Source organism: Pectobacterium sp. S5 (assembly GCF_051707265.1).
Taxonomy (GTDB): domain Bacteria; phylum Pseudomonadota; class Gammaproteobacteria; order Enterobacterales; family Enterobacteriaceae; genus Pectobacterium; species Pectobacterium polare.
The window spans coordinates 115,343-230,685 of record NZ_JAULSZ010000002.1; the positions used below are offsets into that span (position 1 = coordinate 115,343).

The following is a 115,343-nucleotide window of genomic DNA, read 5'->3' on the forward strand; positions in this document are numbered from 1 at the left end:
GGATCTATATCTCCACCATATTGTCCTCTATCTGCCATCATTCTAAAATCGCTCATAATATTTTTACTTATGTTACACATGTCATTAACATCTCTATTTTCAAGTATGTGAACAGCTTTTTTCAGACAAAAATAGGCAGATTCACTACTCCCATAATTCTTCAAGTAAATAATAACTTGCTCTAGCAAGATTATTAATTTCTTCACATCATCTATGTCATTATCGGTTAACAACTCACTTTCCTCTTGTCACCTGATCAGGGAATTTAGTTTTAAACTCATAATAAGTGTAGACTTTTCCTGTCTTACCATCTCGAACTGATTTTATCCACTCTGGTGAGTAATTTCTTGGTAACAGTATTTGATCTGCCCCACCGGTATATTTCGGATTAGTGCTCAAAGGTGGCTGTTCGCCAACAGCACCTATATTAAGGCACGGTCAACGGCTGATACACCTTAGTGGCAGAGTGACAGACAAAAAACCAGCCTCTGAGGGATGGGTTTTTTCTAATTATTCAATGAGTAAGCTTTTAAAAAATCGTTGTACGTTTCATGAAGATGATAAATTTTTGCATCAGGATCATCTTTCAATTCTTCATATCTTTCCATTAGATTTTTGAATAAACCCTCTGGTACGGGATAAGGATCTGTCTCCTTTTTTGCACAGTAAAAATAGAATAGAGCCTCTTTCAGTAACGGAACTGATAAAGCTTTACTATTTTCAAGAAAAAATGAAAAAGCATATTTCCAACCACTCTCTGACAAGAGTAGATACGATAAACAAGTTGCTCTCAGGAAGTCATTATATAATATTTCCGACTCCAATATTAACTTGCAAAAAACGAGTCCTTCATGTTGATTAGCTAAGTAAAGAGCATTGAGATAATCAAATGCATCTTTAGCAGGATCTTCGGGAGAAAGCTCATTAACATAACCATATGCTAGATAACTGTTTAGTCCGTCAAATAGCTCTTTTAGCTCTGGTTTATTTGGATTCATCATCATTTGAATGCCCCCGCATTAACAGTTGAAAGCCTTTTTGTGCCATCAGGTAATATTGTCCATGTAGCATAAACCCTTACGCTACCGTTAGGCCCTGAGACAACAACAGATGTTTGTCTGCTTGAAGGTGTAGCACTCTGTGCTGAGTCCAATAACTTATCCATTATCATACTGTTATTTGCCGATGTATTAGATATACCTGCATTATTGAGAACACGATCCATATCACGCGATCTTTCTATATTATGAATTTGGTCCGATAATTGCTTCAGTTTAACTGCATTACTTGGATCTTTTGCAAATTCTTTTTGGCTGCTAATTTTTGCATCTTTTAACAAATTATATTCATTTTGCAAGAACTCAAGATCACCAGATGCCTTACCACGCATATAGAGTTCAATTTTATCTACCGGTATTTTTGCGTCACCTTTCACTGCTGTTGAATGATTTTTCCCGTTAGCATCTGGTAACTGCTTAATATCAAAACCATTAGCAAAATTCTGAGCAGTATTAGCCGCAGCAGATTCAGCTTTACCCACGACTTTAGCTACCACTCTTTCCGTGAGTACTGTCCCTGCTTTCGCAACACCGACTCCGCCTGCGATGGCCGCAGCCAAATCAGACACAAGTTTACCAGCCTCTACTCCGGCATTGTACGCACCACCTGCACCCGCTTTCTGGTACTCTGCTTCCATCAGATTGATACGGTTAATGTAGCTTTGCTTAACCGCATCCGACATCGTACTAAAAATGTCATCGCTCACTATCAGTTGTTTGATTGCATCATAAGCTGCAGCAGGATCACTAATAGACTTTGATAAACTCTCAACAGAATCATAAAGTCCTTGAGGAACACCAACTAACATCCCGGCAGCGTAGGCAGCATCTTGGCCTAAACTAATAGCGTCCCATTTGGCACCTACTTTCAATTGGCAGGACATGTTGCCTTTACAGGCATCAAACTCTTTATCTCGTTCTGAGCGCTGCTGATTACTCAGATAGTTATTCTCCACCGCATTACGCCCAGACTGCGCGCCGCTGGCGGCGGAGGCGGTGCTGTTGCCTGCCAGACCGGATACCAGCCCGGAGGCCAGCGTGGAAAGCGCGCTGACTGACTGCTTTTCTTCTTCCGTCAGGTCGTTTGCCGTCTTGCCGGGGTATACTTTATCCATGATCGCACGAGCGGCCAGTTCACCGCTGGAGGCACCAATCGCCCCCGCCGCCGCATCCTGACCCGATAACTGGGCAACTACTGCTCCCACCACAGCGTGCGCCATTGCGTTGGCTGCGATATCCGACGCCGTGATTTTGCTTTCATCCTTCGGTATCGTGACGTCTTTCACCAGTTGGGCCAGATACGGCGCTGCACCGCTGGCAATCGCTTTCTGGATGTCTCCACCTGCCAGTGCCTGAATTGCCGCCGTCGCTGCCTGTGCCGCACGCTGGAAATCACTGCCTGTGCCGTATTTCTTCATCTCGGCTTTGTAGGTCGGCGATTCCGTCAGTGCCTTTTTATAGTCCTCCCACATCGCGACCGAATCACCGTCTTTCGGACGGTTGACTTTGGCGTCGCCCTTGGCTTCCGCCGCTTTCTGCGCTTTCAGCTCGCCTTCCGTGCGCACGATATCCATCATCTGCGCGCCGATTTCACCAATCAGCTGCGCCTGTTTCAGGCGTTTTTGCTCTTTCTCTTTGTTAAAGATCGGGCTGAGCGCGTTGTTCGCGTGCTCAACGTCACGGCTCAGCGTAGCGATATCCTGCACCTGCTTCGCAGTATCCCGCAACAACAAACTGCCGTCGCTCACCGCCGCATAGGTGGTGCTGGCAGCGCTGCCGCTGTTACCCAGCGACATCAGCGCCGATGGTACCGTCATCGCCAGCGTCGAGAGCATACTGCCGCTCATCGAAGGACTGGCGCTGAGGCCGATGCCACTGTGCTCCACCTTGAACTCGGCTTTGTTGTTGAGCCCGCTCCAGCCCAGTGTCCCCGTTTCCAGCCGGTTTTTCTCTGCGCTGGCGGTGGAGCCAATCACTGCGGCGTCAAGCTGGGTGTGTTCACCGGTTTTTATACCAAATCCGTCTTTACCGGCAAAGAGCCCGGTCTGCTGCTGCACGCTGTCATAGTTGCTGTGGATCTTGTCTTTGCTGGCACTGAGGTAACCACTGCCACTCATCGATCCCCAGGTAAAGCTGCCGCCGGCCGCCACGCTGGTCTGTTTGGAATCATAACGCTCGCTGTCCTGCTGACTTTGCAGCAGCAGATTATGCCCGGCATCGACATCAATGCGCTCGCCGTTCACCTGCGCACCAATCAGCCGCGTGTCGCGCTCGCTTTTCAGCGTAACGTGGTTACCCGCATCCACCGTCGTTTCTGACCAGCTATTGCCGGTGCCGGTTTCCCGCCCTTTCGCCGCATTAACGTTGGCGAAAATGCTGAGCCCCGCGCTCCCGTTGCTTAAGCCCAGGCTGATGCCGATATTCCCGCCGCTGCTGCTGTTTTTACCGCTGATTTCCTCGCTGTTACGCGCTGAGAGCAGGTGGATATCCTGCGCCGCGTTCATCATGACGTCGCCGCCCGCCTTAAGCTGGCTGCCTGCGACTGTGATATCCCCGGTGCGCGATTCAATGCCAATATCCCCCGCCGCATTGAGCGTCGAGCCAAAGCTCTGCTTCTGCTCGCTGGTCTGGCTGGAGCGTGAGTTTTGCGCCCCGAGAGAAATACTGACGCCAACAAAAGAGGCTTCCCCTTTGTTGTTCAGCTCGGACTGGCTGCCCTGATAGGCCTGATACCCGGACAGCCCGGCCTTCATGCCCTGAAGCAACGCCAGCCGGCCATCGCTTTCATTTTTTGCCGCCTGAATGCTCTGTACCGCGCTGTTGAGCGCCGAGCCCACCACGCCAGACAGCGCCACGGTCAGACCCCCGGTTTTCTGCTGAAACTCCTGCTGCTGTTTGCGGGTGTCATAGCCCGGATCGAGGGTGACGTTGTTGCCTTGCAGGAAGATGTCTTTTCCGGCCACCATATCGGTGCCGCTGATGGTGACATCGTTCCCGGCCTTCACCGTCACCGAGTCGGTCGTACTGCCGAGGGTGCTGATGCTCTGGCTTTGTGTCGCCGCCTGATCGCGCAGTTTCTGACTGGTCGAGGTTGAACCAATGGTAAAGCCAATGCCGCCACCGCTGAACAGGCCGCTTTTTTTCTTGCTGTGTTCTTCATAGTTCTGGTAGTTCTCGACGCTGGCAGCGGTGTTGACGTCATTATTCGCCAGCAGCGTGACCTGTTTGTCACCGACCACCGAGGAGCCTTGCAGATTGATATCCTGATTGGCCGCCATCGTGACACTGTCACCCGACAGCAGGCTGCCTTTCTCATCGGTCTGCAACGTTTCCCGCAGGGTATGCGTCACCGTCTTCGAGAAGGCCTTTTTCTTGACCTTCGTCTCTTCAAAGAACGTGTGCTGCGTTTCGGTGGCCGACAGCAGGTTGATATTGTTACCCGCCTGTGCCGTCACCGCGCCGCTCGCCACGCCCTGTGCCGCCTGCAGGTTGATATCTCTGCCCGCCTGCAGATTCAGGCCTTTGCCCGCCGTTAGTTCGGTGCTCTGCTGGGTGATGTTTTGCTGCCAGTCGGCGTGACGGTTCCACCAGTTGCCGCTGTAGGTTTCTTCCTCTTGAGACAGCAGGTTGAGATCGCGTCCGGCTGCCAGTGTCGCATTACCTTTGGCGTTCAGGCTGGCCGCTTCGGACAGCACGTCCCGTCCGGCCACCAGATTCAGATCGCCCCCGCTCAGGAGCTGACTGTTTGCCACGTCCTGCGTGCGGCGCTGCACGGTACTGCTGCCCTGATACAGCGTCTCTTTCAGCGTGTCCTGCGCCGTCAGGCGGATATCATTACCCGCCGCCAGCGTCAGCGCCGTCCCGCCGGAAAGCGAGCTGGCGTCAATCTGAATATCCTGACCCGCCACCGCGCTCAGTGCGCCGCCTGCATTGACGGTGCTGCCCTGCACGGCGGTGTTCAGCGCGGTATTGCTGCTGCGCCAGCCGATATCTACACGGTTGTTGGTCAGCGCCAGCGCCTCAATCGCCACATTACCTTTGGCGTTCAACGCCATGTCCTGCCCGGCGTTGAGCGTGGCCGCCACGTTGCGAATGTCTTTACCCGCGCTGAGCGTCAGGCTGTTGCCCGCGACGATTTCGGCGGTTTTGCCCAATTCGGTGAAGACCAGCGACCCGCTGCCGCTGTGGGAAGCCGTTGGCTGTGCGGTCTGGAAGTTGCGGCTTTCCGTTCGGTTGATGATATCGCCGTTGATGCTGGCGAGCTGCAGCGTGTTGCCCTCAATCCGGCTCCCGCTGTTGGTGATGTTATTCAGCGCCACCAGATTCAGGCCGCCGTCTGATTTGATCAGGCCGCCCTCGTGGTTATCAATCTTGTCGCCGCTGGCAATCGCCAGCACTTCAACCGCCTTGAGCGTGCCGCTGTTGGTGACGCTGCCGCCCGCGTTCAGCTCGACTTTATTCGCGACAATCGCGCTGCCCTGCAGGTTGCTTTTATCCGCCTGCGCCAGATACAGCTTCGGTGCCAGCACGGTCTGCCCGTTGACCTCAATATTTTCCCACCAGACCAGACTCTGGCTGAGGTTCGCGACCTGATCCGGCGTCAGGCTGACGCCCAGCTGCAGGTTCATGCCTTTCTGCGCCGCCGCGGCGTTATCCAGCAGCATTTGCATCTGTGCCAAATCGGAGCCGGTGCCATTCAGGTGACGTTGCCCGCTCTGCTTCAGTACTGCCTGGCTGATGTAGCGGGTATCAAACTCCGCATCCCCAAGGAAGCGGTAATCATGATCTGCATCCAGATTCAGCCTATCCAGCAGATAGGCTGACCCCAGCACCCGGTCGGCCTGCGTCCACTGAGAGCGCGTTTCAACCGGTACCACCGTTGACGGCTGTTGCCCCAGCAGCGTCTGCAGATCGCTGAACAGCGCGTTATCCACCTGTCCCAGCTGTTCCAGTTTCGGGTTGGTGTGGATCAGGTAACGGCTGTCGGCATTCGGATCGACAACCAGCAGCCCGTTATTGCCCGTCGGCAGCGGGTAATCGGCAAGCGGATTGGCACTCAGGTTTTGCAGCCCGTTGCCGATGGCGCTCAGCAGCGCAGCAGCAGAGAGAGGTTGTGGCGCAGCAGGTGTCGTCCCGCCCGGCGGGGTGTCTGCACTGACCGTCGGCTTCGGCGCGTCAATCGCGGCCATACCCGGTGTGGTCAGTGTGGCGGGGGTACCCACCGTACCTGCTATCGTGACGCCCGTTGCGGTATTGTCCACGTTAACCGGCGTCAGGCTTGTACCAGTATCAGGTCGTTGACCCGTCGACGTCAGTGCGACTGCATCAGGGTTGCTGACGTGACCGGAGGTAGAAGGTTGCAACACTACCACGTCACCGGTGTTCAGCGTCAGCGGCCCGGTGGTATTCGGGGTCGCGATGACTGAGGAGATATTCTCCGCCTGTGCGCCAGCTTGCAGCGCAGTACCCGCCTGCTGCGTCAGCGTCACCGCATCAGGATTGCTGACATGACCGGAAGCAGAAGGTGATAACACCACCGCGTCGCCGGTGTTGAGCGTCAGTGGCCCAGTGGTATTCGGCGCCGCGATCACCGCCGTGATGTTGTCCGCCTGTGCGCCCGCTTGCAGCGCTGTGCCCGCCTGCTGCGTCAGTACGACCGCATCGGGGTTGCTGATGTGACCGGAGGTAGAAGGTTGCAACACCACCGCGTCACCGGTGTTGAGCACCAGCGGCCCACTGGTATTCGGGGCCGCGATCACCGCTGTGATGTTGTCAGCCTGTGCCCCCGCTTGCAGCGCGGTGCCCGCCTGCTGCGTCAGCACGACCGCATCGGGGTTGCTGATGTGACCGGAAGCAGAAGGTGATAACACCACCGCGTCACCGGTGTTGAGCGTCAACGGCCCGGCAGTATTCGGCGCCGCGATCACCGCCGTGATGTTCTCCGCCTGTGCCCCCGCTTGCAGCGTGGTACCCGCCTGCTGCGTCAACGTCACGGTTTTACCCGTCGCATTCACGCCTTCGGCATTGCCTGCGAGCGCAGCCTGTCCGCTCCCTGCTTGGGTGACGTCTACCGCACCGGCATTAAACGACGAGTCCTGACTGGCCAGCTGGCGCGTGGTTTGCTTCTGTAACGGTGACAGCGTGGTGATGGCATCCAGCACCGGTTTGGTTGCCGCAGGCATAAACCCGCCGCTGCCCGGTTGCAGGGTAGTGTTGCTGATATCTTGTTTGAAATCGGCGGTAATGGTGCCGCCCGCCTGAATTAACGCGTTATAGCTTTCACCCTCGTTTTTTTCGTAGGTTGGAGAGGTCTCATATAGTTCATAAAGCAAATAATTACCAAACCGATTAGATCTATAATCTCTTATATTAACACCACGATTAAATTCATATATTGCATCTTTATCATTGTTAGCAAAAAAAACAGACCCCAGATGATATCGATACGTTAAATATTTACTTAACAATCCTTCTTGATATGATTTATTTTCAAATTCCCCACCCTGAAATTTAATATCCCCAACTGCTGAAACTTGAGAGGCATTATTAAAGAAAACATCAGAGTAAGCGTAAAGCCCCCCTCCTGAATTGATTACCCCTACACCTCCATCAGTAATTATTTCAGTTTTATTAATAGCTAAAGTTACTTTTATAAATTCAGATTTTTCATACGCTGCATACATCCACCAATACTCAGGCCGTCCGCCGTTATCCAATCCTATACCATCTTCAAGAATTCCATAGTCTCCTTCCTTAAACCACTCAATAGGAATATCGACCATCGTTTTCCCAGCCCAATCAGGTACAGACTCCGCAGTAGATTCACTTTCCGTCACCACCAGTCCTTCACGCTGATTCGTCAGCGTGCCGGTGTTAATCGTGATATCCCCAGACTGGGTTTCAATAGTGCCGGAGCTGTTGAGCAGCGAGGTGCTGGCGTTGCCCTGTGCATCACGCTGCACCCACAGGCTGTTGCCCGCCAGAATGGTGCCGAACACGTTGGTCAGGGAGTCCGACAGCAGGCGCATATTGCCGCCCGCGTAGAGCATGCTGCTGTTATGCAAGACGCTCCCCGCCTGCACCAGCAGGTCGCCCGTGGTGCCAATCAGTCCTTGGTTATTCAGCGTGTTATCGCTCACCAGCGTCAGGTTACCGCCTGCCTGAACGCTGCCTGCCTCCAGTTGCACGATGTCTTTTGCACTGACGCGCGACTCCCCGCCGCCCGCCAGAATGCGGCCCTGATTGGTCAGCGTGCCGGTACTGGTCAACTGGACGGATTGCCCCTGCAGAGTGCCGCGCTGGTCGAGGTCACCCGCCACGTTCAACGTCAGTTGCTGCCCAGCTGCCATGCTCTGGGTGAAGGTCAGCGGCCCGGTGACGTCGGCCGTCAGGTTCCCTAGCGCCACCAGTTGCCCGTCCTGCTGCAGTTCCTGGGTTTTCAAGCGCAGGTCCTGCGCACTGTAGAGCTTCGCGCCCTGACGGTTAATCAGGCGCTGCGTCTGCAGCGCCAGCTGTGTCAGGCCCAGCAGCGTGCCGTGGTTGTCCAGTTCATCCGCGATAATCTCCAGTTCACCGGCCTGCACCAACCCGTTATTCACCCACTGCGGGATTTTTAGCGTCAGTTTGTCCTGCGCCATCAGGCTACCCTGCTGGGTCAACTGCGCGGTGTTGAGCACCAGTCCGCGCCCCTGCAGCCAGCCGTGGTTGTCCACCGCGGGCGCATTGAGCGTGGTGATGCCGTCAGACAGCAACTGCCCGCCCTGCTGGTTGACAATCTTATCTTTTCCATCCAGTTGCAATGCGACTGTGCCCTGCACCGTGCCGCCGTTGGTGACGGTGTTGCCCGTCAGCGTGGTGGTGGCGGCTTTGATGTCGCCCTGATTGTCCAGCGTAGTTGCCTGCACGTTCAGCGAGCCGTCGCTGCTTAAACGCGCCTGCGGCGCATTGCTGAACTGGCCGGTGACGGTGGCATTAAGCGCACGGTCGCCGCGCAGGGTGCCGTAATTAGTGATTTCATCGGCACCCAGCGTCAGGGCGCTGCCCTGTATCTGCCCGCGGTTGGTGATGCCATGCGCCGTCAGGCTCAGGTCACCGCCGCTGACCAGCTGGCTGCCCTGCGCCCCCTGATAGGTCCCGCTCAGTTGCAGCGTCCCGCGCTGCACGCCCAGCAGATTACCCTGCTGTTCAAGATCACGGGCGGTCAGGCGTAACGCGTCTGACTGCCACAGCCCCTGGTTGTTCAGCACGCCAGTGGTTAATTCGCCCGTGCCGCCACTGAGCAAGCGCCCCGTAGTCAGGTTATCGACGCGGTCGGTGAGCTGCAGCGTAAAGCCGCCGACGCCCGTCAGCGTACCGCTGTTCTCCAGCGCCTTGCCTAACAATGTCACCGTGCCTTGCGAGAACAGCTCACCCTGATTTTTTATCTGGTCACCGTTGAGCGACAGGCTGTTCAGCCCTGCCACGGTGCCGCTATTGCTGAACGTATCACCGTTCAGCGTCAGCGTGCCCGCCTGCCATAACCCGGCGTTATCTGCCTGTTTAGCCCGGAGCGTGGCCGCGCCGTTGCTGAGCAACTGGCTGCTTTTATTGCCGACATAGCGCAGCGCATCGGTACCCTGAATGCGGCCCTGATTATCAATCTCACGGGTACGCAGTTGCAGATCGTTGGCCTGTAGCGTACCGGCATTGCGCAGCGTGCCGCTGTCGAGGCGGCCTGCGCCGTTGGTCAGCAGTTCCGCTCCCGCGCGGTTAATCAGTTCGTCTCGGTTAACCACCGTCAGGCCGTGGCTACCCAGTATGCGTCCGCCGTTATCCAGCGTGTTGGTGGTCAAGTTCAGCGTGCCCGCGGCTATCTCACCGCTCTGGTTCAGACCGTCGGCAGTAATAACGGCATCGCCGTCGCTCAGCAGGCGAGACGGCGCATTCCCCTGATAGGTACCCCGTAAATCAAGACGCAGCGCGTCCTGACCGAGCAGCGTCCCGCCATTTGTCAGGTCGTTCGCCGTCAGCGCCAGCGTGGTGCCCTGCCAGAGCCCGTCGTTCATGACCGTGCCCGCCTGCACCTGCAGGGCCCCGTTCGTCAGCAGCTGGCCGGCACCGCCGACCGTCAGGCCATCCCGCAGCTCCAGCGTGATACCGCGTTCACCGACTATCGTGCCCTGATTATTCAGCGCCCCACCGTTCAGCGCCAGCGCCCGGCTTTCCCAGCGTCCGTTATTGCGCAGCTGGTTGCCGCGCAGCGTCANAGCTTACCCACACCGGATACGGTGCCCTGATTGTCGAGCACGCTGGCGCTCAGCCAGCTGTCGCCGCCGGAGAGCAGCGAGCCCTGATTAGTGAGCAGGCTGGCGGGGTTGGCGCGGTCCAGCGTAATGGCTAACCCGTGGTCCCCCTGCATCCGCCCGCGGTTGGTCAGCTGCTGCGCGTCAAACGTCAGGCGGTCTGCCTGTACGTCACCGTCGTTTGCCGCCGTCGCCGCGCGCAGTACCGCGACACCCTGCGACAGCAGCGTGCCGCCCTGCTGGTTATTCAGGCCATTTGTGGTCGTCAGCGACAACGCATTGAGACCAAAAATCTGTCCACGGTTGGTCAGCTCAGCGGCCTGCAGGGTGATATCGCCCGCCTGCCACTGCCCCTGATTGTCAACCTGATCCGCCGTCAGCGTGCTGCGGCCCTGACTCAGCCAGTTGCCCTGATTGCGGGCCGTCCCCGCAATTGCCAGCGTCAGTGCATCCACGCCCAGCATCTTGCCCTGATTATCCAGTGTCTGCGCGTCCACGTTTAGTGCCTGCGCTTCCAGCGTACCCTGCTGGTCGATATGGTTCGCCACGATACCTAACACGGTGCTGCCGCTGATAAGCCCTCGGTTATCCAGTGTATTACGCAGATCCAGTTGCAGATCGTCCGAGCCCAGCATCTGCCCGTGGTTCAGCACGTCCGCCGCGGTGATATCTGTCCGCTGGCTGGTGAGGTCACCGGTGTTGGTCAAGGTGCCGTCCAGCGTCAGCTGCAGGTCGCGCGTGCCGTTAAGCTGTCCGCCGTTGGTCACGTCGCGGGCGGCAATGGTGAGTGCCTGGCTGTTCAGTGCGCCCTGATTATCAAGATGATTGCCAAGCTGCAGTGTCAGCCCGTTCACCCCCGTCAGGGTACCGTGGTTGACGACGTCATTTGCCTTGAGGGTCAGCGCATTACTGCTGAGGTCGCGGGTATTATTCAGCGTTCCGGTCAGACCCAGAGACAGGCTGTCGACGCCGGTGATCGCACCGCTGTTGGTCAGGTCGTTCGCGTTCAGCGTCAGCGCCGCCCCGTAAAGCGTGCCACGGTTGGTGAGATGATTACCGATTGTCAGGTCAAGACGGTCGAGGCCGTTGATTTTCACGCTGTTATCCAGCCTGTCGGCCTGCGCGGTCAGTTGATAGCTGTTCAGCGCGCCCTGATTGGTTAAGGCGTCATCCAGCGTCAGTTGAAGACCATCAACGCCGGTAATATCACCCGCGTTGGTCAGCGACCGGGCAGCAATCGTGGCGAGCTTGCTCCACAGCGTCCCCTGATTGCTCAGGTCACCGTTCGCCAGCGTCACTGCCAGCGATGTATCACCCTGAATATGACCGGCGTTGGTCAGCTGCTGTGCGTCCAGCGTCAGGCGGTCCGCCTGCCATTCACCATCATTTTCGGCGGTGGTCGCGTTCAGCACCGCCTGGCCCTGCGTGAGCAGTTGGCCGGTTTGCGCATTGGTCAGCGTGTTTTTCGCCGTCAGCGTCAGCGCCGACAGCCCCAGCAGCCGTCCGGCATTCCCGACCTTATCCGCCGTCAGCGCCAGCGTGTTGCCCTGCCAGAGCCCGTCGTTTGCGACCGTGCCCGCCTGCGCCTGCAGTACCCCGTTGGTCAGCAGTTGGCCGGTGCCGCCGACCGTCAGGCCATCCCGCAGCTCTAGCGTGATGCCGCGCTCACCGACTATCGTGCCAACGTTGTTGAACGAACCACCGTTCAGCGCCAGCGCCCGGCCTTCCCAGCGTCCGCTATTGCGCAGCTGGTTGCCACGTAGCGTCAGGGTGTCGGCGGTATGCAGCAGGCCGGTGCCCTGATAGTCACCATCGAGCGTCAGCGCCCCGTCGGCCATCACAGTGCCCGCATTGTTTATCGCACCACTGTCGAGCGTCAGCTTACCCACGCCGGACACGGTGCCCTGATTGTCGAGCTGGCTGGCGCTCAGCCAGCTGTCGCCGCCGGAGAGCAGCGTGCCCTGATTGGTTAACCGGCTGGCGGGGTTGGCGCGATCCAGCGTGATGGCTAACCCGTAGTCACCCTGCATCCGTCCGCGGTTGGTCAACTGCTGCGCGTCAAACGTCAGGCGGTCTGCCTGCGCGTCGCCGTCGTTGGTCACGCTCGCCGCGCGTAAAACAGCCATCCCCTGCGACAGGAGTTTCCCGTTTTGCTGATTCGTCAGGCCGTTGGCGGTGCTCAGCGACAACGCATTGATGCCAAAAATTTGTCCACGGTTGGTCAGCTCAGCAGCCTGCAGCGTGATGTCACCCGCCTGCCACTGCCCCTGATTGTCAACCTGATCCGCCGTCAGCGTACTGCTGCCCTGACTCAGCCAGTTGCCCTGATTGCGGGCCGTATTCACAATTGCCAGCGTTAGGGCATCCACGCCCAGCATTTTTCCCTGATTATCCAGCGTCTGCGCGTCCACCGTCAGCGCCCGCGCTTCCAGCGTACCCTGCTGGTCGACATGGTTCGCAACGATACCCAACGTGGTGTTGCCGCTGATAAGCCCTCGGTTATCCAGTGTATTACGCAGATCCAGTTGCAGATCGGCCGAGCCCAGCACCTGCCCGTGGTTCAGCACGTCCTTCGCCGCGATGCCCATTCGCTGGCTGGTGAGATCGCCGGTGTTAGTCAGGGTGCCGTCCAGCGTCAGTTGCAGGTCGCGTGTGCCGTTCAACTGCCCGCCGTTGGTCACGTCGCGGGCGGCAATGGCGAGCGCCTGGCTGTTCAGTGCGCCCTGATTATCAAGATGATTGCCAAGCTGCAGCGTCAGCCCGTTCACGCCCATCAGGGTGCCGTGGTTGACGACGTCATTGGCCTTGAGTGTCAGCGCATTACTGCTGAGGTCACGCGTGTTATTCAGTGTCCCATTCAGATGTAGATTCAGGCTGTCGACGCCGGTGATCGCGCCGCTGTTGGTCAGGTCGTAGGCATTCAGCGCCAGCGCCGCCCCGTACAACGTGCCAGCATTGGCAAGGCTCTCGTTTACCGTAATGTCCAGTAGATCAAGGCCGTTGACTTTCCCGCGGTTGTCCAGCCTGTCGGCCTGTGCGGTCAGCTGATAGCTGCTCAGCGTACCCTGATTGGTTAAGGCGTCATCCAGCGTCAGTTGAAGACCGTCAACGCCGGTAATCTCACCCGCGTTGGTCAGCGACCGGGCAGCAATCGTGGCGAGCTTGCTCCACAGCGTCCCCTGATTGGTGACGTCGCCATTCGCCAGCGTCATCTTCAGGGATTTATCACCCTGAATATGCCCGCGGTTGTTCAGATTTTGCGCCTCCAGCGTCAGGCTGTCCGCCTGCCATTCACCGTCATTTTCGGCAGTGGCCGCGTTCAGCACCGCCAACCCCTGCGTGAGCAGCGAGCCGGTTTGCGCATTGCTCAGCGTGTTTTTCGCCGTCAGCGACAGCGCCGACAGCCCCAGCAGCTGTCCGGCATTCCCGACCTTATCCGCCGTCAGCGCCAGCGTGTTGCCCTGCCAGAGCCCGTCGTTTGCGACCGTGCCCGCCTGCGCCTGCAGGACCCCGTTGGTCAGCAGTTGGCCGGTACCGCCGACCGTCAGGCCATCCCGCAGCTCCAGCGTGATACCGCGTTCACCGACTATCGTGCCCTGATTATTCAGCGCCCCACCGTTCAGCGCCAGCGCCCGGCTTTCCCAGCGTCCGTTATTGCGCAGCTGGTTGCCGCGCAGCGTCANACCGCCGACCGTCAGGCCATCCCGCAGCTCCAGCGTGATACCGCGTTCACCGACTATCGTGCCCTGATTATTCAGCGCCCCACCGTTCAGCGCCAGCGCCCGGCTTTCCCAGCGTCCGTTATTGCGCAGCTGGTTGCCGCGCAGCGTCAGCGTGTCGGCAGTATGCAGCAGGCCCGAGCCCTGATAGTCGCCATCAAGCGTCAGCGCCCCGTCTGCAATCACCGTGCCCGCGTTGTTTATCGCACCGCTGTCAAGCGTCAGCTTACCCACACCGGATACGGTGCCCTGATTGTCGAGCACGCTGGCGCTCAGCCAGCTGTCGCCGCCGGAGAGCAGCGAGCCCTGATTAGTGAGCAGGCTGGCGGGGTTGGCGCGGTCCAGCGTAATGGCTAACCCGTGGTCCCCCTGNTGTGTATAAGAGACAGGCAATCACCGTGCCCGCGTTGTTTATCGCACCGCTGTCAAGCGTCAGCTTACCCACACCGGATACGGTGCCCTGATTGTCGAGCACGCTGGCGCTCAGCCAGCTGTCGCCGCCGGAGAGCAGCGAGCCCTGATTAGTGAGCAGGCTGGCGGGGTTGGCGCGGTCCAGCGTAATGGCTAACCCGTGGTCCCCCTGTATCCGCCCGCGGTTGGTCAGTTGCTGGGCTTCAAACGTCAGGCGATCTGCCTGCGCGTCGCCGTCGTTGGTCACGCTCGCCGCGCGCAATACCGCCATACCCTGCGACAGGAGCTTCCCATTCTGCTGATTCGTCAGGCCGTTGGCAGCGCTCAATGACAGGGCGTTGAGACCAAAAATCTGTCCACGGTTGGTCAGCTCAGCGGCCTGCAGCGTGATATCGCCCGCCTGCCACTGCCCCTGATTGTCAACCTGATCCGCCGTCAGCGTGCTGCTGCCCTGACTCAGCCAGTTGCCCTGATTGCGGGCCGTTCCCGCAATTGCCAGCGTCAGCGCATCGACACCCAGCATCTTGCCGTGATTATCCAGCGTCTGCGCGTCTACCTTCAGCGCCCGTGCTTCCAGCGTACCCTGCTGATCAATATGGTTCGCAATGATATCCAACGTGGTGGTGCCGCTGATAAGCCCGCGGTTATCCAGCTTATTACGCAGATCCAGTTGCAGATCGGCCGAGCCCAGCATCTGCCCGTGGTTCAGCACATCCGCCGCAGTGATACCGATCCGCTGGCTGGTGAGGTCACCGGTGTTGGTCAAGGTGCCGTCCAGCGTCAGCTGCAGGTCGCGTGTGCCGTTCAGCTGTCCGCCGTTGGTCACGTCGCGGGCGGTAATGGCGAGCGCCTGGCTGTTCAGCGCCCCCTGATTATCCAGATGATTGCCGAGCGCCAGCGTCAGCCCGTTCACGCCCATCAGGCTGCCGTGGTTGACGACGTCATTGGCCTTGAGCGTCAGCGCATTGCTGCTAATATCACGCGTGTTATTCAGCGTCCCGTTTAGGTTCAGGGCCAGGCTATCCACACCAGTGATCGCACCGCGGTTAGTCAGGTCGTTCGCGTTCAGCGTCAGCGCCGCCCCGTACAGCGTGTCGCGGTTGGTGAAGTTATTACCGATTGTCAGTTCAAGACGGTCAAGGCCGTTGATTTTCCCACGGTTGTCCAGTCTGTCGGCCTGTGCGGTCAGTTGATAGCTGCTCAACGTGCCCTGATTGGTTAAGGCGTCATCCAGCGTCAGCTGAAGACCGTCAACGCCGGTAACCTCACCCGCGTTGGTCAGCGTGCGGGCAGCAATCGTGGCGAGCTTGCTCCACAGCGTCCCCTGATTGTTCAGGTCACCATTCGCCAGCGTCACTGCCAGCGATCTGTCACCCTGAATATGACCGGCGTTGTTCAGTTGCTCTGCGTCCAGCGTCAGGCGGTCCGCCTGCCATTCGCCCTCGTTGCTCGCCTCGGCCGCGTTCAGTACCGCCTGGCCCTGCGTGAGCAGCGAGCCGGTTTGTGCATTGGTCAGCGTGTTTTTCGCCGTCAGCGTCAGTGCCGACAGCCCCAGCAGTTGGCCGGCATTCTCGACCTCATCCGCCGTCAGCACCAGCGTGTTGCCCTGCCAGAGCCCGTCGTTTATGACCGTGTCCGCCTGCGCCTGCAGGGCCCCGTTGGTCAGCAGTTGACCGGTAGCGCCGACCGTCAGGCCGTCGCGCAGCTCCAGCGTGATACCGCGTTCACCGATAACCGTGCCGGTGTTGTTGAACGCGCCGCCGTTCAGCGCCAGCGCACGGCTTTCCCAGCGTCCGCTATTGCGCAGCTGATTGCCGCGCAGCGTCAGTGTGTCGGCGGTATGCAGCAGGCCGGTGCCCTGATAGTCACCATCGAGCGTCAGCGCCCCGTCGGCCATCACGGTGCCCGCATTATTTATCGCACCACTGTCGAGCGTCAGCTTACCCACGCCGGATACGGTGCCCTGATTAGTGAACTGGCTGGCACTCAGCCAGCTGTCACCGCCGGAGAGTAGCGTGCCCTGATTGGTTAACCGGCTGGCGGGGTTGGCTCGGTCCAGCGTAATGGCTAACCCGTGGTCCCCCTGCATCCGTCCGCGGTTGGTCAACTGCTGGGCTTCAAACGTCAGGCGGCCCGCCTGCACGTCGCCGTCGTTGGTCACGCTCGCAGCGCGTAAAACAGCCATCCCCTGCGACAGGAGCTTCCCGTTTTGCTGATTCGTCAGGCCGTTGGCGGCGCTCAGCGACAACGCATTGAGACCAAAAATCTGTCCACGGTTAGTCAGCTCATTGGCCTGCAGCGTGATGTCGCCCGCCTGCCACTGCCCCTGATTGTCAACCTGACCCGCCGTCAGCGTGCTGCTGCCCTGACTCAGCCAGTTGCCCTGATTGCGGGCCGTCCCCGCAATCGCCAGCGTCAGTGCATCCACGCCCAGCATCTTGCCGTGGTTATCCAGCGTCTGCGCGTCTACCGTCAGCGCCCGCGCTTCCAGCGTGCCCTGCTGGTCGATATGGTTCGCAACGATACCTAACACGGTGCTGCCGCTGATAAGCCCGCGGCTATCGAGTGTGTTGCGCACATTCAGTTGCAGGTCATCGGAACCCAGCATCTGTCCGTGGTTCAGCACGTCCGCCGCGGTAATACCGGTCCGCTGGCCGGTGAGGTCACCGGTATTGGTCAGGGTGCCGTACAGCGTCAGCTGCAGGTCGCGTGTGCCGTTCAGCTGTCCGCCGTTGGTCACGTCGCGGGCGGCAATGGCAAGCGCCTGGCTGTTCAGCGTTCCCTGGTTATCAAGATGATTGCCAAGCTGCAGCGTCAGCCCGCTCACGCCCGTCAGGGTGCCGTGGTTGAATACGTCATTGGCCTTGAGCGTTAGCGCAGTGCTGCTGAGGTCACGCGTATTATTCAGCGTTCCGGTCAGACCCAGAGACAGACTGTCGACGCCGGTGATCGCACCGCTGTTAGTCAGGTCGTGGGCATTCAGCGTCACCGCCGCCCCGTACAGCGTGCCGCGGTTGGTGAAGTTATTACCGATTGTCAGTTCAAGACGGTCAAGGCCGTTGATTTTCCCGCGGTTGTCCAGCCTGTCGGCCTGTGCGGTCAGCTGATAGCTGCTCAGCGCGCCCTGATTGGTTAAGGCGTCATCCAGCGTCAGCTGAAGGCCGTCAACGCCGGTAACCTCACCCGCGTTGGTCAGCGTGCGGGCAGCAATCGTGGCGAGCTTGCTCCACAGCGTGCCCTTATTGTGTAATTCGCCGTTTGCCAGCGTCGCCTTCAGCGCTGTATCGCCCTGAATATGACCGCGGTTGTTCAGGCTTTGCCCATCCAGCGTCAGGCGGTCCGCCTGCCATTCGCCGTCATTTTCGGCAGTGGCCGCGTTCAGCACCGCCAACCCCTGCGTGAGCAGCGAGCCGGTTTGCGCATTGCTCAGCGTGTTTTTCGCCGTCAGCGTCAGTGCCGACAGCCCCAGCAGTTGTCCGGCATTCTCGACGTCATCCGCCGTCAGCGTCAGCGTCTTTGCCTGCCACTGGCCGCGGTTGTCTAACTGGCGGGCGGTCAGCGTGCTGTCGCCCTGACTCAGCCATTTTCCGCTGTTGCGCGCCGTGGTGTTAATCGCCAGCGTCAGCGCATCGACACCCAGCATCGTGCCCTGATTGTCGAGCGAATTCGCCTGCACCTGCAGCTGGCGGCTTTCGAGCGAACCTGCTTGGTCGATCTGATTCGCCTCCAGCTGTACCTGCTGGCTGCCGCTAATCAGGCCGCTATTGCGCGCCGTCGCCTGCAGCGTCAGGTGCAGCACGTCACCGGCGAGCTCGCCCTGATTGAACAGGTCGGTCGCCGACAGCCCCAGCGCTGCCCCATAGAGCTGGCCCTGATTGGTCAGGCTATCGGCCACGGTCAGTTGCAGCGCGTTAACCCCGGCAATCTCGCCGCCGTTAAACAGGCTAGCGGCCGTGATGTCGGTGCGCTGCCCCAGCAGCGTACCCTGATTCTCCAGCGCATGTCCCTGCAGCCGGATGGCGTTCGCCTGCCAGCGCCCGCGGTTGGTGAGCGTGGTGCCGGACCACTCCAGCAGTCCGTCAGTCTGCAGCGACCCGCGGCCCTGATAATTGCCCGCCAGTGACAGCCCGGTGACGGCCACGATATCTCCGGCATTCTCCACCGTCTCACCGATAAGGGTTGCCGTGCCGTTACTGGCGAGGGAGCCCTGATTGGCTAGCTGCGTGGCGCGCAGCTGTGTGTCGCCCCCGGAGACCAGCGTGCCGCGGTTGTCCAGTGTGCCATCGACAGGTAAACCAATCTGAGGGGAAGGCTGCGCGTTGAGTTGTTGAATATCTGCCGCCAGTGATAGCGCCATCGGCAGGAATGAACGCTGACGCGCGGCACCCGCAGGCGCGACCGTGATGTCCATGTCCTCTGCGGTCTGCACCCGTCCTGCGTTGGTGAAACTTGTAGCCTGCAGTGTCAGGCGCTCCGCCCGCCACTCGCCGTGGTTCTCCGCCTGAGCGGCCTGTAACACCGCCGCGCCCTGCGTCAGCAGTTTGCCGGTTTGTTGATTGGTCAGCCCGTGTTGTGCGGTTATCGACAGCGCGTCAATCCCCAGCAGTTGCCCGGCATTCACGATATCGTCAGCCTGCAGCGTCAGGTTCCCCGCCTGCATCAGGCCGCGATTGTTCACCTGCTGAGCGGTTACCACGCCAGCTTTCTGGGTCAGCAGGCTGCCATCATTAGACAGGTTACCGGCAATCGACAGCGTCAGCGCATCCACGCCCAGGATGTTGCCCTGATTGGTCAGTGAAGCGGCGTCCAGCGTGACGATTTTTCCTTCCAGCGTGCCATTCTCGCGCTGGGTGACGGCATCTGCCGTCAACGCCAGCGTGTTGCTGGCACTGATTATCCCTGCGTTATCCAACTGACCGGCGAGCGTGAACTGCAGCGCATCCGTCCCGATGATGTCGCCACGGTTATCGAGGTCGGTTGCCGTGACACCCAGCGCACGACTGCGCAACGCGCCGGTATTGTGCAGGCGGTCGCCGAGCGACAGCGTCAGCGTATCAACAGCGGTGATATCGCCGTGGTTAAACAGGCGATCGGCGGACATCTCGACAGTGTTCCCCAGCACTGTGCCCTGATTGGTCACGTCCTTCCCTTGCAGGGACAGCGCCCGGCTCTCCCAGTGCCCGTTATTCGCCAGCGTGTCACCGTGCAACGTCAGTGTACCCGCCGTATTCAGCAGGCCGCGGCCCTGATAGTCACCGCGCAGCGACAATCCGGTTGCCGCGACCACTCGCCCGTCGTTAACCAGCGACAGCCCGGTCAGCGACGTATGGCCCAGACTGGACAACGAGCCCTGATTGTCCATCAACCGCGCGAACAGCGTGGCATCTCCGCCTGTCGTCACGGTGCCGCGGTTAACGAAGGTGCCTTTGCCATCAATGGCGGGTAGCGTCAGGGACAAGGAAGCATCACCCTGAATCTGGCCGTCATTGGTCAGGTTCTCTGCCGCCAGCGTCAGGGCTTTTGCCTGCCACTCTCCGGCATTGACGGCCTCTGCTGCTGTGAGCGTCGCGGTGCCCTGAGACAGCAGCTTGCCCGCTTGCTGGTTGATGAGCCCATGGGTGGCCGTCAGCGCCAGCGAGGACACGCCGAGGATTTTCCCCGCGTTATCCAGTTCTTCCACCTGCAGCGTGACGTTTTTCGCCTGCAAGGTGCCCTGATTGATAAACCGTTTGGCCGTGGTGCTGCTATCGCCCTCGCTCAGCAGTTCGCCCTGACTGGAGAGGTTGCCCGCTATCGCCAATGTCAGCGCGTCGGTGCCCCGCAACGTACCCTGATTGTCGAGCTGTGCTGCTTCCACACGAAGCCGATTGCTCTGCAGCGTACCGGCGTTAGCCAGATTGCCGGTGATAGCCAGCGTCAGCGCATCCGTGCCGTGAAGTGAGCCCCGATTATCAAGCTGTGCCGCGTCCACGCGCAGCTGATTGCCCTGCAGCGTACCGGCGTTATCCAGATTGCCAGTGATAGCCAGCGTCAGCGCATCAGTACCGTGAAGTGTACCCTGATTGGTAAGCTGTGCCGCTTCTGCAAGAAGCTCATTACCCTGCAGCGTACCGGCGTTATCCAGGTTGCCGGTTAAGAAGAGCGACAGATTATTGATACCGCTCATCGTGCCACGGTTGTCGAGAGACGTACCGTCTGCGGTGAGGGTTAACGCCTGCAGCGTGCCCCGGTTTTCGGTCTGCGCCGCCTGAAGGCGCAGCGACTCTGCGCTGAGCCAGTCACCGCTATTGGTAAAGGTATCGGCGACGGTCAGGTTCACTGCCCCCCGCGCCTGTGCCTGACCGCTGCTGGTGAGAGTAGTGGCCTCAATATTCAGTGCATTGCCCTGCAACACCCCAGCCTGGCTGGCGGTATTGCTGTTCATCGTCCAGTTTCCGGTGGCCAACAGGCTGCCGCGGTTGTCCAGTTGCGCGGCGGTAATCTGTCCGTCGCCGGTAATACTGGTCTTGCCCGCGTTGAGCCAGCGCTCGGCATTCAGCAGGAACTGCTGCGCCTGAATGGCGCCATCGGTCTCTGCCTGTCCGGCGTTTATCATCAGGTCAGTACCCGCCTGTAGCGTACCGCGGGCGGATTGCGTCAGTGAACGTGTGGCGTCAAGCTGCAGCGCCTTATCAGCCTGCAGCGTGCCCTGATTGGCGAGCGTGCCGGTGTGCAACTGTAATGCCGGGGCGGTGAGCGTACCGTCATTGCTGAGGCGGTCGGCGGTTATTTGCAGGATGTTGCCAGCCTGCATCAGGCCGCGGTTATCCAGCGTGTCGCCCAGCGTCAGCGCCAGTTTTTCACCCGCGCTGATCGTGCCGCGGTTCACCAGACTGCCGCCGTGCAGCGACAACATCTGTTGTGCGTTGATAACGCCGTGGTTTTCGGTCGTCTGGCTGGTCAGGTCGAGGGCGTTCGCGGTTACCTCGCCTTGATTACTAAGCTGGTCAGCCTGTGCGGTCAGCGTGGCGGCCTGCAGCGTGCCGCCATTGGTGATGTTGTCGGCCAGCAAAAACATCTGATTATCCGTCAGGATGTTGCCCTGATTGTTCAGCACCGTTTGCAGTTCAAGTTTCACTTCATGACGGGCGCTGAGTAATCCGCTGTTATCCAGACGCTGTGCGTTAACCGTCAACCGCTCGGCGGCGGCCAGCGTGCTGTGGTTCGTCAACGTGTTGCCGGTGAACGTCAGTGCCTGCAGCGCAGCGATATCGCCTTGGTTATCCAGCGACTCTAACGTCAGCGTGAGAGTTTTCCCTGCCAGCGTACCGCGCTGCACCAGACGTCCGCCGTCAACGGTCAGGGCATTACCTGCCGTCAGATTGCCCTGCCAGTCGCCCTGCTGCGCCACGCGCACCGTGGCGTTATTCTTCGCCTGAAGCTGTGCACTGCCGGCACCGTTAAGCGTTTTCGCCTCGAGTCGCACATCCTCAGCACCCGCACTCCCCGCCAGCGATACGGTGTCGCCGCGCATCTCAAGCACCGACTCCGCCTTGATGCCGCTTTGCGCATCCTGCTGCAGCAAGCGCCCCGCCTCGACTGTCACCTTACCGGCGGCAAGCTGGGTAGCATTAAGCATGACATTGTCACCTTTAAGGGAGAGTTGATGAGCGGAGTTGACCGTGCCCTGCGCATCGACCCCAGCACTGATGACGCTGTTTTGCGCCTGCAGTCCGCCACCCGATGTCAGCGCGATGTTTTGCCCAGCCCGCAGCGTCGCGTCCTGCAGCATGATGTCCTGTCGGGCGTTCAGCGTCAGGGCGTCGCCCGCCTGCTGCTTGCCCCGCAGCGCCAGCGCCTCCGCGTCGGCCTGAATGTTACCCTGCGCCACCGTATCGCCGAGGCTGAGTTTACCGTTGGCCGACAGCGTGATATCGCCGCTGCGTGCGCTCAGGTTGCCAATGTTAACGCCCACACCTTTATCGCTGGAAACCAGCTTGATGCGGTTGGTGTACATGCCACCCAGCGCGCCCGTATCCAGCGCGACTTTTACACCGCTGTCTGCCGCCTGCGCCGTCACCTTGCCCGTCGCGTCAACCTGATTCGCCCCCAGCACAATCCGGGTATCGTTGGCATTCAGCCCGGCATCAATCTGCGCGGTGCGGGCTATCAGGCTGAGGTAGTCACTCTTGCTCGCATCCAGCCCCTGCCCGGTCAGCGTGATATCGCCGCGTTTCACGTCGATATGCTGCAGGTTGCCCTGCGCGTCCAGCTGCAGTTTACCGGTGGTCAGCGTCACCTGCGGGGTGTTGATAAAGCCGCAGCCGTCGCAGGTAATGCCGTTCGGGTTGGCAACGATGACGCTGGCCTGCTTGCCGCCCACTTCCAGGTAGCCAGCCAGCGTACTGCGATTGGTGGACACCACTTCGTTGATAATGGCGTCGGCAGCCTTGCCTTTCAGGTTGGGGTTGTTCTGGATCAGCCCGCCGAGCTGGGTCGGATTGAGCTGCGCCGTGCCGTTATTCAGGATCAGACCCGGCTTGTCGACGTTAAAATCCTGATACTGGTTGTGGGAGATCCCCGCGCTGTTTGGCGTGGCGATATTGATGACCGGGACGCCGTTGCCGACCTGATCCAGCGCGGTATTGCCCGTCGCGACCTGCACCCCCGCCGCCATCGCCGGCAACAGCGGCTGAAACGCAATCAGGTGGATCAGCGTGTACGCCAGCAGGCGCTGTGTGGTTTTTACTGGTTTCATCCCTGATCCCCGGTCTTAATAATTAACAACGAAAAATTAAAAACTAAAAAGAAAGCCCAACGCGGTAATACACCACGGCACTATCCGGTTTTAACCAGTCGGGATGTGCCAACGGCCAGCCAACCGTGATTTGTTGTGATAGATATTGATTCGCGACACCCGCGCCTACCGCCGCGCCCCACAGCGTACCCGCCGATTCGCTGTCCGCCTGATGTGAGAAAAGATGTCCGCCGTCGACCGCTGCCGTCAGGGTGACGCTACCCAACAGCGGCAGCTGCGCCGCTCGCCAGTTGAGTTCGTTGCGCCAGTAACCACCGCGATTGCCTGAAAAATACTGCTCTTTGAAACCGCGAACGGAGGTTTCCCCGCCCAGCGTGACCTGCTCGCTGCCATACAGGCGCTGCGGTGAATACTGGCCGTAGAAGTTGGTGAGATAATGAAGGTTGTCAGCAATCGGGTAGTAATAACTGGCCGCCAGCGTCACCTTGTTAAATTCGGCGCGCAGCGCATCATCAGATTTCCCTTCATCGCTTTCAGCGCCGAACCAGCGCGTTCCCCGGCTGTATGCAGGGTTGAGCGTCGCCAGACCGCCCCACAGCTTCTGACTGTGGTTGATGCCGATAATCGCGCTGCTGAGTTTACGGCTGCTGGATTGCAGCAGGACATCGTTCAGGTAGTTCTTTCCGATACGGTGCGACAGGCCCGCCGAGAGGCTGGTTTTCATGTCGCCGTTGCGAAACACCACGCGTGACAGCGTGGCGCGGTGCGTCTGGCTGTCGCCGGTTGAATGCCAGAGGAAATCCCGGTTGATGAAATCGTTGCGATAACGGCTTTGGGAGTAGTCGTAGCTGAGCGTCCAGTAACCATAGGGCAACGACACGCCCGCCTGCAGGCTTTCGACATTGCGGCTATCGCGAAACTCGCTGCTGTGCCCGCCGTTAACAAACCACTGGTCGGCTAGCCCCAGCACGTTATCCGCCCACAGGCCGCCGCTTAGCTGCCGCTCTCCGGTGCTTTTCTGCCCGCTATTATCAAAACCGATGTTTGCCGTCAGTGGAATTTGTTTCTTACTGGTAAGGTTGACGATGGAATAGCCGGGCTGGCTGCCGGGCTGAATTTCGATGCTCACCTGCTGCGTCGGCATGCGGTTGAGCTGTTCCATGCCCTGTTCGATATCCCGGAGATTGAGAATTTTGCCTTCCAGCCCTGGGAAAACCTGTTTTAATGCCCACGTCGATTGGTTATTAAGATTAATAGATTCGAGACGACCTTCCAGAGTATCGATCTGTAATACGCCGCCAGAAAGATCTTGCTCAGCAATAAAGGCTCGGCTGGTGATATAGCCCCGTTCAATATACCAATTACTGACATCATGAATCAGCTGATTTATATTGTTAACATTAAGACAACGATTAATATAATCTTTATTTAACTTATTTTTATCTTTTTCACGTAGCAGGGAGCTATTGTGATAATTAATATCTTTAATGAAAAAGCAGTGCCCGGCGTCGCTTCCGCCAGTTGGATTTGTCGTCGTTTGCGGTTGATTTAACTGTAATAAGGCGTCGCGCTGCTGCCGAGATTGGTCAATTACCTCGGCCTGCCGCTGCTGAATGTCATTTCTGTCTGCCGGATTAAGCGGCGCGGAAAATACGGTATAAGAAAATAGCGCAGGCACGATAACGAACAGCCTGAAAAAACCACGCATGGCTTCATCCCTGATGAGAATAATTTTTTCGGCATAGTAGAACCGTTAATTACCAAGCTCAATATGTCAGGTAATATATAATTTTATGACAATCGGTTTGCGTTAAGTCGCGATAAAATATTTCCTTAACCAATAATTTTAGATTGGTTACGCCTCGTCACACAATACTGCGTACTTCATGACCTTTTCTTGTCGATTCTTCACCCGTGCGATATCTCACCCCATAGCCTCGTTGATGCATCATATTGTATATTAGCGCCTCATCGCCGCGGGTCGTTGCGGGTCGTTGCGGCGCTAACTCATGTTTATCTCATCACGTTGCGCAGCGCTTCTCTCTGGGGGAACAGTGAATTATCCAATTGGGCAGATCAATCACAGCTATTTGGGCTCCAGCGTTTATACCATGTTGCGTGAGGCGTTAATTACTGGACAACTCAAGCCAGACGATCGCCTGAGAATACGGGAACTCGCCGCACAGGTTGGTACCAGCGTCACGCCGGTGCGAGATGCGATCCTGCAACTGGCGAAAGAACAAGCGCTGGTGCTCAGGACGCCGCGCGATATTCGTGTCCCTCAATTGACCGAAGCCCAGTTTATAGAGATCCGCACACTGCGGCTGGCGCTGGAAGGCACGGGGGCCGAGCAGGCTGCCGCAAACATTACGCCGAAGATGTTGGAGCAGATTGAAGAGAATATTCGCCAGAATCGTCTGGCAATTGACGAGAAAAATCTACGCGAAGCGCTGCGGTTAAATAGCGAATTTCACCTGTTTCTGGCGCAGGCGGCGCGTATGCCGCTGTTGACGCAGTTTATCGGCAGCCTGTGGATGCGCACCGGCCCGCTGATTGCGCAGGCCTATGCGCATTTTTCCGTGCAGATGGCGATTGAACATCACGAAGAGGTCTTCGCGGCGCTACAGCAGCGCGATGCCAGCGCCGCTCGACAGGCCATCCAATCCGATATTCTGGACGGCAGCGAAACGATGCTGGCCTTTATTGCCATCGATCAATAGCATGACGTGGCTCAACCGCGCTACGCCGCCATGAATCGAGGCAATAAGCCGCGAATCAGCAGTCGGGTCTCTTTGGCCTGACTGATAAAGGCAGGCAGCAGCGCGGTAAAGCTCGGTTCATCCAACGATTCTGCGGTGTGCTGAGTGCACAAACGCAGCGTCGCGTTCTCATCCAGCGCCAGCCAGCAGCCCTTCATTGCCGCCATTTCAAAGTTAAGCATCAGTATGAACTGATACACCGCCGTGCTAACATCCCCCTGAAATCGCATCACATCGCTGTGTAATAGCAGCACGCCGCTGCTGGCGGGGACTTCCAACACTACCGCCTCCTGGCCGTCAGGTTCGCGTAGTGCACAGATGCCGTCCTGCAAGCCCAGTTGGGTACGGCTGAGCGCGCCGTAATGACGTAATAGCCGAGTAATATGCTGTTGTGTGGGTGTCATCCTGTTCTCCTGTAATCACCGCATGATATTTACGATTAGCTGTTTAGCTGCAGGCCTTCCTGCTGGAGCTGCTGCAACGCGTTGGCGGTCGCCGGATTGGCTTTTGCAATCTCGCCGCTCAGTTTGTAACTTTGCGGTACGGTTTGATCCTGCCCGTAGCTAAAGCTGACGTTGCCGAGCAGTTTATTCATGCTGACGCCCGCGCTGCTTGACGCGTTGATGATGACCGCCGGGGTATTGAACCCTTCGCTCTTCTTCACCGCCTTCGAGACTTCAATGCTGGCGAGACGCAAATTGTTGCCGTCTTTAAACAGCGCGATGACGTCATCCTTGCCCTGTGTTTTGTTCTGAATGCCCTTCTCGATCTTTTCCCGCACATCGTCTTTCAGCTCCAGCGTAACCGTCACCGACGCTCGATCGTTATCCTGCAAGCGGCTAACGATATCCTTCAGCGCCGGATTGTCCGCGATCAGTTGATTAATGCGATCGGCGTTGCTCGGCGGCAGCGAAGAGAACAAATGGTTGCCGATCACCTGAAACAGCCCGTTTTCCGTCAGTTTGCTGAGGTTGGTGTAGGACGTCGTGTGCTTGACGCTATCCAGCGTTGCCCCGTCACGCTGTGCAACATCCTGCTGCACGTTCAGCTTTTGCAGGCTCATTAATCCCTTATGCTGATCGTCGGTGTTTGCCGGTTTATCCGCAAAATGCGCATTCAGGATGGCCAGTTGATCGCCCGGTTCCGCCATTCCTTTCACGCTGTCGCTCAACAACTGACTGGCCGGATCGCTAAAGGCGGAAGCCAGTGTCTTGGTCAACGCGTCAATGTCTTTTTTCTCCAGCGGTTCAGCCTTTTTCATTCCCAAACTAATTGACTGGTTAGTTCGCGAATCGGTCGCCACATTCACCCCAACGCTGGCCGCAGTGAAGAACGGGACAGTGCCATCCGGTGTCGTTCTGGCCGCCCCGGCACTGATAGTGGCATTGAGCCCCGCACTGGCCTGATTCATAAAGCGCAGACGGTTGTCAGATTCCGCATAGGTTGTGGATTTCTCTCCTTGTGAAACGCTGGACGAACTGGTGCCAGACAGCACGTTAGCGCTCGCCGTCACGCCAACCGATCCGCGCAGCGTCGCACTGGTGGGCGCCACGCCTTTTTCCGTCAGGTTTATTCCTCCGCGCAGCTCCAGCGCGGCATTGCTATCCAGATTGAAGCTGACCGTTTTCCCCGCCTTCACGCTGTGCTGTTCCCCTTTATCCAGCAGAGCAAGCGGGTTGATCGTGCCGCTCGACAGGCCGTCAATAAACCCCGGTAATTCTTCTTCGCTGAGGGTAAAGTTCAGGGCGTTTTGCTGCGCCATTTGCAGGCTGGCGGATACGCCGAAGGAGGCACGAACGTCCGGTGTGAAGCTGTGTTTGCTGTTGATGCTTTGCGTCATCTGCGCCGAGGTTTTTCCTGTCAGATACTGGCTGACGTCATACCCGCCGGAGTAACTCACTTTCCCGGTAATCCCGCCTGAACGTTCGAAGGCAACGTTGATGCCATTTTCACCGCGAGAAAAGCTCATATTGTAATTTCGCTCGCCGCTGACGCCGCCGCCCGGCACCGGAGGGAAAGGTAATGGCGTGCCGCTGACCACAAACGACATGGATGCCCCGCCGCCATAGGTCCGGTTAAACGCGATGCTTTCGTTGCTGTCCAACGACAGGACGGTCGCCTTCATTTTATCGATCATGTCCGTCTGGCTGGCCGCCTGCATCACGGTTTTCGAGGTGACGCTGATGGCGTTGTCCTCTTTCCGGAACGCCTTCATAAAAGTTTTAACCGAATCGTAATCCGCCTCCAGCGACTTATGATTGGTGAACCCCATGTCGGTCATCTTCTTCACTGGGTTTTCGCCGTAATCTCCCTGCCGCAGCGCGTTAAGTTCTTTCATCATCGATGCCAGTTCCGCCTCACCCGGCGACGTGCCGGATAGCGTATCGATGCGATCGGTCAACTTATGCAAATCCCCCAGCACCAGGGTATCCAGCACCAGTCGCGTTTTCGCCAGCGACAGTGCATCGCTGGTATCCCGCTGCTGCCCAAATGATTCGCTATTCGGCTTTTGGGCTATCGGCGTTTTGCTGTCGACAAAGGCTTTGATCAGCGTACCGGCCGTACTCGTTTTCGATGACGGATGACTTTCCATCGCTGCCAGCAGCACCGGAGCCAGATCTTTCTCTCTGCCATGCAGGCTGGCGGGCTTGCCTTCCGTGTTCATGACACCGTTATCGTTCAACACGCCCTGCTGCCTGCCAATCAGAAGCGCCGCTTTGGCCGAGCTGCTTTCCAGTTCGGTCTGGAACTGTTTTAGCAGGTTCACCAGCGGTTTCCCTTTTTCCCCCAGATCCAGCTTGTCTAGCTTACTCGCCAGATCCATCGCCGCGCCCTGCGGCTGGCTCGTCGTGGCATCCAGCTTTTTCAGCAATTCGGTTTGTATGTCATAAACAGGCTTCAGGCCTTCACGCCCGCTGACCTGATGCTGCACATGGTCGGCAAAGGTTTTTAACGGCCGCGGCACGTCCAGAGTGAATGAAACCAGATGGGCTCGCAGCAGATCTGACAGTTTGCTTTTCACCTGCTGAGACTCTTCACCCGTTTTACCGAGAACCTGAACATCGGCTTTAAATGTGAGCCCGGTTAACGGTATTTTTCCCCCTTTGGTCGCCACATCCAGCCGACCAAACACCGTTTCTGCGGCACGTGGCTCCGCGGTTAACGGCGCTTCCCCTTTTGGCACCGTCGTTTTCCACGCGCTCCCTTGCAGGGTATGGAGTTCATGCTCGTCATGCGCCACCTGCAAATGATGCTGCGCATTCGTGCCCAGTGAATTCACTTTGCCTTCTGCTGGCGTTTTCACCGGCTGCCACTGTGCGCTGTCGTGATTCGCCGCATTTTGCCAGTCGGCTTTCGGCAGTTGGAAAAGCTGCCCGTCTTTATTCAGGGCAAAGAGCGTCTGCTGGTGATCCAGCGCGATGTCCTGTATCTCACCGGACAAGCCATTTTTAGGCAGCGCCAGCGGCAGCGCGGCAAGCTTGTCCGTTCCCGGTTTGATCTGGTGGAAATGCAGATCGCCCTGCTTATCGACGGCAATAAATTTATTACGGTTGATCACCGCCATCGCTGAAACGTCATCGTCCTTGGCAATCCCCGGGAGTGCGGTGCCTGCAGACGGCGTCATACGCACCTGCGGCAGCGCAAACACAGTATTGTCGCCGTGCGTAAACGTGTCCGATTTCTGGTTAATGGACAGCGGCTTGATTTCACCGTCTTTTAGCGTGTAAGCCTGATTGTCCAGCCCGCGCTTGAGCTGGCTGGCTTCAACGCTGGATGCCTCCCAGCTTTTGGTATTGCCGTTGTAAAAATGAACTTTGCCTTCCTGTAGACCGATCTGCCCCAGCCGTCCCAGATCTAAGGTGTCTTTCGCCTCGGGCGCTGCCGTGGTCAGCCCCAGCTTATTATCCACCACCAGACTGTCGCTCAGGTTCCACCCCGGCGTGGGGGACAGCCCATTCTGCCCCAAAGGTGCGACGTGCTTTTGTCCTTGGCGATCAGTGGCGAGCGCCTGCGTCTGGCCGTGTTCATCGTGGGCAAATCCGGTAATACGATGGTCGTCACCCAGCACCGCATTCAGTTCCGGCGTGCTGGCCGGAGTTAATGTGGCGTGCGACGCACCCGCCTCGGGCAGCGGTGCATGGTAAAGTTTGCCGTCATTGTCGGCAATCAGCAGGTGTTCTGCGGTTAACCCCACCGCTTTCGCAAACACGGGTTCGCCATTTTCCAGCTTGAGATCCACCGGCTGCGGCGTGGCATCCAACGCGCTCATCAGGTGCAGCTGCGTGAGGTGATCCCGCTCGGTCAGCACGGCAGATTGTCCGTTCTGATTGGCCGAGAACGCCGTAATTTTATCGCTGAAGGTGGATGACTCCGTGCCCGATGACAAATTGCTCAGCGTGTGGTCGTCTTTGACGGCATACAGTTGACCATTTCCCTGCCGGGATAACTGGCTGTGGGCGACATCGCTGCTTTGCTGCCAGACACCGAACTCGGTATTCAGCGCAAAGAGCTTGCCGTCATGAAGACGCAGTTGCTCACCCGCGCCTGAAGCTGAATCGGGCTGTCGATGGACACCGGTCAGCAACTCGTGGTTCATGCGTCCAGATAGCGGCACGTTCGTAGATTCGCCCGAGGTTGTTTTCAGAGAAATACGTTCCGGCGTGGAGTCCAGCTGTACGTTACTCGCGCTCAGCTTGCCCGCAGGCATCGCGCTGCGGCCGCTGCTGTGAAGCGCAATGTGCTGATTGTCATCGCTTTGAATCACGAACAGCCGCCCTGATTTGTCGGCTAGCGCGTGCTGCTGTACATCCTGATTTTCATGATGAGCCACGAACGGCTGGCTATTCTTCCCGATGGTCTGTTGTAGCAGCGTGCTCAGCGCCTCCGGCACGCCTTTACCAAACTGAAGCTTACCGTGGCTGTCCAGCGTGATATCAGATTTCGCGGCAGGTGTAGCGGTCGTGCTACCGCTTATTTTGATCTCAGCAGCTTCAGTGGAGGCAAAACGCGGCAGGCTCTGGATCGGCCCGCCAGATGCCAGCGAATCACGCGGTGCACTCTGACTCACGCCTTCCGATGAGAATAGCTCGCGCAAGGTAGTCGAGCGCGAGTCCTGACTCTTCACTGAACTGCCGTTTCCCTGCTCCAGCTCGGGCGGTTTGTTTTTATCATGCAAACCTTGCTGAATCAGGGACTGCGCGCCTTTTTGGCTCGCGCTGGTGCTACTGCCCTGCGATAGCGGTGTGTTAGCGAGCGTAGCGGGTGCAATCTCCGCCGTGGCTAAACCGGGCTGAACATGCTGGATTTTCTGCATAACAGGTTCCAAGGGTGATGAAGTGATCGTGTCGGTTAAGTGGTCAGTTTCTCCTTCTGGTTCCCGACATCTTTCTCTTCCCTGCACGGGAACCACATCACACCTTCCCTCACTTAATACGCAACAGACGTAAGCCTGTTAATGATCCACATTATTCACTTTCAAGGAGATGTTATGGCTGATATGACGATCACGCTCAGCATACAACCCGGCGCAGGCCTGTCATCAACAGGTCTGAATTCCCCACTTTCAGGCAGCAACGGCGGGGCTTCGCCACGCTCTGCACAGCAGGATAGCCAGCTCATGGAGGCGCTGGGCACATTGCTTAGCGCACTTTTGCCTAATGCGCAGGGCAATACGCCGTCATCAACCGATGGCGGCCCGCAGGGTCAGGGCGGTGCGGGCAACGGTGGCAACTCGGCGTTAGGGCAAAACGGCAGCCCTGCCGATATGCTGATGAAACTGCTGGAAACGCTGATTCAGGGCAAAAATGGTCAGGAAGCGGGGAATCCACTCTCTTCCGGTTCATCGGGCGCGGCAGGCGGCAACGGCGGTGCGTCACCGCTGGCGGATTCATCCGGCGCAGGCGGTGCGCAAAATCCAGAAGATCTGAGCCGTTCTCTACTGCAAGAGTCGGCTGGCAGCGCATTAGATAACGCCATCAGCCCAACCGCAGACGGCGGTGGTCAACTGAGCGGCAACGATCTGTTAAAAGCGCTGCTGGAATTGATCGGCAATCTGATGGATTCACAGAAAGGTGAATTCGGTCAGCCGCAAGAAAAAGGACAGCCACAAGGTGGCGGATCGCCGTCTGTGGGCGCACCGCAGGCCTCATCCGGCGGTGGCGGTGGATCCCCTGCCGCGCCGTCTGCACCCTCTGCTGGCGGTGGTGGATCCCCTGCGGCACCATCAGCCCCGTCTTCACCCGTTGGCGGTAACGGCGGCGGTGCGTCTGCCCCACTAACGGCCGCCCCAACCGGCGTTGGTGGTGGTTCGGCAGCATCGCCGACAACTTCAACAGCCGGTGCTGGCCCAGTGGCATTCCCTAAAGCCAGCGGTGATGCCACCGTGGTAAATGACACCATCAAAGTCGGTCCTGGCGAAGTCTTTGACGGCGGCGGAAAAACCTTCACTGCCGGTAGCAAATTAGGCGACGGTGGTCAGGCTGAAGGCCAGAAGCCAGTATTTGAGCTGGCTCAAGGCGCAACGCTGAAAAACGTGGTGTTTGGTGATAATGCGGCGGATGGCGTACACGTTCGCGGCGATGCCAAAATTGATAACGTACACTGGACCAACGTGGGTGAAGATGCGCTGACGGTGAAATCAAATAACGGTAAGCCAGCCAACGTTGAAATCACCAACAGTAGCGCTCAGGGCGCTTCCGATAAGATTTTCCAGTTGAACGCGGATGCCAACTTGACCATCGATAATTTCAAAGCGAAAGATTTCGGTACGTTTGTCCGCACCAACGGTGGGCAACAAGGTAACTGGAACTTGAACCTGAGCAACATTGACGCAGAAAACGGCAAGTTCTCGTTCGTGAAAAGCGACAGTGAAGGGTTGAACGTCAAAGGCAGTAACATCAACCTGACGAACGTCAATAATCACTACAAAGTGCCGGATTCCGCCAACTTACAGGTGAAGTAAGATGCCAAACACAATGACATCTCCCGCACCGACACGTTGGGCGGATATCGCCAGACAAGGCGGATACATTACGCCGGCGCAACGCGAATCGTTCACGCAGGCTATCCATCTGGTGAGAACACAGTTGAATACGGTACTCAGCCAGTCAGGATCGCTGCGACGGGGTGAGTTCGAGTTCGATGCGTTTGTGGATTCGCTGGAGCAGGATTTTCTGCATCAGGCCGACATCCACACGAAGAACGGGCTACATAGCGACGTGGCGCAGACCTCGTTCTGGATCGCCCGCCTAATCGCCGATCGTTTTATTGCGGTGCGTCAAATGTAATACGTGCGCCATTACCGCATCAGGGAAAAGCCAGCCAGGGAAACCTGTGCTGGCTTTTTTAGCTCAGCTCGATAGACGTCAGGCGTGAACGTGAATAAGCCATTACCCAATGGTGACCGTTCCCCCACCAATCACCACGCCACCACAACTCACACCATCCCCCGTTCTCGCCGCGGGTTTACCATCAATAAATACACTGGATGAGCCACCGCTAATATTCCGAGCATGACCATGAGGAGCCAGCGGATCGCCTTGTCGAGCCAACGGCATGCCATCCACCTTAACCGTCGATGAACCCGCTGCAACGGGCGTCGGCGGATGACTACCGTGCCCAGTATCGCTATCGCCTAATTTAACTGCGTTACCCATTTTTTAATTCGTCCGTTGAAAATAAATAAACGATTCTTTATTACAGAATTATTACCCTAAATTACCTTACCAGCGTTACCTTACCATCTATTATTGAGAAATAAGGCCTGTAAGCAAAAACTATTTTACCTTCACTATTTATAAACCTTAGTGGTGAGTTTTGGAAAAAACCAACACCTAAACGAAATAAACGTCCATCACGATATTTTATGATTTTATATTTATTCCATTCAATTGGGAGAGGAGTAAGCTGTTTATCAACTACATGCTGTGGAAAATCGGTTGAAATAAACATCATTCCTGTTGTGGCACCTTCTGCAAAAGCCATCTCTTCGTTTGAGGTCTGTGTGATTTTTTTCAAACCCTCAATATCGCGATCCTTCATCATTGTCCAGATGTCTGCATAGGCCATCCTGATTTTAGGTAGATCGTTTTCCGTAACTGGAGTCGCATTCACCCACGCCCAGCGTGGCAGGCTATCGATTTTTAAACTCCCTCTAACCTTATAGAAACCATAGTCTTTCTCATTCTTTGTATAACCTTCAAAAATGGTGGAGCTATTGGCCGTATTGACTGATTCACTCGCCGTAATCTCGCCTTTTTCATTCACACTTAATTTAAAATTGGCGATTTCTGTACTGCTTGTTTCGGTATCCTTAGTGACTATCACATGACAGGAGGAATCAGGATACAGAGTCTTGGGATCTTTATGATTCTGCGGCCCCATTAATAGTTCGATATCATTTTTCCCAGTTTCTAAAAATGCCGTCAAGTTAAATCCCGCTGACATTGTTCCAGAATCGATCTTTGTATTATCAGCCGCTGGCAGATCGTTCACTCGTAAAAGACAGGTACTTTTGTAAGTGTTAAAAGAAATCAGATATTTTTCTTTTATTTCTTCTGCCTGAGCAGAAAAAGACAGCAGCAACAACGGAAGAGTGTCCACATTAAACGAAAATAATCTACTTTTTTCCTCAGTCAAATTCACTGCAAACCTTCTTGTTAGTTAAGCAATTCCTCACAACAATCAATTGCTATTTGTTACATCACTGTAGTGGGAAAGTCAATATTGAATCAATTAAATCCATTCCGTTATGGACTACTGATTTTGTTATCTATCAATCTAACAACATAGCTATTTTTAGGCATTCCTTTAATATATTGGAGTAAGCCAATTGCTTACTCCGCTCCCACTCACTGATATTACCTTACCAGCGTCACCTTACCATCTATTATTGAAAAATAAGGATTATAGGTAAATACACCTTCACCATTAGAATTCTGAAACTTCAGTGGCGAATTCTGGAAGAATCCAAACGCAAGACGAAAAAGGCGCCCATTCCTATACTTGATAATCCTGAACTTACCCCATTCAATGGGGGCAGGAGTAAGATTTTTATCAATCACATGCTGAGGGAAATCGGTTGAAATAAACATCATCCCCGTTGTAGCCCCTTCTGCAAAAGCCATTTCTTGATTCGATATTTGTGAGATTTTTTTCAATCCTTCAATATCACGGTCCTTTATCATCATCCAGATATCTGTATAGGCCAGCTTGATTTTTGGTAGATCGTTTTCCGTAACTGGAGTTGCATTCACCCACGCCCAGCGTGGCAGGCTATCGATTTTTAAGTTACCCCTGACTTTATAAAAACCGTAATCTTGTTCATTCTGAGTGTAGCCTTCAAATACAGTTGAGCTATTGGCCGTATTGACTGATTCACTCGCCGTAATCTCGCCTTTTTCATTTACGCTTAATTTAAATCTGGCAATTTCTGTACTGGCTGTTTCGGTATCCTTAGTGACAATCACCTCACATGAGGAATCAGGATACAGAGTATTGGGGTCTTTATGATACTGAGGAGCCATCAGCAGTTCGATATCGTTCTTTCCGTTTTCTAAAAATGCTGTCAGATTAAATCCCGCCGACATCGTTCCAGAATCATTAGTTGTATTATCAATCGCAGGAAGGTCATTTACTCGAAGAAGACAAGTGCTTTTATAAGTTTTAAAAGAAAACAGGTATTTTTCACTACTCATTTCGTCAGCCCTAACTGAATGTATCCCTAATAGGAAAAAGAAAAAAATAATCTTAAATAAGATTAAATCGATATTCTGAATCACTCTTTTCCAATTTTTCATGAATTACCCACTCCTTTTCAGCATTATTAGATTTTTTAATATCCTTTTTCTTAGATCTTTCTCCAGGTTCTTCAGTACCTCCATTAGTTCTTTCCGAATCCGAAGACATCCCCACCGTATAATTCACATAAATCTTCGCCGTTATTCCTTCATGGTAAAATACCAAATCCAGCTTATCTTTTGTAGGCGCATGTAGCCCCAAACATCCTTTTGCCACCGCCTTTCCACCAATCTCCAGTGCTCCCTCTGCGATATAGAAGCGGACGCCCGCTCGGACATTCGCTTCCGTAGTCAGTGTGAGCGTGGCTTCTGCTGATTCGTCTTTTTGCCATTCCCACTCATTTTTTGCGTCTGATTTGAATGCCAGCGTGAAGTTGAGATCTCCCTCTGCCACCAACCAAAATTTCATCCCGAAAAACGCCGCATTACGGCCCTCCTGATAAGCCTGCTCCTGAGACATCAACCCTTCACGGATTGCCGCCAGAAGGACATCTGCGCGATACCAGGCAGCAAATGCCTGAAGCAGATCCAGCGTCATTTTTATCCCTATCAACGGCGCTAACCCCAGTGAGAGTTCCCGTTCCATATAAATATCACCAGAAACACTATCTTCTTTTAATTCTCCCTTGGCATTAATCTCTAATGTTGGGTAGATAATTTCCGTTTCCAGCAGCGTTATTTTGTCATTCTCACCTTTGGCCGTAGAGAGAGAATTACTGATAAAATCAATTGCTTTAACTGATTTATTCAGCCAGGTCAGGGTTTTGGCTTTTCGCTTAAAATCTTTTTCCATTGAAACAGAGTAATTATGTTCAGGATTGTTTCCTAATGTATATGTAAAATCCCCGCCCATCTCAAGAGCATTGCTTATTTCATACTTAGGGATCCTTCGCCATCCACGGGAACCGTGCTGTGGTTTCCCATTAGCAGCATTTTCCTCTCTTCGTTTTTCTTTTCGTTGACGTTTATTGAATTCCTCAACCTTTTGAGCAGTGCCAATAGCGACACTGACATCCCAGCTGAATGCCGGATAGATTATAATTTTTGTGCGAAGCGCATCTCTGGAAGGCAAGCTAAATATCTGTGATATCCCATTAAGAAAGACCAGCGATTCACTGATAAAAGGTTCATCGTTACACTGCCCAACACGTAGGGTATATATCTCCTTAGGCAACAATGCTTTGATACCTTTTGCAAACACATACTCTCTCAAGAAATCGATGGCATCGTGTGTTGAAAAAATATCTGCTTTTTCTCCATAATCACACACATAATTTGTCAGACCGCTACTAAACGTCTTGGGAGCACGACGTCGCTCGGAATCATAAATGATTCCATGAGGACATAATGGATTATGTGAAACACAGCCTTTTCCTGTCAGGCCGAGCGAAACGGGAACACCTTCTCCTGTTTTATCAATGGTTTCTACCGTTGTGACAAAATCATCCTGACTGTAATCAAATGTCCAGTATTTCACTTTCAGTGAAAACGCATGTATGCAGGTATCTGGATTTTCACAATTACATGATGGCGATCCCGCCGTTAAACTTACCATATATTTTCCTTATAGGGGCACAGAGCCCAATTCCCTGAGTAAAAGTGTTTCTGCTTTAAATACACCTTTTTTACCTTCTGTACAGAGGACATTCTTAAAGTCAGCAGGAATATCCTCCAGTATCAGACATCCCCGTTCATGAAATAAAGAGAACAACCCACGAATGCTCCTGTCATCAGTGATTCCCTGTTGTTTCAACCAACGAAATATCTCGCCAATTTTTTGTAAATCGATTGGTCTATTTTCTCCGTCACTGCTTTCAATTTTACTGACCAGGTTTTCGAGATAGCGCTGCTCAAAAATCAGCGTTAACTCACCCATCTGTTCTGGAGAGAATCGCATTATTTTTCGCCGGGAAGTACATCCTGCCTGAAACGTTGCTCGTAGGGCCACAAAGCTTTCATACTGCGATGTTCCCTGCCAGTTTGTCTTTATCGCCTCAATAGGGCCGAGAAAAGTATGCTTTTCCCAGTCAGAAAGTACGGACAGCAATGGCCAGATATTGCGCGGGTCATAAAAACGGAAAAATACAGGTTTTTCTTCATTGGGGATTTGTACATGCAGGTATTTACGTAAGTGCTGACGCAGAGTTTTCATATCAGCTCGGCTTTCAAGCCGTATTCCCCAAGGCGTTTTTCTTTGTTCAAGCCACTGAATAATGGCGTCGTCAACTCGCACTAAGTGCGGAGCCAATCGCCCAATATCTTCCGGTACTGGCTCCGCGTATAAACTGGCATGGGGTGGGTCTAATTGTTCCAACATCGAAAATAATTCGGGCTCTGCCGCTGCATCCACTATTGCCCAGTGTGTTATCTCACTCACCTTTTTTCTCCTTTGCCGGACAGTGCGCCACAAACATCGTCCCTGCGGCGGCGGCCGCTTTCAATATCGCCGGATCGGCGGGGAGTGCCACATCACCCGGGCTGCCGCCTGAGTTCAAGTTAATCGCCGGTCCTTTGATGTCCACCCCGCCAGCGTGGATAACGACAAAGCTGCTTCCGACCCTGAGTGTTAATTTGCTGCCGCTTTGCAATGTCAGATCGCCGTTGCTGTCCACGCTGAATACGCCGCTAATTTTCTGCGTCAGATCGCCCTTAACCTGTGTGCCCCGATCGCCTTCGGTCAGCGATAAATGGTTGCCTGTGGTTTTGTGATCCTGATTGCCTTCCACCGTGACTTTACGATCGTTGGCGACCACCAGTTCTTCATCATGTCCGATGCTTGTTGTGCGGTTATAGTCCACGCGCTCATCTTTGGAATTAAGCACCCGCACTGCCATATTTTTCTGGGCGTGAAGGAAGATCTCTTCGTTGTCGGTCGCATCCTCAAAACTGAGTTCGTTAAATCCTTTGCCTTTATGGGTTTTGGAACGAAGCGTGGTACGCGTTTTGTTAGCGGGCAGCGGGTAGGGCGATGGATTAGTGACGTGGAAGGTTCGCCCGGTGATAATCGGCTGATCTGGATCGCCTTCGAGGAAACTGACGATCACTTCATGGCCGATACGCGGGATGGCAATCATGCCGTACTGGCCGCCCGCCCAGCCCTGACTGACGCGCACCCAGCAGGAACTCTGGTCATTGCTCGCACCGTAACGATCCCACGGGAATTGCAGTTTTACCCGACCGTACGGGTCGCAGTAGATTTCTTCCCCCGTCGGGCCGACGACGGTAGCGATTTGCGGGCCATCCACCATCGGTTTGTATGGCATGGCAGCACGCCATGTCGTCGTGCCTTTCACCACGGCAAAGCTGTTGCTCATGGTCGTCGGTTCGCCGCCGCTTTCCTCTTCCAACGCCTGTGGCTGTTGCCCGACGTGCGTCACGCTCACCGTCTGCCACACCGCATTCAGCGTCGCATTCGGGTGCTCCGTCAGCGTGAAGGTATTGCCCGGCATCAGCCCCGCGCAGTTGGATTCCCCATCGCTCGTCACCGCCCCTGAGCGTAGTGCATCCAGTCGATAGCCGCTGAACGCCTTGCCGCTCGGGTCTTGTTTATAGCGCCCCGGATAGTCGTAATGCTGGTAGCTTTCGCGCTGGTGCTCCAGCTCGCCGCTCATTTTCTTGTGCGACAGCCCGTAAGCCGGCGTCTTGAAGCTATAGTCCTTCAACTCGACTTCGGCCGTACTCACTCGCTCCGCGTAGTGGAAGCGCCGGACATATTCGCCCTCACTCAGCCCTTGGGTCGCCAGATTGAAAAACAGCTCGGGGCCTTTGGTCAGTGCACCCGCATCGTCGGCAAACACCACCCGGTGTTTACCCTCTTCGTATTCGTGGAAGAAATACATTCCCTCCTCAGCGGCCAGCCGGGTGATAAAGGCTAAATCGCTTTCCCGATACTGCACGCAGTATTCGCGCACCGCGTGCTCGTTACGCAACGCAAAGGCGTAGTCGGTGATGCCCGCCTCTTCCAGCAGCGCACCGATAATCGCTTCCGGCTTCTGCGCCTGAAAGATACGGGCGTTGGTACGTAGCCCCAGTCGCCACAAGGCCGGACGGACTTCCACCTGATAGCGCGTGCGGCGGAATCCGGTGTCGCCCTGCGTGAAGCCACTGACAATCCCGCTGACCCGACGTTTCAGTTCGCCTTCATACCAAATCATCAGCTCGCACGGCTGGTCCAGCACCGCGCCGAAATCGACATCCGGCAGCGTGCTCGCCAGACTCAGCGACAGGCTAAAAGGCCGATTCAGCCATTCATCCAGCCTGAAATCCACCACCGCGAAAGTGCCTGCTTCCAGGGCACCGACCTTTATGGTGAACTGTAATCCTGTACTGTTTGCCACCTGCTTTCTCCTTATTTTTATTCTTGCTTTGCTGCCACGGCTACCGCATGCGCCGATGCGTTCCGCCGCTCCCCTGATGAAAAGCAAAATGCTTAAACTGTGGTCTGAGTCGGCTCACACCACAGTTCATGTTGATAGAGCATCACATTGATAAAACAAGACGTTATAAAGATGCCCTATTGGCTAAAAACGCTACGTGGGTGAAAAGCGCAAAACATTTAAGTCGAGCAGAGATTCGGTGTGTTTACGTCGTGGGAAACAAGAAGGTCGGAGGATTGAAGCGGTGGAGTGAAGAGTGATGAAAACGTTCCATGTGGCATCCTTGACGCTATTCCTTTTAAGAAAGTACGCGTAAAGGATAACAAGATGTTCATAGCGCTAATCGCGCAAAAAAAGGACTAAAACCGAGTAACCCAATTGATTTGAATTGAAATAATCACATTAAAACAAATAACAAGGAGCAGTGCTTCCGCCCTGCTCCCGATGGTTTTTCGTTTAATCAGCGAGCTTCTTCAACCCCATATTGACGATACGGTCGCCGATCATCGCTGCATCAATGCCCAGAGATGCGCCGCCGTTGCCGCGAGCGTGCAGGTTGGTATTGCCGGTGTCACCCGCTACCGCGCTCTTAATCATGCCGACCGCCTTCATGAATTTATCCATGCTGTCTTTGGTCATGCCGTCGTCATCCGGCTTGCTCAGCGCTTTCGCCCAGGATTTATCATCCTGCTTCGCCGTCTGCCAGTTGTCTTTCTGGTATTCCGGTTTGCCGAAGACTTCAGGATATTGATCCATAAACTGACCAATCTCTTTCGCCATCTTACGGTCTTCTTTATCGACGAAGTAACGCGTTGGGCTGTCATTGTGCGTGCTGATATTATTCAGTTCCTGCAAGCCCGCTTTTTGCCCAACGCTCATCCCCAGCGTGCTACCCAGTTGGTTGAACACGCCCGCACCACTCAAGCCTTGCAGACCGTTATTGCCCAGCTGCAGCGGTGAGGTTTGCCCTTTCGTCTGGCTCAAGCCGTTGCCCAGAATGGCGGACAGCGCATCGTTAACACCTTGGGTATAAGCAGAAATTTCTGGCGACGACGGCTGTTTGTTGCCGAAAAGTCCACCCTGTTGCTGTTGCGACATGCCGCCACCGAGCAGATCTTCTAATGCGCTAAACAGCAGGCTACCCATCATGGCCGATGGATTCATGGCATTCATGCCTGCACCCAACGCCCCGCCTAATCCACCACCGAGCGCACTGCCCAGTCCGCTGCCAAGGCTACTGCCGAGACCGCCACCCAGGCCAGCGCCCAGTAAACCACCGCCGAGTCCGCCCAGGCTGCTACCCAAACCACCAAGTCCACCGCTCATGCCGCCGCCCATCATGCTGCCCATGAACATCATGGTCGTCATGATATCGGACAGCTGTTCTGCGATGTTGCTACGCTGGCCACCAAACGCTGACTGCGATGGCGATCCACCATTCTGTGAAGACTGAGATTGAAATAAACCGCCGTTACCGCCCGCTTTGATCGTGATTTGCAGAGAGGCTCCGCCACCAAGAGAATTAAGCATAATGTTTCCTCAATGAGTAAATGGGTTATGAAAGCGCCAATGATGTGCGGTCAGCCCGCGTGATTGTGACACTCCCCCATTAAGTGATTTCCTTGCTTACTCAGTTCCCGTCTTATGCACGAAAACGCATGACTTTTTCACGGTTCAGCGCGGCGGCAGACCGGCCAAACGCCACAGTTCGTCGATTGCCGCAACCGAGTCAGTCAATGTGGATAACGCGCGGCGTAGCCGCAGATGTTGCTGTTCATCCAGGCTCAGGTCGCAGGCAAACAGCGCATCCGCCTCAAGAAAGCGGCATTGTAAAATTTGCCGCAGCATACCGGGGTAATGTCGGGCAGGCACCAGCGTTAAGGTCAGCATGGCCTTCTGCGCCGACACCGCCGTAAACCACAGCGTGACGCCCGGTTGTACCGACCAACAGGCCGTCGTCGCGGTCTCCAGCGCCGTGAGAAAGTCATGCTGATTATCGAATACTGCCGCAGGTTCACTCATCCACGCTGACCCTGCTGTAATCCGCCGGGCTGCTGCGCAAATCGGGCTGCCACCAGATGATGAGCTGCCGCGTTTCCGGCTGCGGACGACAGGTCACCGAGGCGCAGTTGGCGACCTGCCGCGGGGAAGTGCAGGCGCTCAGCAGGAGTGCGATCAGCGCGACGGACAGTGCTTTATGATTCATGACCATTTCCTGTTTTCATTGAAATCGCTACTGAGATGTCAGCAGGTTACGTCGGGCGGGCTGGGACGTTAGCGCGGGCTGCAACGCAAGGAACACCTCGCTGGATTCCCCCGGTGCCAGCGTCGTTTTCGGCCACACCGCCACCGCTAACGTGCGGCTACTGGCACAGGCGGCTTCATCAAAACGCTGCGGCTGTGTGCCGCCGTTACGCACGACGCCGACGCTCAGGCGCACCTGACCGTTGCCGTACCACTGATAACGCGAACTGTCGTAGATCAGGCCCGACTGCGAGCGGCACACCTCTCCCAATCGCGTACCTTTGCTATCGGTTTGGAATCCGGCGGGAAGCTGACGGCTGGCGAGATCGCGAAATGCACCTTCAATCAGGCTGTAGAGATCCGTTTTACCGTTGCGTTGTGAAACGCGGTTCATGGCACCGTTCAACTGCTGACGATTGGCGGAGGAAACATAGCGCGTGGGATCGGTTTGATCGCCGACCAGATGCGGTGTCAGGATAAACAGGCGCTCACGGCGCGAGACTTCATGGCGCGTCGAGGTGAACAGCTGCCCCAGCAGCGGGATATCCCCGAGGATCGGAATGCGGCGATCGCGGTCACCGCTTTCTTCAACGTGAAAGCCGCCCAGCACCAGCGCACGATTCTCACCAATCAGCGCCTGCGTGCTAACGGTGCCGCGTTTCACGCCGGAGGCCTCACCTTCGCGCCCCGTCTCCACCTGCCCGTCTTCGATATCGATAACCAGTTGAATGCTGCGCTGCGCCCCTTCGCCGATCACGCGCGGCGTCACCTGCAGGCTGGTGCCCGCCGTTACGGGTTGAATGTCCGCGACGCGTTCGCCCGTCGCCGTGATGAACGCCGTCCGGCTGAAATCAACAATCGCAGGCTGATTTTCCAGCGTCAGTACGGAAGGATTGGCGACAATGGAGGCCGTTCCTTCCCCCTCCAGCGCCTGAATATCGGCGAAGAAGCGTTTGAAATCGCTGACAAACAGGGTGCTCCGCCCCATCATCATGGTGCTGCCCGCGCTCACATTGCCAAGCTGTGCCTGCCAGTTCGCCTCCAGCCGCGACATGGCAGTTCGGTCCACATCCAGAATAATGGCATCAATATTGACCAGATTTTGCGGTACATCGATATGGTCAACGAGCTGCTGATACTCCGCGCGACGTTTTTCATCATCACGAATCAGCAGCGCGTTATTACGCACATCGGCGGAAATTTTGCCGCTTAGCGTCACACGGCCTGCTCCCTCACCGTTGCGGCCTGGGTTATTACGGGTTGCCAGCCGGGTCATCAGCGAGCGCGTGCTGTCCCGCATCGCTTCCATGCCGTTATCCGGCTGCACGGGCATCGGGCCGGATGCGCCCGCCGGTGCCGCACGCTGACCATCCATCAACTCATTGAGAATGGTTGCGACGCCGGGAATCGTGACTTTTTGATCGCGATATTGCAGCGTCCGGTCGGATACCGAGGCATAGCGCAACGGAAAAATCATCACCTTGCGCCGTTCGTCCTGCTTTTCCCGCTGCTGACTGAAATTACGAATCAGATCGATATACGCCTGCGGGCCAGTGACCAGCACCACGCCCTCTTCCGGCAATTCCCCCCAGCCGAAGCGCGCATCGAGCAGTCCGATACCGCTGAGTGCCTGTTTAATGTCGGGGGCGGCATCCGGGGAGATTTCCAGACGCACCGACGCCTGTTCGTCCTGCGGGCTGACATACAGCGCATTGTTATACACGAACCACTGAAAGCGATGCTCCAGCGCCAGCCTATCGAGGAAGAGCGTGGGGTTATCCGCCCGAATTTTCGCCGTAACCTCATTGTCCGCAATATTGCCCAGCACCAAATCCACGCCGTGGCTGTTGGAAAAATCCGTCAGAATCGCGGACAGCGGCGTTTGCTCGGCAGAATAGGCATACGCACCCTTATTCCAGTCGGCTGGCGTGGCGGCGTGCGCCAGCGAAATCACCCCATTCACCGGGATAATCCCCATCAGCACCACTGCCCAGCAAAACCAGCGATAGATCGCCAGCAACGTGCTATACGATCGATGACGTATCAATCCCTTACGCATGTCGTTCTCCTTGCAAAAAAGCCAGCGTGTTTAGATTCAGTGGAGCGGAAACGGGTGTTTTCGCCCGTGGCATGAGCAGGCTCAGCCAGACGTCCCGTTGGTTAAGTAAGGTTTCCAGGCTGCGACACAGCTGCATGACGTCATCGGCATCGGGCCGCATCCATAGCCAGAGCTGTTCATCCTGCGGAGAGAGCGACAGGATGGCGGTATCATCCTGAAACTGGGCGTGGGCGGCATCGGCCAGCTGTAATGCGCGCGCCAGCATCGGCTCATCAGGCAACACACGCAGCGGAATGGCCGCGCTGCACGCCACGCCCGACGACTGCCGCACAAGCGCCACCGCCCCACTGTCAATGTCCAACTTCAGCGTCGGCGTCCCGCCGTTTAGCCAACGCTCCAGCATCGCGGCCAACTCAGTTGAAGTCATTGATGATGGCCTTTGCCAAGCCGTGTTTCACGCTCAGCAACTGCCCGACCGCCCAACTGGCATTGGAATAGTCCATGCTGGCTTCAAAAAAGGCATAACTGTCGGCCTGACTGGCCCCGCCTTCGGTAACGTTCAGCGCAATATCATCCAGCTGTTGCTGCGAATCGACCAGATGCGCGTCAAGGCGACGCTGAATGGGATTAAGGGACATAGCACGCTCTCCTCATAGGGTATTTTCCTCACAACACGGTTTGGGTCGTTGACAAGAACATTTGGTCGTAAACCTAAACGTTCTCGTCATTGACTCAATAGTGAGTGGTTAACCCCGGCGTGCAGTTCCCAGTGGCAGGCGATGATTTTATATTGCGGCGGGATACTCAGGAGGAAGCAGTTGCGCCGTCGCCTGCCGCCAGCTCAGCGACATCACGCCATGCGCGGTAATCAGCTTCATGGCATCGCTATCCAGCGCGTCATCGCTGGCGAGACGCCACTCAAGATGTGTATGTGCATCCAGCCAGTGCTGTACATCGGCAAGCTGGACGGGATGGCAGTACAGCGTTCCCCGACTTTCTCCCTGCTGTTGCTTCAGCAACTGTCGCAGTAAAGCGTGATGGCGCGACGGTGCCGGCGTTTTATCCAGCAAATGCGCCAGCGCATCGCGCAGCAGCTGTCCGGCTTGCGTAATCATGATCTTTTCCAGATCCATTCGGTCTTGTCGAACGCCCTGCAATAGCGCGTTTGCCTGCTGCCAGAATTCCGCTTCTGCCTGTTCGACCGCCTGCTCACCGAGCGTTCGGGCACGTTCGTGTGCCTGTGCCACAATCGTATCGGCCTGCGCATTGGCCTCTTCCCAGAGTGTCCGACTACGACGGTGCGCCGCGACGCGCTCCGCCGGAATAATCACCGCTTCATCCCGACTGCCGCCGGGTAATGTCACAAACGTCTTCGTCGTCAGCATGCTTCGTCCTTAGCAAAATGAATAGAAATGAGGAAGGTTATGTGGGGGTCGATGCTTTCCAAATCAGGGCATCGCACAGCGCATTCAACCGGGCGGCGGGCAATGACATCATCGGGGCATGGCAAGGGTTATCGCCGTCACAGGACCCATCGCGAGGAAAAAGCAGCCGCAGACGCGGCCAGCACGTTTCACCGTAGCGAATGCGCAGCAGCGTCAGCGCATCCTGATGTCTCGCGGCGGGTGACGTCGACGATAAAGCAGAAAAGGTGACCGCTGACGGTAGCCATAAGCCCGGCCGCAGCGCCTTTGCCAGCCGCTCGCACCATATGCCCTCCGCGTCCGAACGATCTGGATTACGAACGGGTTGACACACCCGCGCCATCAGGAGCAATACCGTTTCGCGCTGCGCCGTATCCAGCGCTCCCATTTGCATCAGTGAGGCAAGCGGATCCGGCGGCAACCCCGGCGGCAGAGAAAAATGGCGATGAAGCTGCACAGCGTTCACATGCAGCCAATCGCGACGCAGCGGCGAATCGGGTAATGTCACCTTCCCGTTCCACCAACTGGGATCGGCTTGTAACAGGCAGTCCTCTGCCCACCAGATCAGCCAGGCAAGCAGGGTGAGATCGCCCGACTCATGCCGCTGGCTTTGCGCTTGTGTGGTCATGGTGACGACGACGCCCCCGCTTTTTTCTGCTGCCACTGTCGCAGGTAAGGCATGCCAACGCGCCAGCCTAATAGCCCAGCCAGTAGCAGACCGAACAGCCCCGCACTCCACTGCCAGCGTCGCATCTCATCCGGCGTGAGCGTGAACGGCCCCAGCGTAACTACGGGGATCGTGTCCTGATACGGTTCCGCCGGAACAAAGACAATCGCCAGTTCCTTATCATCCTTGCCAGACAGGCCGGGAATGCTGCTGGCGACCATACGACGGATGCGCTGTTCCATCCCATCGGGCTCCAGCTCAGCACGATATTTGATAAACACCGCCGCCGAAGCGGGTTGAACCGGCTCGCCGGGGGCAATACGCTCGGGCAGCACCACATGCACCCGCGCCACCAGCACGCCGTCGATCTGCGCCAACGTTGCCTCCACTTCCTGCGATAAGGCATAGATATAGCGGGCGCGCTCCTCCAGCGGCGTCGAGATCACGCCACTTTTCTGAAAGACTTCGCCCAGATTGGTACGCGATTGCTTCGGTAAACCCGCCGCATTCAGAATATTGACGGCACGTTCCATGTTTTTTGCATCGATCACCAGCGTGACGCCGGTTTTGTCCACCCGTTTCTCCGCGCCGATCTGATAGCGGCCGAGCATCGAAATCGCTTCGTTGGCATCGTTCTCCGACAGCCCGCGATTCAGCTCAATCGGCTCGCCGCAGCCGATCAATAGCCCGATCAGCAGAAGAAACACTCGCTTATCGATTTTCATAGGCCGCTACTGTAAGTTGGTGAGTTTTTCCAGACTTTGTACACTTTTCGCCACCAGTTTGGCGCTCAGCAGACTTTCCAGATAGAACGACGACAGCGTTCGGGTCGCATCCAGCACATCTTTTGGATTATTGGAGCGCATCGACTGGCTCACATCGCGTTCGGCGGATTTAAAAACGCCGTTCAGTCCCTGAGATTTTTCCGCCAGCGCGCCCAGCCACTGACTGTTGCCACTTTCTGCCGTCATCGGTGCCGACGACAGCGCTGCGCTAAACCAAGACACATCCTGATTCGTGGCAGAAGAGGAAAAAGACGTGCCGTTGTCCGCCAGCGGAGCATCCCCCGGCTGGGGCAGCGTAGTAGCGTGGTTGATTTTCATGGTGTGGATTCCATCGCGGACGGGATAAAAATAAAGCCGGAGCAAGGCTCCGGCTCGTTGCATCACGATCAGAACTGGATGGCTTTCGCCGCTTTCTGCCCGGAGTTCAGTGATTTGGACGCGGAATCCATCTGACCATCCAGAATGGAGTTTTCCGTATCCAGCGCAATTTTCTGTGCCTGAGCGCCCGCAGCACGAGTCAGAGAACCGGCCATCGCGGTATCCAGAGTCTGAGAAGCCGCCTGAGATGCAACCTGAGAAAGTCCTAAAGCCATGATATATCTCCAAATATGATGAATTTTTACGGTAGTGAACTGTCATGCTGTACATACAGTCATCTTGTTCATTCATTAAGTGGGAGAGCGGGTCAGTGAGTTCCAACGGAAAGGAAATTCTTTCGACAATAACGATGTGAGGGGAAGAACTAGCCTAGTTTTCTCTGTGTTTCCGACCGTTAGGCATCATAGATTTTCTTTTAGAATAATAGAAAACGTTATTACCTTACCGAAAGGCCGTACGTTGTTTCTGATTTGCAGGAACGTTTTTATGCTGTGCAACTGGCAAGGATGCGATATTTGAACCCATGCCGTACTATTCCCGTCACGCTGCCAAATGGTCGCTATGCTCACCTTAACTACCAATACCGGATTGTGGTTCAGACTTATTTTGATTTCATTTGCCAGCGCATTGCTGGCGCTATTAATTGGTCAGGGAATTTTAGCCAGGCTGGAACAAGCGCAACTACAGCACTATAGCCAGGATGTGCTCGAACAAGGCACCGCCGTCGCCCGTGAAAGCCGGGAAACCATTGACCGCGTGCTGACGCTAAATAACACGCCTTGCTCCAGCGCCGATCTGAAAGAATTACGCCTGCTCTCCTTTTACTCCGTCTATCTACGTGATATTGGGCGAATCAAGAACAACTATCTCATCTGTTCCGCGGGCTGGGGCATCCTCAACCCACCGATTTATCTGCTGCCGCCGAACCTGACGACCGATGAGGGCGTGCAGCTGTGGACCGCGATGAAAGATGTGGTGGATCCGCGTATTACCGCAGATATGGCGAGCCTCAACGGTGTCGTCACTGTCACCGCAGCCGCCGCATTTCGTCATTTCACTCAACCACCCGCCGAATACAGCGCGATGCTGCTCACGCGTAACCTAGGGCATATCTATCAGACCTTTGGCAACATCGACCTCTCAATGTTCAAAGAGACTCGGCATGAGAGTAACGGGTGGCTGACCATGGGAAAACGCCAGACGTTTTTCTGTGCAGCTACCCTGAATGTCTGCGTGCTGGCTCAGTTGGATTCTGCCGGCATCCTGTATCGCCCGTGGTATATCATCGCTGCGCTATTTTTTGTTGGGGCGCTCCTCGGGAGCAGTTTTGCCCTGTCCTACCAGCTCTATGACGATCGGCACCATACTTTACCCTCACAGCTAAAACGCGCGATCAAACACCAGCGGTTTCAGGTACATTACCAGCCGCTGATTAGCCTGCCGCAGCGCACCATTATTGGTGTAGAGGCGCTGGCGCGTTGGAAAAACGAGCGTGGCGACAACGTTTCGCCAGAGTTTTTCATCAGCGCGGCTGAAAAAATGGGCTACTCAGATGAGCTAACCCGCATCATTACGCGTCAGGCGCTGCGTGACATGCAGCCGTACCTCACGCAGGACACGCCCTTCCTTCTGAGTATTAATCTGTCCGTCTCCGACATTATTTCGCCGGATTATCATCACTTCCTACAGCAAATGTGTGATGAATTGGCGATCGATAAAACCCGCGTCATGTTGGAACTCACCGAGCGGTCGAGTACGTCCCACAAGACGCTGGCTGATGGCCTTGAGGCGCTACGGCGCTCAGGCTATAAGATCGCGCTTGATGATTTCGGCACGGGCTATTCCAACCTCGATTATCTGAGCCATTTACCGTTCGATATGATCAAGATCGACAAGATTTTTGTCGACGCCATCGGCACGGACACGGTTAATGCCGCCATGGCCGATCTGTTATTTACTCTTATCAAAAAACTCGACGTCCCGGTGATCATCGAAGGGGTGGAAACACGCGAGCAAGCCGCCTACATCCTGCAACAGTGCCCGTCGGCGATTATGCAAGGATGGTATTTCAGTAAGGCCGTGGCATTGCACGATCTACCGGATATCCATCACTATCCGTGCCCGCCGATAGAAAAAATGCCGACAGAAACGATGTAAATAGAAACGGTGTAACCTGAAAGCAGGCCGACTGGCAAAAGTCGGCCTGCCGTCATTGGCTACCGTACCCTGATCGGTAAACGGCGGATAATCTGCCCTCATGCCTGACAGGCTTCCCCACCCCCTGCGCACATCTCTCGCGCCGTCACGTTCAGCACTTTCAGGCGGTGATAAAGCGTCCGCTTGGGGATCCCAAGCTCCACAATAACATCGTCAATGCAGTGGTCGTGGCGGCGCAGCGCATCCTGAATCAGAAATTTTTCAATCCGCTTTAAGCGATCTTTCAACTGCAAAGGACGCGGGTGCAGCAGCGGCTGGATTTTGGCTAAAGGCGACAGCCCCAGCGCCCAGCGATCCGCCGCCGCTTTCAGTTCACGGATATTGCCCGGCCAGCTGTGGGTCAGCAGCTGTTCGTCAATGTCCGCCGTCATTGGTGGCAGTGCCATTTTCAGGCGTACCGCGGCTTCCTGACTAAAGCGCTGAAACAGCGGCAGAATGAGATCGCTGCGGGAACGCAACGTTGGCAGTTGAATCTTTACCGTATCCAGACGGAAATAGAGATCGCGCCGAAACAGCCCTTTTTCCACCAGTTGCAGCAGCGGCGTTTGCGTCGCCACAATCACGCGCATATCCACGGGCGTGAACTGGGTGCTTCCCAGCCGCTTTACGCCACGACTTTCCAGCACGCGCAGCATCTTGGCTTGTAGCGTCATGGGCATACTGTCGATCTCATCCAGAAACAGAATTCCCTTATCTGCACTTTCCAGATAGCCGGCGCGGGAGCGATTAGCTCCGGTATAAGCCCCGGAAACCACGCCAAACAGCTCACTTTCGGCCAGATTTTCCGGCACGGCGGCGCAGTTCACCGCCACCAGCGGACCACTGCATCGAGAAAGTTGATGAATGCGGTTCGCCAGCGTGTCTTTGCCCGTACCAGTTTCACCTTCCAGCACGATGTCGACATTGAGAGGCGCAATAACATTGATGATGGGTGAGAGCGATGAATGAATATCATCGGCTGTGTGTGTGGAATGTCCCGACGATGGCGGGAAATAGTCTGCTGATGATCGCGCTTTTTCTAATACGGGCTTTTCTAATGATGAAGGCGCTAATGACGAATGCTCTGAGAACGAATTTTCTAATAAAGAAGCGTGCTGTCTATCCTGACGGTAATGATTATTCATTAACTACTCCTGAAGCCCAAGCGGGCTAACTGACTGCCTTCCATAACGTGGTGCCCCACCGTCTATCTGTGACGTTTCTCCGCATAACGCACACCGATTCATCGCTGGTGGAACGATGACAAGCATTACCGTCATTGAATAATGAAACCATCAGGCATCGCTGAACATCAGGTAGGAATTCCAGAGGAATTTGTAGGGAAATGCCTACAAAAAACGGCCAACATAAGCAAAAACAGTCTGTTACTTTCCTGAACAATTAGCAGGAAAACGAAAAGATACCGTCAGGAAAATGTAAGCTTCAGCAAAAGGGATTCACCGACTGTTGAATCCCTTTTATCTGTTATTTTTCGCACAGCGCATTCCCACCGCTAAGGAATGAGCTTCTTACTCACGACATACTTCACAATTTCCACATTGGTGCTGAACTGCATTTTCTCCATCAGGCGCGCTTTGTGGGTGCTGACCGTTTTGTTGCTGATGGCCAGCTCATTGGCGATGGCGTTGATACCCATCCCCTGCGCAAACATAATCATGATTTGGTGCTCTCTGGCCGTCAGCACATCGTGCGCGGCTCGGTCACCCTCCGTATAATTGGAAAACACCAGCTGCTCGGCAATCGTATGGTCGATATAGCGAGCACCCTGCGCCACGCGTCGGATCGCCGACAGCAGCGCTTCCGGATCTTTATCTTTGGTGATGTAACCTCTGGCGCCACTCTTCAGCGCATGCTGCGCAATTTGCGCTTCGCTGTACATGCTGAGCACCAGAATCGGCAGACGCGGATATTGCGCTACCACGCGCGAAATCAGCGCTTCACCGCTGATGCCCGGCATCGACATATCCAGCAGCAGCAAGTCGGGGGTCACGCTGCGCAGTTGCGCCAGCACCTGTGCACCATTTCCCGCTTCGGCGACGACGCTCAGCGAGTCATCCAGCGCAAAGATCTGCTTGAGACCTTCACGCATGATGACGTGATCGTCGGCGATCATTAAACGTATTGGTTTGCCCATCGCTCATTTCTTCCTTTTGTTATTCTTATCCCGCGGTTAGCGGGTATAGCCATTTTTAGGAAACGTTAGCTGCACCAACGTGCCTTTGCCGGGCGCGCTGTCTATAACAACTTCGCCTCCCAGCATCCGTCCGCGTTCTTTCATGCTCATGAGTCCGAAAGCGTTTTTATTTTTAGCGCGGGAATCAAAACCTTTACCGTTGTCCTTGGTGCACAGCACCACGCAGTCCTGCTGGTTATCCAGCGTAATGATTACCTGCGTGGCGGCGGCGTAGCGCGCCACGTTAGTCAACGATTCCTGCACGACGCGGAAGGCCGCCGTGGTGCTCTCGTCATTGAGCACCAGCGGTTCTCCCGACGTTCGCAGCAGACAGGTTGCGCTGTAGTGCCGGTTAAATTCGTCGCACAGCCATTCCAGCGCGGGCGTCAGCCCCATATTCAGTACATTCGGCCTGAGCCGGGTCGAAACGTTACGCACCACCTGGATCGTTTGGTCAGTCAGTTGCATCAGCTTTTGCAAATGCGTCTGCATGTCTGGGTTTTCCTTGGCAAAACACATGCGCATGAGCGACAGACTCATGCGGATCGTGGTCAGGTGTTGCCCCAGCTCATCGTGAATTTCCTGAGCGATATGCTTACGCTCTTCTTCGCGTGAAATCTCACGCTGACGCGCCAATAAACGCAGTTGCATGTGCGAATCGGCCAATTTCTTCTCTGCATAGCGAATCGCCGTAATGTCCCGTCCGACGGTCAGAATGGACACCAGCGCGCCGTGCTGATCGAACTCAGGCACACAGCGAATATGGTGAATATGATGATGACGCTGCTCACCTCTCCCCAGCTCTTCCATGACTTCACCTTCCGCACTGCTGCGGGTATCGACAACCAGCCGCACCAGCTGTTCTATGCGGATCGCACAGCCCACGCCGGGCATCAGTTCCGTAATCATACGGCCCTGAAGTTGCTCTACGGTGAAATCCAGATGTTTCAGACTGGCGGGGTTGGCGTACAGGCAGTTCAGGTTGGCATCAAAGCGGATAATCAAATCCGGCGTGTTCTCCACCAGCGCGCGAAATTCCTGCTCTCGCGCGTAAGCCAACTGCTCGATATGTTTACGTTCCCTGATATCTCTGACTACACACATGTTGTAGCTACGTCCTCTGTGTTGGAAATGCGTGAGATTGACCTCGACCGGAATAGTCATGCCAGTGCGGGTGAGGTGCTTGGTTTCAAACGTGGTGCCGACGCCCAATGCGTATTCATGAAACCAGTCGGGCGAGCTATGCTCAGCGACCCAATCGGGATCGATATCGGCAACGCTCAAATGCATGAATTCCGTAATGCTGTAGCCCAGCGTCTGGCTGGCGGCTTCATTGACGTAACAAAAACGCTGATCTTCGTTGACGATATAAATCGCATCCTTGATGCGGCCAAATGCAAAATCCACCAGTTCAAGCTCGGGGGCTTTGGTTTTCTCATCGGAACGAAAAGGTTGGGTGAACATCATTGCCATCTCCTTATTTGAATTAAGACTGTTGTGCAGCCACCCGCCGTGCAGGTAGCGCAATACGGCGTCTCAACATTCCAGAAGATGGACAGGGAACCCTGCAACGGCATCAATGCGACCTGATATCACGGCGTGCGACCACGAACTGAACGGCAACCGCCATAGTGAAATAAAGCGGTTACCAACTCAGTCAGTGAAAAACGGCGGGTGCAGGCGCGTCCTTTCGTCCCGTGAAATGCCGTCAGGATTCAACGGCCTGACGGATCACCCCTCGGGCACGAGACAGCCGCGACCGCACCGTACCGATCGGGATCTCCAACTGCAACGCGAGATCCTGATAGCTGGCATCGGTATCCAGCAATTGCATCAGCATCTGACGGGTATCTTCAGGCAGTGAGACGATGGCATCCATCGCGCGTTTCAAGGACCGCTGACTTTCGGTGATAGCGCCGGGATCGAGATCTATCGCGATATGTTCCAGCATCTCATCGCCCATTTCCTGAGCGCGCTGGCGTGCCTGCTTGAAATAATTGCGAACCAGGTTGAGGGCAATACCGAATACCCACGTCTCCGGCCGCGATGCTCCCGCAAATTTATCCTGATGTTTGAGCACTTCCAGATAGGTCATTTGCTGTAAATCCTCCACGTCGTCATGGTTGCTGACGCGCTTGCGGATAAAGTTATGCAATTTCTTTCCGTGTTGACGAAACACCTGTTCCCAATCGACAGATAACGCTGGGTAAAGCGAAGGGGTCTGTTCGATGTGTTTCAGGGTAGACATTTCCATTGGCTGACTCTCCGTTGTTGTGCCTCATTGGCAAAAACGGAAGAGCAAGCCTTGTGCCAGCCCGAAAAAATTTTTATCACACTGATTTTTAATCAGTTATTTTTCACTTTGCTTTTTATCACGCCACTTATTGCCAACGCCAGCGGCGTGAAATTGCAAGTTATTGCAATCAGTAGAACGGCATTTAATCCAATCCGCCATCAAATTCGGCCTGCTCCGATGACTTCACATCGGGGAACCCATTCTTTTCTGCGTCCACACAGCAATACATTCATACCGCTGCACGTTCGCACCACGACACGTAGCCGATTTATTCAGGATGACATCATGATCAAAATGCCGACGGTTCTTCCCTCTAGCAGCGCCCTGCCGCGTCCTGTCGTGGTGGATGACGATCCCGCGCCACAGGCTGCGGTGCAGCAGACGAGTTCGCACCACGCGCCTCCCGGTTCGCCGCTCTCCACCTCAATGGAGGAAGTGGCAATGGCGTTTGGCGAGCAGGCCGAACGCAGAAGCAAATCGCTGAACCGACGCCACATCGCCCAGCAGCCGGACGCGCGCGCCACCGCCAATGTCGAGCGGATTGAGAAACTGACCGAACTGTTCAGGATGCTGGAAAATCCGTCGCAAAGTACGCTCGATCAGCAGTTGAGTCGGATGCGCGATCTGCTGATGCAGCAAGGCTCACCGTCTCTTGAGGCGGTGCTGGAAGCCGCGGGCAACGATCCGGCGCGCGGTGATATTCTGCTGCGCCACATCCAGCAGCAGTCTCCCCAACAGCCTGAGCTGACCGCGGCGGCAGAAAGTGCGCTACAGCAGCTGCATCAGGAGAAAGGGCCGGAAGTTCGGGCCGGTCTGAACACAGCAACGGCCATTGCGCTGTTCAGCACTCAGCCGGAACAAAAACAGGCGATGCGCGATCTGTATTACCAGAAAATCGTGCATCAGCAGTCGGCCAGCGCGCTGTTGGATTCCCTGCTGGAACGCTTTGATGCCGCAACGTTTTCCATTGGGCTGCGCACGTTGCAGCGCGCGCTGGCGGCGGATATCGCCTCGCTGACGCCGTCGATTTCGAAAGCCGTTCTCAGCAAGATGCTGAGCAACCTCAACGATTCTCGCCACCTGAGCCATACGCTATCATCCAGCCAGACGCTGCTTACTCGGTTAGCGAACAAAGTGCCTGCCTTTACGCTCGGTGCCGTGGAGCTAACCCGCCGCCTGATCGGCCTGAGCGCCAACGGTGCCTATGCCCGCGATCTGCATAATCTCGGTCGGGAAGTCGCCGGTACGCAGGTACAGCATCAGGCGATGTTTTTCAGCGCCCTCCTGCCGCTCGTTAGCGACCTGCCGCATCCACTGTGGCGAGACAGTAAAAACCGGCAAACGGCGATCCAACTGATACGCGGCATGATTGGCGATATCGCCCAATATGAGAAACAGCAGGCCAAAAGCACGCAGCGTGATACTGCATCGCGGCAAAAACAGGATGCGCACGACTCGGATAAGGGGCAGCCATGAATCTGTTGATTATCTGGCTGAACCGTATTGCGCTGAGCGCAATGCAGCGCTCGGAGGTGGTTGGTGCGGTCATCGTGATGTCCATCGTCTTTATGATGATCATCCCGTTGCCCACCGGGCTGATCGATGTGCTGATCGCGCTCAATATCTGCGTCTCTTCTCTGCTGATCGTGCTGGCGATGTATCTGCCCAAACCGCTGGCCTTTTCGACGTTTCCAGCGGTGCTGCTGCTGACCACCATGTTTCGGCTGGCGATCTCCATTTCCACCACGCGCCAGATTCTGCTTCAGCAGGACGGCGGCCATATCGTTGAAGCCTTCGGTAACTACGTGGTGGGCGGGAATCTGGCGGTCGGTCTGGTTATCTTCCTGATTCTGACGGTGGTCAACTTTCTGGTGATCACCAAAGGCTCCGAACGCGTGGCCGAAGTGGCGGCACGCTTCACGCTCGATGCGATGCCCGGTAAACAGATGTCCATCGACAGCGATCTGCGTGCCGGATTAATCGAAGCCCATCAGGCACGGCAGCGGCGGGAAAATCTGGCGAAAGAGAGTCAGCTGTTCGGGGCGATGGACGGCGCGATGAAGTTCGTTAAAGGCGATGCCATTGCGTCGCTGGTGATTGTGTTCATCAACATGATCGGTGGTTTCGCCATCGGCGTGTTGCAGCACAACATGGCCGCGTCCGATGCGATGCACGTCTACTCGGTATTGACCATCGGCGACGGGCTGATCGCTCAGATTCCCGCCCTACTGATCTCACTGACCGCCGGGATGATCATCACCCGCGTCTCAGCCGACGGGCAAAAAGTGGATGCCAATATTGGCCGTGAAATTGCCGAACAGCTCACCAGCCAGCCCAAAGCGTGGATCATCTCTTCCATCGGCATGTTTGGTTTTGCGCTGCTGCCGGGGATGCCGACGCTGGTGTTTGTCACCATCAGCTTCGCGTCACTCGGCAGCGGTCTGTTTCAGCTCTGGCGCATCAAGCAACAGGGTCAGTTAGATGCCAGCCAGTTGGAAGCGGACAACATGCCTGCTGAACAGAACGGCTATCAGGATCTGCGGCGTTTTAACCCCACGCGCGCCTATTTGCTGCTGTTTCATCCAGTCTGGCAAGGGCAGCCAACGGCAACGGCGCTGGTGCAGAATATTCGCCGCCTGCGTAACAAACTGGTCTACCGCTTCGGCTTTACGCTGCCGTCCTTTGATATCGAATTCAGCGATCGGCTAGCGGAAGATGAATTTCAATTTTGCGTCTATGAAATTCCCTACGTGAAAGCCACGTTTGTCACCGACCGACTGGCCGTTGCCAGCGGTGCAATCGAACCGACTGATGTTGATCTTGCCACACCCGGCCCGACGCTGCGGGATGAAAGCCAGTGGCTCTGGCTACCGCTGGCACATGTCGCGCAGCAGCCGGACGATGTGCCGCGCTGGAGCGCGGATGAGCTGATTCTGGCGCGCATGGAACAGGCTATTCATCGCACGGGCTCACAATTTATCGGCTTGCAGGAAACCAAATCCATTCTGGCCTGGCTGGAGAGCGAGCAGCCGGAATTAGCGCAGGAGCTTCAGCGCATCATGCCGCTTTCACGTTTCGCTAGCGTATTGCAACGGTTGGCTTCCGAACGCGTGCCGCTGCGGTCGGTGCGCCCCATCGCCGAAGCGCTGATTGAAGTCGGCCAGCACGAACGGGACACGCTGGCGCTGACCGACTACGTGCGTCTGGCGCTCAAATCACAAATCTGCCACCAGTACAGCGACGAAAACAGCCTTGCCGTCTGGCTGCTGACGCCGGAAAGCGAAGAACTGCTGCGCGATGCGCTGCGCCAGACGCAGAACGAAACGTTCTTCGCCCTGACGCAGGACTACGCCGCCACGCTGCTCGGCCAACTGCGGCAGGCATTTCCGCCGCTCTCGTCGCAGCGCAGTCTGGTGCTGGTGGCGCAGGATTTACGCAGCCCGCTGCGCACGCTGTTGCAGGATGAATTTCACCACGTTCCGGTGCTGTCCTTCACCGAGCTGGAATCCACCCTGTCGATCAACGTCATTGGACGTCTCGATCTTTACGACTCCCCCGACCCCTTTAGCGCATAGGAACACACCATGTTTGAATTACGCGTGCTGACTGGTTTACATCGCGGTGCGGCGCTGCCGCTCTGCGGAAACGCCTGGCGCATCGGTGCGGCCGATGATGCCGATCTCGTGCTTTACGATCCCGGCATAGCGCCGTATCACGGCCAACTGGAGAAGACCGCTGACGGCTGGGTGCTCATCGCACAGGATGGCACGTTGTGCAATGCGGAAGGCCATACCGTCGAGCAGATTGACGCTCTGCCGCCCGGCACGCCGTTTGCGCTGGGGCAGATTTGGCTCTGCGTTGTGGCGGCCGATACCCCCTGGCCTGACGACAGCGAAACGCCTCCAATGGTGGAAGAGGACGTTCCCTCTGCGGATATGCCTGCCGATGAATCACCAGTTCATACCGCTGCGTCGATTCCTGCGCCTGCCCCCGCACCGCGCCTGCCGCTGTGGGCCAAAGCCAGCTACCTGCTGCTCGGCGCGTTGCTGCTGGTAATGGTGGGCAGCTGGCAGCTACAGGAGAGCGTCGCGATGCCTGCCGCCCCGTCGCCGCAAGATACCCGTAAACCGCTCGGCACCTTGCCACAGCTGGAGAGCACGCTGCGCATTATGTTGCAGGAGCGGGAGCTGAGCACAGCCGTGAAAGTGGCGGCCTCTCAGGATCGCATCACGCTCACCGGACAATTATCGCCGGACGATCAAAAAAAGCTGGAACGGATGCTCGCCCAACTCCACCAACGTTATAGAACCGCGCTGTCCGTGGATAACCGCACGCAGCTGAAAACGGAGCAACTGCCGTTTCAGATCGTTCAGGTGACCAGCGGGTCACGCGCCAACGTCGTCACGGCGGACGGTCAGCGCTTTTTCATCGGCGATGAGATCGACAACCTGCGTCTGGTGAGAATTGACGAGCACCAGATTGAATTCAGCGGCAGACAACAGATAACGGTGAACTGGTAATGCAGACACAACCTTCTTCTTTTCCGCTGCTCGACCAGTGGGTCACGCAGCAGCGCCAGCATCTGGCAGCCTATGCGCCGGTGGAGAAAAAAGGCCGCGTCATGGCCGTCAGCGGCATCCTGCTGGAATGCAGCCTGCCGCAGGCGCGCATTGGCGATCTGTGCTGGGTGGCCCGTCAGGACGACAGCCAGATGATGGCGGAAGTCGTGGGATTTAGCCCAGACAACACCTTTCTCTCCGCGCTCGGTGCGCTGGACGGCATCGCACAGGGTGCCACCGTGACGCCGCTGTATCAGCCGCACTGCATTCAGGTATCGGAACGTTTATTAGGCAGCGTGCTGGACGGATTTGGGCGGGCGCTGGAGGACGGCGGCGAGAGCGCGTTTGTCGAGCCCAGTCATGCCGCAGGCCGCACGCAGCCAGTGCTGGGCGATGCCCCACCGCCGACCTCCCGACCGCGCATCAGCCAGCCGCTCCCCACCGGATTACGCGCCGTCGATGGCCTGCTGACCATCGGTCAGGGGCAGCGTGTCGGCATTTTCGCCGGTGCAGGCTGCGGCAAGACCACGCTGCTGGCCGAACTGGCACGTAATACGCCGTGCGACGCCATCGTTTTCGGGCTGATTGGCGAACGCGGCCGTGAGCTGCGCGAGTTTCTCGATCACGAACTGGACGATGAACTGCGTAGCCGCACCGTGCTGGTGTGTTCCACCTCAGACCGCAGCAGCATGGAACGCGCCCGTGCGGCGTTCACCGCCACCGCCATCGCCGAGGCTTACCGTGCCGAAGGCCGTCAGGTGCTGCTGATTATTGATTCTCTGACGCGTTTCGCGCGCGCGCAGCGTGAAATCGGCCTGGCGCTCGGGGAACCGCAGGGGCGTGGCGGGCTGCCGCCGTCGGTCTATACGCTGCTGCCGCGCTTGGTCGAACGCGCCGGACAAACGGAAGACGGCGCCATCACCGCGCTCTATTCCGTACTGATCGAACAGGACTCCATGAACGATCCGGTCGCCGACGAAGTGCGTTCGTTGATTGATGGACACATCGTGCTCGCCCGACGGCTGGCGGAACAGGGGCACTATCCGGCTATCGACGTGCTGGCCAGCCTGAGCCGCACCATGAGTAACGTCGTGGATACCGAACACACCCGCAATGCGGGCGGCGTACGGCGTCTGATGGCGGCGTACAAGCAGGTCGAAATGCTGATCCGCTTGGGCGAATACCAGCCCGGCCATGACGTGTTAACCGACTCCGCGGTCAACGCTCAGGCAGAAATCACCCAGTTTCTTCGTCAGTCGATGCGTGAACCCATGCCATATGGCGTGATTCAACAACAGCTCGCCGGAGTCAGCCGCTATGCCCCATAACACCGAACGCGATGCCGAATTACAGACCGTGTTGAATCTGCTGATGCCGATACGCCGCCAGCGCTTAAGCCGCAGCGAGCGTCAGCAGCGGCAGGAAGAACAGCAGCTGATCCGCATTGCGGAACAGCAACGCCATCATCAGCAGCAGGTCGAGGCGCTGCGACAGGCCAGTCAGACGCAGCGCGACCAGTTTGCCCGAGAAACTCAGGGGCAATCCCAAACGCTGGAAAACCTGAAAAAAAACCTTGCCGCCGAACAACGTTTACTCGGTGAAATCGCGACAGAAACGCAGCAGGTACAGGCCACGCAGCAGCAACACCACGACCAGCAGCATCAGGTTGATCACGCCCGAGATACCACTCGCCAATGTCAGAAGGCGGTGGAGAAACTGGAATATCTGCTTACGTTACCTCAGGAGCACGTATGAATAACCGACAGATTGCGTCATCCGAATCTAAGGCGACGCAGAACGCGCAGGCGGTGCTGCACGGCAAGTCCTCGCGCGCAGGCGATTCGCAACACAATCCACAATCCGATCTACAACCCGATCCACAACACAGAGATTTCTGGGAAGCCTTCACGTTTTCGGACGGCTTTGAAGACGCGTTCTATCAGGAATCACCTGTCGCCTTAGCGCCGGGTAGCCCCATCAATACCCCGCTGCCGTTGCAAAGTGAGGCACCGGACAGCCCACAATATGTGACACCGTCACAATGGCAACCGCTGCAATGTGAGCTGATTGAGGCGATGGACAACATCTGCGCCCCGCCGTTTGCCTTCAGCCTACAGCTGCCGCAGTTGGGTGATATCGATGCGCGATTAGCCACGCTGGTGCCGCGCGGCTGGGATATTTCGCTGCGTTTCAGCCGGGAAAGCTACCACCAGTTAAAAGATCGGCGTGAAGCCTGCCGTCATTCGCTCTCCAGTGCACTGGACTGCCCGATAAACCTGCGTTTTGACGCCAGAGAGTATGAGAGATGAGCCCGAATTTACCCGACGTCCATTCACCGCACGTCAGACCGCTAACGCTGCCGGCCCTGCGCGCGCAGCACGCCCGTATCCGATCGACGCTGGCCACTGGATTATCGCTGCCGTTTATCCGCGACGGACGGGCTGGCCGCCTGCACCTTCAACTGGCGAACGCACTCGAGCAGGCAGAGGAATCATCCATCGCGCAGGCCAGCAGTTGGCGTAGCGACATCGGCATTATTTCACTGGCCGATCCGTTTCCTGTGCTCAGCCTGCTGTCGGACTGCCCGCTGCTGCCCCTCACAGAAGACGATGATGCGGCACAGGAATGGTACTGGACACTCTACAACCAGTTGCTTAACCCCGTGCTGCGGGCGCTGGTCGGAGAAATTTACCCACTGGGCCTTTCTCAGAAAGAGCGTGATTCCGCAGAGCAACACAGCGAGGATGCGGCACTCTGCGTCTGGCTCAGCGTGAGCTGGAACGGCATAACAGTGCGCAGCCGGACGCAGGCCGCTGACGCCGTCTGGCTGGCGCTATTTTCCCGTGCTGACTGGCACCGCCAGCGCCGCGCGCTACCCGCAGGAACGACTATCGCTATTCAGCTCACGCTGGCTGATGCCGTGCTGCCGCTGTCCGCGTTATGCCATTTGCGTACGGGCGATCTTATTTTGCCCAATCGCCCGTGGTTTACCCCCTCGGGCGAGGGAACGCTGTCAGCCGGCACGCTGCGCCTGCGCGGCACATTACAGCTCACGGAGCTCGCCCCCTACACCTTTACCGTTACCGACATGGAGACTGTCTCAATGCCCTCGTCCGCTACCGACACGATGCTAGCCGATCCCCACTCAGAGGCCTCAGCGCTTGAATTTACGCCAATAAGTGACAGCGTCACCGAAAATTTACCACCGCTGCCGGTCACCTTACATATTCGCTGTGGCAGTCTGACGATGACGCTGACAGAATTGCAGCACCTCGCCAGCGGTAGCGTGCTGACGCTGCGCGACGTGGTGCCGGGGCAAGCCTGGCTGTATCACGGCGATATCGCACTGGCGAGCGGCGATCTGGTCGATGTGGAAGGCCGACTGGGACTACAGATTACCCAGCGCTTTTCCGCACCGACGCCAATACTGCCGATAGCAGATGAAGAACACGCCGCCGAACCGGAGCTGGCACCATGACTTCCGGCGCATTCGATCCGTTGATGTTTGCGCTCTTTCTGGGCGCACTCTCCCTGATTCCGCTGATGATGATTGTCTGTACCTGCTTTCTAAAGATTGCGATTGTGCTGCTGATCACCCGCAACGCCATCGGGGTGCAGCAGGTGCCGCCCAACATGGCGCTGTACGGCATCGCACTTGCGGCGACGCTGTTTGTGATGGCACCCGTCTTTCAGGACATCAGCAAACGCGTGCAGGAAAAGCCGCTGGATATGACCGACATCACGTCGCTTCAGGCCAGCGTGACCTACGGGCTGGAGCCGCTGCAAGCCTTTATGTCGCGCAACGTTGACCCCGATATCCTCACCCACCTGCATGAAAACAGCCTGCAAATGTGGCCTGCGTCGCTATCCGAAAAGGTGAACACGCAAAATCTGCTGTTGGTGATTCCGGCTTTCGTGCTGTCGGAGCTACAGGCAGGGTTCAAAATCGGCTTCCTGATCTATATCCCGTTTATCGTCATCGACCTCATCGTCTCAAACGTGCTGCTGGCGCTGGGGATGCAGATGGTTGCGCCGATGACGCTCTCGCTGCCGTTAAAGCTACTGCTGTTCGTGCTGGTCAACGGCTGGACGCGGCTGTTGGACGGCTTGTTCTACAGCTACCTGTGAGGCCACGATGGAAATAATCACGCTTTTCCGTCAGGCCATGGTGATGGTCGTGCTGCTTTCTGCACCGCCGCTGCTGGTTGCCGTGATCGTCGGCGTGCTGATTTCGCTGCTACAGGCGGTGATGCAGTTGCAGGATCAGACACTGCCTTTTGCCGTCAAACTGATTTCCGTCGGGCTGACGCTGGCGCTCTGCGGACGTTGGATTGGCGTAGAGCTGATGCAGTTGGCTATCACCGCATTCAACATGATTGCGCACACCGGAGTATAAATCCGCATGATCGCCACCATTCAGCACGTTTACGACTTTATCATCGCCATTACGCTCGGCATCGCCCGACTGTATCCCTGCTTTATTCTGGTGCCGGTTTTTTCACTCAACGTGCTGAAAGGCATGACGCGCAACGCCGTGGTGATTTCCCTGACGCTGCTGCCCGCTCCCATCGTGCAGCAGCAGCTTCTGCTGACGCCGCTGTCCTGGCCGATGCTGCCCGGCCTGTTGCTGAAAGAGATCATTGTCGGGCTCCTCATCGCGTTGATTTTGGCGATGCCGTTCTGGCTGTTTGAATCCATCGGCGCCCTGTTTGATAACCAGCGCGGTGCGCTCATGGGCGGACAGCTCAACCCCGCGCTGGGTTCGGACGCCACGCCGCTCGGCCATCTGCTGAAACAGACGCTGATTCTGCTGTTGATTATCGGTATCGGCCTGAAAGGGCTGACGCAGTTGATTTGGGACAGCTACCAGATTTGGCCAGTGCTGTCGTGGCTGCCTGCGCCGGGAGAACAAGGGTTTGAGGTGTATCTCAGCCTGCTAGCCGACACTTTCACCCATCTGGTGGTGTACGCCGGGCCGCTGGTCGCGCTGCTGCTGCTGTTGGAATTCAGTATTGCATTACTCAGTCTGTATAGTCCGCAGCTTCAGGTGTTCGTCCTATCCATTCCGGCCAAGTGTCTGGTGGGAATGGCGTTTTTCATCATCTATCTGCCAGTGCTGCAATATTTAGGTGACCACAAACTTCAGGGGCTACCGGATCTCAAGCACCTGCTCCCGCTGCTTTTTACCGCATCGAATAGCTAAAGGCGGAACCGATGAGCGAGAAAACGGAAGAACCCACAGAGAAAAAGCTCGAAGACGCGCGCCGTAAAGGGGAAGTCGGGCAAAGTCAGGATGTGCCCAAGCTGCTGATTTGCGTCGGCCTGCTGGAGTGCGTATTGGCATTAGCAGACAGCACGATGGGAAAATTGCAAACGCTGGTACAACTGCCGTTGCAACGGCTGGATGCCCCGTTTGCGCAGGTCGCAAAAGAGGTGTTTCACGATGCCGCCGTGCTGGCGGGCACGCTCTGCCTGTTAGCCGCCGCGATTGCCGTGCTGCTGCGCGTGGTGGGCGGTTGGCTCCAGTATGGTCCGCTGTTTGCGCCCGAAGCGCTGAAGCTCGATCTCAACCGCCTGAACCCGATCAACCAGTTCAAGCAGATGTTTTCGATGCGCAAGCTGGTAGAAATGCTGACCAATATCCTGAAAGCCGCAGTGATCGGTATCGTCTTTTATAAAGTGGTGGTGCCGGAGCTGGAAGCGCTGGTCGAATTGGCCTATGGCGATCTGCACGGCTTCTGGCAAGGGGTGAAAGCCCTGCTGACGCGCATTGCCCGTACCACGCTGACGGCACTGCTGGTGCTGTCCGCACTGGATTTCGGTCTGCAAAAGTATTTCTTCCTCAAGCAGCAGCGCATGAGCCACGAGGATTTACGCAACGAGCACAAGGATTCCGAAGGCGATCCGCATATGAAAGGTCACCGTAAGTCGCTGGCGCACGAACTGATGAACGAACCCGCCGCACCGCGCCCCAAAGCCAAAGTAGAAGATGCCGATATGCTGTTGGTTAACCCAACGCACTATGCGGTGGGACTTTACTATCGCCCCGGCAAAACGCCATTGCCACGTATCTTGTTTAAGGGGGAAGACAGCGCGGCGCGGGAGCTTATCGCGCAGGCGCAAAAAGCCGATATTCCGGTGATTCGCTTCATCTGGCTGACCCGCACGCTGTATCGCACTACGCCGGAAGGCCATTACATTCCGCGCGAAACGTTGCAGGCGGTAGCGCAGGTGTATCGCGTCCTGCGCCAGCTCGAAGACGAGCAAAAGCGCGACATTATTGAGATGGAGTGAAGGCGGATATTTAGCTTTCCGCGATCTGACTCAAATAATACGCTTCTCCCCGACGCAGCTCCGCCATCATGAAATCAAGGAAAGCCTGTTGCTGCGGCGCGTGCGCTTTGCCTGCCAGCGTTTGGATTTGAAGCGAGCGCTGGTCAAGCTGCTTAATATTCAGCGGTTTCAGGCGCATCGGTTGCTGTAAGCACTTGTACATCACGGAATAGAAACTACAGGCGGTGACCGCCCCCGGCGTGCTCATCGCATAGTAATAAAGCGTGGTGAAGTTGTTGCAGCACAGCGTCGGTTCCAGAAAGGTGCCGTTCATGCGGCATGAGAGATCAAACAGCTGCCGTAGCGTGGTCGAGGATTCCGGCAAGGCCAGCGGGAAAGGATGCAGATCCGCCAGTTGAATAGACTGCTGCGCCAGCGGGTGATCGTCAGACATCAGCAGCATCAGCGGCGCGGGCAGCGACAGTTCCACATTCACGCCCTGCTCGGGCGCTAGCGCAAACTGGAGCGCAATATCCACTTCGCCATTGCGGATCATCTGGGACACCTGCATCGCAGAGTCCACTTTCAGCGCAAAGGTGGTATCGGGATCATGCTGACGAAAACGTGCAAATAGCGTCGGCAGCAGATCAAACGCCATCCCTTCCGTGCAGCCGATACGCAACAGCGCCCGACGGCTGGCTTTCAGCCCCTGAATCTCCGCCACGGCAGCATCCATGTCCATCATGCTCTTACGCACGTGATTTTCCAGAATGCGTCCGGCATCGTTTAACACCATGCCGCGCGCATGACGCTCGAACAGCGGCACGCCGATGCGTTCTTCCAGCCGCTGAATTTGGCGACTGATCGCAGATACGGCGACAAACAGGTGCTGACTGGCGGCGCTGAGCGAACCGGTGGTGGCAACCACTAGAAAATAACGAATCTCGGAGCTGTGCATGGCGGCGTTCCTTTCAGACAACGCGTGGGGATTCGAGGTTTATATTAAAAGCAAAGCTTAATTGCAATTTTTATTATTGTTGCAAAGCTCGTTTTTTCTTTAAATATCGGTAACTTCGGCACATTATCCAGCAAGGAAAGGCATGACCAGCGCAGACCTTATTCGTATCGCCTGTGAACGTTTCGATCGCGGAGAATTTAAACAGACGCTGGCCCGGCGTATTGCCCACGCCAGCGAGAGCCAGAAAGCCGGTAACCATCCCGCGCTGAACCGCTATCTGACGGACGAAATCCAGCCCGCCTTGCAGGCGATGGGGTTCAGCGTAAGGCTGATTGCCTCGCCAGATGAACGTCATCCCCCTTTTCTGTTGGCCGAACGCATTGAAGATCCTAGCCTGCCGACCGTGCTGTCTTACGGCCACGGCGACGTGGTTTTTGGTGATGAAGAAAACTGGCGCGACGGGCTCAAACCGTGGGAATTGGTGGAAGAAGGTGACCACTGGTACGGACGCGGCAGTGCCGATAACAAAGGCCAGCACAGCATCAACCTGATGGCGCTGGAGCAGGTGTTTCAGGCTCGCGGACAGCGTTTAGGCTTCAACTGCAAACTGCTGTTCGAAATGGGCGAAGAAATTGGTTCACCGGGGCTGGCCGAGCTGTGCCAACAACACAAGCAGGCGCTGTCTGCTGATATCTTTATCGCCTCCGACGGCCCGCGTCTCAGCGCAGAGCGTCCGACGCTGTTCCTCGGCTCTCGCGGCTGCATCAATTTCCGTTTGCGCATCCAGGCGCGCGATCAGGCATACCACTCTGGCAACTGGGGCGGCCTGCTGAGCAATCCGGGCACCCAACTGGCGAACGCCGTGGCGAGTCTGGTTGATGGACAAGGACGGATGAAGATCGACGCCCTGCTGCCACCTAAACTAACGCCCGCGCTACGGGAAATCCTCAGCACAATCGACCCCGCTGGCAGCGAGGGCGATCCGGCGATTGATGAAAACTGGGGCGAAGACGGTCTCACGCCTGCCGAACGGCTATTTGGCTGGAACACGCTGGAAGTGCTGTCGTTTATTACCGGCAACCCGAGCAAGCCAGTGAACGCGATTCCCGCCGACGCGACGGCGATTTGCCAATTGCGCTTTGTGGTCGGCACCGACTGGCAGCATCTGGCGCAACATGTGCGTCAACACCTCGACCAGCACGGCTTTACGCAGGTGGACGTTGAGGTGCTTAATACATCTCCAGCGACGCGCTTTAACCCCGAAGATCCGCTGGTGAATTGGACGCTGGCACTGATGCAGCACATTAGCGGCAAGCAGCCTGCGTTGTTACCGAATTTGGGCGGATCGCTGCCCAATGACGTTTTCGCCGACATCCTCGGCCTGCCGACACTGTGGATCCCCCACTCTTATCCGGCATGCGGCCAGCACGCGGTCAACGAACATCTGCTGAAATCTGTCGCCCGCGAAGGGTTAGCGATCATGACCGGCTTGTTCTGGGAACTGGGGGAGCAAGGCAACTCTCTGTTGGTACGACCTAGGCAACTTGAAGTATGACGGGTATGAACGACATTAAAAAGCCATCTCGATAGGAGATGGCTTTATCGTAAGACAGCCTTATATTCTATTAAATACAGGCTTTAGCTTAGAGCGAGCAATAAACGCGGGCTTCTCTAGGCGTATAAATACCGAACGTTACCACCCCAAGCAGGCCATTAACAAAGGTCTGCTGTGTTTCGGTGCGAACAACTTTGTCAGAACCGCCACATACCGCCGCAGCATCAATGGTTTTCTTCTGACCAATACCAGAAACGAAGAAGTGATGCGTGGTCACCTGTTTAGGTGTGGCAACAGACTCATTCTTTACTGTAAAGGTTTGTTGAGCACATCCCGTCAGTACCAGCGCCAATACGGCAGTAGAAAGTATTTTTTTCATCGAACCCTCGTTGTGTTATGTCAATAATTCTTACAAAGAATGGCATTTATACAAAAAATTACAATGTTTTAAATGCTCTTATCTTTGAATTAACACGGTATGTTGCCTGAGAGGGGATTTGCGGGTTAATACCCGTTTGCAGCGGGGAAGCCAGTGACCTATTGCTCATAGGTCACTGGCGGCTTGAAAGGGAATTATTTCTTCATCCACTCCGGCTTTTGGAACGCGTGGAACATGGAGTTTTTGTCCTCAAAGAACGCGGCGAATTCCGGGGATTGAACGGCGGCTTTCAGATCCTGAGCGAACGGTTTGTCGGCATCTTCCGCACGCACGACGATCATGTTTTTCAGATCTTCCGGCAGCACATCCAATTGGATCGCGTCAGACAGGTTCAGACCCGCAGAAATTGCGAAGTTGGCGTTAATCAGCGAGCCCGTTACGCCACCCAAAGCACGCGGCAGCTGTGCGGCTTCCAGCGGTTTAAAGACCAGCCCTTTCGGGTTTTCGGTGATATCACGCAGCGAGGCTTTAGTCGGCGTAATGTCTGGATTGATCTTGATCAGGCCGTATTTTTGCAGGAAATCCAGCGAACGAGCCAGGTTTGATGGATCGTTTGGCAGCGTCACGATATCGCCAGCTTTCAGCTCATCCAACGAGCGTACTTTGTTGGAGTAAAAGCCCATGCTGGCCGTCGGCACGGTGATCACTTCCGCCAGTTTCAACCCTTTATCTGCGCTGAAACGATCAAGATAGCGGCGGTTTTGGAACAGGTTGGCATCGATACTGTTGTTCGACAGCGCCAGATTCGGCTGGATGTAGTCGCTGAATTCGCGCACTTTCACCTCGTAGCCTTTTTTCACCATTTCCGGCTTGATCGCTTTCGTGACCATGTCGCCATACGGCCCCGGCGAGACGCCGATGGTGATTTCTTTGCCTGAATCTGCTGCGTAAGCCTGAGAGATGCCCAATGCCAGCATGAGTGGAATGAGTTTTTTCAATCGCATCGTCGCGTTCCTGTCTGTCCGATTTAGTCAGTCTTTACCATTATTTGGGGCGTAATAGGTGCCATGATATTGATGACGAAGTAAGGCGGGCAGAGAGCGTGGGTAGATCGTAAAGACGCTGTAAATACATCCCTGTACGCTCGAGCCGCGCCATCCTTGGCGCGGACGCTTTACTCTTCTATCCCACGCTCTCTGCTGCCATGTCGTATAACGGTTATGGGTGTCGTAGCGCCCTATTCTATTTTTATAACGTTATTCCCTGGTGTTGGATAACGTTTTACTGCTCACATGCCTTACTAAAAAAGTCTTATTTAATAATCAATTAAAACAAAAAGATTTCCTGTCCGTAGCAATATTTTTCGTACAGTTCAGGGTTAATCTCAAAGCCGATTCCCGGTTTATTTGGCACCGCAACGCAGCTGTCTTTGTCCAATTCGACAAACGGCAGCATGAAGTCTTCATGCCAGTAGCGGGAAGATGGCGGGATATCGTGTGCGTAGATAAAGTTCGGCAGCGTAGATACCGCAATGTTGTGCGCTTTACCGACCGCCGTATCCAACATACCGCCGCACCACACCGGAATATTGTGCGCCTGACAGTAGTCATGAATCAGCTTAGTTTCGGTAATGCCGCCGACACGCGCGACTTTAATATTGATGATTTTGGCGCTGCCCAGCTCGATCGCCTTACGTGCATCCTCTACCGACGCAATGCTTTCATCCAGACAGATCGGCGTATTTACCGCCGCCTGAAGTTTGCGGTGGTCGATAATGTCGTCGTGCGCCAGCGGCTGTTCGATCATCAGCAGATTGAATTGATCAATGCGCTTAAAGAAATCAATATCGTCCAGCGTGTAGGCGGAATTGGCATCCACCATCAGCGTGATATCACCAAACGCCTGACGCAGCGCCAGAATATAGTCGTAATCTTTTCCCGGCTTGATCTTTATTTTGATGCGCTTGTAGCCTTCATTCAGGAAATTATCGACCACGCTGACTAATTTATCGGGCGTTTCCTGAATACCAATACTCACTCCCGCTTCGACGTTATTTCGCACGCCGCCCAGTAATTGATGCAACGGCACGCCTTTTATCTTCGCGTAAGCATCCCAAATACCGCCTTCGATTGCCGCTTTAGCGCAGTTATTACGCTTTACCGGGGCGAAAATATCGCGCACCTGTGAAGGATGCTCTATATCTCCGGCCTGCTTAATCATCGGGATCAGGAAGTCACGCATAATATGCCAAGCGGTGACGTTGGTTTCTTCGTTATAAAACGGCAGCGAAATGGCCGAGCAATCGCCGTAACCAATCTGTCCGCCAGCGTGGACTTCCGCGATGGAGAAATGTTTCTCCGTCTGCGTCGCAAAGCTGGTCGTAAATGGCGTTTTCAGCGCCATTTTCATTTTTCTTAATACAATTTTTTCTATTTTCATGACATCTCTCTGCTGCCCTGAATACCCTATTCTGTCGTGGTTTAGCGGCGTTCGCGCTTATTCGCCCGACGCGATAACATATCGCCCAGCGTTTGCACGACCTGCACCAACACCACCAGCGCAATCACGGTCACCACCATGACTTCGGTTTCATAACGGTAATAACCGAAGCGGATCGCCAGATCGCCCACACCACCGCCGCCAACAATCCCGGCCATCGCCGAGTAGCCAATCAGGCTGACCAGCGTGATCGTCAGGCCGCGTAATAATCCAGCCAGCGCTTCCGGCAACAGCACCGTCCCGATGATACGCGTTGGGCTGGCGCCAAAGGCCTCCGCCGCTTCCACAATGCCCGGATCGACTTCACGCAACGCGGAATCCACCAGACGCGCATAAAAGGCAATCGCCGCGACGGACATCGGCACCGCCGCCGCAACTGGTCCAATGGTGTTCCCCAGTAGCAGTTGCGTTAATGGCAACAGCAGTACCAGCAGGATCACAAACGGGATCGAGCGGATGATATTCACCAGAATGGTCGAGACCAGATAGACAAAACGGTTCTGCCAGAATAAATGACGATCGGTCACATAAATCGCGATACCTAACGGCAGGCCGAATATCACCGCACAGAGCGTTGAAATACACACCATCGTGAAGGTTTCACCGAAGGCGAAGATTAATTCACCGATTAAATCAGTCATTGATGACCTCCACCCCAAAGGTATTCTGTCGAATATAAGCAATAGCAGCGGTTAAATTATCCGCTGTCGGATCGTCACGGTATGAAATCTGAGCGATAATATGCCCCAGCGCGCGATCGTTAATGTATTCAATATTGCCGTGCAGAATATTGACCGATACCTGAAATTGCTGCGCCACGTCGGATAATATCGGTTGTTCTACCGAATCATCGGCGAAAAGTATTTTCAGCAAGACGCCTTTATTATTCTGCTTAAAGCGTTCAGGTAATTCGACCGGGCTGGTATGGCTAACCAGCTGTTTGGTGTAGGCGTGTTGCGGCGCAGAGAAGATCGTAAAGACGTCGCCCTCTTCCACAATATTTCCGCCCGTCATCACCGCCATGCGCTGACAAATACTTTTAATCACGCTCATTTCATGGGAAATCAGCACGATCGTGATGCCTAACCGGACATTGATACTTTTCAAGAGCGCCAGAATAGACGCCGACGTTTCCAAATCTAGCGCTGAGGTGGGTTCATCACACAACAGCACTTCAGGATGGTTGGCGATGGCGCGGGCAATGCCCACACGCTGTTTCTGCCCACCGCTCAGCTGCGCTGGATAGGCAGTCCCTTTGTCCTGCAACCCGACCAGCGCCAAGATTTCCGGCACGCGCGAAGCAATCTCTTCTTTACCCTTCCCCGCAGCACGCAGGCTGAACGCCACGTTGTCATACACATTGCGGGTATGCATCAGATTAAAATGTTGGAATATCATTCCGATCCGCTGCCGATGCTGACGCAGTTCGCGGCCAGACGCATCGCTAATCAGCGTATCGCCCAGAAACACGCGCCCTTCTGTTGGACGCTGCAATAAATTGATCGTCCGCAGCAGCGTACTTTTTCCTGCGCCGCTGGTGCCGACAATCCCAAAAACTTCACCCTGTTGAATGGTCAGGTTGACGTTGTTTACCGCCCTGGACTGTGCTGCTTTACCGGCGGGGAAATCAACGCTCACGTTTTCTAACCGAATCATTACCTGACTCACTCCTGCTGTTACTGACTATTTTATTGGCATACGCAAACGTATGTCTGTTTGATGTAGGGAAACCACTGTGCTTGGGTAAAACCATTGTTCTTGGGTAAGACTATTGTTCGTAGGTAAACATTGGCTCGTGGGTAAAATATTTCGCATTAGTTGACGTTGAACCTATCCCACAGGACTGTTTCACTTGCCATTTTTAACAGGGAGAGGCTCGCCATCGCCTTTTTGCGTTGAGGAATAACCGGGCTATTTATGTCTGTCATTTTTGTTATAATTAGATTAATTACTTATAAATCAATGAAATATTAAAAAATAATCGTCTGTTTAAAGTAGAGAGAAATGAGCTTTGCGTCAATGATAAAAAAAGCAAATCACCTTTCTGTTTTTTAGAACCTTTTTTATGTCTTTTTCTTCTATATAAGCAACCAGATAAGAAACTGTTGCCCCCGGTTACCGCGTGAGGTTCACGACGTCACCAAACATAACAAATCATGATAATGCGTTGATAAGCATCTCAAAATATATCCTGAAACATTACCATCACAATCAGCGCCTAGCCTGATCCCGCACCGACAAACGTTTATCCTCCCAATTAAGGATGCCACTATGCGTTATCGCCCTATGCTGCGACCCGCGACCATATTGTTGTCGGCAACTAATCCGTTGTCAGAAACCAATGTGTTATCGAAAACTCATGTATTACCCGCGCTCAAGCTGCTGCCTGTTGTCAGTCTTTTCCTGTTACCGTTTTCTGGGTTTGCAGCAGAGCCTGAGCCGGATAGCGCCAGTCTCCGCACCATTGTGGACTCCACCACGCAGGCCAGTAGCAGCCCTCGCGTTGTTGAACTGGAACAATCCATTCAGGCTGCGCTGCGCAAGGCAATTCAGGGCGATGCACCGAAGCTGACCCGCGTGCAGCTAGAACAGGCGAAACAGACGTCACTGATGGCAGATACCGAGTGGTTAAACGCCAGCGGTTATGACTTCGCCGTGAAAGCCAACCAGCAGGCCGGCATTGCTTTGCTGGATTCCTTCTCACACCTTTCTACCGATGTGTTGCAGCAAAACATGGCTATCGTGACGCGCATTAATCGCGAAGCGACCAAGGGGCAGCGCGAACAGGCACTGGTAGATGCCGAAGCTCAAGGATATCTCTACTATTTGGCTGATGCATTGGGCCCAAAGCTCGGTCATGCATTTATCAGCGCGTATAATCGCGGTGAACTACGCAAAGCCGCAGCCTTAATCAAGACTTCTGAAGTCAGTACATCCGCCGCTAAACAGCATTTCGACTACCCTCGCCCTTTCCTACAGCCGAATAACACCATTCATCTGGTGCCGGATACCGCCGTGATTGGCGATAACAAACCCTACACCGCTTCCGGCGGCGCGTTTCCAAGCGGGCATACCAACGCGGGTTACACCGATGCGCTGCTGTTAGCGGAAATGATCCCCGAGCGCTTCGTTCCGTTGATCGATCGTGGCGCACGCTATGGCTACTCGCGCATCGTGCTGGGCGTGCATTATCCATTAGACGTGATCGGTTCGCGGATGATCGCCGAACGCAATGTGGCGCACTACCTCAACGATCCACAGTATCGTCGGCTGTTTGAACAGGCGAAGACGGAATTGCGCAGCGCATTAGAGAAAGCCTGTGGCACAACGCTGAGCGCCTGTGCTCAGAATGCGCCACAGGACGATCCCTACGCCGCACCGGAGATGAAGACGTTTTATCGCTACACGATGACGTACGGTCTGCCAGCCCAACCTGGCGCGGCGTCTCCGGTTAGCATTCCCGAAGGTGCAGAAGTCCTGCTCGACCCTGTGCTTCCGCATCTCTCCGTTACCGAGCGCAGAAACCTGATGGTGAAAACCGCGCTGGCTGACGGTTACCCGCTCTCCGGCGCACCGGGCGATAAAGGCCCACAGAATTTCTGGCAGCGCCTCAATCTGCATGACGCCGTGCAATTAGCTCAGCATCGGTAACGGATCGCCTCTTCCCCCACACTTTTCTGCGCGGGGAAGAGGATCGTCACACAGGGATACGATTTAATAACGGAAAATTAATAACGGAAATTTATTATCCGCGTTATCATCCTCACCTCAGTTTTGTTTCATTTTTTTCAAAAATTAACGCCTCTGGTTTTTTAAAAAACGACAATTATGGCGTTACCTTAAATATTATCTTCGTTAGTTAGCTGTAACGGTAACTTTCCGGCCAGAATAATATAGTCATTATAATTCTCCAACTAGCATAGAATGCCAATCGCTTTGTAAACCAATGTAAATCGACGCTGTCACAAGTCCCCTAATGCCATTTTTTAATTTTAGTTAGTCTCAACATAAATATTCTCTTTCTTCCGTCGATATAGAAATACCGCTCCTCACCTGGGAGTAATTTAGAGGTACTTATGAGCATTAAACTTAAATTAATTTCGGTTATGGTGTTAATGGCATTATTGCTGTTGGTTGTCTCCCTTATCGGGCTGTTTGGCATGAACAACACCAACCAATCGATGAAAACCCTATATCAGGATCGGCTGATAGCACTGGGTTATCTGGACAACATCACCAGACAGGTGAACACCGTGATGTTTGAAGTCGCCAGCGTTGATCTCTCTCAGCCAAGCGATGTTAAGACCGGGCTGGAGCACATTGCAGAAGCACAAAAAATTTATGATGCACAGTGGGATTTATACAGCAAGACGTATTTAACGGGCGACGAGAAATTATTAGAAGAACAGTTTGCAATGTTATACAAGCAGTACAACGATAAAGTCGTTATTCCCGCCATTAATGCAATTAAGAAGAATGATAAAGATGCATTAGAATATATTATTAATCACACCTTAAAAAGCGAATACGCACCGCTGCAAAAGACTGCCGATCAATTGATTAAATTACAATCTGATGTGGGCCAGGAACTCTATTCTGAATCACAAAGTAGTTTCAGTAATATATTATTTTCCGTAGTGATTACCCTTCTGATCGGGATAGTTATCGTTGCCTTATCCGGCTGGCGCTTGATTATATCGATTGCCGTACCGATAAAAAATGCCGTGGATTTAGCCAGAAAAGTGGCAGACGGCGATCTGACGCATCGCATCGACATTACGTCGAACGATGAAATGGGACAACTGCAAACCGCACTGCGGGAAATGGTGCTGAACCTGACCGATATCGTAGAGCGCGTACACGGTAACGCCGACATTATTGCGACGGCATCCAGCCAGATCAGCAGCGGCAATATCGATCTCTCCTCCCGTACCGAGCAGCAGGCCAGTTCACTGGAAGAAACGGCGGCATCAATGGAACAGATGACGTCCTCGGTCAAACAGAATGCCACCCATGCCGCTCACGCCAGCCAGTTGGCAACCACCGCCTCACAGCGCGCGGTTGACGGCGGCAAGATGATGGGCGATGTGACATCAGCAATGCAGCAAATGGTGTCATCCGCAGAGAAAATCACCAATATCATCGGCGTGATCGACGGCATCGCGTTCCAGACCAACATCCTCGCGCTGAACGCCGCCGTGGAAGCCGCTCGAGCGGGCGAACAGGGACGAGGGTTTGCGGTGGTCGCGGGCGAAGTACGCACGCTGGCACAGCGCAGTGCCAACGCGGCTAAAGAGATCAAAGAACTGATCGGGACGTCTGTCGAACAGGCAAACCATGGACACCATGCCGTCATTGACGCGGGCACCATGATTCAAAGCGTGGTGGAAGACATCAAACGCGTGGCCTCGATCGTGACCGAAATCTCCACCGCCAGCAATGAACAAAGTCTGGGTATCGGGCAGATTAATACCGCGATTTCACAGATGGAAACGGTCACGCAGCAAAACGCCGCGCTGGTAAACGAAGCCGCCTCGGCAGCCAGTTCGCTGTCCGAACGTGCGGGTGAACTCAGCCATGCTGTTGCAGCGTTCCGTATCTAATCACCTTACCTTTTCACAACACCCGCACGATGGATTATTCCCACGTGCGGGTGTCGATGCTCGTTAACACGTCACTCAACGTGGTTAAAAACACATCGGCGTGTTCTTCCTGAAACACCAGCGGCGGACGAATTTTCAGCACGTTTGCCGCTGGCCCCGTCGCGCTGATCAGCACGCCGCGCTGACGCATGGCATTCACCACCTGCGATGCGGATTCAGTTGCCGGCGCTTTGCTTTCGCGATCGCTGACCAGTTCTACGCCGATAAACAGGCCGTAAGCCCGAATATCGCCAATCAGCGGGAAATCCTGCGCCAGTTGCTGCAATCCTTGCCGCAGATAATCACCAACCCGCAGAGCATTCTGCTGCAACAGCTCTTCCCGAATCACTCGCAGCACCGCGTGCGCCGCCTGACAGGACACTGGATTGCCGCCGAACGTATTGAAATAGCGCACATCTCGCCCGAATGCATCGAACAGCGCGGAACGCCCAACCAATCCAGCAATCGGATGCCCGTTACCCATCGGTTTCCCTAAACTCACCAGATCCGGGACAACACCGTGACGTGCAAAGCCCCACATTGATTCCCCGGTGCGCCCAAAACCCGGTTGCACCTCATCCGCGATAAACAGTCCGCCCGCCTGACGAATTAACGCCGCCGCCTGCGCCATCTCGCCTTCCGGCGCACAGAACACGCCGTCGCTGGAAAAAATCGTATCGATCAACAATGCAGCAGGACGAATGCCTTCCTGCTGCATCTGCGCCAGCGCATCACGAATACTGCGAAGAAATGCGCCGGGCTGGCGATAGGTATCCGGTGGCTCGATGAGCTTGACGTGACTGCCGCGCGCCACACCATCCCCCAGCGACGGTGACAGTTCTGCCAGCGCGCTGGTCACGCCGTGATACGCCCAGCGCGTCACCAACACGCCCGTTCCCCCCGTAGCATGTCGGGCAATGCGCAATGCCAGATCGTTGGCTTCACTGCCGGTACAGGTCAGCATCACGTTGTTCAACTCGGCAGGAAATTCACTCAGCAGATCTTCCGCAAAATCCACAATCGCATGATGCAGGTATCGCGTGTGAGTATTGAGCTGTGTGCTCTGTCGTGCCATCGCCTCAACCACCGCCGGATGACAATGCCCGACCGAGGCCACATTGTTATAAACATCCAGATAGCGTTTCCCCTGATGATCGACCAGCCACACGCCCTCACCGCGCACAACGTGCAGAGGTTCCTCATAAAACAGGCGATAGCCGCTACCCAATACTTTCTGACGGCGCGCCAGCAATGCTTCTGTCGTTGTCATTTCAGGCATAATTTCTCTCTGATTCATCGCGCGTTCCCCGGGCAAACCTGCTGTAGGCGAGTCACAAACTGCGTATGGGAATAGGTCGCGATGCGCTGCAAACTGTGCCAGCAGCGCGGCACATTGCGCAGCAGATACGCCCGATTGTCGGGGTAACGTGATGCCCGCCACTGCGCGATGGTCAAAGTCAGCGCCATGCGGGTCGCAATCAAATCCGGCAACAGCGCGATCTCCGCCGGTGTCAGCGGCCTGTGCTGGTGATACGCGGCAATAAACGGCACAACCTGTTCCAGCAGATCCGCGCCATCGCCAATCTGATACGCCAGCGCCGTCGCTACTTCGCAGATTAACGGGGCAAATACGGCATCGCCAAAATCGATAATGCCGGTGACCCGCGTCGGCGATGAACTATCAACCAGCACGTTATGCGGATTCAGATCGTTATGAATGATCTGATGACGTAGCGTCGTCAATTCGGGCGCAACATGGCTGTCATAACGGTCAAAAATGCGCTGAAGATGCTGGTGCTGCTGCCGTTCAGAAATAAAATCGAGATAGGGACGCACCTGCTCTGCGCGGCTGATATCCCACAGCAGTAAACGGTTCGCCGCCGGATGCGTAAAACCGTGAAGCGCGTTGTCCAACTGCGCCAGCGTGCCGCCCAGTTGCGGCATCAGTACCGTTGAAGGCGCAGCCAGATAGTGCGGCATCCCTGCGAGATAGCTCACCAACCGCACGCGCAGCAGTACGCCATCAATTTCAACGCTCGTTTCTGGCAGACCCGCATTTGTCGGTTTGATGCGCGGTACGGGCAGTTCGGGTGCTTGCTGAGCAAGATGCAGCAGCAACGCGGTCTGAAAATCACTGACGTCGGCGGGCTCCGCCGCGTTGATGACTTTCAGCATGTAGCGTTCATCAGGCGTGACCGTCAGGCAGAAATTCATATCACGCTCGCCTTGAAGCAGCGCCATCTGCCCAGACAAGCCATATTCTTGCTGCGCGATAGCCAATGCCTGCTGGCAGGAAACCTGCGGAGCGGCCTGCGTCATCAGCTCGTCGCCGTGCGATGCAACGTCGGCAAAAACCGGCTGATTGGACGCCTCGGAGGGAAACGAGGGAAAACGTGCCGTGTGTTGTCCGTCAGACATGCTGCCCTCCGTTAACGTGGATTTCCGCGCCGTTGACATAAGAAGCGCCGGAGGTGCAGAGAAAATAAATCAGGCTTGCCACTTCTTCGGGTTTACCTAAACGCTGCATCGGCACCTGCCGTTCAATGATGTCGTCCGTCCCAGGTGACAGAATCGAGGTTTCAATTTCCCCCGGCGCAATCGCATTCACACGAACGCCGTGTGGGCCAAAATCAAAGGCCATTTCCCGCGTCAGCGCAGACAGCGCCGCTTTTGACGTGGCGTAAGCCACGCCGGCAAAGGGATGAACGCGCGATCCGGCAATCGAGGTCACATTAATCACGCAGCCCTGTGACGCTTTTAGCTCGTCGAACAAGCCGTTGGCCAGCAGTGCGCAGGAAAACAGATTGACGTTGAAAACCCGCAGCCAGGTTGCATAGTCCGTGTCGCGCACGCCCAGACGCTGCCCGTCGGCACCCTTTGGTGAAATCCCTGCGTTATCGACCAGCGCATCCAGCCGCCCGCCCAGCTTTTCCTTAATCAGCGGCAGCGTCTGTTGCAGGCTGTCGATATCTTCCAAATCGAGATGAATGTGATTAAGCAGCTTTTCCGCCCACGGGCACTCTTCCGCCCAGTTTTGGCGCGACGCGGTAAAGATTCGCCACCCCGCCGCGTGAAAATGCTTAACGGTGGCATGCCCGATTCCCCGGCTAGCGCCGGTCAGCAAGAGTGTTTTTTGCACTGTCATACCGAATCTCCTGAGCCTTTGTAGGCGATTCATCAAAATGGTGTTTGATGCATCATGATTTTGGTTTTAAAAAAAGCTGAAAAAATATTCAGCGAAATTTGGTGTTGTCCTTTCACCACTGTATGCACCCTAGTGTGAAAGTTTCGTGCGTATTAATAGCGATATTTCTCTGCGACTTCATCACACGCCCGACGCAGGGCGGCTCAATCGCCGTCGCCCTGCGAACCCTGGCTTTTCGGCGCTAATTATGTCGCTGCGCGATGCCATCGGTGTTCATGAGCACAATTCGAGCCGCCAGTGACGCGTTCCAGACGCGGCACTGACTTTCGCGGCGTCCATGCCGCTCACTCGGTGCTCATGCTCACCGCTGCATAATTTCTTACGCCGGATAATAGTCCCCCATTGTGCTGTGTATTACGTGTGCAAGAAACGGCACGCAAAGGAAGAAATAAGATATCAACCCGCACGAAACATAACTCATGCCCTGCGTACGCCAGATTAACCCCCACTCCGTAACCGTTCCGAACGGCGGCGTAAGATCTCCATCACGATTAGCAGGACGAGTGCGGCACCGACCATCATAGTGGCGGCGGCGGCTATCGTCGGGTCGAGGTTTTCGCGGATACCGGCAAACATCTGTAGCGGCAGCGTGCGCTGGCGCGGGCTGGCGAGGAACAGCGTGACGATCACCTCATCAAACGAGGTCGCGAAAGCAAAGAGCGCCCCGGAGAATACACCGGGGGCAATCAGCGGGAACGTGACCTTGCGAAAAGCCAGCAGCGGCGAGGCACCCAGGCTGGCGGCGGCACGCGTCAGGTTGTGATCGTAGTTCTTTAATACCGCGGTGACCGTGATCACCACGAACGGCACGCCCAGCATCGCATGTGCCAATACCAGTCCCAGATAGCTATTCAGCAGCGACAGTTTGGCGAAGAAGAAAAACATCCCTACCGCGACAATCACCACCGGCGCAATCATCGGTGAAATCAGCACGGCCATCACCAGCGACTTCCCGCGAAATTCACCGCGTACCAGCCCGACCGATGCCAGCACGCCAAGCACCGTCGCCAGCAGCGTGGCGAGCGGCGCAATCAGCAGGCTGTTGCCCAGCGCGCCCAGCCACTCGCTGGAGTTGAAAAATTCGCGATACCAGCGCAGGGAAAATCCCGTCAGCGGATAGCTCAGAAACGAACCGGCATTAAATGAGAGCGGAACAATCACCAGCACGGGCACGATTAAAAACAACAGCATCGCCGCCCCGTAGAAATTAAAGAACGTGTTCCACAGACGGATACCCACTTTACCCTGCTGTCTCATTTGTTATCTCCCCAATATAAGGTGTGCTTAGTGCGCCGCGGCTTCCGCATTAGTGCGCGTGACACGGATATACACGACGTACAGCAGCGTCACGATGATCAGCAACTGCGTCCCCAGCGCGGCCGCCATTCCCCAGTTCATGGTGCTATTGGTGAAGAACGCGACAAAGTAGCTCAGCATCTGGTCGCTCGGCCCGCCCAGCAGCGCTGGCGTAATGTAGTAGCCAATCGCCATCATAAAGACCAGCAGCGCTCCCGCCGTCACGCCCGCGTAGGTTTGCGGCACGTAAACCCGCCAGAAGGCGATAAACGGATGCGCACCCAGCGAAATCGCCGCGCGGACATAGTTCGGGGAAATGCCTTTCATCACCGCATACAACGGCAAAATAAAGAACGGCAGCAGGATGTGAGTCATTGAGATGTAGACACCGATGCGGTTGAACACCAGCACCAGCGGCTCGTCGATAATGCCGATGTGCATCAGCGAACGGTTGATCAGCCCGCCGGACTGCAACAGCACAATCCAGCTCGCCGTCCGCACGATCAGCGATGTCCAGAACGGCAGCAGCACCAGAATCAGCAACAGATTGGCGCGGTTAGACGGCTGTTTTGCCAGCCAATAGGCCAGTGGATACCCCAGCCCCACGCACAGCAGCGTCACCACACCCGCCATTAGCAGCGTACGTAGCAGCACGTCGACATACAGCGCCTGATCGGCAGGCTGCGGGACAATCTGTTGTGTGGTGGCATCGACTTTGTGGTCAAACACCGCCAGCAGGTAATAGCTGGTGAAAGGCCGCGCGGCGCGATCAAACGTTTGCCAGGTCGCCAACTCGCCCCACATCGGCTGCTCACGTATCAGCTGATCGCGTATGTCGCTGCTGCCCTCGGCGGGCAGCTTACGCAGTGTGCGGGTAATAAGCGTGCGGTATTCCGATCCTTCATACCCTAACCGTTTGGTGATCGTACTCAGCTTACCGCTGCTGCGGGCATCGCGCAGATCGCCAACCAGCGCCCGAAAGACGGCTTCATCCGGTACATTGTTGCCCGACCAAAGCCGCATCGCGGCAATGGTCTGTGGCATATTGTCACGCAATTCCGGGTTGGAGACGCTTTTCCCCAAAATCGAGGTGATCGGGAAGAGAAAACTCACCACGATAAACAGAAAAAGCGGCGCAATCAGCAGCAGAGAGCGCTTCTTATAGGCCTTCTGCGCGAGCCACAGTTGCTGCTTTAAGGTTGAATTTTCTTCGTTTCCGCCAGACGCTACAGCGGCGACGACATCGCTCTGGGACATAGGCTCTTTCTCCATCATCACGTACGGTTACTCACTGCAGCTTTACTGCGCGGCCCAGGCGTTAAAACGTTGCTCCAGCTCTTCGCCGTGATCGATCCAAAACTCTGTATCGACCTGCAAGGCCTGTGCCAGATTATCCGGTGCGGTCGGCAGATTAGCCGCGACGGCCGGAGCTAACAGGCTGGTGGTTTTGACGTGCGTCGGGCCATACGGAATGTTTTCGGCGAATACCTTCTGGTTTTCCGGCTGGTTGGCAAACGCAATAAACTGCTCCGCCAAGGCCTTGTGCTTGGAGCCTTTGACGATCGCCCAGCTATCCAGATCGTAAATGCTGTCGGCCCAGACAATCTTGAAATCATGCCCTTCTTTCTGCGCTGCCGCGACGCGGCCGTTATACGCGGAGGTCATCACCACATCGCCCGACACCAGCCATTGCAGCGGCTGCGCGCCAGATTCCCACCACTGGATATTCGATTTGATCTGATTCAGTTTCTTGAAGGCACGCTCGACACCTTCTGGCGTCGCCAACACCGTGTAGAGATCTTCGCGCTTCACACCATCAGCCAGCAGCGCGATTTCCAGCGTAAATTTGGCGCTTTTACGCAGCGCACGCTTGCCGGGGTAATCTTTCACATTCCAGAAATCAGCCCAGTTTTTCGGTGCCTGTTTCAGCTTCTGCGCGTTATAGGTCAGTACGGTAGACCACAGGAAGATCCCCGCCCCACACTCGCTGACTGCGCCTTTAACAAACTGGGATTGATCGCCCAATTTTGACCAGTCCAGCGGTTCAAACAGCCCTTCATTACAACCGCGCATCAATTCTGGACCTTCGACTTCCACGACATCCCAGCCTACCTGTCCGGTTTCCACCATCGCCCGGATACGCGCCATTTCACCGTTATACTCACCGGCTTCTACCGTGCCTTTGCCCGCTGCGGCGAACGGTTTGTAAAACGCCTTATCCTGCGCATCTTTGTTCAAACCGCCGAATGAGATCACCGTGACGGATTCTGCCTGCGCCTGACAGGCCATCGTCACCAGAAAAGCCGTGGCCGCTATTTTCTTCAGTACCGGACGGTTGAAGAGGCCTTTCGCTTTGGATGTGTTGTTGAGTTTGGACATCGTTTTGCTCCTGGAGTGTTAGCCAACGTAATAAGGTCAAATACGAACCACAATTTTTGTGCGCTGCATTTTTGATGCATCATGTATCATGATAATCATGCAAAAAAATATGAGCATAAATTGTGCCAATTCAAAAATTTTATTGATGTTTTACTACCGCGGCGGCGGGAACGGTGAGGAGAAGCATCAGGGATACACAACCACCCTTTACACCTGATGCCATGTCACCATTTTTGCCATGTTGTGGTGCAAGCCAGCATTGCCTTGCACCACCCAGATACATTGCGCGTCTGGTGTTCGCGTGCCGATAGGGGCTATCGACACGCGTTTCTTACCGACGATCTACCGTGAAAGATCGACGCAGATATATTTCATTTCCAGATAGTCTTCGATACCGAAGCGTGACCCTTCACGCCCCAGTCCAGACTGCTTCACGCCGCCAAATGGCGCGACTTCATTCGAGATCAACCCGGTATTAATGCCGACCATGCCGTAGTCCAGCGCTTCCGGCACCGTCCACTGACGCACGGCGTCACGCGTGTAGACATAGGCCGCCAGCCCAAACTCGGTATCATTCGCCATCGCAATCGCTTCGGCTTCATCACTGAAGCGAAACAGCGGTGCCACGGGTCCGAACGTCTCTTCGCGGGCAAAACGCATCTCGCGCGTCACCCCACCGACGATGGTTGGCGTGAAGAACGTGCCGCCCAGTTCATGGCGTTTACCGCCCAGCAGCAATGTTGCCCCGTGCGATAGCGCATCGGCAATGTGCTGTTCAACCTTGCTGACCGCATCGGCATCAATCAGTGGCCCCTGCGTCACACCCGGCTGCGTACCGTCGCCGACGTTCAACTTGCGCACTTCCTCAACCAGCCGTTCGACCAGCATCGGGTAAATACCGTTCTGCACGTAGATCCGGTTGGCGCAGACGCAGGTCTGCCCGCTGTTGCGGAACTTGGAGGCCAGAATGCCTTTTACCGCCTGATCCACATCGGCATCATCGAACACGATAAACGGCGCGTTGCCGCCCAGCTCCAGCGACAGCTTTTTCACCGTTGGCGCACTCTGCGCCATCAGAATACGACCCACTTCCGTCGAACCAGTAAAGCTCAGCTTGCGCACCACCGGGCTATCGCACAGCACTTTACCGACCGACTGCGCATCGCCGACGATGACCTGCAACACGCCACGCGGAATACCGGCCTGCTGTGCCAGTTCCGCCAGCGCCAGTGCGGTAAACGGCGTCTGCTCGGCAGGTTTAACGATCATCGTGCAGCCGGCCGCCAGCGCGGGCCCGACCTTACGTGTGATCATCGCTGCGGGGAAATTCCACGGCGTAATCGCCGCACACACGCCAATCGGCTGCTTGATGACCAGCAGGCGCTGTTGCCCCTGCGGGGATTGCAGCACGCTGCCTTCAATGCGTTTGGCTTCTTCCGCAAACCAGTCGATAAAGCTGGTCGCGTAGGCGATTTCGCCCCGCGCTTCCGCCAGCGGTTTTCCCTGTTCCGCCGTCAGCAGCGCAGCCAGATCCTCCTGATTGTCCATAATCAGGCGTGCCCACGCCTGCAATAGCGCGGCACGTTCTTTTCCTGTCTTCTTGCGCCACTCAACCAGCGCCTGTTCAGCAGCAGTAATCGCCTGCTCAGTTTGTGACACCGTCACTAGCGGTACGCTACCCAGTACCTCGCCCGTCGCCGGATTGGTGACGTTCAGACGTTCACCGTTTTGGCTGTCTTGCCACTCGCCGTCAATCAGGCACTGTTGACGGAATAAGGCTTGTTGTTTCAGTAACTGTTCCAGTTGCATAGCTTCTCTTCTATCGTGTTAATACGCGCGTCAGGATGCTCATCGCCTTGCTGAACTGATCGTCAGGCACCGTTAGCGGATACAGGAAACGAATCACGTTGCCATGCACGCCACAGGTCAGGAGCAGCAGACCGGCTTCCAACGCGCTTTTCTGAAATTGACGGGTAATCTCTGCCGAGGGTTTACCGGTGTGCGGATCGTTAAATTCTGCCGCAACCATTGACCCTTGTGCACGAATCGCCACCAGTGCCGGGCACTGCGCCTTGATCTTCCCCAGCGTTTCCACCAGTGCGGCACCCAGACGCTGTGCTCGTTGGCACAATTTCTCTTCTTCAATCACATCCAATACCGCCAGCGCAGAGGCGACCGACAACGGATTCCCTGCATAGGTGCCGCCCAGCCCGCCGGGAGAAGGGGCATCCATGACGTCAGCGCGGCCAACGACGCCAGAGATCGGGAAACCGCCGCCCAGGCTTTTCGCCATAGTGATCAGGTCCGCTTTCTCCGCGTAATATTCCATCGCAAACAGCTTACCGGTACGGGCAAAGCCAGTCTGCACTTCGTCGGCAATCAGCAGGATGCCATGCTCGTCGCACAGCTTACGCAGCCCGCTGATAAAGGCCGGTGGCGCGACGTGGAAACCGCCTTCGCCCTGCACCGGTTCCAGCAGAATGGCGGCAACCTGATCGGCGGCGATGTCGGTATGCATCAAACGTTCGACGCTTTCCAACGCCTGTTCAACGGTGATGCCTTGCTTCTCATTCGGATAAAGCGCGTGAAAAATGGAGCCGGGGAACGGCCCAAATCCTGTGGAATACGGAGCCACTTTGCCCGTCAGCGTCATGGTCAGTAGCGTACGTCCGTGGAACGCCGCGTTGAAGGCAATCACGCCGGGGCGTTTGGTGTACGCGCGGGCAATTTTCACCGCGTTTTCTACCGCTTCGGCACCGGTGGTAAAGAACGTGGTTTTTGCCGCGCCCTCAATCGGTGCTAGTGCATTGATGCGTTCGGCCAACGTGACATAGCTGCCGTAAGGCACAATCTGGTAGGCCGTATGGGTAAAGCGCTCCAATTGTTCACGTACCGCCGCGACAATCTTCGGGTGGCGGTGGCCGGTGTTCAGTACCGCAATCCCGGCGGCGAAATCGATAAATTCCCGCCCTTCCACATCCCACAGCGTGCTGTTTTCCGCACGCTCGGCATAGAAATCACACATGACGCCCACACCACGTGGCGTGGCAGCCAGACGGCGTTGATTCAGTTCGCTATTCTTCATGGTCTGCTCCGGTATCCCAAACACATCGGTTAGTCGTTGAACGATGGTGAGTCGAACGGTCATTGTTAGTGTAGTTGCAAGATGATGATGTCATTTAGACGCGAGATGGTTCTATAATCCAGTGCCAGTTTTGAATATTTGAAGGATCCACTTTTGCGCTCACTTCTGACCGACTTATTGCTTCAGCGTTTAGCCAACCAGCAAGACGGCGCACTGAATAAGCGTGTGTACGACAGCATTCGGCTGGCGATTCTCGATGGTGCGATTGCCGCTGGCGAGCGTCTGCCGTCATCGCGCGATCTGGCACAGCAGCTGTCGCTGTCGCGCAATACCGTGCTGACGGCTTACGAACAGCTACTGGCGGAAGGCTATATTGACGCGCGCAAAGGAAGCGGGACCTTCGTCACGGAACAGCTCCCCGATGGCAATATGCAACCGGTGAGCAGCGACAATGCCGGGGAGATACGCGAGCCTAAGCATGAGCTGTCGCGGCGCGGTATGCATCTGCTGGGGTATGCCGGTGCCTCCGCCCGACAATGGGGCGCATTTATGCCGGGCATCCCGGATATCGCCAGTTTCCCTCACGATTTATGGCGACGGATTCAGACGCGCCTGACGCGGCGCGTTCGCCCCGAACAGCTTTCCTATTCGCCGATTGGCGGCTGCCCCGAATTGCAATTGGCATTGGTGGATTACCTGCGCGTCGCCCGTTCGGTGGAATGTACCCCGGAGCAGATTCTGATTACCGAAGGCACCCATCAGGCAATGGATCTGCTGGCTAAAATGCTGTGCAACCCCGGCGATCTGGCCTGGATTGAAGATCCCTGCTATTGGGGTATTCGTAATGTCCTGACCATTAACGGCCTGCGCGTTGCTCCCATCGATGTTGATGAACAGGGGCTGGCGCCGCCAGAAACGCTTTCGCCCGACGCTGCTCCACGCTTGATATGCGTGACACCGTCACATCAATATCCGCTGGGCGCGGTGATGAGTCTGGCGCGTCGTCAGCGGCTGCTGGCACTGGCGCAGGAGCATGGCTGCTGGGTCGTTGAGGATGATTACGACAGCGAGTTTCGTTTTTCCGGCAGCCCGATCCCCGCGCTGCAAGGGCTACAGACGCAATCGCCGGTTATCTACATCGGCACATTCAGCAAAACGCTCTACCCCGGACTGCGCGTCAGCTACATGGTGCTGCCCCCGCTGCTGGCGCAGTCGCTGAAGACGGCACACTCCGAGCTCTATCGCGGCGGACACTGGCTCACGCAGGCGACGCTCGCGCAGTTTATCCGCGAAGGTCACTACGCCGCGCATATCCGCCGCATGCGCCTGCTGTATGCCAAACGCCGCGCGCTATTGACGTCACTGATCGAACAGCTTCTGGGCGCAGATTACGTCGGGGACAACAGCAACGCTGGGCTGCATATGCTGCTCAGCCTGCCTTCCCACATCGATGATGTTGTGCTGAGCGCCGCGATTTTGCGACGTGGCGTGATGGTTAAACCGCTTTCCAGCTACTATCTGCAACCGACGCCGCAGCGCGGTTTATTGCTGGGCTACGCCAGCGTGGAAGAGAGCCAAATGACGCTGGCTTTCTCCGTGATTGTGGCGTGCATTCAGGCGCTAAACACACCTCATTCTGACGTCTGACAGTTCCCGTTTTTATACACGACTCTTCGCACCGTTACGGTGCCATCCTCCCTCGATGCGCCCTATTACGGCGCACCCGTTATGATGAACGGCGGCGTTATGACGCCTTGCAGCGCGGTATTTTCTGCTCGCCAGGCATCCGGCATGGTTTATGCATTCTTATGAATAACAGTGACTGCCGGAGAGTGAAAAATGAGAAATTATGTCAGCTTCAGGAATGTTCAGAAGACCTATGACGGCGACCGCCTGATCGTCAAAAACCTCAATCTGGATATCCGTGAAGGTGAATTTCTGACCCTGCTTGGGCCATCCGGCTCGGGAAAAACCACCAGTTTGATGATGCTCGCCGGGTTTGAAACCCCGACGCAGGGGGAAATTATGCTGCGCGACGCCCCGCTGCACCATCTCCCGCCGCACCAGCGCGACATCGGTATGGTGTTTCAGAACTACGCCCTGTTTCCCCACATGACCGTGGCGGAGAATCTGGCGTTTCCGCTATCCATCCGCCGTCTGAACCGTGCCGATATCAAAGAGAAAGTGGATCGGGTATTGGATCGCGTGAAGCTCACCAGCCTGGCCGATCGCTACCCCGCACAGATGTCCGGCGGCCAGCAGCAGCGAGTGGCGCTGGCTCGCGCACTGGTTTTCGAACCAAAATTGGTGCTGATGGATGAACCGCTGGGCGCACTGGATAAACAACTGCGCGAGCATATGCAGTTAGAAATCAAAGAGCTGCATCAGTCGCTGGAATTAACCGTGGTATACGTGACTCACGACCAGAGCGAAGCGATGACCATGTCCAACCGCGTCGCCGTGTTTAACGATGGCGTGATTCAGCAGATGGACAGCCCTAGCGACATCTATGAAAAACCGGAGAACGCTTTTGTGGCGCAGTTTATCGGCGAAAACAATACGCTGCTCGCCACGCGTGCCGAGGCCGAAGGTGCATTCTATCGGGCAACGCTGGACGACGGTACTTCGCTACGCGCGCTGAAAGTCCGCCCCAGTTCACCGGGCCGAAAAATCACCCTCTGCATCCGTCCGGAACGTATTCACGTCAACGCAGCTCACGTCGATGACGGCATGCAGCACGTCAAAGCCCGCATTCAGCAGTTCATCTATCTGGGCGATCACGTCAGGATGATGACGGAAGTGGCAGGCCAACCGCAGTTTATGGTGAAACTCCCCGCCAGCGAGATTCAGCCACACTGGAAAGCTGGCACCGAAGTTAATCTGTCATGGCAGCCGGAACACCTACGCGCGCTGGATAGCATCATCACGCATTAATTGTGACGCACTGGCGGCATCAAGGAACGCAGGAAAACACTCAGGTAGGATAGAGAACGTTGCCCCTGAACAGGGGCAACGGACACAGAGCTAATCTCGAATCTTGCGGTACACCCACAGCACGACAATCGCGCCGACAATCGCCACCACAAAGCTGCCGAAGTTAAAGCCATCGACCCGGCCGAATCCAAAGAAAACGCTGATATAACCACCCACGACCGCACCGACAATCCCGAGCAACACCGTCAGGATAAAGCCGCCGCCGTCTTTACCGGGCATAATCCACTTAGCCAGAATCCCCGCAATCAAGCCAAAAATAATCCAGGACAGAATACCCATACCTACTCCTCGCGTTTTCGTTTTCACCACACCCGCTCTTTTGCCACACACTGGCAGATCGGGCAGTGAAGCAAGTATAGGTGAGGATTGAGGAAGTTGTGAGGTTCGTATCTGGTTGCCCGATGTTCAACAGTTTCTCAGGACGTTAGGTTATTATCTAGTTACGCTAACAAGCGTCGATAAAATATATAAATTCAGTACTACTGGCTAGATGTTTTGGTGACAGCTAATCTGTCACCAAAATTCGAACAGCAACGACATAGAATTATTTATAAAATACTCGAAAAAGAGATGTTTTTAATAAAAGTCATAGCAAAATATCCGCAAGTAATTTTTCAAAATCACCAACATCTGGCCACATTCCCACCAATGGACTAAGGTTTTTATTTTTTGAATAATAATCGATGTAACACAAAAACATAAAGAAAGTATATTTCATATATGCCATATGTGAACCATTTTTTTTATTAAGGGATATAATATTATTAATTGTATTGTTTATCGCAGATTTTTTTATTATATTCTGGATTTCATTAATATTCTTAAATCCAAGTAACTTCAAAATCTCAACACCTTCTTGAATGTGATGAAATTCGATTTCATTAGTACTAACCTCATTGATATTAAACCATGAATCCTTAGCTAGATTTTTATACTTTTGGTATTCCAACTCTAAATCGCTGTCAGAATCAATAAGAGCGACCAATGACATTTCATTGAGCAATATATCCCCAACTCTACTATTTATAACTTCACTCCGAACTGTTTCATCATATTCGTATATTTTCCTTTTTATATTTAAAAATTCTCTATCAACTAATTCCAAATTACCAGACAATATAGAAAATAAACGTCTTATTTCATCCGGCATGGAATTATTAGATTTGTATCCTAATTTGTGTTCTATTTCAGCCCAACAATGTTGCAATATTGTTCTTATTTGTATTTCAAATTTATAATCGCTAAAATCCGAATACTCAGGCAAAGATGATCGTTCTCTTCTCAGAGAAACAATATAATGAAGTGACATATATCCAAACCTATCTGGTTCGATTGCCTTTCTCTTATCTATAGAGTTTTCTTCGTCAATTATGAACTCTTTCTTTATTAAATCCTCAAGATCATCGATATCAGAAGAATAAAATGTGATAATTCTAAAACCAAGTATATCTGTGATATCTTTAAGATTTTTGTATTTTTTCTTTTTTTGTATTTTATTTTCTAAACTAGAGTGGTTTTTAACCCTATGGGATATAGAATGGGTGTCAATATTATTTTTCCTAACCAGAGTATTTAACAATGCATTAATTGAAACCCCCATTTCTTTTAATTCTTGTTCGTTGGATAAAAAATCTGCGATAATGTTCCCAGTTGAAGGGGCTTCACTCATAATATTACCTCTATCTTATAAATTTCTTTGCTAAATATTCCATTTATTGGTTCAAAAACAACCCGTTATTTACCCTTCAATGAACACAAGCCTAAGCAGAGAGATACACCTCACTTTCGACACAGAATCAAAAAATAAAATATACCAGTCACGTATAGTATAGAACCAACCAGATTAGAGTTCACCTACTTCGCATACAAATAAACCGACGCCCGCGATACGCCGAGGTGCTGCGCGATGGTTTCCATCGATTTTTTAACTTCCAGCAGGCCGTTGTCTTTCAGTTCCTGAAGCAGGATTTTTCTGTCCTGCGCTTTTAGCGCTCGTGGCGTGGTGGCAAGCCGAGCGGCGAAGTGATCGATGTGTTGTCTGATCGCCGCTGCGCCATTTGGTTCTAAATGTTCTGTTACGGAGTCCGAAGCGAGCTGAGTGAACTGCGCCAGCGCATTTTGCATGCCGCGAAATAGCGTCATATCGACGTTCAGGCACAGTGCGGCAACGTATTCACCTTCCGCATTTTTGATGCCGACTGAGGTGCTTTTTACTGGACGCCCGTCAGCAAACTGGTTGGCGTAATTCGCCAGAATGTTAGGAAATTCGGGCGAGGCGATGCGGGCAAGGCCCAGTTCCGTCGCGGGCGCACCGATTTCCCTGCCGGAGAGGTTATTGTGAATGGAAAGTATCGCGTGTTCTGGATTTTTCAGATCGTGCACGGCCACTTCACAGAATGGCGCGAACGTTTCGCTTAACCCTTTGGCTATCGCATCTAACTGCGTCAGCAGCAGACCTTCTCCAGATGCAGACATATTCCCCTCCCATTCCTCTACCATGCGCAATACCCATGCTTGCGCAAGCGCGTTTTCTGGCGCTGAGTTTACTGTAAGTACACCTGATTTAGTACCACACGCGCTGCCGTCAGCGGTCGCTCATGGTTCTGTGACACGTACTCGTTCCGACTTGTTTCAGCAGTACGCGATGCATTTCACGTCGGCCGATAACCTAAAGATAAATCATGTTAGACAATTTATCTAATTTTATATATTTTGTTTATCAGGTATTCGACAATATCGAGGCCAACGGCCTCCGGTATTCATAACCACTAACATCGGATTATCCAACTATGAGCGACTTACGCCTCCCCACTTTCGACGATGTGGTAGCCGCAGCAGAACGTATTGATGGCTATGCCAATAAAACGCCGGTGATGACATCGCGCACGGTCAATGACCTGTTCGGCGCAGAGGTTTTCTTCAAGTGTGAAAACTTCCAGCGTACAGGTGCATTTAAGTTTCGCGGTGCCATGAATGCCTTATTACAATTCACTGACGCGCAAAAGGCGGCTGGCGTGGTCACTTTCTCTTCCGGTAATCATGCGCAGGCGATTGCACTCGCCGCCAAATTGCTCGGCATTCCGGCAACCATTGTCATGCCGCACGATGCCCCTGCAATAAAGATCGCCGCAACACGGGGCTACGGTGGCAACGTGGTGCAATATAATCGCTACACTGAAGATCGCGAGCAGATCGGTAACGATCTGGCGAAAAAGCATGGTCTGACGCTCATTCCCCCTTTCGACCATCCGCATGTTATTGCCGGACAAGGCACCGCAACGAAAGAGCTGTTGGAAGAGACAGGCGAATTGGATGCCTTGTTCGTCTGCGTAGGTGGTGGGGGCCTGCTGGCGGGATCTTCGCTTTCTGCTCGTCAGCTGTCTCCACACTGCAAAATTTATGGCGTCGAACCTCTCGCGGGCAACGATGGGCAGCAATCGCTCCGCAGCGGCCATATCGTGCATATCGATACACCGCAAACCATCGCCGATGGCGCACAAATCCAGCATCTGGGTCACTACCCCTTCGCTCTGATTCGCCAGAACGTCGACGATATTCTGACCGTGACGGATGACGACCTGATTGACGCAATGCGGTTTTACGCCGAACGCATGAAGATTGTCGTGGAGCCAACGGGGTGCCTCAGCTTTGCGGCGGCACGCAATCTCAGTGAATCACTGCGCGGCAAACGCATCGGCATTATTATCAGCGGCGGGAACGTCGATATCAGCCGCTACGGCGCATTTCTGACCGGCAATACCTAAGGAAAAAACGATGATCTTTATTTCTGAAGCAGAATCCGCGGCACTCATCAGCCATGAGCTGGCTTATGACGCTGTTCGTGAAGCCCTGCTCGCCGCCAGCAAACCGGAAGCACACAATTTTCCGGTGGTGCATGGGCAAGGTTCCGATCCGGTCAACATATTCAGCATCAAGGCCTCAGCAACCCATGAACTCGCGGGACTAAAAGTCGGTTCATTCTGGCCGGGAAACCCCGCTAATGGGCTGCCCCGCCATAATTCCCTCATTCTGCTGTTCGATCAGCAAATCGGGCAAATAGCGGTCGCGATTGAAGGCGGAAAGGTGAACGCCTTTCGTACCGCCGCCGCCAACGCCGTTGCTGCTGATTTGCTGGCAAGACCCGATGCCTCGGTTCTCGCCGTGTTCGGAACCGGTCATCAGGCCCGCTATGAGTGCGCCGCGCTGGCAAGAATACGGCCAATTCGTACCCTGCTGATTGTCGGGCGCGATAGCAGCAAATCCGCAGAGATGGCGCAAGAATTCAAGGCAGCCGGACTGGATGCGCAAGTCAGCGATGCCGAAAGCGCGTGTCGCGCGGCGGATATCATCGTGACCGCAACGCCATCACGCACGCCGCTTTTTAACGCCGAATGGGTTAAAGCGGGAACGCACGTTGTCAGCATGGGATCGGATGCCGTCGGCAAGCAGGAACTGCCGTCAGAGCTGTTTACCGCAGGCCGCCTGTTTTGCGATCTGCCTTCCCAATCGCGAATCATTGGTGACTTCCAACATGCGCCGGCCCATGTGACGCTGACCGCCATTGGCGACGTGATTAGCGCAAGCGCAGCAGGACGACAAACGCCGGACGATATCACCGTGTTTGACAGCTCCGGCTTGTCCATTCAGGACTTATATATCGGCCAACGCATTCTTGACGCCTGGCAGCAGGCTAAACGAAGTGAAGGTGCATAATGAACAATATTGAATGGCTTAATGCGCTGGAAACGCCCTTTTTGCTGATTGATGAGTTCCGCTTTCAACGCAATATCGACAGGCTGTATCAGCGTACGGAAAAGTTAGGCAGCCAAATTCGACCACATCTCAAAACGCTACGCTCAATTGAAGCGGGTCGCTATCTGCTCAAAGACGCTGCGTCACCCGCGACGGTTTCGACGCTGGCAGAAGCGGAAGCCTTTGCCGCCGCAGGTTATACCAACCTGCTCTACGCCGTGGGGATCGCTCCGCACAAGCTGCCGCGCATCACCAACTTAATCCGTAAAGGCGTGAATATTCATATCCTACTGGATAGCCCAGAACAGGCACGTGCGGTGACCGATTATGCACGCGCCAATGGCGTGACGTTTTCGGTCTTTATTGAGATCGACTGCGACGGTCATCGCGGCGGCATCCCGCCAGAAAGCGACGCACTACTTGAGCTGGCACAACAGATTGACGGCAACGGCGCGACGCTCACCGGCCTGCTGGCACACGCGGGAGAATCCTACGCCTGCCGTACGGACGAAGCGATCAGGGCGGCGGCACGCGCCGAATGCAAAGCCATCAACACCGCCGGACAACGTGTACGGGCGCTGGGAATTGCCTGCCCTGTGCTCAGCGTCGGTGCTACGCCGACGGCGCACTTTGCCGAGGATTTAACGGGGATTACCGAAGTCAGAGCGGGCGTTTTCACCACGTTCGATCTGGTGATGAAAAACGTCGGGGTCTGTTCGCTGGATGATATCGCGATGTCGGTCGTCAGCACTGTGATTGGGCATAATCGCGAAAAAGGCTGGGTGTTTATCGATGCGGGCTGGATGGCGCTCTCCCGCGATCGCGGGACGGCATCTCAGGCAAAAGATTACGGTTACGGACTGGTGTGTGATCTCTACGGCAGCCCTTACAACGACCTCTGCGTGACGATCACCAATCAGGAACACGGCATTATCGCACTACCCGCCGACAGTGGACTTTCAACCGACAATTTCCCCGTCGGCACACGGCTGCGGATACTGCCTAACCACGCCTGTGCGACAGCTGCGATGCATCAACACTATCAGGTTTTGAAATCGCACAGGAATGAGCAGGAAACCTGGCAGCGCATTACCGGCTGGTGATGCTCGGCTGGCCGTAATCGGTCACACCGCCCGATCTGAACGCGTCGGGCGGTACTTTTCGCGTGACTCGCGATGATATCGGCACGTCATCACCCTATTCAGTTTAACCTTTCGTTCCCAACGTCGGCTCGCAGTTCACTGGGAAATTCACCGAATGGGCGATATAACAGGCATCATGCGCTAATTCGTGCAACGTGGCATATTCCTCGGCAGTAGGCTGCTTTTCGCCGCTGAATGTCACCTGTGGGCGCAACGTGACGTCCAGCATCGCCATTTTTCCCGCTGCATTCACACCCATCGTTCCCACCGCCTGATCCTGATAGTCATCGACACAGAAGCGCTTTTTGGCCGCAATGGAAAGAAACCACAGCATATGACAGCTGGACAGCGAGGCCACCAGCGCCTCTTCAGGATCGACCGCATCTTCCAGCGAAAAAGGCAGCGGCACGACATGAGGTGATGACGAAGCGCGCAGCGTAATACCACCGTCAAACTGCCACTGATGCAGTCGACTGTAGCGGTTATCAATAAAATCTTGCCCATTGCGCTGCCAGCAGATTGACGCACGGTATTCAGACATGCCCAGTTCCTTTTGTAATAACGTATTGAGGTTTCGTCCGGCGAATTACTTTGTCTCTAACGACTTCGTCTCTTTAGGCGCAGCACGTCCGGCGTGACTCTCCAGCCCTCGCAGTAGCGCCGCGAGGTTAGCATCAAGAGAAGCCAGCACCTCGGCAGGCAGCACCGATAACACCTGACGTTCATTCTCGATGTGTGCCTCAACCGCGCGGTTAATCAGTTCAAGCCCCGTGCCGGTGAGTTGCACGAGCATACTGCGCGCATCCTGTTCGTTCTGCACACGTTCGATAAATCCTCGGGTTTCAAGGCGCTTAAGTCGGTGAGTCATCGTGCCTGACGTCACCATCAGCGCGGAGAACAGTTCCGTCGGGCTAAGGCAATGTGGCGCACCGGCACGTCGCAGCGTAGCCAGCATGTCAAACTCCCAACTGCTCAGTTCAAATCGGGAGAAGCAGGCTTCCAGCCGCAGTTCGATGAACGCGGCACATCGTCTGAGGCGTCCAATCGGCCCCATGGGGCTGGCATCTAGATCGGGCCGTTCGCGCCGCCACTGTTCAAGGATGGCATCTACCGCATCATATTCGTGTTCGCTGGTTTGATTTTTCATTTATCTTGACTTCAAGGTAATTAATCAACACTATCATGATATCTTGAATTGAAGGTAAAGTCATGAACACTGCATCCTCACCACACTATTGGCGTGACGTCATACTCACGGCGCTGGCTCCCGCGATTTGGGGGTCGACCTACATCGTGACATCAGAAATCCTGCCACCAGATCGCCCCTTTACGGCGGCGCTTATCCGCGTGCTGCCTGCGGGTCTGCTGCTGCTCTTATTCACGCGCCGCTTCCCCGCTCGGCAAGACTGGTGGCGGGTGCTCGTGCTCAGCGCCCTGAATATCGGCGTCTTTCAGGCGCTGCTGTTCGTCGCGGCTTATCGCTTGCCTGGCGGACTCGCAGCAGTCCTTGGCGCGATCCAACCGCTGCTGGTGATGGTGTTGGTCTGGGCAGTGGATCATCGAGCACCCAGACTGGCGACGCTGTGGTCGGCGATCATCGGTGTGGCGGGCATGGCTATTTTGCTGCTGTCGCCGCAGACGACATTTGAGCCCGTGGGCGTTGCCGCCGCGCTGCTGGGGGCGGTATGTATGGCTACTGGAGTCTGGTTAACACGTCGCTGGCAACTTGATTTGCCCGTGCTGCCGCTTACTGGCTGGCAGCTCTTCCTCGGCGGATTGATGCTGGCACCTGTTGCGTGGATCGCTGATGCGCCGCTGCCTGCTTTAACCCTGTCACAGTGGGCTGCCTATTCCTATCTCTGTCTTGCGGGTGCTGTGCTCGCTTATGGGCTTTGGTTTCGTGGCGTATCCCGCCTGCCGACGGTTGCCGTTGCATCATTGGGGTTGCTGAGCCCGCTGACCGCCGTGGTGCTAGGCTGGGCGTTGCTTTCACAGTCGATAACCGGTACGGCGTTTCTGGGTTTGACGATCGTTCTGGCGAGTGTCTTCGCCGTGCAATGGACGACGGCGCGAGGTAAGTAATCAACGAAGAGCTGCTGATGACGAGCGTTGTTGGCGGGGAAAGATGAGAGGGAAGACATTAAAACGGCGGCGTTATGATAACTCCGCCGTTTTTATCATACTTAGCGACGGTTACGTACTAACTGGTAGCGACGCGTCAGGTACTCGACCGGTGCGCTCCAGATGTGAACCAGACGGCAGAACGGGAACAGAACAAACAGCGTCAGCCCCAGCACGATGTGCAGTTTGAAGATCAGCGCAACACCCACCAGATGTGCAGATCCTCCCCCCTGGAAATACGCCACGCTCTGCGCCCAACCGACCAGCTTCTGCATTTCACTGCCGTCCATATGCTGTGCAGAGAACGGAATGGTCAGCAGCCCTAAACCAGCCTGAATCACCAGCAAAGACAGAATGAGAATGTCGCCAACGCTGGAGGTGGCACGAATGCGCGGGTTGGTCAGACGGCGCTTTAACAGCAGCACGCCACCGACAAACGTCAGCAGACCTGCCGCACCACCGCCGAACATCGCCATTTTCTGTTTTACATCCATTGGCAGGAAGGCTTCGTACATCCAGTGCGGCGTCAGCATACCGAGGAAGTGCCCGGCAAAGACGCCCAGAATCCCAAGATGGAACAGGTTAGACGCCAGACGCATCCCTTTCTTATCCAGCATTTGGCTCGAACCGGCACGCCAGCTGTACTGGCCGTAGTCATAGCGCAACCAGCTGCCAATCAGGAAAATAGCCATCGCCAGATAGGGATAGATGTCAAAAAAGAACACATTAAAATAGTTCGTGATTGCACTCATTAGCGTTGCCCTCCCGCCGATGTCGCGTCAAGATTCAGATATTGCGGCACCACCGCGCCAGCGAAGCGGCGTTGGTGTTGCGTTTGTTGGGCCGATGCGCAGCCTTCTTCGCCGAGGAACTTAACCTGTTCCTCTTCCCATACGGCATCCAGCGCCTGCGGCGTGTCGTCACGCGCTTCGTCAGCGACCTGATGTGTGACATCGTCACTTTTCAGGTCACTGCCGGACAACGCCAACAGCAGATCAAACAGCGCGGCATAGCTGCTGTCTCGCTGCTGCAAACGCGCGCCAATCAACGCCAGAATCGGCGCGATGTCGAGCAAACCCGCGCGACTCTGCGCGGGCTCCAGACGAGAAAGGTACTCAAGATACAGCGGCAGGTAGTCCGGCAACTCACGGCAATCCAGTGCCAGACCGGCATCCTGATATTGCTGCATGAGATCGACCATCGCCTGACCACGGTCACGAGACTCACCGTGAACGTGTTCGAACAGCAGCAGCGAGGTTGCCCGACCGCGGTCAAACAGGCCGCTATACTCCGCCTGTTTGTCCAACAGATCCTGCGCGCACAACGTGTTGATGAACTGCATGAGCTGATTGCTCTCACGCAGCGGTAAAGCATCAGTTTGCTCGACCGCTTCGATCAACTCAGCTCGGTTTTCCCACAGCTCGCTATCGGGATAGTCCAGCAGGCGGGCAATAATCCGCAGGCTAATCATGATTCGTCTCCCGCATGATTTTGCTGTTCATGTCGCGCGTTTTGTTGCTGACATCAATGGCATCAATACGCTTGCTGTTGAACAGGTTGAATTTGGTATCGCTACCGTGGCAACCATCGCCAAAGCTGAAACCACAGCCTTTGCTTTCTGGGAAGGCTTCACGCGCCAGCTCACGATGGCTTGATGGAATCACGAAACGGTCTTCGTAGTTCGCAATCGCCAGATAGCGGTACATTTCCTGCGCCTGCGCTTCCGTCAGCCCAACCTGCTCCAGCGCGCTGGTATCGATTTTGCCTTCTACGGTTTCTGCACGTTTGTAGTGACGCATCGCCAACATACGTTTCAGCGCCAGCAATACGGGCTCGGTATCGCCTGCGGTCAGCAGGTTCGCCAGATATTGCACTGGAATACGCAGGCTTTCGACGTCCGGCAATACGCCGGTGTGCGCCAATTGACCTGCATCCGCGGCAGACTGAATCGGTGACAACGGCGGCACGTACCACACCATCGGCAGCGTGCGGTATTCTGGGTGCAACGGCAGCGCCAGCTTCCAATCCATCGCCATTTTGTATACCGGCGACTGCTGTGCCGCTTCAATGACGCTGTTTGGAATGCCATCTTTCAGCGCTTGCTCGATGACTTTTGGGTCGTGCGGGTCAAGGAACACATCCAGTTGGCTCTGGTACAGATCTTTCTCGTTTTCCACAGAGGCCGCTTGCTCGATGCGGTCGGCATCATAGAGCAGCACGCCCAGATAGCGGATACGTCCGACGCAGGTTTCTGAGCAGAGCGTCGGTTGACCACTTTCGATACGCGGGTAGCAGAAAATACATTTTTCTGATTTTCCGCTCTTCCAGTTGAAGTAGATTTTCTTGTACGGGCAACCGGTCAAACACATACGCCAGCCGCGGCATTTATCCTGATCGATCAGGACGATACCGTCTTCGCCACGTTTGTAGATCGCGCCGCTTGGACAGGTCGCCACACACGCCGGGTTCAGGCAGTGTTCGCACAGACGCGGCAGATACATCATGAACGTGTTTTCGAACTGGCCGTACATCTCTTTCTGCATTTCGTTGAAATGGACAGGATCGAAGTTCTTATCCTTGGAGCGTTTGCTGAATTCGCCGCCCAGATCGTCTTCCCAGTTCGGGCCGTTCTCGATTTTCTTCATTCGCTGACCGGTAATCAGCGAGCGTGGACGGGCGACAGGCTGATGCTTGCCTTCCGGCGCTTTACGCAGGTTCTGGTAGTCGTAGTCGAACGGCTCATAGTAGTCGTCGATTTCCGGCACATCCGGGTTAGCGAAGATTTTGGACAACACGCTGATGCGGTTACCCATACGCGGTTCGAGCTTGCCGCTGATTTTACGGATCCAGCCGCCCTTCCATTTTTCCTGATCTTCCCAGGCATGGGGATAGCCCACGCCCGGTTTGGTTTCGACGTTGTTGAACCAGGCGTATTCCATCCCTTCACGGCTGGTCCAGACGTTTTTACAGCTGACGGAGCAGGTGTGACAGCCGATGCATTTGTCCAGATTCAGCACCATGCCCACTTGTGAACGAATTTTCATCAGGCTTTCTCCTGCTGTACCGCTTTTTGTACATAGTCCTGACCTTCATCATCCAGCCAGTCGATGCGTTTCATTTTACGAACTACGACGAACTCATCGCGGTTTGACCCAACGGTGCCGTAGTAGTTAAAGCCATAAGCCAGTTGGGCATAGCCGCCGATCATATGGGTCGGTTTCGGCGTGATACGGGTGACCGAGTTGTGAATACCGCCGCGCTGCTGAGTAATTTCCGATCCCGGCAGGTTAATAATGCGTTCCTGCGCGTGGTACATCATGGTCATTCCCGCTGGCACACGCTGGCTGACAACCGCACGCGCCGTCAGCGCACCGTTGGCGTTGAACGCTTCTATCCAGTCGTTATCCTCAATACCCAAATCGCGTGCATCGTCTTCGCTCAGCCAGATAATCGGGCCACCGCGACCCAGCGTCAGCATCAACAGGTTGTCGCTGTACGTGGAGTGAATGCCCCATTTCTGGTGCGGCGTCAGGAAGTTCAACGCCTTTTCCGGGTTGCCGTTAGGTTTCTGATTCATCACCGGTGCAGCAGCACGGGTATCGACTGGCGGACGGTAGACCAGCAGGCTTTCACCGAAGGCGCGCATCCACTCATGGTCTTGATACAGCTGTTGGCGACCGGACAGCGTACGCCACGGAATCAGCTCGTGAACGTTGGTATAACAGGCGTTATAGGAAACGTGTTCATCTTCCAAACCAGACCAGGTCGGGCTGGAGATAATCTTGCGCGGCTGCGCCTGAATATCGCGGAAGCGAATTTTCTCGTCTTCTTTATTCAGTGCCAGATGCGCGTGGTCACGACCGGTGAATTTGCTCAGTGCTTCCCACGCTTTCACGGCTACCTGACCATTGGTTTCCGGGGCCAGAGACAGAATCACTTCTGCCGCATCGATCGCCGTTTCAATCTTCGGACGACCCGCCGCCGCACCTTCAGTCTTGGTGTAGTTCAGTTTTTTCAGGAAATCGACTTCGGTTTGCGTGTTCCAGCCGATGCCTTTACCGCCGTTGCCTAGCTTGTCCATCAACGGACCGAGCGAGGTGAAACGTTCGTACAGGTTCGGGTAGTCGCGCTCCACCATCATAAGGTGCGGTGCAGTTTTGCCCGGAATCAGATCGCATTCGCCTTTTTTCCAGTCATCCACACCGAACGGCTGCGCCATTTCTGCCGGGGAATCGTGTTGAATAGGCAGAGTAACCAGATCGGTTTCCTGACCCAGATGTCCCTGACAGACGCGGGAGAAGGCTTTCGCGATGCCTTTGTAGATTTCCCAGTCGCTTTTGGAATCCCATGCCGGATCGACAGCCGCAGACAGCGGGTGAATAAACGGATGCATATCCGAGGTATTCATGTCGTCTTTTTCGTACCAGGTTGCCGTTGGCAGGACGATATCGGAGTACAGGCAGGTGCTGGACATACGGAAATCAAGCGTCACCACCAGATCCAGTTTCCCTTCAACGCCTTGGTCGCGCCATTCCACTTCTTCTGGTTTCACGCTGCCCGCGGTACCCAGATCTTGCCCTTGAATACCGTGCTCCGTACCCAGCAGGTACTTCAGCATGTATTCGTGGCCTTTACCGGAAGAACCCAGCAGGTTAGAACGCCAGATGAACAGGTTGCGCGGGTAGTTTTGCGGACTATCCGGCTGTTCAGCTGCAAATTTGATGTCGCCTGATTTCAACGCAGCAACGGTATATTCCTGCGGCGTGATACCAGCGGCACGCGCTTTTTCTGCGATATCCAGCGGGTTAACGTTCAACTGCGGTGCAGACGGCAGCCAGCCCATACGCTCGGCGCGCACGTTGAAGTCAATCATGCTGCCGGTAAAGCGGGATTTATCTGCCAGTGGTGACAGCAGTTCCTGCGGCGCGACGGTTTCATAACGCCACTGGCTAGAGTGGTTATAGAAGAACGACGTACTGTTCATGTGACGAGGCGGACGCTGCCAGTCCAGACCAAACGCCAGTGGCGTCCAACCGGTTTGCGGACGCAGTTTTTCTTGTCCGACGTAGTGCGCCCAACCGCCACCGCTCTGACCGACACAGCCGCAGAAAATCAGCATGTTGATGATGCCGCGGTAGTTCATGTCCATGTGATACCAGTGGTTGATACCGGCACCAACGATGATCATGGAACGACCGTGCGTTTTATCAGCGTTATCCGCGAATTCACGCGCAATGCGGATGATGTTCTGACGAGAAACGCCAGTAATCTCTTCGGCCCAGGCTGGGCTGTACGCTTTCACATCGTCGTAATCACGCGCACAGTTGTCGTCGCCCAGACCGCGATCCAAGCCGTAGTTCGCCATTGTCAGGTCATACACGCAGGCAACCAGCGCTTCGCTACCGTCAGCCAGCGTCAAACGCTTAACCGGCAGTTTGTGCAGCAAGATTTCTTCTAGCGCAACGTTGTTGAAATGCTCGCTGACCGCGCCGCCAAAATACGGGAAGCCGACATCAACTACATCGTCGTGCGACCCCAGCAGGCTCAAGCGCAGCTTCACTTCTTCGCCGCTCACGCCGTCGCGCTGTTCCAGGTTCCATTTGCCCTGATCGCCCCAACGGTAGCCGATCGACCCTTGCGGAGCCGTCAGATTGCCACTTTCATCGTCAATTGCGATGGTTTTCCACTGCGGGTTGTTGTCCTGGCCGAGGTTGTCCACCAGATCGGAGGCACGCAGCATACGACCCGCCGCGTAGTAACCGTCTTCACGTGGCTCCAGCAGCACCAGCATCGGTAAGTCCGTGTATTGACGAACGTACTCGCTGAAATACTGGCTCGGTTTGTCGAGGTGGAACTCTTTCAGAATAACGTGGCCCATTGCCAGCGCCATTGCGCTGTCGGTGCCTTGTTTTGGGTTCAGCCAGTGGTCACACAGTTTGGCGATTTCAGCGTAGTCCGGCGTAACCGCGACGGTTTTAGTGCCTTTGTAGCGAACTTCCGTAAAGAAGTGGGCATCCGGCGTACGGGTTTGCGGAACGTTAGAGCCCCAGGCAATGATGTAAGAGGAGTTGTACCAGTCGGCAGACTCCGGTACGTCAGTCTGCTCACCCCAGGTCATCGGTGACGCCGGTGGCAAGTCACAGTACCAGTCATAGAAGCTCAGGCACACGCCGCCGAGCAGAGAAAGGTAACGTGCACCGGCCGCGTAGGACACCATCGACATCGCAGGAATCGGTGAGAAACCGATCACGCGGTCTGGACCGAAGGTCTTGGTGGTGTAAACGTTAGAAGCAGCGATCAGTTCGTTGACTTCATTCCAGTCAGAACGAACGAAACCGCCACGGCCACGAATTTGCTTGTAGTATTTGGTCTTCTCGGGGTCGTTGACGATGGATGCCCAGGCATCAACCGGATCGCTGTGCGTCAGTTTCGCTTCACGCCACAGTTTCAGCAGGCGCTTACGCATCATCGGGTATTTCAGGCGGTTAGCGCTGTAAAGATACCAGGAGTAGCTGGCGCCGCGCGGGCAGCCGCGAGGTTCATGGTTAGGCAGGTCCGGGCGGGTACGCGGATAGTCAGTCTGCTGCGTTTCCCACGTCACCAGACCGTTTTTCACATAAATCTTCCAGCTACATGAACCGGTACAGTTTACCCCGTGGGTAGAACGTACGATTTTGTCATGCTGCCAGCGACTGCGATAGCCGTCTTCCCAGTCACGATTGGTATTGAGGGTCTGGCCATGACCATCAGAAAACGGTTCGGCCAGTTGTTTGAAGTAACGTAACCGGTCAAGGAATTTGCTCATCCGGACTCTCCTGCTGCGAAGCCTGCTGGCCCCTGTCGTTATGAAATGCTCGTAGCAGACATCTGTTTTTGCTTACGACACATCGCTCAAGTTGGCGCTAGGGTATCCAGCAACCGCGTTGTCAAACTTGATAACGATCAAGAGTGTCACCCTGTGAAAAACGGAGTATATCGCCAACTACCACCAAAGAATTATTACAGGAAAAACACATAATTAATTGATTTTAAAAGATAAAAATAAAACCATTCGTTTTGTACTTATACTGAATTCATACACACGACTATTTAGAGGTAGTAGTCGGAAGGCGACGAAAAATCGTACAGATTCAGTAAAGGGGGTAGCTGGATGCCGTGCAAAAAAAACGCCTCCCCGAAAAAGAGGAGGCGCTGAGAAAGGGGCACCGATCTTTCTGACCGTGAGTCCCCGATCGTTATCGAGAGGAATCAGTTTTTCTTTCTGGCGAATCAGTTTTTCTTTCTGGCATAGAACAGCCAGGTCACCAATACACAGACGACGTAGCACACCACAAACACCTTCATCGCTCCGGTGGGTGAACCGGTTAACTCGAGCGACATCCCAAAGGCTTGAGGAATGAAGAAGCCGCCGATAGCGCCAATGGCCGAAATAAAGCCCAGCGCCGCTGCGGTGTCCGTGGCTGCCGCACGCTGCGCATCCGCATCGCTTCCACCTTGTGTTTTCACGCGATCTGCCGTTAATTTACGGAAAATCACGGCGATCATCTGGAACGTGGATCCACTACCCAGACCGGCAGTCAGGAACAACATCATGAAGATGCCAAAGAACATCCCGAATGAACCCGCAGAGTTCGCACTCGGCAGAGACAGGAACAACAGCACTGAGAAAATCGTCATCAGGATGAAGTTAATCAGCGTCACTTTTACACCGCCAAAGCGGTCAGACAGCATTCCGCCAACCGGACGTGCCAACGCCCCCAGCAGCGGCCCGAAGAACGCGTAGTACAGAATCACGATGTCCGGGAACTGCGTTCTGGACAACATGCCGAAGCCTGCCGAGAAACCGATAAATGAGCCAAACGTGGACAGATACAGGAAGCTGAGTATCCACAGGTGCATTTGCTTCAAAACGGGCAGTTGCTTACGTATCGACGCATTAGCCATAGGCAGATCGTTCATGCCAAACCAGGCGGCCGTTGCGGCAATCACCAGCAACGGCACCCACATCCAGGCAGCATGGTGCAGCCAGATCTGTGTGCCGTCAGGTTGCACCACGCCGTTGTCAGAAAATCCCAGCATCGGCAGGAAAATCACCACCGGCACCAGCAGTTGCATTACACTCACGCCGAGGTTGCCCAATCCACCGTTAATGCCGAGCGCACTACCCTGACGTGATTTGGGGAAGAAGAAACTGATGTTCGCCATGCTGGACGCAAAGTTAGCACCGGCGAAGCCGCACAGCAGAGAAATCGTAACGAAGACGCTGTAAGGCGTTTGCGGATTCTGTACGACAAACCCAAGCCAGATGCATGGGATAACCAAAATAATGGTACTCAGCGTCGTCCAGCGGCGACCGCCAACCAGCGGGATGACGAAGGAGTAAGGAACGCGCAACAGCGCGCCGGAGACGGAAGGCAGAGCGGCAAGTAGAAATAACTGGTCTGTGCTAAAACTAAATCCAACCTTGTTTAGGTTAACGGCCACGGTGCTGAAAATCATCCAGACACAAAACGACAACAGCAGGCACGGTACAGAGATCCAAAGATTACGCTGTGCTATCCGTTGTCCGCCAGATTGCCAGAATTTTGTATCTTCAGGATTCCATTCCCTTATCAGCGTGCTTTGCGATACTTTTTCGGGTGATGAAGGCTGCGTCATAAAAAACCTCGATAAATAAAAACGCGGTAGAATTAAGGCGCAACATTAGGGATTACACCGCAGGTAAAATTGATGCAAATCAACGCGCTGTCAGGTAAAAAAATCGTGTAAAAATAACCACACTCCTTAATGAGTAATAAAAATAGAAAAATAAGCAACGATAATTCAAGCTGTTATATCTCTATTTTTTCTTACTGTCATATCCCCTTTCAAGGCATGGATATTCGGTGGTACTCACTAGTGGGTATAGGGTTATCATGTAGGATCGGGAAAAATGCCAAAAGGGTTATCCTTCTCGGTACTGGTTTTCTACTCCTCCAGCAGAGGTCGCTTTATTATGTTGAAACGTTTCCTGCTGCCGCTGTCGCTCGTCAATCAGGTTGCCTTATTGATGCTGCTACTCGGTTTGCTGGGTATTGCAGGTATGTCGGTTTCCAGTTGGATGTCTCAAAGCATCCAAGGGAACGCGCACGCCATTAATAAAGCGGGCTCGTTGCGCATGCAGAGTTATCGCCTGCTCTCGATGGTGCCGCTCTCTGCCGAGAATGAAATTTATCTGCGAGAACTCGAAGAAGACGAAATCAGCAGTGACCTACAGCAGGCAGTACGTCGGGAAGGGCTTAGTGAGCAATTCACTGCCCTACGCGTTTTCTGGTTGGAGAACCTGCAACCGCATCTGCGGCAGGCAACGAATTCTGCTGATGCCTCGGCGGATGTCGCCCGCTTCGTGAAACAGCTGGACGATCTGGTTTCCGCCATCGATCATAAAACCGAACAGCGGTTGAGGATGGTCACGCTGGTACAGCGCATCTTCATCGGCATTATGTTTATTCTGCTGGTTACCACGTTCTTTTACCTGCGTCGCCGCCTGTTGAGACCGTGGCGACGTCTGGTCTCGATGGGACAAGCTATCGGGCAAGGTGATTTCACACAGCGCGTTGCCATCAACGGTCATGATGAAATGAGCACGCTGGGACAGGTGTTGAACAGCATGTCGGATGAACTTTCCGCCATGTACCAAAGTCTGGAACTGCGCGTCGCCGAGAAAACGGCCGACCTGCAACAGAAAAACGATCTGCTTTCTTTCCTCTATCGCGCCAGTCGACGCCTACATACCGGGGCACCGCTGTGCAGTCGACTGATGCCGATCCTGAACGAACTGCCATCTTTGACCCCGCTGCGCAATGTTCAACTGCGGCTGTATGAAGATAATAATCAGGAACAGTTTCACCAGTTTAGCGATTGCAGCCAGTCACAGCCGGATCACTGCCCGGATAACAGCTGTCAGAGTTGCGGTATGCAGGTAAAGCGAGAAGAACTGCCGGGTGAGCCTCACTGCTGGGATCTGCATGATAAACACGGACAATATGGCGTTGTGTTAGCCACGCTGCCGGGAAATACCGTACTAAGCCGCGATCAAAATCAGTTACTGAATACCTTATTGGAACAGTTGACCAGCACGCTGGCGCTGGAGCGTCAATCCAACCATCAACAGCAGTTGATGCTGATGGAAGAGCGCGCCACCATTGCCCGCGAACTGCACGACTCTATTGCGCAGTCCCTCTCCTGCCTGAAAATTCAGGTGAGCTGTCTGCAAATGCAGGGCGGCGATTTACCCCCTGCTTCACAGCAGTTGCTGACGGAAATGCGGGAAGAGTTGAACACCGCCTATCGCCAACTGCGTGAGCTGCTGACGACGTTCCGGTTGAAGCTGTCGGAATCCGGCTTACTTGCCGCGCTGAGGGCGTCGGTCGATGAATTCAGTAAGCGACTGGGCTATCCTATCGAATTACATTACCGCCTGCCGCCGCAGTCGGTCTCCGCGCATCAAGGTATTCACGTCCTGCAAATTGTGCGTGAAGCGCTGAGCAATATTTATAAACACGCGCAGGCCACACAGGTCGATATTACGCTGCAACTACGTCAGGGTTACATCGAACTCAGCGTAGCCGACAACGGCATCGGTATTCCTGATGATGCCAGCCGCGCCAACCACTATGGACTTATTATCATGCGCGACCGTGCACGGGGTTTGCACGGCGAATGCATTGTTCGACGCCGGCCGTCGGGGGGCACTGAAGTCAATGTCAACTTCCTCTCCGAATACCGTCACCGGCTGCCATTAACAGGAGAAACTCATGATTAACGAAGATGCTGCCACCCTACTGCTGATTGACGACCATCCCATGTTGCGGAATGGTGTTAAGCAACTCATCAGCATGGATCCAGAATTACAGGTGGCAGGTGAAGCCAGTCACGGCGAACAGGGTGTCGAGCTAGCGGAACAGCTGGACCCAGATTTGATTCTGCTCGATTTGAACATGCCCGGCATGAATGGCCTGGAAACGTTGAATCGTCTGCGGGAAAAATCGCTGTCTGGCCGCATTGTCGTCTTTAGCGTATCCAACCATGAAGACGATGTTGTCAATGCCCTGAAAAATGGTGCCGATGGTTACCTGCTGAAAGATATGGAGCCGGAAGATTTACTGGCTGCGCTGCACCAGGCGGCGTCAGGGAAAATGGTGCTAAGTGAAACGTTGACGCCGATTCTGGCCGCCAGCCTGCGCGAAAGCCGTCATAGCAGCGACCGAGACATTCAACTGCTCACGCCGCGCGAACGCGATATTCTGAAGCTGCTAGCTCAGGGATTGTCCAATAAAGTGATCGCCCGCAAGCTCACGATTACTGAAAGTACCGTTAAGGTTCACGTCAAACACCTGTTGAAAAAAATGAAGCTAAAATCACGGGTTGAAGCGGCTGTCTGGGTATTACAAGAAAAAGTGATTTAATCACATCGTCACAAGATACCGCGATTGTCAGCGGTACGGATAAGGCGCTCTGGCGCCCTTCCGTCCGAGATTATCCTCGCGTGAGCGAGGATGCCGCCGTACTGATTCAAACGTCGTAGTTCATGAAAACGCTGTAGTTGATGAAAACAGAGTTGATGAAAATAATTGTTGGAAATACCACCAACGTCCCGCCCAATCTAAACGGTTGCTAAACGACACCGGCATTTATAGCCATTATCCTAATTAATGTGACGTTGCTCTCGTCTAAACTAGTTAGTAATCGCATTTTTCGGCTTTTACACCGAGTTTAACGTTGAGGAACAACATGAAAAAGGTTAGTAAGGAGCGGTTTATCGGCCTGGAATGGTTACGATTTCTGCTCGGCTGCTATGTGATGATTTATCACACGGTACACGTTTATCCCCAGCGTGAGCGCATTCCCTTCCTGAGCGAGCTCACCAGCATGGGATTCTTCGCGACCAGCACGTTCTTTGTCCTGTCTGGCTTCTTGCTAGCCCATGTCTACATTAAGGACGGACGTCTGCGTGAACCGGTTCGCCAGTTCTGGGCCAAACGCTTCTTTAATCTTTATCCCATCCATATCATTGCCCTGCTGTCTTCGATTGCCGTTGTCACGCTGATGCAGTGGCTGGCTGTTCCGCCGGAAGGACAAGTCGCCAGCGCGCGTTTCGTTATTTATGACACCAACGATCCCGCAGCTGACCCCGAAACGCTGCGCCATTACATGACGAATGCACAGTTGGCGTTCAACGGGTTATTGCAGGTACTGATGTTGCAGGCATGGAATCCTTACTTCCTGACCTTCAATGCCCCGTTATGGTCGCTTTCCACGCTGTTCTTTTTCTATCTGGCGTTCCCGCTGCTGGCACCGCGTCTGTTGAACAGTCGCCATCCGTGGCTGTGGATGGGGATCGTCTGCCTGCTGTATCTGCTGCCGCCGATTTGGGTAATTTGGCAACAGCAGTTCGGTATGCCGTACACCGGGCTGTTGCAGCGTGGGCCGATCTTCCGTCTGCCGGAATTCCTGGCCGGGATATTGGGCTATGCGCTGTTCCGCCATTATCGTCAGAAAGATCGTTTACCGTTGACCAAAGGCCAGCGCTACGCACTCGCCCTCTTCATCAGTGTGAATTTCCTTGTCGCTACCTGGCTGTTCACAAAAGGCGAAGCCTATTGGTACTTCTTGCTGCACAACGGCTTGCTCCTGCCGGCTCAGGTCGGTCTGGTTTGTCTCAGTGCACTGGCGCGTGAGCCTAACAGTGAATGGCTGCGGCATTGGTCTCCCCGTTTGGGAGCAGCCTCGCTGTCTATCTTTGCGTTACACGTTCCGCTCTTTAATCTGTTCCGTACGCTGGAACAGCTGGTGCGCGGTAATCCGATGGCCTGCTTCAGCGATTGGGATCAATGCATTACCGCGGCAGGTCAGGTGCAGCTGTCCATGACGGGCTATATCATTTTCCTGCTCAGCACCGTGACGCTCTGTGTTCTATTCCAAGAACGGATCGTGTTCCGCGTAAGGACGTTCCTGACCTCACGTTTCCTGAGCAACAACAGCGCATCCCGCACGCAGCGCACCGCATAGCGTCATCTATCGCACACGCTCTCTGGCCTGAAACAGGCTGGGCCAGAGAGCATCATCCCCGCACGCCCCATCGCCTTTCCGCCAGCCAAAAATGTGACAGATATCGCGTTATAGCTGTTAATCATCAATAGCCACTTTTATAACTATTTACATTCTAATCAATTTTCGTTTTCGGGTAGAGCATCACTACGATTCCTGTTAATGTTTGCCGTTCCGGACTAAACCGGTTCGTTATCATCGGCTGTACGTCTTTGTCTTTGACGGACATCTCACTACCTGTCACCACTGTTTACTTGGCAATAATGACACTATCCAAACACGCACTCTCTTCCCTCAGCCTGGTTATCGCCCTCTCTGCTGGCATTACACAGAGCCGCGCTGACACCATTTGGCTGACCAATGGCGACCAGCTCACAGGGAAAATCACGCTGCTTGACGGCGGAAAACTCTTTATCAACACCGACTATGCAGGCTCTATTTCTGTTGCCTGGGACAAGGTGAAAACCTTTGAATCCGACCATGGTCTGGTGATTCAAGGCGAACGCTACGAAAAAGGCGTACTGTATCCGACGATCAAAGCAGGCGAAAACCGCGCCATCGTCGCGAACCCGTCGCTGGCTAACGAAGCCGCTGGCCCGCAGACATTGCCGCTTTCCGAAATCACGTCCATCGTCGCGCAGAAGCCGCTGGTGACCGATTTAGCCTGGAAAGGCAACATTGACGCTGGCATGTCGCACAAGAAAAGTTCGACAGAAACCGACAACTACGATGTGACGCTGAACACCAAAGCGCGTCACGATACGTGGCGACACAACCTTGATGCCAGCTACCATTTGGCAAAAGAGGATAAAGTCGAGAGCACCAAGAATGCGGCTGGCGAATATGCACTGGATAAGTTCGTAGATGAGAACTGGTTCTGGCAGGGTCGTTATCAGTACAAACGCGACTGGATTGAAAGCATTAAAATCAACCGCTCTTTCGGTCTCGGTCCCGGTTATCAGTTCTGGGATAACGATTTAGGCGCGTTCTCACTGACGTCGCTGGTCAACTCCCAAACCTTCGTCTACCGCGATCAAGGCGATGATGACTTCTACTCCGGTGCGATTAAGTGGGCGTACAACCGCTACCTGTTTAGCAAATCGGTTGAAGCCTTCACCAACGGTGAATTGGGTCGTTCATTTGATGGCACTGCGCCAATCTATCTGAAAGCGGATGCGGGCCTGCGCTTCAAGCTGACCGACTGGTCTTCTATGAGCATGAAAGTGTCACGTACCCGTATCGAAAGTAATCAGGGGAATGTTGACGACACGCTGTACACCATGGGTGTTGGCGTCGGCTGGTAAGTCAGTTGCTTCACATTGTCTCAAGGTGAACGGCGATCTCGTCGTTCACCTCAATGCTTCCACTCATCGCAGTTTCGTTATTAACCGTTCCCTGCCGCCGCAGAACACGACTGTTGCAGGATTCTCACCCGCTGCGCCAGTTCACTCACGCTTTCGTCTTCCGTTCCGTGATTCTTCAGCTCTTGTTCGAGTGCAAACAGATATTGCGCATTGGTGCCGAGCGGACCGCTCGCGCGCGCAATCAGCGGGGCAACGCTCTGAATGCAGGTATCATTTTCGTTGAGGGGATGCTCCGGCTCGGAGACAAACACCAGCGCCGTCAGCGGTGCCCCGTTCTTGCGATGCAGTTCGCACCAGAGCGGACGATAGCAGCCCGTCAACATTTCACGCTTCCACAGCAGCTCCAGATCTTCACGCAATGAGGTTTCCGGCAGTCGGAAAGCCAACCCCGTCGTTTGCCCGCCGGGTTTCAGCGCCAGCATCCGCCCTGGCTGCGTTAGCGTGCCGCGGCCGATGGTGAGGCGCAGGCAAAAGGCACGCTGCCACCCTGCCAACGTAGCAAGGCAGGTTTCTTCGGCGTCAAAAACCGGGTTCCACATGAGTGAACCATAGCCAAATACCCAGACAGGACAGCTATTTGGCCGGAGCGCCAGCGTCCTGTCCAACGAGTCAGCCCGCTGTTGCGGGGTGAGCAATAAGGTTTCTTCAATACAACCAAAAGACGTTCTACAATCTGCTTTCTGCAAAAAATCGCGTGTTAACACTACTTACTACCCCCAACCTTACTCTTTTGCTGCTCGTCAGATCGGCTCTCGCCCTGCGTGTAAAAACCTAACTGCTTCATCTGCTTAATTTTACAACACTATCTATATTGAGGTTATTCATTTATGGCTTTGCGATCAAGTTTGATACTGGTCACAAAGACTGAAAAAGTTCGTGATAATGTTTCACTCACGCAAGATTCCGATTTTGTACCCTAAATAATTCGAGTTTCAGGAAGGCGGCAAGAGAAGGCATCCCGATGAGCTTACTTAGGTAAGTGATTCGGGTGACTGAATGCAGCCAACGCACATGCAACTTGAAGTATGACGGGTATATCAACTAATCGGCAACTCACCGCTAGACTTGACAAATTCTTGATACAAACCTCATTTTTGTGAGGTCAGGAGGCTGCCGTACGCGTGGCATGAAAGCGCTCGACTCCAATAAAAAGTATCGGCGGTGACAAGAATAATAACGGGCAGACATCAAATGATAATAATTATCATCTCGTGTTATTATCATTCTTAATTTGGAATCGACTATCCACGGAGACACTGAATGGCAACGCCGCGTCAGCCTGTTTTAGTTCAGGTTAAACACATCCACGATATTTCCCCTCATTTACGCTGCATTACTTTCCATCACGACGCGCTGCGCGATTATCCGATCGAGCGATACGGTGCACACATCAAGCTCTTTTTGCCTCAGACAGGACAGCAAAAACCGGCTCTGCCCACAATTGGTGAACGCGGCCCGATCTGGCCAGAGGGCGAAGCCCGCCCCATCGTTCGCACCTATAGCGTCCGTGCGGTGCGCCCGGAGGATGCGGAGCTGGATATGGTTTTCGCGCTGCATGAGCACGCCGGCCCTGCCGTCACCTTTGCCCGTCAGGCCAAGCCCGGCGACTGGGTCGGCATTTCGCAACCCGGTGGCCCGCTCCCGATGCTGCCGCCAGCGGCCGCTTATTATCTGGCTGCCGACCCGTCATCGTTCCCCGCGCTCATGGCGCTGTTGGAGAACCTGCCTGATGACGCAACGGGGCATGCGGTAATCCGTGTCGACAGCGAGGCGGATAAACTTGATATCGCTAAACCAGCACAGCTTCATCTGCACTGGATTGTCGGCGGAACGGACGTGACCGATGCATTGTTGCAGCAGTTTCAGGCACTTCCGTCGGCTGAAAATGCATTTTACTGGTTAGCCGGTGAGGATCGCATCGTGGTTCAGCTTCGCCGCCACGTGCGTCGCGAACGCGGGTGTGAGCGAAATCAGATGTATGCTGTGCCTTATTGGCGAGAAGGGCTAAATGAAGAGGATTATCATCATAAACGTCACGATATTATGGATAATCCTGACGCATAACCATAAAAAAGACATTTGATATTATCATGATAGGGAGAAGACACGCAGATTCTCCCTTTTCATTTGAATTTCATCTCAAAGCGTAAAAATCCGTAAAAAAAACCGCATCAACATGACAATCTGTTATCATATTGTTCGTTTTATTACGTTATAACTACTTTTTAGTAACCTTTTGCTGTTTATTGTTGTTCTACCCCCTTAATAAAGGGCTTACGACCTGAATAAAGGATTTTACGACCACAATAAATGGCTTTATGCCCTAAATAGTTCGAGCTGCCAGTAGGCTGACTTGAAATATGACGGGGATATTTTGCCGTATCATTCCTCTGGATAAGGAGAACTCCCGCAATGAAGTCTCATGCTGAGGTGGTCAAAACTCGCCATCATGAATACTCGCTCATTTTTCCTGTTATTGCGCTGGCCGTGCTCTACATGTGGGGCACGTCACAAGATTTCCTCGCCATTCTCGGCATTAACGCCATCGCGCTAGCCGGGATACTGTTCAGCGCCTTCAGCGTGGTACGTCACGCCGACGTGCTCGCACACCGTCTGGGTGAACCCTACGGTTCATTGATCCTCAGCCTATCCGTCGTCATTCTTGAAGTCAGCCTGATTTCAGCACTGATGGCAACCGGTGACGCTGGCCCGGACCTGATGCGTGACACCCTCTATTCCATTATCGTGATTGTCACCGGTGGTCTGGTCGGTTTCGCCCTCTTACTCGGCGGCCGTAAATTCGCCACACAGTACGTCAATCTCAGCGGCATCAAGCAGTACCTGATGGCGATCTTCCCATTGGCTGTGATCGTGTTGGTTTTCCCCAGCGCCTTGCCCGGTGGTAATTTCAGCGTAGCGCAATCTCTGATTGTTGCCGCTATTTCTGCGGCGATGTACGGCGTTTTCCTGCTGATTCAAACGCGTACGCACCAAAGCCTGTTTGTCTATGAGCATGAAGACGAAGGCGACGGTGACGATCCGCACCATGGAAAACCGTCCGCACACAGTTCACTGTGGCACACTGGTTGGCTATTGGTTCACTTGGTTGCTGTTATCGCGGTCACCAAGACGAACTCCATGCCGCTGGAAACGCTGCTGACCGAAATGAACGCACCGACGCAGTTTACGGGCTTCCTGGTCGCGCTATTAATCCTCTCACCTGAAGGGCTGGGAGCGATCCGCGCCGTCCTGAAAAATCAGGTGCAGCGTGCCATGAATCTGTTTTTCGGTTCCGTGCTGGCAACCATTTCACTGACGGTCCCTACCGTCACGATCATCGCCATGCTGACCGGCCGCACGCTGAACTTCGGTCTGGATATGCCGCACATTGTCGTGATGCTGTCGGTACTGGTGCTGTGCCACATTACGTTCTCCACCGGTAGAACCAACGTGTTGAGCGGCAGCGCGCATCTGGCGCTCTTTGCCGCCTATCTGATCACCATCACGCTGTAATTCCCCTGCCGACGCGGTTTTCGCCGCGTCGGCACCGCCAAAAACCACTTCTCTTGATGTATATCTGGATCTTCTGAGCGCGTCCGGCGTATCGTAAGGCAGTCGTCGACGGACCGGCAGGCCCGCCATATTGATTTACTTCCTTACTTTGGTTTCT

The 115,343-nt window shown here is 55.0% G+C and carries 83 protein-coding genes and 1 pseudogene (1 of these 84 cut by a window edge); 30 read left to right on the forward strand and 54 right to left on the reverse strand.

Annotated elements, in window-relative coordinates:
- From QWJ20_RS10170 to QWJ20_RS10195, 6 genes and pseudogenes are all read right to left on the reverse strand, one after another.
- On the reverse strand, positions 1-233 hold the 5' portion of the coding sequence (locus QWJ20_RS10170; protein ID WP_433992462.1) for a hypothetical protein. Its footprint begins 55 nt before the window's first position; 233 of the gene's 288 nt are visible here — the first part of the coding sequence; it begins with the start codon at positions 231-233; its stop codon lies off the left edge, out of view.
- A 273-nt stretch (positions 234-506) separates the two neighbouring features.
- Positions 507-1,004: a hypothetical protein gene (locus QWJ20_RS10175; protein ID WP_433992463.1), complete on the reverse strand. Its 498-nt coding sequence runs from the start codon at positions 1,002-1,004 to the stop codon at positions 507-509.
- Complete coding sequence (locus tag QWJ20_RS10180) at positions 1,001-10,102, reverse strand: hemagglutinin repeat-containing protein (protein ID WP_433992464.1); 9,102 nt, start codon at positions 10,100-10,102, stop codon at positions 1,001-1,003. Before QWJ20_RS10180 ends, QWJ20_RS10175 begins: the two co-directional genes overlap by 4 nt.
- Positions 10,103-10,299: 197 nt before the next feature.
- A complete protein-coding gene (locus tag QWJ20_RS10185) occupies positions 10,300-14,322 on the reverse strand; it encodes a beta strand repeat-containing protein (RefSeq protein ID WP_433992659.1) in 4,023 nt (1,340 codons plus the stop codon).
- Between the two features lie 100 nt (positions 14,323-14,422).
- Positions 14,423-23,206, reverse strand: a pseudogene (locus tag QWJ20_RS10190) (two-partner secretion domain-containing protein); the annotation flags it as partial.
- A gap of 43 nt (positions 23,207-23,249) precedes the next feature.
- On the reverse strand, positions 23,250-24,914 hold the full coding sequence (locus QWJ20_RS10195; RefSeq protein ID WP_433992465.1) for a ShlB/FhaC/HecB family hemolysin secretion/activation protein: 1,665 nt from the start codon (positions 24,912-24,914) through the stop codon (positions 23,250-23,252).
- Positions 24,915-25,260: 346 nt separating this feature from the next.
- Between QWJ20_RS10195 and QWJ20_RS10200 the strand changes: the two genes are divergently transcribed.
- Positions 25,261-25,926 carry a GntR family transcriptional regulator gene (locus QWJ20_RS10200; protein ID WP_433992466.1) on the forward strand — a complete coding sequence of 222 codons (666 nt, stop codon included), beginning with the start codon at positions 25,261-25,263 and terminating at the stop codon, positions 25,924-25,926.
- A gap of 20 nt (positions 25,927-25,946) precedes the next feature.
- Here QWJ20_RS10200 and QWJ20_RS10205 read toward each other — a convergent pair whose 3' ends face one another.
- Positions 25,947-26,369 (reverse strand): type III secretion system chaperone, encoded by a 423-nt coding sequence (locus tag QWJ20_RS10205; RefSeq protein ID WP_433992467.1) that lies wholly within the window; start codon positions 26,367-26,369, stop codon positions 25,947-25,949.
- Positions 26,370-26,404: 35 nt separating this feature from the next.
- Entirely contained in the window at positions 26,405-31,279 is a 4,875-nt protein-coding gene (locus QWJ20_RS10210; RefSeq protein ID WP_433992468.1) for an AvrE-family type 3 secretion system effector, read from the reverse strand.
- Between the two features lie 174 nt (positions 31,280-31,453).
- On the opposite strand from QWJ20_RS10210, the gene QWJ20_RS10215 reads away from it, so the two are divergent.
- Together QWJ20_RS10215 and QWJ20_RS10220 are read left to right on the forward strand one after the other, a co-directional pair.
- Positions 31,454-32,926, forward strand: a complete 1,473-nt coding sequence (locus QWJ20_RS10215) for a pectate lyase (RefSeq protein ID WP_433992469.1) — start codon at positions 31,454-31,456, stop codon at positions 32,924-32,926.
- Between the two features lies 1 nt (position 32,927).
- A complete protein-coding gene (locus QWJ20_RS10220) occupies positions 32,928-33,251 on the forward strand; it encodes a DNA-binding protein (protein WP_095699577.1) in 324 nt (107 codons plus the stop codon).
- 102 nt (positions 33,252-33,353) lie between these two features.
- On the opposite strand, the gene QWJ20_RS10225 is transcribed toward QWJ20_RS10220, so the two are convergent.
- From QWJ20_RS10225 to QWJ20_RS10305, 17 genes are all read right to left on the reverse strand, one after another.
- A complete protein-coding gene (locus QWJ20_RS10225) occupies positions 33,354-33,620 on the reverse strand; it encodes a type VI secretion system PAAR protein (protein ID WP_095699578.1) in 267 nt (88 codons plus the stop codon).
- A 61-nt stretch (positions 33,621-33,681) separates the two neighbouring features.
- Positions 33,682-34,608, reverse strand: coding sequence for an IdsF (locus QWJ20_RS10230; RefSeq protein WP_433992470.1), 927 nt, complete (start codon positions 34,606-34,608; stop codon positions 33,682-33,684).
- 215 nt (positions 34,609-34,823) lie between these two features.
- Positions 34,824-35,762: an IdsF gene (locus QWJ20_RS10235; protein ID WP_433992471.1), complete on the reverse strand. Its 939-nt coding sequence runs from the start codon at positions 35,760-35,762 to the stop codon at positions 34,824-34,826.
- Positions 35,713-37,317: a hypothetical protein gene (locus tag QWJ20_RS10240; protein ID WP_433992472.1), complete on the reverse strand. Its 1,605-nt coding sequence runs from the start codon at positions 37,315-37,317 to the stop codon at positions 35,713-35,715. The genes QWJ20_RS10235 and QWJ20_RS10240 overlap by 50 nt, the downstream gene beginning before the upstream one ends.
- Before the next feature lie 9 nt (positions 37,318-37,326).
- Positions 37,327-38,139 (reverse strand): DUF4123 domain-containing protein, encoded by an 813-nt coding sequence (locus QWJ20_RS10245; protein ID WP_095994663.1) that lies wholly within the window; start codon positions 38,137-38,139, stop codon positions 37,327-37,329.
- The gene (gene tssI / locus QWJ20_RS10250) at positions 38,132-40,099 is read right to left on the reverse strand and encodes a type VI secretion system tip protein TssI/VgrG (protein WP_433992473.1); all 1,968 of its coding nucleotides are present in this window, start codon (positions 40,097-40,099) and stop codon (positions 38,132-38,134) included. The genes QWJ20_RS10245 and tssI overlap by 8 nt, the downstream gene beginning before the upstream one ends.
- 495 nt (positions 40,100-40,594) lie before the next feature.
- Entirely contained in the window at positions 40,595-41,668 is a 1,074-nt protein-coding gene (locus QWJ20_RS10255) for a type III secretion protein HrpN (protein ID WP_433992474.1), read from the reverse strand.
- 144 nt (positions 41,669-41,812) lie between these two features.
- Positions 41,813-42,160 (reverse strand): type III secretion protein, encoded by a 348-nt coding sequence (locus QWJ20_RS10260; RefSeq protein ID WP_433992475.1) that lies wholly within the window; start codon positions 42,158-42,160, stop codon positions 41,813-41,815.
- Complete coding sequence (gene hrpT / locus QWJ20_RS10265; protein ID WP_095699584.1) at positions 42,153-42,344, reverse strand: HrpT family type III secretion system protein; 192 nt, start codon at positions 42,342-42,344, stop codon at positions 42,153-42,155. The genes QWJ20_RS10260 and hrpT overlap by 8 nt, the downstream gene beginning before the upstream one ends.
- A gap of 27 nt (positions 42,345-42,371) precedes the next feature.
- A complete protein-coding gene (gene sctC / locus QWJ20_RS10270; RefSeq protein WP_433992476.1) occupies positions 42,372-44,441 on the reverse strand; it encodes a type III secretion system outer membrane ring subunit SctC in 2,070 nt (689 codons plus the stop codon).
- Positions 44,434-44,868 carry a type III secretion system chaperone gene (locus QWJ20_RS10275; protein ID WP_433992477.1) on the reverse strand — a complete coding sequence of 145 codons (435 nt, stop codon included), beginning with the start codon at positions 44,866-44,868 and terminating at the stop codon, positions 44,434-44,436. The genes sctC and QWJ20_RS10275 overlap by 8 nt, the downstream gene beginning before the upstream one ends.
- Positions 44,855-45,079 carry a type III secretion protein HrpF gene (locus QWJ20_RS10280; RefSeq protein WP_433992478.1) on the reverse strand — a complete coding sequence of 75 codons (225 nt, stop codon included), beginning with the start codon at positions 45,077-45,079 and terminating at the stop codon, positions 44,855-44,857. Before QWJ20_RS10280 ends, QWJ20_RS10275 begins: the two co-directional genes overlap by 14 nt.
- 147 nt (positions 45,080-45,226) lie before the next feature.
- Positions 45,227-45,826 carry a type III secretion system stator protein SctL gene (sctL, locus tag QWJ20_RS10285; protein WP_433992479.1) on the reverse strand — a complete coding sequence of 200 codons (600 nt, stop codon included), beginning with the start codon at positions 45,824-45,826 and terminating at the stop codon, positions 45,227-45,229.
- A gap of 37 nt (positions 45,827-45,863) precedes the next feature.
- Positions 45,864-46,493: a type III secretion protein gene (locus QWJ20_RS10290; RefSeq protein ID WP_433992480.1), complete on the reverse strand. Its 630-nt coding sequence runs from the start codon at positions 46,491-46,493 to the stop codon at positions 45,864-45,866.
- Positions 46,490-47,257, reverse strand: coding sequence for a type III secretion system inner membrane ring lipoprotein SctJ (gene sctJ / locus QWJ20_RS10295; protein WP_433992481.1), 768 nt, complete (start codon positions 47,255-47,257; stop codon positions 46,490-46,492). Before sctJ ends, QWJ20_RS10290 begins: the two co-directional genes overlap by 4 nt.
- Before the next feature lie 6 nt (positions 47,258-47,263).
- A complete protein-coding gene (locus QWJ20_RS10300) occupies positions 47,264-47,635 on the reverse strand; it encodes an EscI/YscI/HrpB family type III secretion system inner rod protein (protein ID WP_095994672.1) in 372 nt (123 codons plus the stop codon).
- 68 nt (positions 47,636-47,703) lie between these two features.
- Complete coding sequence (locus QWJ20_RS10305) at positions 47,704-47,910, reverse strand: Hrp pili protein HrpA (RefSeq protein ID WP_009112561.1); 207 nt, start codon at positions 47,908-47,910, stop codon at positions 47,704-47,706.
- 346 nt (positions 47,911-48,256) lie between these two features.
- Between QWJ20_RS10305 and QWJ20_RS10310 the strand changes: the two genes are divergently transcribed.
- Complete coding sequence (locus QWJ20_RS10310) at positions 48,257-49,852, forward strand: EAL domain-containing protein (RefSeq protein WP_095994673.1); 1,596 nt, start codon at positions 48,257-48,259, stop codon at positions 49,850-49,852.
- Positions 49,853-49,950: 98 nt separating this feature from the next.
- On the opposite strand, the gene QWJ20_RS10315 is transcribed toward QWJ20_RS10310, so the two are convergent.
- The 4 genes from QWJ20_RS10315 to QWJ20_RS10330 all read right to left on the reverse strand — a co-directional run bounded on the left by QWJ20_RS10315 (position 49,951) and on the right by QWJ20_RS10330 (position 54,339).
- On the reverse strand, positions 49,951-51,036 hold the full coding sequence (locus tag QWJ20_RS10315; protein ID WP_095994674.1) for a sigma 54-interacting transcriptional regulator: 1,086 nt from the start codon (positions 51,034-51,036) through the stop codon (positions 49,951-49,953).
- A 368-nt stretch (positions 51,037-51,404) separates the two neighbouring features.
- The gene (locus QWJ20_RS10320; protein WP_014915549.1) at positions 51,405-52,046 is read right to left on the reverse strand and encodes a response regulator transcription factor; all 642 of its coding nucleotides are present in this window, start codon (positions 52,044-52,046) and stop codon (positions 51,405-51,407) included.
- A 36-nt stretch (positions 52,047-52,082) separates the two neighbouring features.
- Entirely contained in the window at positions 52,083-53,552 is a 1,470-nt protein-coding gene (locus QWJ20_RS10325) for a PAS domain-containing sensor histidine kinase (protein WP_174868465.1), read from the reverse strand.
- Between the two features lie 241 nt (positions 53,553-53,793).
- Positions 53,794-54,339, reverse strand: a complete 546-nt coding sequence (locus QWJ20_RS10330) for an RNA polymerase sigma factor (protein ID WP_095994676.1) — start codon at positions 54,337-54,339, stop codon at positions 53,794-53,796.
- Positions 54,340-54,666: 327 nt separating this feature from the next.
- Between QWJ20_RS10330 and sctW the strand changes: the two genes are divergently transcribed.
- From sctW to sctU, 11 genes are read left to right on the forward strand one after another with little or no spacing between them, the layout of a single operon-like run.
- Complete coding sequence (gene sctW, locus QWJ20_RS10335) at positions 54,667-55,857, forward strand: type III secretion system gatekeeper subunit SctW (RefSeq protein WP_433992482.1); 1,191 nt, start codon at positions 54,667-54,669, stop codon at positions 55,855-55,857.
- A complete protein-coding gene (gene sctV, locus QWJ20_RS10340) occupies positions 55,854-57,956 on the forward strand; it encodes a type III secretion system export apparatus subunit SctV (RefSeq protein WP_433992483.1) in 2,103 nt (700 codons plus the stop codon). The genes sctW and sctV overlap by 4 nt, the downstream gene beginning before the upstream one ends.
- A 9-nt stretch (positions 57,957-57,965) precedes the next feature.
- Positions 57,966-58,901 (forward strand): FHA domain-containing protein, encoded by a 936-nt coding sequence (locus QWJ20_RS10345; RefSeq protein WP_433992484.1) that lies wholly within the window; start codon positions 57,966-57,968, stop codon positions 58,899-58,901.
- Positions 58,901-60,268: a type III secretion system ATPase SctN gene (sctN, locus tag QWJ20_RS10350; RefSeq protein WP_349964274.1), complete on the forward strand. Its 1,368-nt coding sequence runs from the start codon at positions 58,901-58,903 to the stop codon at positions 60,266-60,268. The genes QWJ20_RS10345 and sctN overlap by 1 nt, the downstream gene beginning before the upstream one ends.
- The gene (locus tag QWJ20_RS10355; protein WP_174868470.1) at positions 60,258-60,695 is read left to right on the forward strand and encodes a type III secretion protein; all 438 of its coding nucleotides are present in this window, start codon (positions 60,258-60,260) and stop codon (positions 60,693-60,695) included. The genes sctN and QWJ20_RS10355 overlap by 11 nt, the downstream gene beginning before the upstream one ends.
- Positions 60,692-61,249 carry a type III secretion system HrpP C-terminal domain-containing protein gene (locus QWJ20_RS10360; RefSeq protein WP_226300749.1) on the forward strand — a complete coding sequence of 186 codons (558 nt, stop codon included), beginning with the start codon at positions 60,692-60,694 and terminating at the stop codon, positions 61,247-61,249. The genes QWJ20_RS10355 and QWJ20_RS10360 overlap by 4 nt, the downstream gene beginning before the upstream one ends.
- Positions 61,246-62,418: a type III secretion system cytoplasmic ring protein SctQ gene (gene sctQ, locus QWJ20_RS10365; RefSeq protein ID WP_433992485.1), complete on the forward strand. Its 1,173-nt coding sequence runs from the start codon at positions 61,246-61,248 to the stop codon at positions 62,416-62,418. The genes QWJ20_RS10360 and sctQ overlap by 4 nt, the downstream gene beginning before the upstream one ends.
- Positions 62,415-63,068 (forward strand): type III secretion system export apparatus subunit SctR, encoded by a 654-nt coding sequence (sctR, locus tag QWJ20_RS10370; protein ID WP_095994683.1) that lies wholly within the window; start codon positions 62,415-62,417, stop codon positions 63,066-63,068. Before sctQ ends, sctR begins: the two co-directional genes overlap by 4 nt.
- A gap of 7 nt (positions 63,069-63,075) precedes the next feature.
- Positions 63,076-63,336: a type III secretion system export apparatus subunit SctS gene (gene sctS, locus QWJ20_RS10375; protein WP_011093640.1), complete on the forward strand. Its 261-nt coding sequence runs from the start codon at positions 63,076-63,078 to the stop codon at positions 63,334-63,336.
- 6 nt (positions 63,337-63,342) lie between these two features.
- Positions 63,343-64,143, forward strand: a complete 801-nt coding sequence (sctT, locus tag QWJ20_RS10380; RefSeq protein WP_433992486.1) for a type III secretion system export apparatus subunit SctT — start codon at positions 63,343-63,345, stop codon at positions 64,141-64,143.
- An 11-nt stretch (positions 64,144-64,154) separates the two neighbouring features.
- Positions 64,155-65,234 (forward strand): type III secretion system export apparatus subunit SctU, encoded by a 1,080-nt coding sequence (gene sctU / locus QWJ20_RS10385; RefSeq protein ID WP_433992487.1) that lies wholly within the window; start codon positions 64,155-64,157, stop codon positions 65,232-65,234.
- Positions 65,235-65,244: 10 nt separating this feature from the next.
- On the opposite strand, the gene QWJ20_RS10390 is transcribed toward sctU, so the two are convergent.
- Positions 65,245-66,171, reverse strand: coding sequence for a LysR family transcriptional regulator (locus QWJ20_RS10390; protein WP_433992488.1), 927 nt, complete (start codon positions 66,169-66,171; stop codon positions 65,245-65,247).
- A 142-nt stretch (positions 66,172-66,313) separates the two neighbouring features.
- Between QWJ20_RS10390 and QWJ20_RS10395 the strand changes: the two genes are divergently transcribed.
- Positions 66,314-67,726, forward strand: coding sequence for a M20 family metallopeptidase (locus QWJ20_RS10395; protein ID WP_433992489.1), 1,413 nt, complete (start codon positions 66,314-66,316; stop codon positions 67,724-67,726).
- Between the two features lie 88 nt (positions 67,727-67,814).
- Here QWJ20_RS10395 and QWJ20_RS10400 read toward each other — a convergent pair whose 3' ends face one another.
- The 5 genes from QWJ20_RS10400 to QWJ20_RS10420 all read right to left on the reverse strand — a co-directional run bounded on the left by QWJ20_RS10400 (position 67,815) and on the right by QWJ20_RS10420 (position 72,260).
- Entirely contained in the window at positions 67,815-68,105 is a 291-nt protein-coding gene (locus QWJ20_RS10400) for a Bor/Iss family lipoprotein (RefSeq protein WP_095994688.1), read from the reverse strand.
- A gap of 194 nt (positions 68,106-68,299) precedes the next feature.
- Entirely contained in the window at positions 68,300-69,109 is an 810-nt protein-coding gene (locus QWJ20_RS10405; protein ID WP_052900838.1) for a MetQ/NlpA family ABC transporter substrate-binding protein, read from the reverse strand.
- Between the two features lie 322 nt (positions 69,110-69,431).
- Positions 69,432-70,544, reverse strand: coding sequence for an o-succinylbenzoate synthase (menC, locus tag QWJ20_RS10410; protein ID WP_433992490.1), 1,113 nt, complete (start codon positions 70,542-70,544; stop codon positions 69,432-69,434).
- A gap of 41 nt (positions 70,545-70,585) precedes the next feature.
- Complete coding sequence (locus QWJ20_RS10415; protein ID WP_039480020.1) at positions 70,586-71,245, reverse strand: methionine ABC transporter permease; 660 nt, start codon at positions 71,243-71,245, stop codon at positions 70,586-70,588.
- Positions 71,238-72,260 carry a methionine ABC transporter ATP-binding protein gene (locus tag QWJ20_RS10420; RefSeq protein WP_219678232.1) on the reverse strand — a complete coding sequence of 341 codons (1,023 nt, stop codon included), beginning with the start codon at positions 72,258-72,260 and terminating at the stop codon, positions 71,238-71,240. Before QWJ20_RS10420 ends, QWJ20_RS10415 begins: the two co-directional genes overlap by 8 nt.
- A gap of 615 nt (positions 72,261-72,875) precedes the next feature.
- On the opposite strand from QWJ20_RS10420, the gene QWJ20_RS10425 reads away from it, so the two are divergent.
- Both QWJ20_RS10425 and QWJ20_RS10430 read left to right on the forward strand, forming a co-directional pair.
- Positions 72,876-74,255, forward strand: coding sequence for an acid phosphatase (locus tag QWJ20_RS10425; protein WP_433992491.1), 1,380 nt, complete (start codon positions 72,876-72,878; stop codon positions 74,253-74,255).
- A gap of 464 nt (positions 74,256-74,719) precedes the next feature.
- On the forward strand, positions 74,720-76,207 hold the full coding sequence (locus QWJ20_RS10430) for a methyl-accepting chemotaxis protein (RefSeq protein WP_433992660.1): 1,488 nt from the start codon (positions 74,720-74,722) through the stop codon (positions 76,205-76,207).
- Between the two features lie 34 nt (positions 76,208-76,241).
- Here QWJ20_RS10430 and QWJ20_RS10435 read toward each other — a convergent pair whose 3' ends face one another.
- The 8 genes from QWJ20_RS10435 to QWJ20_RS10470 form a co-directional block, all read right to left on the reverse strand.
- Positions 76,242-77,543: an aspartate aminotransferase family protein gene (locus QWJ20_RS10435; protein WP_433992492.1), complete on the reverse strand. Its 1,302-nt coding sequence runs from the start codon at positions 77,541-77,543 to the stop codon at positions 76,242-76,244.
- Positions 77,540-78,664 (reverse strand): phosphotransferase, encoded by a 1,125-nt coding sequence (locus QWJ20_RS10440; RefSeq protein WP_433992493.1) that lies wholly within the window; start codon positions 78,662-78,664, stop codon positions 77,540-77,542. Before QWJ20_RS10440 ends, QWJ20_RS10435 begins: the two co-directional genes overlap by 4 nt.
- Positions 78,657-79,391 (reverse strand): SDR family NAD(P)-dependent oxidoreductase, encoded by a 735-nt coding sequence (locus QWJ20_RS10445; protein ID WP_010276956.1) that lies wholly within the window; start codon positions 79,389-79,391, stop codon positions 78,657-78,659. The genes QWJ20_RS10440 and QWJ20_RS10445 overlap by 8 nt, the downstream gene beginning before the upstream one ends.
- Before the next feature lie 498 nt (positions 79,392-79,889).
- Positions 79,890-80,708, reverse strand: coding sequence for an ABC transporter permease (locus QWJ20_RS10450; protein WP_433992494.1), 819 nt, complete (start codon positions 80,706-80,708; stop codon positions 79,890-79,892).
- A 27-nt stretch (positions 80,709-80,735) separates the two neighbouring features.
- Positions 80,736-82,004 carry an ABC transporter permease gene (locus QWJ20_RS10455; RefSeq protein ID WP_174877373.1) on the reverse strand — a complete coding sequence of 423 codons (1,269 nt, stop codon included), beginning with the start codon at positions 82,002-82,004 and terminating at the stop codon, positions 80,736-80,738.
- A 42-nt stretch (positions 82,005-82,046) separates the two neighbouring features.
- Positions 82,047-83,126 carry an ABC transporter substrate-binding protein gene (locus QWJ20_RS10460; RefSeq protein WP_433992495.1) on the reverse strand — a complete coding sequence of 360 codons (1,080 nt, stop codon included), beginning with the start codon at positions 83,124-83,126 and terminating at the stop codon, positions 82,047-82,049.
- A gap of 342 nt (positions 83,127-83,468) precedes the next feature.
- Positions 83,469-84,935: an NAD-dependent succinate-semialdehyde dehydrogenase gene (locus tag QWJ20_RS10465; protein ID WP_433992496.1), complete on the reverse strand. Its 1,467-nt coding sequence runs from the start codon at positions 84,933-84,935 to the stop codon at positions 83,469-83,471.
- A 10-nt stretch (positions 84,936-84,945) separates the two neighbouring features.
- Positions 84,946-86,211, reverse strand: a complete 1,266-nt coding sequence (locus tag QWJ20_RS10470) for a 4-aminobutyrate--2-oxoglutarate transaminase (protein WP_433992497.1) — start codon at positions 86,209-86,211, stop codon at positions 84,946-84,948.
- Positions 86,212-86,364: 153 nt separating this feature from the next.
- On the opposite strand from QWJ20_RS10470, the gene QWJ20_RS10475 reads away from it, so the two are divergent.
- Both QWJ20_RS10475 and QWJ20_RS10480 read left to right on the forward strand, forming a co-directional pair.
- Positions 86,365-87,858, forward strand: a complete 1,494-nt coding sequence (locus QWJ20_RS10475) for a PLP-dependent aminotransferase family protein (protein WP_433992498.1) — start codon at positions 86,365-86,367, stop codon at positions 87,856-87,858.
- 192 nt (positions 87,859-88,050) lie between these two features.
- Positions 88,051-89,145 carry an ABC transporter ATP-binding protein gene (locus QWJ20_RS10480; protein WP_010276935.1) on the forward strand — a complete coding sequence of 365 codons (1,095 nt, stop codon included), beginning with the start codon at positions 88,051-88,053 and terminating at the stop codon, positions 89,143-89,145.
- Positions 89,146-89,235: 90 nt separating this feature from the next.
- On the opposite strand, the gene QWJ20_RS10485 is transcribed toward QWJ20_RS10480, so the two are convergent.
- The 3 genes from QWJ20_RS10485 to QWJ20_RS10495 form a co-directional block, all read right to left on the reverse strand.
- The gene (locus QWJ20_RS10485) at positions 89,236-89,484 is read right to left on the reverse strand and encodes a GlsB/YeaQ/YmgE family stress response membrane protein (protein WP_005972245.1); all 249 of its coding nucleotides are present in this window, start codon (positions 89,482-89,484) and stop codon (positions 89,236-89,238) included.
- 307 nt (positions 89,485-89,791) lie between these two features.
- Positions 89,792-90,874, reverse strand: coding sequence for a GTP pyrophosphokinase (locus QWJ20_RS10490; protein ID WP_433992499.1), 1,083 nt, complete (start codon positions 90,872-90,874; stop codon positions 89,792-89,794).
- A gap of 185 nt (positions 90,875-91,059) precedes the next feature.
- On the reverse strand, positions 91,060-91,680 hold the full coding sequence (locus tag QWJ20_RS10495; RefSeq protein WP_433992500.1) for a helix-turn-helix transcriptional regulator: 621 nt from the start codon (positions 91,678-91,680) through the stop codon (positions 91,060-91,062).
- A 314-nt stretch (positions 91,681-91,994) separates the two neighbouring features.
- On the opposite strand from QWJ20_RS10495, the gene QWJ20_RS10500 reads away from it, so the two are divergent.
- Genes QWJ20_RS10500 through QWJ20_RS10510 form a run of 3 tightly spaced genes read left to right on the forward strand, consistent with a single transcriptional unit; the run spans position 91,995 to position 95,060 of the window.
- Complete coding sequence (locus QWJ20_RS10500) at positions 91,995-92,969, forward strand: threo-3-hydroxy-L-aspartate ammonia-lyase (RefSeq protein ID WP_349719022.1); 975 nt, start codon at positions 91,995-91,997, stop codon at positions 92,967-92,969.
- Positions 92,970-92,979: 10 nt separating this feature from the next.
- Positions 92,980-93,918, forward strand: coding sequence for an ornithine cyclodeaminase family protein (locus tag QWJ20_RS10505; protein ID WP_277517028.1), 939 nt, complete (start codon positions 92,980-92,982; stop codon positions 93,916-93,918).
- On the forward strand, positions 93,918-95,060 hold the full coding sequence (locus QWJ20_RS10510; RefSeq protein ID WP_433992501.1) for a DSD1 family PLP-dependent enzyme: 1,143 nt from the start codon (positions 93,918-93,920) through the stop codon (positions 95,058-95,060). Before QWJ20_RS10505 ends, QWJ20_RS10510 begins: the two co-directional genes overlap by 1 nt.
- Positions 95,061-95,163: 103 nt before the next feature.
- Here QWJ20_RS10510 and QWJ20_RS10515 read toward each other — a convergent pair whose 3' ends face one another.
- Positions 95,164-95,640, reverse strand: a complete 477-nt coding sequence (locus QWJ20_RS10515; protein WP_095994705.1) for an OsmC family protein — start codon at positions 95,638-95,640, stop codon at positions 95,164-95,166.
- Between the two features lie 45 nt (positions 95,641-95,685).
- A complete protein-coding gene (locus QWJ20_RS10520) occupies positions 95,686-96,246 on the reverse strand; it encodes a MarR family winged helix-turn-helix transcriptional regulator (protein ID WP_174865465.1) in 561 nt (186 codons plus the stop codon).
- 62 nt (positions 96,247-96,308) lie between these two features.
- Here QWJ20_RS10520 and QWJ20_RS10525 point away from each other — a divergent pair, with 62 nt between their 5' ends.
- Positions 96,309-97,181, forward strand: a complete 873-nt coding sequence (locus tag QWJ20_RS10525) for an EamA family transporter (RefSeq protein ID WP_433992502.1) — start codon at positions 96,309-96,311, stop codon at positions 97,179-97,181.
- Between the two features lie 101 nt (positions 97,182-97,282).
- Here QWJ20_RS10525 and narI read toward each other — a convergent pair whose 3' ends face one another.
- The 5 genes from narI to QWJ20_RS10550 all read right to left on the reverse strand — a co-directional run bounded on the left by narI (position 97,283) and on the right by QWJ20_RS10550 (position 105,878).
- Entirely contained in the window at positions 97,283-97,972 is a 690-nt protein-coding gene (gene narI / locus QWJ20_RS10530) for a respiratory nitrate reductase subunit gamma (RefSeq protein ID WP_095699626.1), read from the reverse strand.
- Positions 97,972-98,691 (reverse strand): nitrate reductase molybdenum cofactor assembly chaperone, encoded by a 720-nt coding sequence (gene narJ / locus QWJ20_RS10535; RefSeq protein WP_039480771.1) that lies wholly within the window; start codon positions 98,689-98,691, stop codon positions 97,972-97,974. Before narJ ends, narI begins: the two co-directional genes overlap by 1 nt.
- Positions 98,684-100,264: a nitrate reductase subunit beta gene (narH, locus tag QWJ20_RS10540; RefSeq protein ID WP_095994708.1), complete on the reverse strand. Its 1,581-nt coding sequence runs from the start codon at positions 100,262-100,264 to the stop codon at positions 98,684-98,686. The genes narJ and narH overlap by 8 nt, the downstream gene beginning before the upstream one ends.
- Positions 100,264-104,025, reverse strand: coding sequence for a nitrate reductase subunit alpha (locus tag QWJ20_RS10545; RefSeq protein ID WP_433992503.1), 3,762 nt, complete (start codon positions 104,023-104,025; stop codon positions 100,264-100,266). The genes narH and QWJ20_RS10545 overlap by 1 nt, the downstream gene beginning before the upstream one ends.
- A 464-nt stretch (positions 104,026-104,489) precedes the next feature.
- On the reverse strand, positions 104,490-105,878 hold the full coding sequence (locus QWJ20_RS10550; RefSeq protein WP_095699628.1) for a NarK family nitrate/nitrite MFS transporter: 1,389 nt from the start codon (positions 105,876-105,878) through the stop codon (positions 104,490-104,492).
- Positions 105,879-106,215: 337 nt separating this feature from the next.
- Here QWJ20_RS10550 and narX point away from each other — a divergent pair, with 337 nt between their 5' ends.
- The 4 genes from narX to QWJ20_RS10570 all read left to right on the forward strand — a co-directional run bounded on the left by narX (position 106,216) and on the right by QWJ20_RS10570 (position 111,613).
- Positions 106,216-108,024, forward strand: a complete 1,809-nt coding sequence (gene narX / locus QWJ20_RS10555; protein ID WP_433992661.1) for a nitrate/nitrite two-component system sensor histidine kinase NarX — start codon at positions 106,216-106,218, stop codon at positions 108,022-108,024.
- A complete protein-coding gene (gene narL / locus QWJ20_RS10560; protein ID WP_011093590.1) occupies positions 108,017-108,667 on the forward strand; it encodes a two-component system response regulator NarL in 651 nt (216 codons plus the stop codon). Before narX ends, narL begins: the two co-directional genes overlap by 8 nt.
- Before the next feature lie 325 nt (positions 108,668-108,992).
- The gene (locus QWJ20_RS10565) at positions 108,993-110,270 is read left to right on the forward strand and encodes an acyltransferase family protein (RefSeq protein ID WP_095699629.1); all 1,278 of its coding nucleotides are present in this window, start codon (positions 108,993-108,995) and stop codon (positions 110,268-110,270) included.
- Positions 110,271-110,572: 302 nt separating this feature from the next.
- Complete coding sequence (locus QWJ20_RS10570) at positions 110,573-111,613, forward strand: DUF481 domain-containing protein (protein ID WP_039480786.1); 1,041 nt, start codon at positions 110,573-110,575, stop codon at positions 111,611-111,613.
- An 80-nt stretch (positions 111,614-111,693) separates the two neighbouring features.
- Here QWJ20_RS10570 and QWJ20_RS10575 read toward each other — a convergent pair whose 3' ends face one another.
- The gene (locus QWJ20_RS10575; RefSeq protein WP_052900882.1) at positions 111,694-112,377 is read right to left on the reverse strand and encodes a gamma-glutamylcyclotransferase; all 684 of its coding nucleotides are present in this window, start codon (positions 112,375-112,377) and stop codon (positions 111,694-111,696) included.
- 556 nt (positions 112,378-112,933) lie between these two features.
- Between QWJ20_RS10575 and QWJ20_RS10580 the strand changes: the two genes are divergently transcribed.
- Both QWJ20_RS10580 and chaA read left to right on the forward strand, forming a co-directional pair.
- Positions 112,934-113,737, forward strand: a complete 804-nt coding sequence (locus tag QWJ20_RS10580) for a siderophore-interacting protein (protein ID WP_433992504.1) — start codon at positions 112,934-112,936, stop codon at positions 113,735-113,737.
- Between the two features lie 348 nt (positions 113,738-114,085).
- Positions 114,086-115,186, forward strand: a complete 1,101-nt coding sequence (gene chaA, locus QWJ20_RS10585) for a sodium-potassium/proton antiporter ChaA (protein WP_433992505.1) — start codon at positions 114,086-114,088, stop codon at positions 115,184-115,186.
- The last annotated feature ends 157 nt before the right edge of the window (positions 115,187-115,343 follow it).

Excerpts from the sequence above, each read along its gene's own strand:
- QWJ20_RS10175 (WP_433992463.1), bottom strand. The coding sequence starts at position 1,004 with ATGATGATGAATCCAAATAAACCAGAGCTAAAAGAGCTATTTGACGGA.
- QWJ20_RS10180 (WP_433992464.1), bottom strand. The coding sequence starts at position 10,102 with ATGAACGACGGGCTCTGGCAGGGCACCACGCTGGCGCTGACGGCGAAC.
- QWJ20_RS10195 (WP_433992465.1), bottom strand. The coding sequence starts at position 24,914 with ATGCGTGGTTTTTTCAGGCTGTTCGTTATCGTGCCTGCGCTATTTTCT.
- QWJ20_RS10205 (WP_433992467.1), bottom strand. The coding sequence starts at position 26,369 with ATGACACCCACACAACAGCATATTACTCGGCTATTACGTCATTACGGC.
- QWJ20_RS10210 (WP_433992468.1), bottom strand. The coding sequence starts at position 31,279 with ATGCAGAAAATCCAGCATGTTCAGCCCGGTTTAGCCACGGCGGAGATT.
- QWJ20_RS10215 (WP_433992469.1), top strand. The coding sequence starts at position 31,454 with ATGGCTGATATGACGATCACGCTCAGCATACAACCCGGCGCAGGCCTG.
- QWJ20_RS10220 (WP_095699577.1), top strand. The coding sequence starts at position 32,928 with ATGCCAAACACAATGACATCTCCCGCACCGACACGTTGGGCGGATATC.
- QWJ20_RS10225 (WP_095699578.1), bottom strand. The coding sequence starts at position 33,620 with ATGGGTAACGCAGTTAAATTAGGCGATAGCGATACTGGGCACGGTAGT.
- QWJ20_RS10235 (WP_433992471.1), bottom strand. The coding sequence starts at position 35,762 with ATGAAAAATTGGAAAAGAGTGATTCAGAATATCGATTTAATCTTATTT.
- QWJ20_RS10240 (WP_433992472.1), bottom strand. The coding sequence starts at position 37,317 with ATGGTAAGTTTAACGGCGGGATCGCCATCATGTAATTGTGAAAATCCA.
- QWJ20_RS10255 (WP_433992474.1), bottom strand. The coding sequence starts at position 41,668 with ATGCTTAATTCTCTTGGTGGCGGAGCCTCTCTGCAAATCACGATCAAA.
- QWJ20_RS10260 (WP_433992475.1), bottom strand. The coding sequence starts at position 42,160 with ATGAGTGAACCTGCGGCAGTATTCGATAATCAGCATGACTTTCTCACG.
- hrpT (WP_095699584.1), bottom strand. The coding sequence starts at position 42,344 with ATGAATCATAAAGCACTGTCCGTCGCGCTGATCGCACTCCTGCTGAGC.
- sctC (WP_433992476.1), bottom strand. The coding sequence starts at position 44,441 with ATGCGTAAGGGATTGATACGTCATCGATCGTATAGCACGTTGCTGGCG.
- QWJ20_RS10275 (WP_433992477.1), bottom strand. The coding sequence starts at position 44,868 with ATGACTTCAACTGAGTTGGCCGCGATGCTGGAGCGTTGGCTAAACGGC.
- QWJ20_RS10280 (WP_433992478.1), bottom strand. The coding sequence starts at position 45,079 with ATGTCCCTTAATCCCATTCAGCGTCGCCTTGACGCGCATCTGGTCGAT.
- sctL (WP_433992479.1), bottom strand. The coding sequence starts at position 45,826 with ATGCTGACGACGAAGACGTTTGTGACATTACCCGGCGGCAGTCGGGAT.
- QWJ20_RS10290 (WP_433992480.1), bottom strand. The coding sequence starts at position 46,493 with ATGACCACACAAGCGCAAAGCCAGCGGCATGAGTCGGGCGATCTCACC.
- sctJ (WP_433992481.1), bottom strand. The coding sequence starts at position 47,257 with ATGAAAATCGATAAGCGAGTGTTTCTTCTGCTGATCGGGCTATTGATC.
- QWJ20_RS10300 (WP_095994672.1), bottom strand. The coding sequence starts at position 47,635 with ATGAAAATCAACCACGCTACTACGCTGCCCCAGCCGGGGGATGCTCCG.
- QWJ20_RS10305 (WP_009112561.1), bottom strand. The coding sequence starts at position 47,910 with ATGGCTTTAGGACTTTCTCAGGTTGCATCTCAGGCGGCTTCTCAGACT.
- QWJ20_RS10310 (WP_095994673.1), top strand. The coding sequence starts at position 48,257 with ATGCTCACCTTAACTACCAATACCGGATTGTGGTTCAGACTTATTTTG.
- QWJ20_RS10315 (WP_095994674.1), bottom strand. The coding sequence starts at position 51,036 with ATGAATAATCATTACCGTCAGGATAGACAGCACGCTTCTTTATTAGAA.
- QWJ20_RS10320 (WP_014915549.1), bottom strand. The coding sequence starts at position 52,046 with ATGGGCAAACCAATACGTTTAATGATCGCCGACGATCACGTCATCATG.
- QWJ20_RS10325 (WP_174868465.1), bottom strand. The coding sequence starts at position 53,552 with ATGATGTTCACCCAACCTTTTCGTTCCGATGAGAAAACCAAAGCCCCC.
- QWJ20_RS10330 (WP_095994676.1), bottom strand. The coding sequence starts at position 54,339 with ATGGAAATGTCTACCCTGAAACACATCGAACAGACCCCTTCGCTTTAC.
- sctW (WP_433992482.1), top strand. The coding sequence starts at position 54,667 with ATGATCAAAATGCCGACGGTTCTTCCCTCTAGCAGCGCCCTGCCGCGT.
- sctV (WP_433992483.1), top strand. The coding sequence starts at position 55,854 with ATGAATCTGTTGATTATCTGGCTGAACCGTATTGCGCTGAGCGCAATG.
- QWJ20_RS10345 (WP_433992484.1), top strand. The coding sequence starts at position 57,966 with ATGTTTGAATTACGCGTGCTGACTGGTTTACATCGCGGTGCGGCGCTG.
- sctN (WP_349964274.1), top strand. The coding sequence starts at position 58,901 with ATGCAGACACAACCTTCTTCTTTTCCGCTGCTCGACCAGTGGGTCACG.
- QWJ20_RS10355 (WP_174868470.1), top strand. The coding sequence starts at position 60,258 with ATGCCCCATAACACCGAACGCGATGCCGAATTACAGACCGTGTTGAAT.
- QWJ20_RS10360 (WP_226300749.1), top strand. The coding sequence starts at position 60,692 with ATGAATAACCGACAGATTGCGTCATCCGAATCTAAGGCGACGCAGAAC.
- sctQ (WP_433992485.1), top strand. The coding sequence starts at position 61,246 with ATGAGCCCGAATTTACCCGACGTCCATTCACCGCACGTCAGACCGCTA.
- sctR (WP_095994683.1), top strand. The coding sequence starts at position 62,415 with ATGACTTCCGGCGCATTCGATCCGTTGATGTTTGCGCTCTTTCTGGGC.
- sctS (WP_011093640.1), top strand. The coding sequence starts at position 63,076 with ATGGAAATAATCACGCTTTTCCGTCAGGCCATGGTGATGGTCGTGCTG.
- sctT (WP_433992486.1), top strand. The coding sequence starts at position 63,343 with ATGATCGCCACCATTCAGCACGTTTACGACTTTATCATCGCCATTACG.
- sctU (WP_433992487.1), top strand. The coding sequence starts at position 64,155 with ATGAGCGAGAAAACGGAAGAACCCACAGAGAAAAAGCTCGAAGACGCG.
- QWJ20_RS10390 (WP_433992488.1), bottom strand. The coding sequence starts at position 66,171 with ATGCACAGCTCCGAGATTCGTTATTTTCTAGTGGTTGCCACCACCGGT.
- QWJ20_RS10395 (WP_433992489.1), top strand. The coding sequence starts at position 66,314 with ATGACCAGCGCAGACCTTATTCGTATCGCCTGTGAACGTTTCGATCGC.
- QWJ20_RS10400 (WP_095994688.1), bottom strand. The coding sequence starts at position 68,105 with ATGAAAAAAATACTTTCTACTGCCGTATTGGCGCTGGTACTGACGGGA.
- QWJ20_RS10405 (WP_052900838.1), bottom strand. The coding sequence starts at position 69,109 with ATGCGATTGAAAAAACTCATTCCACTCATGCTGGCATTGGGCATCTCT.
- menC (WP_433992490.1), bottom strand. The coding sequence starts at position 70,544 with ATGAAAATAGAAAAAATTGTATTAAGAAAAATGAAAATGGCGCTGAAA.
- QWJ20_RS10415 (WP_039480020.1), bottom strand. The coding sequence starts at position 71,245 with ATGACTGATTTAATCGGTGAATTAATCTTCGCCTTCGGTGAAACCTTC.
- QWJ20_RS10420 (WP_219678232.1), bottom strand. The coding sequence starts at position 72,260 with ATGATTCGGTTAGAAAACGTGAGCGTTGATTTCCCCGCCGGTAAAGCA.
- QWJ20_RS10425 (WP_433992491.1), top strand. The coding sequence starts at position 72,876 with ATGCGTTATCGCCCTATGCTGCGACCCGCGACCATATTGTTGTCGGCA.
- QWJ20_RS10430 (WP_433992660.1), top strand. The coding sequence starts at position 74,720 with ATGGCATTATTGCTGTTGGTTGTCTCCCTTATCGGGCTGTTTGGCATG.
- QWJ20_RS10435 (WP_433992492.1), bottom strand. The coding sequence starts at position 77,543 with ATGAATCAGAGAGAAATTATGCCTGAAATGACAACGACAGAAGCATTG.
- QWJ20_RS10440 (WP_433992493.1), bottom strand. The coding sequence starts at position 78,664 with ATGTCTGACGGACAACACACGGCACGTTTTCCCTCGTTTCCCTCCGAG.
- QWJ20_RS10445 (WP_010276956.1), bottom strand. The coding sequence starts at position 79,391 with ATGACAGTGCAAAAAACACTCTTGCTGACCGGCGCTAGCCGGGGAATC.
- QWJ20_RS10450 (WP_433992494.1), bottom strand. The coding sequence starts at position 80,708 with ATGAGACAGCAGGGTAAAGTGGGTATCCGTCTGTGGAACACGTTCTTT.
- QWJ20_RS10455 (WP_174877373.1), bottom strand. The coding sequence starts at position 82,004 with ATGTCCCAGAGCGATGTCGTCGCCGCTGTAGCGTCTGGCGGAAACGAA.
- QWJ20_RS10460 (WP_433992495.1), bottom strand. The coding sequence starts at position 83,126 with ATGTCCAAACTCAACAACACATCCAAAGCGAAAGGCCTCTTCAACCGT.
- QWJ20_RS10465 (WP_433992496.1), bottom strand. The coding sequence starts at position 84,935 with ATGCAACTGGAACAGTTACTGAAACAACAAGCCTTATTCCGTCAACAG.
- QWJ20_RS10470 (WP_433992497.1), bottom strand. The coding sequence starts at position 86,211 with ATGAAGAATAGCGAACTGAATCAACGCCGTCTGGCTGCCACGCCACGT.
- QWJ20_RS10480 (WP_010276935.1), top strand. The coding sequence starts at position 88,051 with ATGAGAAATTATGTCAGCTTCAGGAATGTTCAGAAGACCTATGACGGC.
- QWJ20_RS10485 (WP_005972245.1), bottom strand. The coding sequence starts at position 89,484 with ATGGGTATTCTGTCCTGGATTATTTTTGGCTTGATTGCGGGGATTCTG.
- QWJ20_RS10490 (WP_433992499.1), bottom strand. The coding sequence starts at position 90,874 with ATGAGTGAAGCCCCTTCAACTGGGAACATTATCGCAGATTTTTTATCC.
- QWJ20_RS10495 (WP_433992500.1), bottom strand. The coding sequence starts at position 91,680 with ATGTCTGCATCTGGAGAAGGTCTGCTGCTGACGCAGTTAGATGCGATA.
- QWJ20_RS10500 (WP_349719022.1), top strand. The coding sequence starts at position 91,995 with ATGAGCGACTTACGCCTCCCCACTTTCGACGATGTGGTAGCCGCAGCA.
- QWJ20_RS10505 (WP_277517028.1), top strand. The coding sequence starts at position 92,980 with ATGATCTTTATTTCTGAAGCAGAATCCGCGGCACTCATCAGCCATGAG.
- QWJ20_RS10510 (WP_433992501.1), top strand. The coding sequence starts at position 93,918 with ATGAACAATATTGAATGGCTTAATGCGCTGGAAACGCCCTTTTTGCTG.
- QWJ20_RS10515 (WP_095994705.1), bottom strand. The coding sequence starts at position 95,640 with ATGTCTGAATACCGTGCGTCAATCTGCTGGCAGCGCAATGGGCAAGAT.
- QWJ20_RS10520 (WP_174865465.1), bottom strand. The coding sequence starts at position 96,246 with ATGAAAAATCAAACCAGCGAACACGAATATGATGCGGTAGATGCCATC.
- QWJ20_RS10525 (WP_433992502.1), top strand. The coding sequence starts at position 96,309 with ATGAACACTGCATCCTCACCACACTATTGGCGTGACGTCATACTCACG.
- narI (WP_095699626.1), bottom strand. The coding sequence starts at position 97,972 with ATGAGTGCAATCACGAACTATTTTAATGTGTTCTTTTTTGACATCTAT.
- narJ (WP_039480771.1), bottom strand. The coding sequence starts at position 98,691 with ATGATTAGCCTGCGGATTATTGCCCGCCTGCTGGACTATCCCGATAGC.
- narH (WP_095994708.1), bottom strand. The coding sequence starts at position 100,264 with ATGAAAATTCGTTCACAAGTGGGCATGGTGCTGAATCTGGACAAATGC.
- QWJ20_RS10545 (WP_433992503.1), bottom strand. The coding sequence starts at position 104,025 with ATGAGCAAATTCCTTGACCGGTTACGTTACTTCAAACAACTGGCCGAA.
- QWJ20_RS10550 (WP_095699628.1), bottom strand. The coding sequence starts at position 105,878 with ATGACGCAGCCTTCATCACCCGAAAAAGTATCGCAAAGCACGCTGATA.
- narX (WP_433992661.1), top strand. The coding sequence starts at position 106,216 with ATGTTGAAACGTTTCCTGCTGCCGCTGTCGCTCGTCAATCAGGTTGCC.
- narL (WP_011093590.1), top strand. The coding sequence starts at position 108,017 with ATGATTAACGAAGATGCTGCCACCCTACTGCTGATTGACGACCATCCC.
- QWJ20_RS10565 (WP_095699629.1), top strand. The coding sequence starts at position 108,993 with ATGAAAAAGGTTAGTAAGGAGCGGTTTATCGGCCTGGAATGGTTACGA.
- QWJ20_RS10570 (WP_039480786.1), top strand. The coding sequence starts at position 110,573 with ATGACACTATCCAAACACGCACTCTCTTCCCTCAGCCTGGTTATCGCC.
- QWJ20_RS10580 (WP_433992504.1), top strand. The coding sequence starts at position 112,934 with ATGGCAACGCCGCGTCAGCCTGTTTTAGTTCAGGTTAAACACATCCAC.
- chaA (WP_433992505.1), top strand. The coding sequence starts at position 114,086 with ATGAAGTCTCATGCTGAGGTGGTCAAAACTCGCCATCATGAATACTCG.